We start from the raw sequence: 111,031 nt of genomic DNA, 5'->3' as shown, positions 1-111,031 counted from the left end.
GGAGTCCGTAACCTCCTCCCGCGACATTCGGAAATCATTCCGAAACTTTCGGAGTTCCTGCCCTTCCGAACGGCCTCCGCACACCGATTCAGGGAACGGGATGACATGCGCATGACTTTCCTACGTCTCTCCAGAGCGGCCACCGCCGGTCTCGTCGCCGCGGCGGCGCTGACGGCCGCGGCCCACCCCGCCGAAGCCGCCGACACGCTCGGTTCCGCCGCGGCCGGCCAGGGCCGCTACTTCGGCACCGCGGTCGCGGCGAGCCACCTGGACGAGGCCGACTACGTCTCCACGCTGAACCGCGAGTTCACCTCGGCCACGCCCGAGAACGAGATGAAGTGGGACGCCACCGAGCCCAGCCGCGGCAACTTCACCTTCGGCGCCGCCGACCAGGTCGTGAACCACGCCCGGAGCCAGGGCATGGACGTGCGCGGCCACACCCTGGTCTGGCACTCACAACTGCCCTCCTGGGTGGGCGGCCTCGGCGCGGCCGACCTGCGCACCGCCATGAACAACCACATCGACAGCGTGATGGGCCACTACAAGGGCCGGATCCATAGCTGGGACGTCGTCAACGAGGCCTTCCAGGACGGCGGCAGCGGAGCCCGGCGCAGCTCGCCCTTCCAGGACAAGCTGGGCGACGGCTTCATCGAGGAGGCGTTCCGCACCGCCCGCGCCGCCGACCCGGCCGCGAAACTCTGCTACAACGACTACAACACCGACGGCGTCAACGCGAAGAGCACCGCCGTCTACAACATGGTCAAGGACTTCAAGTCCCGCGGCGTGCCCATCGACTGCGTCGGCTTCCAGGGCCACTTCAACAGCGCCTCCCCGGTCCCCTCCGACTTCCAGGCCAACCTCCAGCGCTTCGCCGACCTCGGCGTCGACGTGCAGCTCACCGAACTCGACATCGAGGGCTCCGGCACGGCGCAGGCCGACAGCTACGCCCGCGTGGTCAGGGCCTGTCTCGCCGTGGACCGCTGCACCGGCATCACCGTCTGGGGCGTCACCGACAAGTACTCGTGGCGCAGCAGCGGCACCCCGTTGCTGTTCGACGGCGACTACGACGAGAAGCCCGCCTACGACGCCGTCCTGTCCGCCCTCGGCGGCTCCGGCGGCGGGGACGACGGCGGCGGCCCGGGTGACGGCACGGCGAGCTGCACCGCCACCTACACCAGGACCGCCGACTGGAGCAGCGGCTACAACGGCCGGGTCACCATCACCGCGGGCAGCGAGCCGATCGGCTCCTGGGCGACGACCGTCACCTTCACCTCGCCGCAGCAGGTCCAGGCCACCTGGAACGCCACCGCCACCTGGGGCGGCAACGTCATGACGGCGCGCCCGAGTTGGAACGGCTCCCTGGCGGCCGGCGCGTCGACCAGCTTCGGGTTCACCGTCGCGAAGAACGGCAGCGACGCCGCGCCCGCGGTCGGAGCCTGCACCGCCTCCTGACCCGCTGATCCGTCCGCAGCGCCGGGCCGCCCCGGAGCCCACGAGGGTCCGGGGCGGTCCCGCGCGCCTCAGCGCGAGTCACGGCTGTGCCTGTCGCCGACCGGGACGGCGCCCTTTCCGGCCTACTCGGCCCCGGGCCTGTTCGAAATCCGCGCGTCCGGCGGAAGTTGGGGCAAAGAGACGGTGCCGACCGCTCCGGTGCGTATCGTGAGGGACCGGGGGCATGCGCTTGCCCTACTCGGCCCCGGACCGGACGGTGAGGCTCTGTATGACTCCGGCGCACAGACCCGATGCCGCGGCCGCCTCGGCCGTGTCCACGGTGGTGGAGTTCAGGGGCGGATCGGCGATGATCCCGGCCTCCCGGGACGTCGTGCACGGCTTCGTCGCGCGACTGGGCGAGAGCGGCGTGGCCCTGGACGACGCCTTCCTGGACTCCGCGCGCCTGGTCGCGAGCGAGCTGGTGACGAACGCGCTCCGCCACGCGCCCGGTCCCTGCCGCCTGGAACTGACCCTGGTGGACGACGCGGTGGAGATCGCGGTGTCGGACACGGGGGACGCGTTCCCCACGTTCCTGCCCCGCGACCCCCTGCGGGTCGGCCGGCACGGTCTGGAGATCGTGACGCGCCTGTGCGACGAGATCATCACCAAGCCGCACGCGACGGGGAAGACGGTGTACGCGCGCCTGCCGCTGCGCTGACCGGCGTCAGGCCGCGAGGGCCTGCTCGACGGTCGGGTAGCAGGCGATGAGTGCGTCGACGCCCACGAGCCGCAGCACGCGCTCGACGGCCTGCCGCGGGGCGGCGAGCCGGAACCAGACGCCGCGGGACTCGGCGGCCTGGTGGGCGGAGATGAGCACGTTTATGCCGCTCGAGTCCAGGAAGTCGACCTCACCGAAGTCGACCACCGTGCCCGGCGCCGTCTGCACACAGGACAGCAGGACGTCGCGGAGCTGACTGCTGCCGTCGAGATCGACCTCTCCGGCGAGCAGGACGATGCTGACGCCGTCGCCCGTGGTGGTACGGGTGATCAGCAGCCGCTCCGGTACCGCCGCTCCCTCGGTGTCCGCCACGCTTCCCTCGCTTCTCGCATATGCCCGGCCGTCGTCGGTGGCTTGATGCTATGGCTCCCGGGGGTCCGTGTGGGCCACTTGGCGAGACCGGTGGTGCCCGGACCGCCGGTGAGCGGCTCGACGCGCGCGACGGCGCTCCTCTGACTACCGTCGAGATGTGGTGGTACACACATTCGAAGAGCTCGTGCACAAGCGTCGCGCGGCGGACCTGGCCCGGCACCGGGTCGAGGAGCTGCGGGCTTCGTACGGGCCTCCCACGCAGCATCAGTGGACCCCGCGGCAGTCGCACACCTACGAGACCGCCGTGCGGGCCTGGCGCGACCTGGACCGGGACGCGCAGACCGCGATGACGGAGTACGTCAAGGAGGGGGGTCAGTCCCGGCACAAGATGGAGGCGAAGGTACGCAAGGCCGTCCAGGACGGCGGACAGTTCACCTGACCGTTCCCCGGCGGAGCCGGAACCGGACCGCCCGGTCTCAGCCCCGCCGGGCCGCGTCCTCGCCGACGAGAGCGCGTACGGTCTCCAGCGCCGCCTCCCGGTCCTCGGGCACCAGCCCGATGCGGGTGCGGCGGTCGAGCAGGTCGGTCTCGTCCAGGGCACCCTCGTGACGCAGCGCCCAGAGCAGTTCGGCCCCGGTGACGGGGTGGTCCGGCAGGAGGCGTTCCCCGAGCCGGGGATCGCGGTCGGCGAGGGCCTGGACCGCCGGTGCCTCGGTGCCGTAGCTCCGCACCAGACGGCGCGGCGCCCGCAGCGCGGCCAGGGCGTGCGGCGGGGCGGCGCCCACCAGCGGCAGCGCGGCGGTCGGGGACGGGCCTGCGCCCAGGCGGCGTGCCGTGACGGCGGCGTCCACGGCGTCCTCGGCCATGCGCCGGTACGTGGTGAGCTTGCCGCCGACCACGGTGATCACGCCCTGGGACGAGGTGAGCACGGCGTGCCGGCGTGAGACGTCGGCCGTGCGGGGCCCGTTTGTCGGCCGGGCGGCGGACGTGCTGTCCAGCAGGGGGCGCAGACCCGCGAAGGCACCCACCACGTCCTCGCGGTGGACCGGCACCTCCAGCACGGAGCCGAGCACGTCGAGCAGGAAGCCGATGTCGGTCTCCGGCACCTCGGGCACGTCCGGGATGTCCCCGTCGACGGGTTCGTCGGTCAGACCGACGTACACCCGGCCGTCGCCCTGGGGCAGGACGAGGACGAAGCGGTTGGTCTCCCCGGGGATCGGCACGTGCAGGCCCGCGGGCAGGGGGCCGAGCCGGTCGGAGCGCAGGACGAGGTGGGTGCCGCGGGAGGGCCGGACCCGGATGCCGTCCACCAGGTCACCGGCCCACACGCCGGAGGCGTTGAGCACCGCGCGGGCGCGGACCACGCCCTCCTCACCGGTGAGCTCGTCGCGTACCCGGGCGCCGGACGAGGTCAGCTCCAGGGCCCTCACCCGGGTCAGGATCCGGGCCCCGCGTGCGGCGGCGGTCCGGGCCAGCGCGGTCACCAGCCGGGCGTCGTCCGTGAGTCGGCCGTCCCAGGACAGCAGACCGCCGCGCAGCCGGTCGGAGCGCAGCGCCGGCGCGAGGTGGCGGGTCTCCACGACGGACAGCCGGCGCGGCGCGGGCAGCGTGGCCCGGGCGGTGCGCGCCGCCAGCCGCAGGGTGTCGCCGGCCCGGAACCCGGCCCACGCCAGCGCGGCCTGACCACGGGAGACCAGGGGCGTCAGCGGCAGCACGAACGGCTGGGCGCGCACCAGGTGGGGTGCGGTGCGCGCCATCAGCACCCCGCGCTCCACCGCGCTCTCGTGGGCGACGTCGAGCTGGGCGGAGGCGAGGTAGCGCAGGCCGCCGTGGATGAGCTTGGAGCTCCAGCGGGAGGTGCCGAAGGCCAGGTCGTGGGCGTCCACGGCGACGACGCTCAGACCACGGGCCGCGGCGTCCAGGGCGGCGCCGGCGCCGGTCGCGCCGAGGCCGACGACCAGGACGTCCACGACGGGGCCGCCGACCGTGTCGGTCAGCTCGCGCGAACGGCGCGCGGCGGACAGGGAGGCCCCGGCGGCGGGGGTGCTGCTGGTGGGGCTCATGGCGTGAGGGTCCTCTCCAGGATGGTGCGCAGCTCCGCGAGGAAGGCGGCGGGGGCCAGCTCGGCGTCGTCCTCGTCGGTCATGGTCCGCAGCGACAGGGCGAAGGACTGGACGATCAGCAGCACGGACCGCGCCTGCCGGCCGGTGTGGGCCGGGCGCACCGACCCGTCGGCGTGGCCCTCGGCCAGCGCGTCGGCCAGCAGCCCGAGCAGGGCCTCCTGGCTCGCCCCGCGCCGGTCGAGGACGTACGGCAGGAGCAGCTCCGGGTCGACGTCGACGATCTTGCGGAAGAGCGGGTGGGCGCGGAACGCCGCCACCCCGGTCACCAGCCCTTCGACGATGCGCGGACGCGTCCCCACGCCCGGCCGGGGCCCGGGGATGGCCCCGGTGGCCACCGCGATCCATTCCCGGGTCATCAGATCGCCGACCAGGGACCGTACGTCCGGATAGCGCCGGTACAGCGTCATCCGGGAGAGGCCGGCGCGGCGGGCGACGTCGGTCATCGTCGTGCGGCGGACCCCGACGGCCAGTACGCAGTCGCGCACGGCGTCCAGTACCGCGTCGTTGTCCGGGGTGTTCTGTCGTGCCGAGTCGTTGTGACGATTAGGCGTCATGTGTAACAGTGTAACGCCAGTGAGGTCGTGCGAGACCGCGTCCGGATGGCATCCGACGGTGTCGACGGCTTCCCGACCGCACTCCCGAACCGACCGTGAGGACGACAGGCGATGGACATGCTGTGGAACGGCTGGGGCGACCCGGCCCGTGCGACGCCGCTGCCCGACACGGTGACCGGGCTGCTGCGGGAACTGCTCGGCGTCAAGCCCCGCGCCGCCGCCTCCGTCCCGCTGGAGGAGATCGACGTGCCCGGGCCGCCGCTGGAGGAAGCCGCCCGCCGCGCGCTGGAGGCCGCCGTCGGCGACCGCGCGGACGGGGTGCGCACGGACGCGGAGACCCGGATACGCCACACCCGCGGCAAGTCCACCCCCGACCTGCTGAGGATGCGGACCGGGGACACCGCCGACGCCCCGGCCGCCGTCGTCCTCCCGGACGGCCACGACGAGGTGCTCGCCGTACTGGAGGCCTGCGCCGAACACGGTCTCGCCCTTGTCCCCTTCGGCGGCGGCACCTCCGTCGTCGGCGGCCTCGCACCCGGCCGCCGCGGCACCTTCGTCGCCCTCGACCCGCGCCGCATGAACCGCCTGCTCGACCTCGACGAGATCTCCCGCACGGCCACCCTGCAACCCGGCCTGCGCGCTCCCGAGGCCGAGGCGCTCCTCGCCGAGCACGGCTACACCCTCGGCCACTTCCCCCAGTCCTACGAGTGGGCCACCATCGGCGGCTTCGCCGCGACCCGCTCCAGCGGACAGGCCTCCGCCGGCTACGGCCGCTTCGACGAGATGGTCCTCGGCCTCACCGTCGCCACCCCCGAGGGCACCCTCGACACCGGCCGCGCCCCGCGCTCGGCGGCCGGCCCCGACCTGCGCCAGCTCGTACTGGGCTCCGAGGGCGCCTTCGGCGTCATCACGTCCGTCACCGTGCGGGTGCGGCCCGTGCCGGAGGTCCGCCGCTACGAGGGCTGGCGCTTCGCCTCCTTCGAGGAGGGCGCGGCGGCCCTGCGCCGGCTCGCCCAGGACGGCCCGCGCCCCACGGTGCTGCGGCTGTCCGACGAGACCGAGACGCTGATCGGCCTCGCCCAGCCCGACGCCATCGGCACCTTTCCAAAGCGGCAGGACGCCGGATGCCTGGCGGTCCTCGGCTTCGAGGGCACCGAGCACGACACCGCGCACCGCCGTGCGGGCGCCGCCGCCGTACTGCGCGCGAGCGGCGGTGTCCTCGCCGGCGAGGAACCTGGGGAGCGCTGGGCCCACGGCCGCTACTCGGCTCCCTACCTGCGGGACTCCCTCCTCGACGCCGGGGCGCTCGCCGAAACCCTGGAGACGGCGACCTACTGGTCCCGCGTCCCCGCGCTGTACGCCGCCGTCCGCGGCGCGCTCACCGGCACCCTCACCGAGGCGGGCACCCCGCCGCTGGTCCTGTGCCACATCTCGCACGTCTACGAGAACGGCGCCTCCCTGTACTTCACCGTCGTGTGCGCCCAGGGCGAGGACCCCGTGGCGCACTGGACCCGGGCCAAGCACGCGGCCAACGAGGCGATCCTCGCGGCGGGCGGCACCATCACCCACCACCACGGGGTGGGCACCGACCACCGCGACTGGTACGTCCGGGAGGCGGGCCCCCTCGGCATCGGGGCACTGCGCGCGGTCAAGCGGAGCCTGGACCCGGCGGGACTGCTCAGCCCGGGCGTCCTGCTGCCCGAGGACTGACCCCGCGGCACGGCCCGCTGCGACCCCGTGAGACAACAGTCCGGCACCACCCGTCAGCCCGGAGGCACATCGATGCGACAGTTCACCGCCGTCGTCAACCCCACCGCGGGCGGCGCCACCTCGGCCGCCGCACTGCTCGGGGTGGCCCGGCTGCTGCGGGAGGCGGGGGCGGAGCTGGAGACCGAGTACAGCCGCAGCCTCGCGCACGCCCGGGAACTCGCCCGGCAGGCCGGGGCACGGGACCGGGTGGTGCTCGCCGTCGGCGGCGACGGCATGGCCGGCGGGATCGGCGGAGCCCTCAGCGGAACCGGCGCCCTGCTCGGCCTCGTCCCGGCCGGCCGCGGCAACGACTTCGCCCGCGCCCTCGAACTGCCCACCGAGCCCGCCGCCCTCGCCGAGGTGCTGCTGCGGGGCGCACCCCGCCCCGTCGACACCATCGAGGTCACCTCCGCCGTCCACGACCGCACCGTCGTGCTCGGCAGCGTCTACGCCGGTGTCGACGCGCTCGCCAATCACCACGCCAACCACGCGCGCCTGCTGCGCGGCACCGCCTCCTACTACGCCGGCGCGTTGCGCGCGATCACCACCTGGCGCCCGACGCGCTACCGCGTCACCGTCGACGGCGAGGAGCACGCCTTCACCGGCTACACCACCGTGGCCGCCAACTCCGGCTACTACGGCTCCAACCGCCTCATCGCCCCCGCCGCCCGGGTGGACGACGGCCTGCTGGAGGTCGTGATGATCCACGACGCGCCGCGGCGGCTGTTCTTCGCCCTCATGAACGAACTCGGCTCGGGCGCCCACGTCCGCCGGCCCCAGGTGCGCGTCCTGCGGGGCCGGGAGGTCCGCATCGAGGCCGACCGGGCCATACCCTACGGCGCGGACGGCGAGGTCGAGGCCGTCGTCCCCGTCACGGCGAGGGTGCTGCCCGGGGCGCTGCGCGTCCTGTGCTGAACACGCCGCCGGGCCGGCCGCCGACGACGGCGACCGGCCCGGCGGAGGCGCGGATCAGCCCCGGGGCGTGGTGAAGCGTTCCCACACCCGGTGGGCGCCCATCAGCTCCGTGACCTGCTCCAGGGCCGCGGTGCCGGACACCGCGACGACCACGCCGGGAGCGTCGGCGGGCACGCCCGACGCGTCGAGCGCGGCCTCGCCGCCCGCCCAGACACCGATCACCTTGCCGTGCCGGTACGCCTCCGACACCAGCAGGCTCACCCGCGGATCGATCGTCCCCGGCCGCGCCGGCGGGGGAGTGGCCTTGTAGTCCCGCGGGGTGTAGGCGTCGCCGCCCATGTCGGGCGTCCCCGCCACCAGGACCGCGTCGAACTCGACGGACCGTGCGGTGACGTAGCTGCGCTGTACGGTCAGCGCATCGTCGCCCGAGCCGATGGTGCCGCCGGTCGGTGCCACGACCAGCGGCACCATCCCGGCGTTCAGTACCGCCTCCCGTACGGCCGTCACGCCCTCCAGGTCCGCCCCGCCGGTGACGATGCCGACGACCCGGCCGTCGAGCGGCCAGACACCCCCGACCTGGGACAGCGCCGGGCTGGGCTGGACGTCGGCCAGCGGCACCGTCGGTTTCGGCGCGGGCAGGCCGAGTCCCTCGGCGACGCCCGCGCACAGCTCCGGGTCGATGTTGGCCAGGACCTGCAGGGTCCGCTCCCTGATGGCCTGTTCGTAGCATTTGCCCAGCTCGAAGGTGTACGCGCCGATGATGTGCTCGCGCTCCACCGGGCTCATGCTCAGCCAGAACCGCCGCGGCTGGCTGAAGTGGTCCGCGAACGACTCCGGGGCCTCGCGCACCTTGGTCGCCTCCGGTACCCGCACCGGCGCCTCGACGTACGCCCCTTCGGCGGCCCCGGCCATGAACGGGCAGCCGCCGTCCAGGGAGTTGGGCCGGTAGGGCGCCACGCCCCGGTGCACGGCCGTCTGGTGCATGCCGTCGCGCAGCATGTCGTTGACCGGCGCCTGGGGGCGGTTGATCGGCAACTGCGGGAAGTTGGGACCGCCCAGACGCGTGATCTGCGTGTCCAGGTACGAGAACAGCCGTCCCGCGAGCAGCGGGTCGTCGGTGATGTCGATACCCGGTACGAGGTGGCCGACGTGGAAGGCGATCTGCTCGGTCTCGGCGAAGAAGTTCGACGGGTTGCGGTTCAGGGTCAGCAGGCCCACCGGCTGCACCGGCGCGAGCTCCTCCGGGACCATGTTCGTCGGGTCCAGCAGGTCGATGCCCTCGAAGGTCTGCTCCGGGTTGTCGGGGAAGGTCTGGATGCCCAGCTCCCACTGCGGGTACGCCCCCGCCTCGATCGCGTCGGCGAGGTCCCGGCGGTGGAAGTCCGGGTCGATGCCGTTGATCATCTGCGCCTCGTCCCACACCAGGGAGTGCACGCCCAGCTTGGGCTTCCAGTGGAACTTCACCAGCGTCGTGGCGCCCTCGGCGTTCACCAGCCGGAAGGTGTGGACGCCGAAGCCCTCCATCATCCGGTAGGAGCGCGGGATGCCGCGGTCGCCCATGAAGAAGATGGTGTGGTGGGTCGCCTCGGTGTGCAGCGAGACGAAGTCCCAGAAGGTGTCGTGCGCGCTCTGCGCCTGCGGGATCTCCCGGTCCGGGTGCGGCTTCGCGGCGTGCACGACGTCCGGGAACTTGATGGCGTCCTGGATGAAGAAGACCGGGATGTTGTTGCCCACCAGGTCGAAGACGCCCTCACTGGTGTAGAACTTCGTCGCGAAACCGCGGGTGTCCCGCACCGTGTCCGACGATCCCCGCGAGCCGACCACCGTGGAGAACCGGGTGAACACCGGCGTCTCCACGTCCGCCGCGAGGAACCCGGCCTTCGTCACCGAGGCCGCCGTGCCGTAGCTCTGGAAGACCCCGTGCGCGCCCGCTCCCCGGGCGTGCACGACGCGCTCCGGGATGCGCTCGTGGTCGAAGTGCATGACCTTCTCGCGCAGATGATGGTCCTGCAGCAGCACGGGCCCGCGCGGCCCCGCCTTCAGCGAGTGGTCGGTGTCGTGCATCCGCGTGCCCTGAGCGTTCGTCAGGTAGCTGCCGGACTGCGCCACCCGGGCCTGGTCGGCTCCCGTGGGCTGACCGGTCGGCGACACGGTGTCCGGACCGCTCTGGTCCGGCTTAGGGGGCAGCGGCTCCCGGGGCTCGGTGGGCTCGGCGACGGGCGGCGACTCGGGACCGGGCTTGCCGGGGATCCCCTCCGCAGGTCCGCCACCGTCGCCCTGCAGGCTCTCGGTGACCTTGTGGGCTACCCGCTTGAGGGGGTTGGCCTCGCTCATCAGCCTTCTCTCCGTTCTGGGCGGGCCGCTGCACGCGGCCGGTCGTGTTCGAGTACCGACTGCCGTGGTGGGCCGTGACCGCGTACCCAGCGTTCGGGACTCAAGGCATGGGCGCGCAGAACGGAGCCGGCCGGCTCAGGTGGTCTCCCCGTCGCGGGCGCCGCCCTGGCAGCGCGCCGTGAAGGAGCCGGTCCCCTCCCCGTCCGCCGAGATGAGGATCACTCCGCCGCCCGGGACGCACTCGGTCGCCCTCACGTCGCCCGGCAGGCGCGCGGCACGGGTTCGGCGGCCTCGGCCGGAGCGGCGCACAGTACCGACACGGCCAGGGCCGCGACCACGGCCCACGACGACTCGCGCATGGGGAACTCCTTCTCACCGGTGCCGTACCAGCGTCGCCGGGCCGGGGGCGGCGCGCCACCGGAGACGGGCGCACGGGGGAGGGCCCCGACCGGAGGAGTACCGATGCCGTTGGCACCAACAGCATCGGAGAAGTACCGGTCGGGGCCCTCGGCGGCCCTGACTTGGGCCGGGAGACCCTAGCTCACCCCGTGCGTCACCCCCACCGGTTCGAACGAGACCCGGGTGCGCCCGCCGTCGCCCGCCCAGACCACCTCGACGCCGGTCTCACCGGCCACGACCTCCGTGACCGCTTCTTCGAGGGGACCGGGCCCCGGCTCACCGGTGAGCGCGGCCAGGCAGACGTGCAGGGAGGTGCCGCCCGCGTCGCCGGACAGCCGGGGCAGCTCGGCCCACGGCGTGTAGGCGGTGCCCTGCGGGGCACGGACGGTCTCCGGCTCGGGACGCCAGCCGTGCAGGCCGTGCAGCGCCGAGACCAGGGCGTCCTCCGGGCCGGTGGCCCACCCCGTGTGCGTCAGGCGGGCCTTGGCCGGTGCCCCGACCACCCGGTGCACCCGCAGCTCGTACGGCCCCCGTGCCACCGTCACGCTCTCCACCCGCAGCCCCGGCACCATCGGTGGCCCGCCCGCGAAGGCGGGCCGGTGCCAGGAGGCCGCCCAGCCCCAGCCGTCGCCGTGTCCCGCGCCGAGCGGGTGGACGCGACGCCGCACGCTGCGCCGGCCGTTCACCTCCACCGACAGGTGGTTGTCGGCGGTGTTCCCGGACGCCGTGGGGCCGGTCCGGGTGGAGTAGGCCTGCCGCCCGTAGTGCGGGTCGTCCTCGGCGGCCGACTCGCCCTCGTGCGGCCGGACGTGGTCGCTGCCGTGGTTGTGCAGGCGTACGATCCCGTCGCCGCGCGTCGCCTGGACCAGCAGCCCGGGCGCGGGCAGGGACAGCACCCGGTCGGCCTCCTCAACGGGCGCCGCTTCCTCCGTGGCCGTCCACAGCGGGTGGCCGGCGGGGGCGAGGAGCGACACGAAGGCCTTCGACGCCCAGTAGGGGGAGGACGGGCCGGAGTAGCACTGGAGGGTGGCCTCGTGCGGACCGTGCCAGCCGAGGCTCAGCAGTCCGTCGTCGGTCAGCGCGCCGCGCTCCAGGAAGTACCGCAGACTGCCGCTCGCCAGCCGCCGCGAGGCGCCCGGCGCCAGCGGCGTGTGCCCGGTGACCGCGCCCAGGCCCACCGCGGCCGAGGCGGCGAACCGGTACGACAGCGAGCGGCCGTAGTGCAGCGGCGCCCCGTCCGCGCCGAACATCAGCGCGAAGCCGTCGAGGTGCGCACGCAGCCGGTCGCCGTACCGGGCCGCGGCCGGTCCGGTGTCGCCACAGAGGCGGGCGTCGAGCACCGGGTAGAGGTGCAGCGCCCAGCCGTTGTAGTGGTCGAAGGCGCGTCCGTCGCCGTCGGCGTACCAGCCCCCGCCCCGGTACCAGCCCTCCATCAGCTCCAGCGCCCGCTCCCGGGCCGCCGCCGTCTCGGCGTCGCCACGGCCGACCGACTCCAGGAACCCGGCGACCGTGTACGGGAACAGGTACCAGTTGTTCGGTGCCGGCACGTGCCGCAGCGCCCCGCGCAGCCACTCCTCCACCCGGTCCTGCACCCCGGCGTCGAGGTGCTTCCAGAGCCAGGGTGCGGTCAGCCGCAGCCCGAGCGCGACCGACGCCGACTCGACCATGGGCTGGCCCTGCACGTCGTGGTCGAGGATCAGCGGCCAGGACTCGGTGTCGTCCCGGCCGGGGGCGAGGGTGCCCGAGGCCAGGCCGCGCGCGTACCGCTCCAGCCACCCGTGCGGGTCCTCGCCGTCCGCGCCCGCGACGCGGAAGGCCGCCGCGAGGAACGTCCGGGCGAAGCCCTCCAGCCCGTCGGAGCGCACGCCCGAACGCGAGGGGCGCCCCGGCAGGTCGAGCAGGGCGCAGCCCGGGGTGCTCCAGCGCCACGCGGCCCACAGGAGCCCGTCCGCGACGGCCTCCCAGTGGTCGCGGGTGTAACCGGTGTACGGGCTCAGCGCACGGTCCTCGGTGGGCAGTTCGAACGGGATGCTCATGCCAGGAACGCCAGCCTTTCGCGTCGTACGGGATGGAGGAAACCGGCACCGGACGCCCAGCGGGTCGTCTCGGCGAGCGCGAGGTCGGCCAGGCGGCGCCACTCGTTGCCCTCGGAGCCGGCGAGGTGCGGGGTGATCAGCGCGTTCTCGCACTCCCACAGCGGGTGGTCCGGCGGCAGCACCTCGGGGTCGGTGACGTCCAGCACCGCCCGGATCCGCCCCGCCAGCACCGCGTCGGTGAGCGCCTCCTGCTCGACGACCGCGCCGCGAGAGGTGTTGATCAGCACCGCGTCGGCCGGCATCGCGTCGATCAGCGAACGGCCGACCAGACCGCGGGTCGAGGGCAGCAGCGGGGTGTGCACGCTGACGGTGTCGCAGCGCCTGAACAGCTCCGGCAACTCGACGCGCTCGACGCCCAGTTCGGCGGCGTCCGCGTCGCTGACGTACGGGTCGTGCAGCAGGACGCCGACGTCGTGCGGCCGCAGCAGCTCGACGACCCGGCGGCCGATCAGCGAGGCCGACAGGATGCCCACCGTACGCCGGTAGTTGCCGACGCTGCGCGGGGTGCGCAGCCAGTTGCCGCGGGTCCGGGACACCCGGAAGTCGCGGGCCCGCTCCAGCACCCGCTTGCCGGTGAGCAGGATCATGCCGAGTGTGTACTCCGCCACCGGCAGCGCGTTGGCCGCGGCGGCCGAGGAGACCTCGATCCCCCGCTCCCAGCACGCGTCGGTGACATGCCCGCGCACGCTGCCCGCCGTGTGCACCACGGCCCGCAGCCGCGGCGCGGCCCGCAGCACCTCGGCGTCCAGCGGCGGACAGCCCCAGCCGGTGATCAGCAGGTCCACGTCGGCCAGTACGGATCTGGCCCGCGAAGTGGCGAGGTCGTCCAGGACCGGGAGCGGCGCCAGCTCGCAGACCCGGCGGAACGCGCCGAGGGACTGGGGGTCGAGTACGGCCGTGGCGGCGTCCGGGGACATGGCCACGGCGGCACGGGGCCGGGACTCGCGGTCGGGGACGTCGGGGGCGTGCAGGGTCACTTGACGGCTCCGGCGGTCAGCCCGCTCCGCCAGAAGCGCTGGAGCAGGACGAAGGCGAGGATGAGCGGTACCACGGCGAGCAACGAACCCATGATCACCACGGGGTAGTACTCCGGCGACACGGACGCGGAGCTGTTCCACTGGTACAGGCCGAGGCTGACGGGATACAGGTCCTGGTCGGACAGCATCACCATGGGCAGGAAGAAGTTGTTCCAGATCGCGGTGAGCTGGAACAGGAAGACGGTGATCAGGCCGGGGCCGAGCATCCTGAGCGCCACCCGGGCGTACGTGGTCAGCTCGCCCGCCCCGTCCACGCGCGCCGCCTCCAGTACCTCGTCGGGCACGTAGCCCCGCGCGAAGATGCGGCCCAGATAGACGCCGAACGGGTTGAACAGCACCGGGATGAACACGGCCCAGAAGGTGTTGACCAGGCCGGCCTCGGAGGCCATCAGGTACAGCGGCAGCGCGAGGACCGTCTGCGGCACCATGACCGCGGCCAGCACCAGGCCGAACAGCTTCTCCTTGTGCCGGAAGCGGTACTTGTCGAAGGCGTAGCCGCAGGCCACGCTCACCAGCGCGCCGACGGCGGCACCCAGCACGGCGTACAGCAGGCTGTTGACGTACCAGCGGCCGTACAGCCCGCCGTCCATGGCGAACAGGTCCGCGAGGTTCTGCGCGAAGGAGAAGTCGCTCAGGGACAGCAGGTCACTGCTGAACAGCGCGTCCCGGTCCTTCGAGGCGGCCAGCACCAGCCACATGACGGGCAGCAGCGTGTAGAGGACGGAGATCGCGACGACCACGTTGACCGTCGCCCGCCCCAGCAGCTTCGGGCGGAGCAGGGAACTGTCGGTGGCGCTCATCGGGCCTCCTCGGTGTCGGCGCGGCTGGTGAAGCGGGTGACGCCGTAGGACAGGGCGATGGTGCATACCAGCAGGACCACCGAGGCCGCGGCCGCGAGGCTGTAGTTGTTGCGGGTGAAGGCCGCGTCGTAGATGTACATGCTCGGCGAGAAGCGCGAGCTGATCATCGGGGAGGACTGGCTGAGGAGCATCGGCTCCGTGAAGAGCTGGAGCGCCCAGATCAGGGTGAAGATGGCGACCATGACGATCGAGGCCCGCACCAGCGGCGTCTTGACCTGGAGCGCGGTGCGCACCGGACCGGCGCCGTCGACGACGGACGCCTCGATCACCTCGCGGGGCACGGCCTGCAGGGCGGCGTAGAAGACCACCATGTTGTAGCCGAGGTTGCTCCACAGGGCGATGTTCACGATGGACGGGATCACCGTGTGGATGCCGAGGAAGTCGATCGTGATGTCGCCCTGGGCGAAGAGTTCGATGACCGGGCTGATGCCGGGCGTGTACAGGTACAGCCAGATCAGGGCCGCGATGATGCCGGGCACCGCGTGCGGCAGGAACAGCCCGAGCTGGGCGAGGGCGCGCAGCCTCACCACGCCGGAGTCCAGCAGCAGGGCCAGGGCGAGCGCGCCGACGACCATCAGCGGGATGTAGATCAGGCAGTACAGCGCGACCGTGCCGAGCCCGCCGAGGAAGGTGGGGTCGGTGAGCACGGCGGCGTAGGACCGCAGCCCGACGAAGATCCTGCGCTCGGGGCCGAAGCCGAGTCCGGGCTGGTCGTCGCTGAAGAAGCTCAGGTAGACGGCCGTGCCGACGGGGATCAGGAAGACGGTGACCAGCAGGGCGAAGAACGGCGTCATCAGAACGCCGGCGGCGGTCAGTTGCCGGCGTTTCGCCGCTTTGCGGGCGCGCAGCCCGGACGCGGAGGGCGCCGGGGCGGTGGCGCGGGACGCGCCGGTCGGCACCCGGGGCTGGGTGGTCGTGGTCATGGGGGTGTCACCTGCCTTTCGTCGGCTCAGGTGCTGTGCTGGGTGGTGGACAGGCCGAGGGCCTTGAGGTCGGGCATGGTGCCCTCCTGCGCGGTGCGCAGGGATTCGACGAGGGAGCCCTGGCCGGCGCCGACGCGGGCGAAGGAGTCCTGCATGACCTTCTGGGTGGCGCTCATCCGCGGGCCCCACAGCCACTGCCCGCCGATCTTCTCGGCCTCCTGCTCGAACAGGGTGTAGATGTCCTGCCCGCCGTAGTACGACCGGTCGAAGGCGTCGCGGCCCACCGGGACCAGGTCGGGGGCGGCCGGGTACTGGCTGCTGGTGCCGCTGGAGAGCCGGGCGCGCAGGGCGTCGGGGTGGGAGACCTGCCACTCGATGAACTCCATCGCGGCCTCGGGATGGCGGCTGTCCTCGGTGACGGCGAAGGTGGAGCCGCCGTGCGTGCCGGCGGACGGGCTGCCGGTGTCCCACTGCGGCAGCGGCGCGATCCGCCACTGGTTCTTCTGCCCGGGCCGGGCGTTCATCTGCGCACCGGCGTCCCAGGCGCCGCTGAGCCGGGTGAGGACCAGGCCGTTGCCGATCTGCGCGTCGGACTGCCTGCTCTCCACGGCGTTCATGAAGACGTCGTCCCGGTCGATGAGCCCCTGCCAGTAGTCCGCGACGCGCCGGGAGGGCGCGTCGGCGAGGGAGACGTTCCAGGCGCCGCGCGAGGTGTCGAACCACTGGGCTCCGGCCTGCCAGGCGTAGCAGGCGAACTGCGTCATCCCGTCGGTGGGGAACAGCACCAGCCGCCGGTCGGGCGCCTTGCGGTGCACGGTGGCGGCCTGCTCGGCGAACTCGTCCCAGGTGCGGGCGGCCCGCAGGCCGTAGTGGTCGAACAGGTCGGCGCGGTAGTGCATCACCATGGGCTCGACGTCCAGCGGCACGGCGAACACCCGGCCCTCGAACGTGGTCAGCCCGAGCGCCTGCGGCAGCAGCTTGCGGCGCAGGCCGTCGCTGACCAGGTCGGTGATGTCACGGGCCACACCGTCGATGGCGTACCCCGGCACCTGCGGATACTCGATGGTGGCGACGTCGGGCGCGTTGCCCGCCCGGGCGGCGTTGCTGAGCTTGGCGTAGCCGCCCTGCCCGCCGGAGGGGATCTGCTGGAACTCCACCTGGATGTTGCGGTGTGTGCGGTTGAAGGCGTCGACCACCTCCTGGCTGCCGCGCAGGGCGGACCAGAAGGTGACGCGCGTGGTGGTGCTCGTGCGGGCCGACGAGGCGCCGTTCCCCCCGCTGCAGGCGCTCACGGCTCCTGCCAGGGGTACGGCGGCCATCGCGGCGAGCACGGACCGACGGCTGGGTCGTCCGGGCATGGCGCCTCCCGCGGCTCCTGCGGGTCCGCGTGGATGCGGACACGACTGTTCGGGACACGGGAATCCTGAATCCTCCAGCGGAAACGGTCAATAGATCGATCAGAAGAAAATAAAGCGTTCAAACGCTCATTCGTTCGGATCGATCATGGAGTCTCCGGTCCCGGCTCCTCGACAGCCACGCGCTGTGTCGAGCCTCGCACCATCAGCCGGGGCAGCAGCTCGACGCGCCGCGCGGCATGGCCGCGGCCCTCCCGCAGGCGCTCCAGCAGCAGCTCGGCGGCCACCCGGCCGACCTCCGCCCGGGGCGGGGACACGGCGGTCAGCGGCGGGGTGGCGAGTCCGGCCACCACGTCGTCGTACGCCACCACCGAGCAGTCCCGCGGTACCCGCACCGCGTCGCCCGCCAGCCGCTGCACGATCATCAGCGCGTCCACGTCACCGTGCAGCACCACCGCGGTCGCCCCCGTCTTGCGCAGCAGCACCGGCAGTTCGGCCGTCTCGTCCGCGGAGTACGGCCCCTCGGGACCCGACTCCGGCGTACTCAGCGCCCACGCCCACTCCTCCACCAGTGGGTGCGCGCCGGCGATCTCGGCCAACGCGGACCGCAGCGTGCGCGCGGTCGGGCTGTCGTCCCGGGTGGCGAACACGATGCGCCGGTGCCCCAGCTCCACCAGGTGCTCCACCGCGAGGTGCGCCCCGTACCAGTGGTCCGAGCACACGGAGTCCAGCACGTGCGGCGTGCTGCCGCGGCGCGGGCGCCGTTCCATGAGCACCGTCGGCACCTCCAGTGCCGACAGCCACCCGTGGTCGGCCTCCTCGGCGGCCAGAGTGTTCCACCGGGGCGCGAGCAGCAGACCGCGCGCGCCGTCGGCGAGGGCCCGTTCGACCAGCGGGCGTTCCGCGCCGGCCGCCTGGGGCGCGATGTGCAGCGCGAGGCGCACTCCGGCCTCCTCCAGCACCGTACGGGCGCCGTGCAGCGTCTCGGTCAGGTACGAGTGCCGCTCCGGCACCACCACGGCCACCCGGTCCCCGTCGGCGGTGCTCTTCGCGGGCACCTCCTGGGCGGGCAGCGTCGAGCGGACGACGCCGTGCCCGCGGCGCAGCCTGCCCTCGCGCGTCAGCTCCTCCACGTCGCGGCGCACCGTCACCACGGAGACCTGCAGCTCGTCGGCGAGATCGCGCACCCGCGCGGTACCGCGCGCCTGGACCGCCGCCAGAATCCGCTGGCGCCTGAGATCTACCGGCTCCCGCATCAGGCCTCCCCACCCGTGAATGTTCGTTTGAGCGATTCGCCGTCATCATAGCGATCGTTCGTCCTGGGTGGGGTGTGCGCGGCCTCCCGGCCCCGGCGGCCCCTACGGTTCCGGGTCCGCGAGGAGCGGACCCAGCGGCCCGAGATCGAGGTTCAGGTCGCCGCGGCTCAGGCCGTGCTGCTCGCACAGGTCGTCCATGCGCTCGTCGAGCAGCATCAGCGCCGTGCCGAGCCGGTCCTCCTGCTCCGCGCTCAGCGTGCCCTCGTCGAAGCGGCGCACGGCCTGACGTTCCATGAGCTGCCGCAGCAGCTCCACCACGGTGAGGACGAGGGCGGCCAGGTCGTTCGTGACCCGCTCGGGGTCCAGGTCGAGCGCGTGGGCCCGGGGGGCGGTCACAGCGGTCCGCTGTCCGGCCAGGGGGCGGGCACCCGCTCGTTCACCGACGACAGCAGGGCGTGCAGGGAGATCCGCACCAGCGGCACGTCCGCGATCGCCAGGACCAGGTCCCCGCTGACGACGACACCCGTCGCCAGCACCCGGTCCAGCAGGTCCACCAGCGGCACCCCCACCGGCGCGTACGGCTCGGGACCGCCCCAGGGCACGGGGTCCGGCCCCGGCGTACGGGTGTCCAGGGCGGTCATGAGCGGGCCTCCCGCGTCGTGGCGTACCGTGCCGCGTGGTCCGGTGATGGGCGGTCCGGTGGTGGGCGGTCCGGTGGTGGGCGGTCCGGTGGTGTGTGGTCCGGTTCCGTAGGGTCCGGCTTCGCGGCGTCCTGGTGTTCGTCCCAGCGGGCGAAGGAGTACGGGATCCACGGGCCCGAGGCGCTGATCTCCATCGCCGGGTGCCGGCCTTCGGCGGCGAGCCGGGCCAGGGCCCGCCGGAAGGCGGCGCTCTCCGCGTCCTCCACCAGGTAGGCGACATTGAGCAGTTGCGGCGTGCACCGGCCCGTCAGCCGCTCGCTCTGCGGGCGGTGTCGCGTCGCGGCGACGGCGTGCCGCCGCAGTTCGGCGTCGACGGCCTCCGCCTCGGCCAGGGCTCTCCCGTGGGCGTCCTGCCGGTCGCGCCGCCGCGCGCTGGCCCGGCTGAGGTAGGCGCGCCCTCCGCCCGGGGCTCCGGAACCGGCCGGTGCGCCGGCACCGCCGACGGTGCCCTTCGCGCGCTCGGCGGCGTGCGCCTTCACCGCCCACTCCGTACGGCCCCGCAGCCGGTCGAGCAGCGCGCCCAGCACCGCCTCCCGAGAGGCGACGGCCTGCCGCGCGCTCCAGTCGCCGCGGTACAGGGTCGCCATCGGCAGCGGCACGACCGTCCCCCGCCCGGCCGCCGCCTCGACGCCCCGGTGGTGGGCACGGGCGCAGCGTTCCAGGTCCCCGGGCCGGTTGAGCCGCTCCGCCAGCGCCTCCTCGTCGAACAACGCGGCCGGGACGTCCTGGACGACCAGGCACAGGCCGCCCGCGCGCAGTACGCGCAGCGGACCGCCCTCCTCGTGACCGGTCGCCGCCGCAAGCGCGGCGGGGTCCGGCGCAGTGCGCGCCACGGCGAACGCGCAGACGAGGCCGGGCGCCGCCGGTCCGGCCGTGGGCGCGCTCACCGCGCGGCCCCCGCCGTCTCCTCGGCGGCCCCCTCAAGGGCGTCGAGCCGGGCGCGCAACCGCTCGTTCTCCTCCGCGAGCGCGTCCCGCGCCGCCCGGGACGACAGCGCCGGGTCGGTCTCCCACCAGTCGATGCCCGCCTTCTTGGCGGTGTCCACCGAGGCGATGAACAACCGCAGCCGGATGGTGAGCAGTTCGATGTCGAGCAGGTCGATCTTGATGTCGCCGGCGATGACGATGCCCTTGTCGAGGACCCGTTCGAGCAGGTCGGCGAGGTTGCCGGTCGCGGGCGCGTAGGGCTGCGGATCCGGGCCGGCGTACCGGAGGTCGACGTCGGTCACCGCGTGCTCCCGCCGGCGTCAGCGATACGGGCGGGCACGTTCGTCGTCCTCGTACTCGTCCTCTGCGTCCTCTGCGTCCTCGTCGTCGTACTCACCCTCCTCGCCCTGGTACTCGGTGTCCTGGTCCCCACCCTCCTCGTCGGCGTCTTCGTACTCGTCCTCCGTGTCCTCGGCATCCTCGGCGTTCTCCTCCTCCATCGCCTCCTCGTGACTCCTGACGACCTCGCCGTCGCGGATCTCGCCGCGCCAGCCCTCCACCTCCTCGTCGTCCATCAGGGTCACGTGCCGCGCGAAGTGCTTCAGGTCCAGCCGCAGCCGGCGACCCTGGGCACGCCAGAGGTTGCCGGTCTTCTCGAAGAAGCCCGCCGGGTAGTACTCGACGACCAGGACGACCCGGGTCAGCCGGGGCGCCAGCTCGTGGAAGGTGACCGCCCCACTGGTACTGCCCTTGGCGCCCTCGGAGGTCCAGACGATGCGTTCGTCGGGGACCTGTTCCCGGACGGTGGCCTTCCAGCCGCGGCTCGACGGGCCGACCTTGACGTTCCAGTCGGACGTCACCTCGTCGTCGGTGCCGACACTGCGGACGCCCTTGGTGAAGCCGCTGAAGTCCTGAAGCCGCGTCCACTGGTCGTAGACGGTGCGCAGGGGGACGCCGATGTCGACGGTCTCCATGATGTGCGTCGCCTTGACACTGCCGCCGCCTGCCCCGCCCCCCGCACCGCCGCCTCCGGAACCGCGGTCGTCGGCGGACTCGGTCAGGCGTTCGGTCAGCCCGCCGATTCGTTGCCCCGCGCCGCCCACGAGGCTGTGCCCCTTGGCGGCGAGGTACCCGCCGAGCGCGTCCTTGAGGTCGGCGAGGGGAGAGGGCGCGCCGTCCTCCTGCCGGGTGGGGGTCATCGGCGCACACCTCCGTGCCGGTGGGCCGGGCTCGCCGTCTTCTTCGCGGGCACGGCCTTCTTGGCGGTCTTCTCGGCGGCCTTCTTCGCGGCCTTCTTCGCGGGAGGTGCCGGCTTGCCGGGCGGAGCCTTCTCGCCCGTCTTCCTGGGCGGCGCCGGCCGCCGGTCCTCCTCCCGCTCCTCGGCGTCGAAGAAGGCGGCCTCGTCCGGTGCGTCGTCGTCCGCGTCGTCCGGGTCGTACTCGTCGTATGCGTCGTACCCGTCGTACGGGCCGCGCTCGTCGTCCCCGTCGCCTTGTCGGCCCGTGCCCGTGCCCGTGAGTGCGTCGGTACGGTCTCGGAGTGTGTCCGCGAGGCCGGTGAGCCGGCGGTCCGCCGCGGCCGTGACGGCCGTGCGTACGGCGGTCAGCAGCTCACCGCGCACCTGGTCCGTCAGCTCCCGGAGTTGCGGAGTCTGCTGGAGCCCTGTCAGGCCCTGGGAAAGCACCTGGCCGGGTGACAGACCCACGCGTCGGCCCACGAGGTAGGAGCCGACCACGAAGGCGAGTCTGGCCTTCTTCGTGCGACCCAGGAGATACCCGCCCGCCACGACAGCCGCCATGACCGCCTTGCTGTCGCTCATCCGTGCCTCCTCTGCGCTCGATCCATGGTTGGGGTGCGTCCGGTCGGCCGGTACGGGCGTTCGAGGAGGGCGAGCAGACGCTCCTCCTCCCGCTCGAAGGCGGCCTCGTCGATGGCGCCCTCGTCCAGGGCCCGGTTGAGTGCGGCCAGACGCGCCTGGACCGCGCGCGGATCGTGGACCTGGCGCCGGGCTTCCCGGAGCAGGTGGTCGGCGATCCACGCCGTGCCGCGCACCGGGGCGAGGGGCAGCAGCAGGAGACCGCTCACGATGCCCATCGCGTCACCGCCCGGCCGGCGCGGGAGCGGGGTCGACGAAGCTGTAGCACGGCAGGGGGCCGGTCACGCTGAGTGCCAGCCGGTCCCCGCAGTCCCGTGCCCGCGCCTCCACCGCCTGCCGGAAGCGGCGCTCGTCGGCGGAGCGCAGCAGGAACGACGCGCTCAGCACCTGCTCGTCGTCGGTCGTACCCCGCACCGTGCGTACGGCGAGCGGGGTCAGATGGTCGAGGACCTCCCGGGCCGCGCGCCGCGCCTCGCGGCGGACACCGCGGGCGATCGCCTCACCCAGCCGGACGTTGGCCTCGTAGTCCGGACGGCGTCGCGTCCGCAGGGCCAGGTTCCGCAGGGTCTCGTCCCGGCGGACCAGATCGGCGAAGTGGCCGGGCACGACCGCCCCCTTGACGTTGAGTTCGACGCACCCCCGGACCGCGTCGAGCTGCCGTGACAAGTGGGTCGCGTCGGTCCGCAGTTGGGAGAGCAGGACGTCCGGCCGGGGGCTGAGCACCGCGAACCTCATGGGCAGCAGCGGCCCCTGTGCCGCCAGTTCGTCCAGTACGGCCTGATGGGCCAGCAGGTCACGGCGACGCGGCCGGAGCCGGGCCGGCGCGGCCGACACCGCCGCGCACAAGCCGGTCCCGGTCAGCAGCCGTACGGTGGCACCGCCGACCCCCAGGGAGCGGGGAGTGCGGGCCCCGGCGGGGGTGATCCCGTAGACGTACAGCGCCTCCGGGCCGGTGGTGGTGCTGGCGTCGGTGGTGGTGCTGTCGGTGGTGGTGGGCGCGGTCATTCGTCCTCCGTCTCCGTGCGCCGGCGGGGGCGGCTGCGCGGCTGGTCGCCCTCGTCGCGGGGGCGGCCGGCCGGCCGGGTCCGGGGCCGTTGGGGGCCCCGGCCGCGTTCCGCGCGCTCACGGGTGTACTCGCGGGGCCGGGCCCCCTCCGCTTCCGCCGCCGCTTCCTCGGGCGTGAGGATGTCCCGCACCTTGTCGGTCAGGGAGCGCGCCGACCGCCTGGCGCCCGCCCTCCCTATGGTCTTGGCGACCGGACTGCCGAACATCTCGGGAACGGTCTTGGAGCGCACGTCGTGCTCCAGGTCCAGGCGGTTGCAGGCCTCGGCGAACCGCAGATACGTGTCGACGCTCGCGACCACGATGCGGGCGTCCACCTTGAGGATCTCGATGCCGACCAGGGAGACGCGCACGAAGACGTCGATCACCATGCCGCGGTCGAGGATGAGTTCGAGGACGTCGTAGAGGGTTCCGGCGCGGGGCGCGCAGACGACCTCGTCGTCGTAGGTGATCATGCGGTGGTCCTTCCGGATGCGGGCCTCACGGTCCGGTCACTGGTCCTGGGCACCGCGCCGGTATCGGCCGACCCTGCGGTACCGGAGCAGGTCGCCCGCCGAGTCCAGCTCGACCTCGTAGGTGGCGAGCAGGCTGGTGGTGTCGGGGATGCGTGCCACCTCCAGCACGTCCACGTTGACGATCCAGCCGTCGTCCTCGCTCCGGCACACCGCGGAGACGCCCTCCAGGCGGTGCCGGATCAGCTCGGACAGGGCGTCCGCGGCGCGCTCGGCTGCGTCCCGAGCGCCCCGAACGCGAACGGCACGCTCGCGCGTGGTCGTGGAAGTCGTGCCGCGCCGCCGCTCGCCAGGTTCTGTCATGCTGCCACTCTGGCCGTGGACCCCGGCCCGCGCGTGCGCAGTTACCCCATCCGGGGCTGGACGGGGGCCTACCGCCCTCCGGCGACGTGCGGCGTGTCAGACGCCCGGCGGGGTGGCGGCCCGGCGCCTGCAGTGCAGGAACAGGTGCGGCTCCGGCCGCGCGTCCGGGTGGGCCGGGGTGAACAGCGACGCCTCCTGCGCCAGCACCTCCAGGCCGGCCTCCTCGGCCACGGTGGTCAGGTCCTGCGCGGCGAAGCTGGTCACCCGCACCGGCTGCCCCATGAAGGTGGCGTCGACGCCCTCCACGTCCAGCGGCACGGTGGCCAGGACCATGTACCCCTCCGGCTTCAGCGCCCTCACCAGGAGCCGGACCAGGTCCGCCTGCTCCCGCCGGTCCAGTTGGAGCAGCGAGAAGTACACGCAGACCGCGTCGAACGAGCCGTCCGCGAGCGGTACGTCACGGACGTCGGCGCACTGGAAGGTGGCGGCCGGCACCCGCCGCCTCGCCAGCTCCACCATCACGGGGGAGACGTCGACGCCCAGCACCTCGTGCCCGGCACCCGCGAGGGTCTCGGCGGTGGGCCGGCCCGTGCCGCTGCCCACGTCCAGCACCCGGCTGCCCGGCTCCAGCCGCCCGAGCAGCCACTCGAGCGAGTGCCGGTGCGTCGTCGAGCCGGCGAACGCCTTCTCGTACTCGGCGCCCAGCGCGTCGAAGACGACGGCGGCGGCCGGCGGTCGTTGCTGCTCGTCGGTCACGACGGTCCCTCCGGTGGGCTGAGCGGTGCCGCGGGCATCGTTCCACCGGGAGCGAGCCGTGGACAAGGGGCGCTCCGGGCGGTGCCGCCGACCCCACCCGCCGTCCTACCGGCCGTCGCCGTCCGGTGCGGTTCCCGGCTCGGCCATCCGGCGGTGCACGGCGGCCTTGACGCGGTCCGGCAGGACCCTGTCGGCCACTCCCTGCGCCTTGGTCTTCGGTGAGCCGGTGACCAGTTTCCCGCGGCCCTTCATGACCGCGTCGAACGCCTGCCGGGCGACCTGCGCCGGGTCGTCCTTGTCCATGGTGCCGACCTTGGTGTCCGCCATGCCGGCCCGCCGGAAGAAGTCGGTCTCCGTAGGCCCCGGCATGAAGGAGGTGACCGTCACGCCGGTGTCGGCGACCTCCTCCTGCAGCGCCTGGGCGAAGGACTGCACGAAGGACTTCGAGGCGTTGTAGACCGACTGGAAGGAGCCGGGCATCGTCGCGGCCACCGACGACGTGAACATCAGCCGCCCCACCCCGCGCGCCACCATGTCCCGCAGCAACGGTTTGGCGAGCCGCACGGTGGATGTCACGTTGAGGTCGATGACGGACTGGTCGTCGGCCGGGTCGGTGTCGACGAAGGCGCCGCCCCGCCCCACACCCGCGTTGAGCGCCGCGACGTCCACGGCGTGTCCGGTCAGGGCGGCGACCAGCCGGTCCACGCCTTCGGCGGTACGGAGATCCGCGCGCACGGCCCGCACCTCGGCGCCGGTCTCCCGCAGCCGCTGGGCGGCGTGCTCCAGCCGGTCGTCCTCGGCGTTGACCACGAGGTCGTGGCCGTGCTCCCCGAACAGCCTGGCGAGTTCGTACCCGATTCCGCTGGAGGCCCCGGTGACCAGGGCGAGCGGCCTGCTGCCCGTCATGACGCCTCCGTTCGTCGCAGCGCCTGGTAGACCGACGCCGTGGTGAACCCGTACACCAGGTGCGGCACGATGTCCGACACCCACGACGTCCGGTCCCACGCGGCCGGGTCGGTCACCCCGAGCGCCGTGGCCGGCAGATCACTGGCCGCCATGGCGGCCGCGCCCAGCAACGGGCCGGCCACCCAGTCCGGCAGCGCACCACGCCGGCGCAGCAGCAGTCCGTACGCGGCCCCGACTCCGAGGCCGGTGACGTAGCCGAGGAGGGCCCCGGCGGCCTGCTCACGGTTGGACGTGGCCGCCTCGTCGCCCAGACGGATGCCTGCCCGGTCGACGAACCGGTCCGCGACCTGGACCGGCACGTCGCTGGACCCCCGGCCGTTCAGGAGCATGTCGCCGTACGTGGTGAGGTTCAGCGCGACGGTCCCGGCCGCTCCGGCGACGAGACCTCTGGTCAGTGACATCGGGACGCCTCCTCGTCGTGGGGCCGCCGCGCGGGTGCGTACGACGGGCGGGTCCCCGGGTTCCCCGAACCGGGGCGCCTAACAGGAGCCGTCCGAGCGCGCCTCGCCCGCGCCCCGCCCGCCCTTTGGCGGTTCCCGCGGTCCTTGCGCCCGCCCTTTGGCGGTTCCCGCGGTCCTTGCGCCCGCCCTTTGGCGGTTCCCGCGGTCCTTGCGCCGGCCCCCTTCGGCCCCTTCCGCCCCCGGGCGCGGCCGGTTCACCGTCGCCGACGACGCGTCGTTCGCCGTGGCGCCGGGCGGCTCCCTCGGAGGCTGGTCCAAGGCGGTCGGCTGGGCTTCTCCGGCTCCATCTGCGGGGTGCTGCCGCCGACGGAGGCCGTCGGGGCGGTCGCGCGGCCGGAGAAGGGGGAGGGCGACCCCGTCGTCCGGCTGATCCGCGCCCGTGAGATGAGGGATCGCTGAGAATCCTCGAGGCGTTTGAACGCTCCGGCCCCCGACTCCGTATGGAGCGGGGGCATTTCATGTCCGAGTCCGCCACGACACAGGAGCACGCCTTGGGACACAACAGGCGCAGACGCCCGACCGGGGCGCGCCGCGCGACCTTCGGAGCATTCGCGCTGATACTCGGAGGCGGCGGCCTGGTGGCCGTCAACGTGTTCGCCTCCGCCACCGAAGCCGGCGACACCGCTGTTCCCCTGGGCAGTTCCGGTGTGGCGGCCACCGTCGACTGCCCCGACCTGAGCGAACGGCTGACGACGGTCCCCGAGCAGGCGAGGCCGGACGTCGACACCGAACTCGCCCGGCTCGACGAGCAGATCGCCACCGCCTACCGCCAGCTCCAGGAGGCCGCCCGCACCGCGAACGACGGCAGGCTCGACGAAAAGGCCATCCTCGACCCGCTGAAGAAGGAGCGGGCCGGGACGATCGAGCGCATCGCGGCGGCCATCGACAAGGCCGCCGACCGCCCCGAGGGCCTGGACACCCTGGCGGAGTGCACGCTGCGCCGCACCGAGGTCGCCACGGCGGACACGCCCGGCGGTGCCCCGGACGACCAGGGGCGCAACGGCAAGGGCGAAGAGTCCGCGAACGGCGGAGACGGCGAGGAAGCGGGGGAGGGCGAACAGCCCGGTGACGGGCAGCAGCCCGGCAACGGCGGACAGGCGGGCAACGGCCCCGTGGCGGCGGACTACGTCGACATCGAGTCCGTCCGGCCCAACGTCGTGAAGGCGCCCCAGGGCAAGAAGGCCTCGCGCGGGTCCTTCGCCACCGACTGCGGCGTCAACGCCGAGGGCCTGTTCAACTCGGACAACCTCATCGCCGCCCCTGGTGTCAGCAACGGCGCCCACCACTTCCACGACTACGTCGGCAACCAGGCCAACGACGCCTTCGCCGCCGACGAGGACCTGGCCGCCGCCGCCACGAGCTGCGCCGACCAGGGCGACAAGTCCTCGTACTACTGGCCGGTGCTCCGCCTCCAGAACGGCACCGTCGAACAGGATGCCCAGTCACCCGGCGGCGGCATCGAGGGCAACGCCGGTGAGATCGTCACACCGGCCGAGGTCACGCTGACGTTCGAGGGCAACGAGCGCGGCAAGGTCACGGAGATGCCGCGACTGCTGCGCATCATCACCGGTGACGCGAAGGCGTTCGTCAACGGCAACACCAACGCCAACGCCTCCTGGAGCTGCACCGGCTTCGAGGACCGGCAACTGAAGGACAAGTACCCGCTCTGCCCGTCCGGCAGCGACGTGGTGCGCACCTTCACCTTCCAGAGCTGCTGGGACGGCCGCAACATCGACAGCGCCAACCACCGCACCCACGTGGCCTTCGCCGCCGCCGACGGCCGCTGCCCGGACGGGTTCCGGCCCATTCCGCGGCTGGTCCAGCGTGTCGTGTACGACGTGGACGCGCCCAGTCTGCAGGACGGGGGCAAGACCGTGCCGCTGTTCGCGGTGGACTCCTTCCCCGAGCAGTTGCACAAGCCGGTCACGGACCACAGCGACTTCATCAACGTCTTCGACGAGGACCTGATGCGGGACATGGTCGACTGCATCAACGACGGCCGCGAGTGCGGTCCCGGCACACCCCCGGGATCGGAGCCCGGCCAGGGCGAGGACCCGCAGGAGCAGCCGACCGAGAACCCCACCGAGGATCCTGCGGACAACCCCGCTGAGGACCCCGCGCAGCACCCCACCGAGAACCCCACCGAGAACCCCGCGGAGAACCCCACCGAGGACCCGCAGGAGCAGCGGCCGACCGAGAACCCCGCCCCCTCCGGGCCCCCGGCCGAGCAGACCGCCACGGCCTCCGCACCCGTGGGCTCCGGCCAGGACGGGCACGACGACGGAAAGGGCGACCGGGACCGGACAGGGAACGACGCCGGGCAGGACGTGGGGGACAAGTCCGCGCCCCCGGCCCCGGACCGGAACGACGACGCCTCCCCGGGCGCCGAGCCCAGGGCGGCCACGACACCCGCCGCCGACACCCCGGACGACACGAGCGGCGCACAGGCCGCACCCGGGACGACACAGGGCGCGGGCGGCGGTGGTGACGACGACGCCGGGTCGGCGACCGAGCCGCAGGCGGCGCAGGGCGGACTCGCGGAGACCGGCTCCGGCCTCGGCCTGTGGCCCGCGGCGGTCGGAGGCGTCCTCTTCGCCGGCGGCTGTGTGCTGCTGATCCGCTCCAGGCGACGTTCGCTGTGACGCCGGTATGACCTCGGTATGACGCCGGCAGGACGCCGCATGACCTCGGTGTGACGCCGGCATGACGCCGGCAGGACGTCGTTCTGACCGCGGGCGGGTAGGGCCAGGCCCTACCCGCCCGCGGTCACGACCGCATCGAACGCGCCATCGCCGGACGGCATCTGGCGCATTTCAACTATTGCCATTCCCTTTACCCGGGCGCAGCCTGTTCCCCGAGAGGCTTTTGGGAGCGCTCCCATCGGCGCTTCGAGCCCACCCATGATGGCTGTCCCCCCACGCGAAAGAAGGACGTCATGACTTGTCATGATCGCGACAAGGAGACCCGGCGGGCGTCGACCCTCACCCTGGGCGCCCTGACCGCGACCGCGACCCTGCTCACCCTCATCCCGTGGAGCGGCACTGCCGTCGCCCACGGCTCTGTCGTCGACCCGGCCTCCCGCAACTACGGCTGCTGGCAACGCTGGGGCGACGACTTCCAGAACCCCGCCATGGCCCAGGAAGACCCCATGTGCTGGCAGGCATGGCAGGACAACCCCAACGCCATGTGGAACTGGAACGGCCTGTACCGCAACGGCTCCGCCGGCAACTTCGAGGCCGTCGTCCCCGACGGCCAGCTCTGCAGCGGCGGCCGCACGGAGGGCGGCCGCTACAACTCCCTGGACACTGTGGGCGCCTGGCAGACCACGGACATCACCGACAACTTCACCGTCAAGCTGTACGACCAGGCCAGCCACGGCGCCGACTACTTCAAGGTCTACGTCACCCGGCAGGGCTTCGACCCCGCCACCCAGCCCCTGACCTGGGACTCACTCCAACTGGTCGCCAGCACGGGCCGCTACGGCCCGAGCCAGAACTACGAGATCCCGGTGAGTACCTCGGGCCTGAGCGGCCGGCACGTCGTCTACACGATCTGGCAGGCGTCGCACATGGACCAGACGTACTTCCTGTGCAGCGACGTCGACTTCGGCTGATCGCGCCCTTCCCGTCCCCCCACCCCCGCCGGGCGCCGAGCGTCCGGCGGGGACACCGGTTGGTATGACCGGCCCGCGAAGTACCTCTGGCCGCCCCGGCGTGCGGTATAGGTCCCCTCATGGACCCCATGAACCACCCCGTGAACCATCCCAGGGACTACTACGACCTCGGCACCCACGGTCGCCCGGTGACGACCTCGTCCCCCGAGGCCCAGCGGTGGTTCGACCGCGGACTGGTGTGGACGTACGCCTTCCACCACGAGGAGGCCGTCGCCTGCTTCGAGGCCGCCGCCGCGGCCGACCCGCACTGCGCCATGGCCCACTGGGGCATCGCCTACGCCCTCGGCCCGAACTACAACAAGCCGTGGGAGGCCTTCGACGCCGAGGAGCTGACGCGGACCGTCGACCGCACCCACGCCGCCGTCGAACTCGCCCACGAGAAGGCGGCCCGCTCTGCCACCCCGGTCGAGCGCGCCCTGATCGGCGCCCTGCGCGCCCGCTACCCGCAGGCGCGCGCCGTCGAGGACTGCTCGGTGTGGAACGCGCCGTACGCCGAGAACATGCGTGCCGTCCGGGAACTCGCCCCGGACGACCTGGACGTGGCCGCCCTCTACGCCGACGCGCTGATGAACCTGACGCCCTGGCAACTGTGGGACCTGCGCACGGGACGGCCCGCCGAGGGCGCCCGCACCCTGGAGGCGAAGGACGTCCTCGACCGGGCCCTGGGCACCGAGGGCGGACGTGCGCACCCCGGTGTCCTGCACCTGTACATCCACCTGATGGAGATGTCGGCCACTCCCGAGGCGGCCCTCACCGTCGCCGACCGGCTGCGCGGCCTGGTCCCCGACGCCGGGCACCTCAACCACATGCCGTCGCACCTCGAAGTGCTGTGCGGCGACTACCGGCGCGTGGTGTCGGACAACAGCGCCGCGATCGCCGCCGACGAGAAGTACCGAGCGCGGGCCGGGGCGATGAACTTCTACACCCTCTACCGCTCGCACAACTACCACTTCCGGATCTACGGCGCGATGTTCCTGGGCCAGTACCAGGTCGCCCTGGACACCGCCGCACAGCTCGAGGCGTCCGTCCCCGAGGAACTGCTGCGCGTCGAAAGCCCGCCGATGGCCGACTGGCTGGAGGGCTTCGTCGCCATGCGGGTGCACGTCCTGATCCGGTTCGGGCGCTGGGCGGACATCCTCGGACTGCCGCTGCCCGCCGACCCGCGCCTGTACAGCGTGACGACCGCGATGCTCCACTACGCCCGCGGGGTCGCCCTCTCGGCCACCGGCAGGATCGCCGAGGCGGAGGCCGAGCGCCTCCTGTTCCGCGAGGCGGTCGCCCGGGTGCCGCGGACGCGCACGCTGTTCAACAACACCTGCGCCGACATCCTCGCCGTCGCCTCCGCCATGCTCGACGGCGAACTGGAGTACCGCAAGGGCGACCACACCGCCGCCTTCGCCGCCCTGGAGCGGTCGATCGAACTGGACGACAACCTCCCGTACGACGAACCGTGGGGCTGGATGCAGCCCACCCGGCACGCCTACGGCGCCCTGCTCCTGGAACGGGGCCGGGTCGCGGAGGCCGAGGCGGTGTACCGGGCCGACCTGGGGCTCGACGACACCCTTCCCCGCCCCCTGCAGCACCCCGGCAACGTCTGGGCCCTGCACGGACTCCACGAGTGCCTGGTGCGGCTGGGTAGGCCGGGGGAGGCGCGGATCGTGGCACAGCAGTTGAAGTTCGCCACCGCCCTGGCCGACGTACCCGTCGAGGCTTCCTGCTTCTGCCGCCTCGACACCTCCCCGGCCGACGGCGGTGCGGGCGGCTGCTGCGCCACGGACCACTGACCGGCACAACACCGGACGCGGGACACCGGGCCCGGCTCGCCGTCGCCGCCGGCCACGCCCGCGGAAGCGCCGGTGACCGGTCCGGGTGGCACCGGCACGACCGGCGCCTCTATACGATGTCGCCTCGGACGGACATCGGACGGGCAAGGGACTGCGGCGGAAGGAGACGGGCCGTGACAGATCACCGGCGTCCGCGGCGGCGGGGGCAGGGCGAGCTGGAGGCGCTGGTGCTGTCGGCGCTGCGCGAGGCGGACGGCCCCGCGACGGCCGGCTGGGTGCAGAAGCGCCTGGGCGGCGACCTCGCCTACACCACGGTGATCACGATCCTGACCAGGCTGCTGGAGAAGGGCGCGGTCGGCCGCGAGCGCGCGGGCCGGTCCTTCGCCTGGACACCCGCCTCGGACCAGGCGGGCCTGGCCGCGCGCAAGATGCGCAAGGTGCTGGACGCCGAGAGCGACCGGGAAGCGGTGCTGGCCAGCTTCGTGATCGGCCTCGACCCGGACGACGAGCGGCTGCTGCGCGAACTGCTGGGGCACGCGCCCGAGGCGGGGGACGGCTGACGCCGCACGGCCGTTTTCGTCTTTCTGCCGCTGGTTCTGCCGTTGACGGCATGGCCGATCGGGGTGATGGTGGTCGGCACCGCGGAGGTGCCGGGCAACCCCCTGCGCGGTGCGGACGAGTCCTGCACCGTCAACGTCTCGGCCGAGGTCGTCCGCGGCAACGTGAAGACCGTCCGGGCGGCGCCGGGGGCGGTCGGGCAGTCGGCCGCCCCCGAAGGCGTGGTGACCCTGTGGTAGCTTGCGGGAGCCAGTCGAACCCACCTGGTGGGTCAGGGAATCCGGTGCGAATCCGGAGCTGACGCGCAGCGGTGAGGGGGACGGGCGGGACAAGAGCCACTGGACGGCGGGAGCCGTCCGGGAAGGCGTTCCGTCCGGTCGATCCCGAGTCCGAAGACCTGCTGGCACCCGCGCCGCGCACGGCGCGGGCCGCACCGTACGAACGGGCTTCGCGTATGAGCCCTCGACGCCAGAGGATCTTCCTTGCCCGCAGCGTGCCCCGCCGCCTCCCGACGCCTGCTCCGTTCCCGCCGCTCGTCCCGCGGCCCGGCCCTGCTCGTCTCCGTCGCCCTGCTGGCGGCCGGGTGCGGCTCCACAGCGACCACCACCGACTCCGCCGTACCGGCCGAGGCCGCCGGTTACCCCCGCACCGTCACCGACTGCGGGTACCGGGTGGAGGTCGGCGCGCCGCCCCGGCGGGCGGTCTCCCTCAACCAGGGCACCACCGAGATCCTGCTGTCGCTCGGCCTGGCCGACCGGATGGCGGGCACCGCCACCTGGACCGACCCGGTCATGAAGGGCCTGGAGAAGGCTAACGCCGGCGTGCCCAGACTCGCCGACGACATGCCCTCCTTCGAGAAGGTCCTGGACGCCGAACCCGACTTCGTCGCCGCCTCCTTCGCCTCCACGCTCGGCCCCGGCGGCGTGGCAACGCGCGAGCAGTTCGACGAACTCGGCGTACCGGCCTACCTGTCCCCGTCCGACTGCGCCGGCAAGGACAACGGCGGCGACGGCGACGGCGTCCGCAGCAAGGCCCTGACGATGGACACCGTCTACGGCGAAGTCCGCGACCTCGCCCGGATCTTCGACGTCGAGCAGCGTGGCGAGGAACTGGTCGCCGACCTGAAGGCCCGGGTCGAGAAGGCCACGTCGGGCGTCGACGCCTCCGGTGTCACCCTCATGTACTGGTTCGCCAACTCCACCTCGCCCTACCTGGCGGGCTGTTGCGGCGCCCCCGGCGTCATGACCCGCGCGGTCGGCGCGAGGAACGTCATGGACGACACCCGTGAGGAGTGGCCGCAGATCGGCTGGGAGACGGTCGCCGACCGTGACCCCGACGTCCTGGTCATCGGCGACCTCACCCGCAGGTCGCAATCGGCCGAGACCGCCGCGAAGAAGATCGAGTTCCTGGAGTCCGACCCCGTCACCAGGAACATGACCGCCGTCAGGAAGAAGCGCTACGTGCTCCTCAGCGGGCAGGCCATGAACCCCACCATCCGCACCGTCGAGGGCGTGGAGAAGGTGGCGGCGGCGTTGCGCGCGTACGGCCTCACCAAGTGACGTCCACCGGCCGGGCGGCCCCCGGCATACGCGCGACCGGCCGCACGTACCCGGCGTGGGCGGCGGCCGGACTCCTCGCCCTGTGCGCCTCCGTGGCCGTCGCCGTCACCATCGGCCCGGCGGACATCGGCGTCGGCGAGGTGTGGTCGGTGGTCGCCGCCCACCTCGGCGGGGGCAGCCCCGGCGTCGACGTCACGCCCCTGCGCGACGGCATCGTCTGGAACCTGCGGCTGCCCCGCACCCTCCTCGCCGCGGTGTGCGGCGCCGGACTCGCCGTGTGCGGCGCCGTACTCCAGTCCCTGCTGCGCAACCCGCTCGCCGACCCCTTCGTGCTGGGCGTCTCCTCCGGCGCCTCGACCGGTGCCGTCCTGGTCGTCGTACTCGGTGTGGGCGGCGGCGCCCTGTCCCTGCCGGGCGGGGCGTTCGTCGGGGCCGTGTGCTCGTTCGCGCTGGTGATGCTGCTCAGCCACAGCCTCGGCGGAACCCCCGACCGGGTGGTGCTCGCCGGCGTGGCGGCCATGCAGATGTTCTCCGCGCTCACCTCGTTCGTCGTGATGACCGCGGCCGACGCCGAGACCACCCGCGGCGTACTGTTCTGGCTGCTCGGCTCGCTCGGCGGGGCTGACTGGACGGACGTGTGGACGGGGGCGGCGGCCCTGGCCGTGGTGCTGGCCGTGTGCCTCGGATACGCCGGGACGCTGGACGCCTTCGCGTTCGGCCAGGAGGCGGCGGCCACGCTCGGCGTCCACCTGGCCCGTACCCGGCTGGTACTGCTGTGCGCGACCGCGCTGCTCACCGCCGCCCTGGTCGCCTCCGCCGGTGCCATCGGCTTCGTCGGACTGGTGCTGCCGCACGCCGTACGGGCGGTGACCGGCCCCGGACACGCCCGGCTGCTGCCGGTCTGCGCGCTCGCCGGGGCGGTGTTCCTGGTGTGGGCCGACACCCTGGCGCGTACCGTCCTGGAACCCCAGGAGATCCCGGTGGGGGTGGTGACCTCGATGATCGGTGTGCCCGCGTTCGTCCTCGTCCTGTACCGCACCCGGAGGATCCGGTGACACTGAGGGCCGAGCGGGTCTCCCGCGCCGCCGGCGGGCGGCTCATTCTGGACGGCGTCGGCCTGAGCCCCCGGCCCGGCGCCATGACGGGCCTGCTCGGTCCCAACGGCTCGGGGAAGTCCACGCTGCTGCGGCTGCTCGCCGGCGTCCTGGCCCCGGCCGGCGGCGTCGTCACCCTCGACGGCCGCCCGCTGGACCGGGTGGGCCGCCGGGACGTGGCCCGGCGCGTGGCGGTGGTCGAGCAGCAGGCCGACACACAGGTCGAACTCACCGTCCGGGACGTGGTCCGGCTCGGCCGGATCCCGCACCGCCGTGCCTGGACGCCGACGTCGACGGCGGACGAGGAGGCGGTCACGGACGCCCTGGAACGCACCGCTCTGGCCGGGCAGGCGGACCGGCTGTGGCACACCCTGTCCGGTGGTGAACGCCAGCGCGTCCAGATCGCCCGCGCCCTCGCCCAGCGGCCACGCGAACTCCTGCTGGACGAACCGACCAACCACCTCGACATCCAGCACCAGCTCGACGTGCTGTCCCTCGTCGCCGCACTGCCCGTCACCAGCGTCGTCGCCCTGCACGACCTGAACCTCGCGGCGATGTACTGCGACCACCTCGTGGTGCTGTCCGAGGGGCGGGTCGTCGCCTCCGGCGATCCCGCGGAGGTCCTGACCGCGGACCTCGTCGCCGATGTGTACCGGGTGCGCGCCGAGGTCGGCCACGGCCCGGGCGGCCGCCCGCACGTCCGCTTCCTCGGCACCCTGACGGCCAAGCCCCCGAGCCGGGCCCTGACCCGCCCCGGGCGGGCGACCGAGGACGACCGTACTGCCTGAGCAATGCGGGAGTGCCTGAGCAATGCGGGAGTACCTGAGCAAGGCGGGAGTGCCGGCATGGCGCGCACGCGCAAGCCGCCGTCCGCCCCAGCGGCCCCGGCCGGCCTGTCCGCACGCATGTCCCCCCGGCACGTATGTCTCCCGGTCGTCGGTTCCCCGGGTCGTGGGTCCCGCGGTCGTAAGGTCGTGAAGTCCGCGGTCGTGAGGTCCGCGGTCGTGGGTCCCGCGGTCGTGGGTCCCGCGGTCGTGAGGCCCGAGGTGCGGGACCGCCCGTCGTGCGGGCGTGCCGTACGTCCTGCTCACCGTCGGCGCCGACCGCCCGGCGGAGCTCCCGCGGAGCACGCCGCGGCCGGCGGGCCACCGGGTCGTGCCGGCGCGGGGCGGCGCCCGGATGCGTGGCCCGGCTGACCGAGCGGTGCTTCGATCCGGCCGTCCTCGACGTGACGCCGCCTGATCCCGCACCGGCTCGGCGGCAGGACCGGCAGGCTCGCCGGACCCGTCCGGCCTCCCGTACTCCTGCTCGACGGCGAGATCCTCGGCAGCACGCGGTCCGGCGCTGGCGGCGGGCCGGTGCAGACGGCGGAGGCCCCCACCGCCGAGCGCTTGGTCCGCGCGGCCGAGCCGCGGGCGGAAAGCCAGCGTCCCGTCGGCTCCGGACGCCCGCCTTCCCGCGCGCCGCGAGCCCTGGGGCACCCGCGCGCCCACGGCCCGGCCGCCCGGTCGTTCACCCACCGCCGGGGAAGCGCCGGGCGGGTCAGTCCATCAGTCCGGCGGCGAGCGTGGCCCCCAGCTCCCAGCAGGCCTCCAGATCGGCCTTTCCGGGCTCGCCGGCCACGCTCACCACCGGGGCCGCGCGCTGCCAGGCGAGGCCCGTCGTGACCGACTCGACGGCGCGCACCGCGCCGGTGGTGTCGCTGCCGCCGTGCACGTAGTAGCCGAAGGGCCGGCCCCGCGTGTCGTCCAGGCAGGGGTAGTAGACCTGGTCGAAGAAGTGCTTCAGTGCCCCGGACATGTAGCCGAGGTTCGCCGGGGTGCCCAGCAGGTACCCGTCGGCCTCCAGCACGTCGACGGCGGTCGCCGCCAGCGCCGCCCGCCGGACCACCCGCACCCCCTCGATCTCCGGCGCGGTCGCCCCGGACACGACGGCTTCCAGCATCGCCCGGCAGTTCGGCGACGGCGTGTGATGCACGATCAGCAAAGTGGCCACAACCGAAGCCTGCCGTCCGGCGCCCCCGTCCCGCAAGGAACGCCACCCGGTGCCCGCCCCGCCGGCGGCGCGGGCTACGGGACGCGGTCCGGCCGGGCCCGGGCGCCGGAGGTACAGTCGGCTCGCCGCTCAGCCCGTGCCGGACCGGGCGCCGCGGCCCGATGTTTCCTCGTCGTGATCCGGCCAGGGAATACCATGACAAGTACGCAGCAACCGTCCAAACCGGCCCCGGCGGCCCCGAAGACCCCGGCTACGCCCGCTGCCGCCGGCGCCGCTGCGTCCGGCGACGAGCGCGTCACGCGGATAAGACGGCGTCTGGAGCGGCTGATCGGGATCGCGGCGACCGAGGGCAACGCGCTGACGGTCCTGCGCAACGGGGACGAGATCTTCGCCGCCATGCTGGCCGCGATCGGCAGTGCCGAGCACACGGTGGACATGATGACGTTCGTGTACTGGAAGGGCGACATCGCCCGCCGCTTCGCCGAGGCCCTCGCGGAGCGGGCGCGTGCCGGGATACGGGTGCGGCTGCTGCTGGACGGGTTCGGCAGCCGGCTGATCGAGGCCGAGCAACTGCGGACGATGGAACGGGCCGGGGTGCAGGTGGCGTGGTTCCGCAAGCCGCTGTACCTCTCGCCGCTCAAGCAGAACCACCGCTGCCACCGCAAGGTCCTCGTCGTCGACGAGGAGACCGCCTTCACCGGCGGAGTGGGGATCGCCGAGGAGTGGTGCGGCGACGCGCGCAATCCGCACGAGTGGCGTGACACCCACGTCGAGGTCCGGGGCCCCGCGGTGGACGGCGTCGCCGCGGCCTTCGCACAGAACTGGGCGGAGTGCCACGACGAGCTCTTCGACGACCGGGACCGGTTCGTCACGCACCCGCACCAGGGCGACGCGGTCGTCCAGGTGGTGCGCGGTTCGGCGAGCTTCGGCTGGCAGGACATGCAGACCCTGCTCCGCGTGATGCTGGAGTCGGCCGAGGAACGTGTCCGTCTGGCCACCGCGTACTTCTCACCCGACGCGTACTTCGTCGAGCTGCTGTGCGCCGCCGCGCGGCGCGGGGTCGAGGTGGAGATCGTGCTGCCCGGGCCGCACACCGACAAGCGGGTCTGCCAACTGGCCGGACAGCACTACTACGAGGACCTCACCGCGTGCGGGGTGCGGATCCACCAGTACCAGCCGACGATGATGCACGCCAAGATCGTCACCGTCGACCGCGTCGCCGCCCTGATCGGCTCGACCAACTTCAACCGCCGTTCGCTCGACCACGACGAGGAGGTCATGCTCGCCGTGCTGGACCCGGAGTTCACCGCGACACTGGACGAGCACTTCGAGGCGGACGTCGCGGCCAGCACACTGATCCGGGCGGGCAGGTGGAAGAGACGCTCCGCCCTCCAGCGGGCCCGTGAGGTCGCCGTCCGGCCCCTGCGCCGGTTCCTGTGAGGGTCGCCCCGCCGCTCTCCTCCGCCCGCGTCCTCGCCGAAGCCGTCCGGGAGCGGGCCCGGTGAAGGCCCGTCCCGGACGGCCGCTCCGTCCCCGGACTACGGCCGGGCGTCCAGCCAGCTCATCTTGTGTCCGTAGAGCACACGCTGGCAGTAGTCCGTGCCGACCGGGTCGGCGGGATCACGGTTCGCCGTGCAGTCGGACGCCACCCCCGGGCGGTGTTCGGAGACGGACCACAGCCGTCCCGTGCCGCGCTCGACGTAGAGGTCCTCGGCGCCCCGGGCGGTCTTGACGGCCTGGCCGTCCTGGACCAGTCGGCCGTCGCTCCAGTGGTGGCGCCACAGGTTGCCCGGCTCGTCCGTGCCCTTGGACTGGTTCACGTACAGCGTGCCGTTGTACGCCGCCGCGCCCTGCGCGCCCCCGTTGGTCATCGTCAGGTAGTTGGCCCAGCCTTCCGCGGTCACGTCGGCGGAGCGTCCCGCCAGGGCGGCCACCGGGTACGAGGCGATGCGGCCGGTGGAGGGGTAGCCGCTTTCCGGACGGCAGTACTCACCCATGATCAGGCGGTCGGGGACGGTGCTGCGGTCCAGTGAGATGTACGAGGCCTTCGGGGCGCCGGTGGCGACACAGGCGTAGGAACCCTTGGGGTTGTTCTGCGTCGCCTTGAACCTCCACGCGGCCACCTGCGGCATCACGTAGCGGTACCCGAAGCTGTACCAGACGTGATTGTGCCGGCCGACCTTGGTCTTGTCCTGGACGTTGGCGGTGGTCTGCACACCGTCGGTGTCGGAGCCCATCGCGTCGTGCGTGCCGGGGTCGCCGTCCGGGTCCAGGTCCATGATGTAGCGCATGTCGAAGACGCGCAGGCCGTTGCGGGTGTCCGCGACGTACAGGTAGTTGCCGTACCAGACGATCCCGCCGGCGTGGACGCCCTTCTGGATCGGGTACTCGGCGGCGTGCAGCCCGTCGAAGGAGATGTGGTCGGCGGAGTTCACATAGGTCCAGCCCAGCAGGACGTGCCGGTACTTGATCTCGGGGCTGCCTGTGGCCGGGTTGGTCCGGCTCTGCACGAAGGTGATCCGGACGCCTTTCTGGTTGCAGGCGTCGTTGGCTTCCGCCTCGCTCGCGGTGCAGTCACCGGTAGACGGGTCCGGGTCGTCCTCCCGGCCCGGGTCCCAGCCGTCGTAGGAGGCGTAGAGCCGGATGTTCCCGGCTTCGCCCCACAACTCGTTGTCCTTGGCGTCGGAGACGCCGCTGAAGCCCTGCGGGACCCACTCCCGGGAAATGGAGTCGTCGTTCTGCAGGCAGTACTTGATGTCGGGGTCCGGGGCGGTGCCGAACGAGTCGCGTGAGCACCACGGCTGGGCGGTGCGGTTCGCCCCGGCCAGCAGGTTCTGCACGCCCGACTTGGGCAGGACCACGTCCAGGCGGGTGACCCGCCTGGTGGTCTCGGCGTTCATCGCGCCGGGCGAGAGCGTGAAGTCACCGGGCGAGGCCGCGCCGCCCGGAGCCGTCCAGTCGCGGGCGCCGTACGGCGAAGGGGTGCCCTCCGTCGCGCGGGGTTCCTGGATCCAGGACTCCGGTACATCCGGCGGAAGGTCCTCCGCCTGGGCCGGAGCCGCGAGGCCGGTGAACGCGAGCGCGGCCGCGGCGGCTGTGGTGATCCAGGCACGGCGTATTCGACTTCCGGGCATGTGGGGATTCCCTCCGTCACTCGTACGACCAGCGAGTCGAGCGGAGGTTCGCAGAACGTTTATGCGAGGCGCAAGCGTGCCTGTCGCGCCAACTGCCCGGAATCAGGGGACGGTTGGGCGGGCAGTCCGTACATCCCGTCCGCTCGGACACGCCGGCGGGCCGACCTGCTGGTCCCGGCGGGGCGCCCCGTACACGTCACTCGGCCGGGGCACCGTCCCCGGGCCGGCCGCCGCCGGTGCTGAAGGAGATCCAGACGTCCGGTGGCACGTCCGGACGCCGCGGCACCGGCCTGCGCTCCTCGGTCCACGCCTCGCCCGCGGTCTCGGCGGCGACACGGCGCCAGAAACGCACCGCCGCCGGGTTGGCGTCCTGGAAGGCCACTTCCCACCGTCCCGGATGCCTGGCCACGATCTCCTGGACGGCGCGCAGTCCGATCCCCCGGCCGCGCGCCCCGCGGACGACGAAGAAGCTGTTGAGTACCCGGACCGGGCCGGTCAGGTCGCGCACGAACGCGAACCCGGCGGGCCGGTCTCCGCTCGTCAACAGGTAGGGCGCCCAGTCGGCGTCGGTGAAGGCGGACCGGAGCCGGTCACTGCGGAAGGTCCCGTCCGGACCGGGCAGCAGGCCCTCCATCTCCGACAGGTCATGGCGGAACATCAGCCACAACCGCTCCACTGTGGGACGGTCGGCAGCGGTCGCGGGGCGCACGAGGACTGACACGGGACTCCTTCACGGTGGCTGATCGATGGGCGGGCGGCCGTACCCGCGTCAACGGTGGCCGACGGGGGACAGGGTTTCCGGCGCATGAAGAAAGCCTCCCCGCCGGATACGTGTCCGAGCGCGGGAAGGCGTCACTTCTCCCGACGCTCTCACAGGGCTGGTCACTCGCGAGGAGCGATCACCGAAGTCCCCGGCGCAGGACCGGTGGTTCGGCGGCCACGGTCGTCAGGGTGGACGCGCCGGAGTCCCACCTTCCCATGCCGGCCGTCGGGCGGACCGCCCGCGGACGACCCGACGGCCCGGTACCTCCCGGCCGGCAGCGCCTGGCCTGCCGTGTCACCCCGTCGTTTGCGGTCCGGTCCCGGGGCAACCCGGACGCGGATACCGGACCGCTGTACTGGAGGTGCCATGGTGCTCGCCCGTGGGAGAACCGCCCGTTCCGCCGCCGCCGTGCTGGCCGTGGCGGCCCTGGCATTGACCGGCTGCGGCGGGGACGACAGTTTCGAGCTCCAGGACTGGCACGCGCCCGGCCAGAACGCGAGCGTCGGCCCCGTCCTGATCCGCTACGCCCACGTCGCGGAGCCCAAGGGGGAGCCGTGGCAACCCGGTGACGACGTGCCGGCCTACGTCTGGCTGATGAACGAGGGGGACGAGACCGACCGGCTGGTGAGCGCGAGCAGTCCCAACGCGGAGTCGGTGAGCGTCGTGAACGCGGACGGCAAGCCCTTGCCGCACGGGGTGGAACTGCCGCCGGACAAGCTGCGGCAACTGGAACCGACCAACGACCACCTGCTGCTGCGGGACGTGCGCGAGGTCGTCCGAGGCGGTGACTTCATGAAGATCACCCTCAACTTCGAGAAGGCGGGCTCCGTCACGTTCAACATCCAGTCGCAGGTCCCCGTCTACGACTCCAGCCCTTCCCCCAGCGGGTGACCATGGCGGTTACCGCCGGTCCTCGACGGGTACGCTGAGGCCGTTCGCGTTCGATTCCGCGTCGGGAAGACCAGCACGCCAGGGAGGTGAGGTTGATGACCGCGCCCGAAGCCGCCCTGCGCGGCGCCCGGGTCTCCCTCGCGGCCCGGGCCACGGCCTGACCCCGACGAACGCGACTCCGAAACGGACCTCATCCCCTCATGCCCCACACCTGGAACACGCGCGCCGAGACCGACGCCGACATCCCCGCCATCCGTGACATCGTCCGCACCGCCTTCCCCACACCGGCGGAGGCCGCCCTCGTCGACGCGCTTCGCGCCGACCCCGAGGCGTGGATCGACGGCCTGTCCCTCGTCGCGGTGGACGACGACGACCGCCCCGTGGGCCACGCCCTGCTGACCCGCTGCCATATCGGGGACAGCCCGGCGCTCTGCCTGGCACCCGTCGCCGTCCGGCCCGAGGCGCAGAACGGCGGCGCCGGTTCCGCGGCCGTCCGGGCGGCACTCACCGCGGCCGCAGGCCTGGGCGAACACCACGTCGTGGTCCTCGGGCACCCGGAGTACTACCCGCGGTTCGGCTTCGGCCGGGCCTCCGCGCACGGCATCGGCCTGACCATCGACGTTCCGGACGAGGCCCTGATGGCCCTCACCCTGGACGCGGCCCGCCCGCTGCCCGCCGGCACGGTGCGCTACGCGGCACCGTTCGGCATCTGACGGCGGCCGGGCCCACCCCTCCGCACGCCGGCCCACCCCTCCGCACGGTGGTCGGTCCACCGCGCCCCACGGCCGGCACCACCGCAGGCCCGCCGGCCGCCTCGTGACCCATCGCACGACGACCACGAGCAAGCGCACGACGCCCCGAACCAACCGCGCAACGCCCCGGACCGACCGCACGACACAAGGAGCAGAGTGATTCCGGAACCCGACATCCTCGGCGGCCTCGGCGGCGTCGCCGCGGCCCTCGCCGCCTGCGAGCCCCCGGCCTTCTCCCGTTCACCTCGTCGCCGGTCGGCGGAGGACCGGTCGTAGGCGACGGTGGAGGCGCGCGGGGTCCGTCGGGGTCGGTCCAGGTGAAGCGGAACCCGGCATCGTGATCGCCATGCCTGCATCTTGCCCGGTGGCACTTACAGCAGGGCCCGCCCACTTGGGGCGGGCCCTCGTTGTTCTTCAGCCGCCGTTCTGATCGCGGAGCGCGTGGGCGGCGCCGTCGGTGAGGGTGCCGTCTTGCTGCTCGTAGTGGGAGAGGGCGAGGCCGAGGCCGAAGAAGGTGGGCGCCCATTCGCCGACGAAGATGCCCCACCGGTCGGCGCGGGCGACGCTGGTGCCGGGTTCGGCGTTGAGGCTGGTGGCCCAGGCGACGACGGTGAGGCCGATGGAGGCGAACGCAGCCATGTAGGCGTGCTCGCTCTTGACGCCCATGTCGTGCATCTTCTTGATGATCATTGGGCGGCTCCGTTCTATGGGGGGATCTACAGGGAACGGAGTGCCCCCAGCATGTGCCGCTATTCACCCATTTGATCCCGATATTTACCCAACGGTGCCGGTGTGCCGCTCCAAGGCTGATTGTGGAGCTCCGTCGCCGCTGGTGGCACCGGAAGGCCCCTTGACCTGCGACTAGGGCAGCATCGCAGCGAGCACGTTCGGGTCGACCGGGGTGGTGGCGTTGTAGTCGAGGTGGACGGGACCGTCTTGCAGATGCTTGGCAGGCCTCGCGGTCTTCCCGAGATTTCAGGCGGTCTTCGCGAGGTGCTGCTTGATCCGGAGGACGCCGGGGTTGGTCATGGCGGTGCCGTCGGAGAAGATCACGGTGGGGACGACCTGGTTGCCGCCGTTGGCCTTCATGACGGTCTGTGCCGCTTCGGGGTCGGTTTCGATGTCAACTTCGGTGTAGGCGATGTTCTCGCGATCGAGTTGCTTCTTCAGGCGGTCGCAGTAGCCGCACCAGGTGGTGGAGTAGACGGTGACCATGGTGCTTGCCTCCGAGGGGATGGTGAGCGTGCGGGCGGGCCAGGCGCAGGCCTCGTCCAGAACGCGGTGAACGAGGTGAGCGATCGTGGTGTAGGGGGCGTACTCAGCGGCTTGCGCGAGGTCGCGCAAGTAGCTGAAGGCCCAGGGCTTGATGTGGGTGTGCAGCAGTTCGTGACTCGCGGTCCAGGCTTGCTCGATCGTCAGGTCACTCTCATTGGCGCCCGCAGCGACGGAGTACAGGTGGGCGAGGAGGGCGAGCTCGACCGACAGGTGGTCAGCCTCGAGGACGGCGTCCTGCTGGGCGATGACCGGGTGCAGGCTGTGGCGGGCCATGAAGGTCTCGACGTCGTGGGCGGCGCGGCCACCGAGTTTGACCTCCCCTTGGTGCGCCGAGGCGTACGGCGGGCAGGCGGGCTGGGGGCCGATGAACAGCCGGCAGTACTCGGTGGCGAGCTCGACCAGAGCGTGGTGTTCGCCGGCGTCGGCGAGATCGGAGTCGATCAGCGGGGCGTGGTCCTTGCTGCTGTGGCCGTCGGCGTTCGACATCTGCCGGTACAGCGCGGTGTCGACTTCGCGGGCCAGGAGCCTGACGGCCAGGCGCAGCAGGCCGCTGTACGCCTTGAGGTGGTCGGCGCCGACGGGGGGGTTCACAGGACTCATCAGACCTTCCGTATCTGCACGACGGTGTCGTGGTAGGACTGGCCGCCGACGACCGGGTCGGGGTAGATGGGCAGCAGGTCGTTCTGGGGGACGCTGATTGCGCCCTTCCACCACAGGCGGTCCAGATCGCGGTCGGTGGCTTCGCCGTAGCCCGGGTTGTCCGCGGTGTCCTTGCCGTTGGTGGCGTAGGCGCCGCCGACGCTGCGGCCGGCGTTGTGCGCGATGGCTAACACCATGGGGTGGACGCCCTCGGTGAGCCGGACGCGGGTGCGCAGGGTGCCGACCTTGGAGCCGTCACCCCCGGGGACGGCGGGATCGTCGGGCCTGAAGCTGGTGACGTCGATCCAGTCGCCGTCGGCGATGCCCAGCTTGTCGGCGGTGGCCCTGTTGAGCAGGGCGGGATTGGTGTGGGAGATCTCCTGCAGCCACTTGGACTGCATGGTGCGGTGGGCGTTGTGCACGTTGATCTTGTAGCTGGTCATGATGAGGTGGTCGTCGGGGAGGTCCCGCTGGTGACTGGGTATCGGTTCGTACACCGGCAGCGGCTGTATCTCGCGCCCGACGTCCTTGCCCGCACCGACGACGAAGTCGCTGTGGATCTCGACCTTGCGTGAGGGGGTGAGGAAGCCGCGGCGCGGAACCCCCGCGATCCGGACACCGATCGCGAGCGGCCCGCCGGTCTTCTCGTCCTTGCCCTTGTAGAAGATGCCGGTCCGGGTGTCTTCCTCCGCGCCGTCGAGCTCGTCCGGTGTGAGGCGTTTCAGGTGGGGCTCGTAGAGCGGCTTCTTGGCCGGGTCGATCCAGATGCCGGTGGCTTTCATGCGGGGGAAGCCGCCCGGGACGGGTTTGAAGTACTCCTCCAGGTAGTCCTCGGTGGTCTTCCAGGGGAAGTAGGTCTGCATTCCGCCGCCGATGCGGCGGGCGAGTTCGGGGAAGATCTCACGGATGTCCTTGGACTCGCCGCGCGGTTCCACTACGGGCTGACGTAGTCCCACGTAGTCGACCAGGCTCTGCGGAGGGCGGGAGTCGATGTCCCACCGCTCGAGATAGGTGGCCCACGGCAGGATCAGGTCGGCGAGATGCGCGGTCTCTGAGTACATCACGTCGATGCACACGTGGAACGGGATGAGCCTCTCGTCCTTCAGCACGCTTCTGACGAGTTGGGCTTCGGGAAAGGACCAGGCAGTGTCGGCGTTGTAGGTCATCAAGGCCGACACTTTCTGCCGGCCTTCCTTGATCCACAGGTAGATGACCTCGGCGACCTTCATCTTCTTGCCTTCGAAGGCGTTGGCCAGGGGCCAGTCCTTGGCCTCTGCGATGACGCTCTTCGCCTTGGGCTTGTCCGGTACCGGCCCGGGTTCGGGGAGGGCCTTCTTGTCCCAGGCGGAGTTGGGGTGCCAGCACCAGCCGCCGACCTTGCCCATGTTGCCGACCAGGGCATTGAGCATGGTGATGGCCCGGTCGTTGTAGTAGCCGTTGCGATGGGAGGCGGACCCGCGGTTGCAGATGGTGGTGCACTGCGGTGCGGCGGCGGCGAACTCGCGGGCGATCCGTTCGATCACCGCGGCCGGGACGCCGCTTTCCTGTTCGGCGTAGGCCGGGGTGTACTGGGCGACGTGTTCGGCGACCTTCGCGGCCGGGTAGTTCGACCAGGCGTCGAGCCACTGCTTGTCCCACAGCTGTTCGCGGCAGATCACGTTCGCCATGGCCAGGGCGATCAGGCCGTCGGTGCCCGGCTTGACGCAGAACCACTCGTCCGAGAGCGCCGCGGTGTTGGACATGCGGGTCTCGAAAGTGACGAGTTTGGCGCCCTTGCGGCGGGCGCGCATCATGCGGATCGCGACGGGGATGTGGCCCTGGTGCGCCTCGGCCCAGTTGGAGCCGAAGTTGAGTACGTACTGGCTGTTCTCGAAGTCGCCGAGGTCCCAGTCGGACTCACCGATCGTGGTGGCGATCGCGGCTCGCCGGTTGGACGAGCACAGGGCCCGGTGATTGAAGTGCGAAGGGGTGCCGTAGGCGTTGAGGAACCGGGCGACGATGTCGGCGGAGCGGTTGCGGCCCTGCTGGAATGCGAACTCCTCCGGCTTGCCGCGTTCCCGGATCTCCTTCAGACGGGTGGCCATCTCGTCGTACGCCTCGTCCCAGCTGACGCGCCGCCAGCGTCCCGAGCCCCGCTCGCCCACGCGCTTGAGCGGGTACAGCATGCGGAACGGGTCGTAGAGCACCGAGGGGCCGGCGACGCCCTTGGCGCAGACCGAACCCTGGCTGTTGGGGTCCTCCGGGTTGCCGGTGATTCTCAGCAGGCGTCCGTCGGCGACGTGACCGACGATGCCGCAGGCGGTGGTGCACATCTGGCACAGGGAAGGAACCGTCACAGGCCTCGCACCGGCTCCTTCGGGGGTGACGCCGGTCTGCGGGTCGCGGGCGATCTCGATGGCGCCGAGGCCGGCCACGGCGGCGCCGGCGGCGGCGCCGATGCGCAGCAGATCCCGGCGGGACAGCTCCCAGGTCGGTGAAGACCCGGCTGCCTCGTTGCCGCTGGTGGTGTGGGTGTCGGTGGTCATGTGACGTCTCCCCCCGAGGTCAGGCCGTGAAGATGAGGTAGCGGATGGCCGCGGTTCCGGCGAGCAGTCCGCCGGCCGCCGGCAGACGGGCCCAGCGACGCTTCCCGGCGAGGGCGAGTGCGGCCGCGGGGAGGAGAACGCCGGCGCCGATGACGCAGGTGTAGAACAGCGGCGCGTGCTCACCTGTGAGGACCGTGTCCAGGGACTTCTTCGCCGGTCCGCCGCTGACGGAGGCGGCGCCGAATACGAGGGTGACGGTGTAGGCCATGAGCAGGGCGAGAGTGATCCTGTTCAGGCCGCGTTGCTGTTCGGCCTCGTTCGGGCTCACGGCGTCGAGGATCAGGACGGTGGCGCAGCCCATCAGCAGCGAGGTGATCAGGAACAGCAGCGCGGAGCTGTTGGTGGCCGCCAGCGGTGAGACCCAGGTTCGGGCGAGGACAGCGACCGGGTATACGGCGAGCGCGACGCTGGACGCTCCCAGCAGCCATGCCACCGAGGTATCGAAACGGGCCGTCATGCCACGGGCTTGAGCAGGGGTGTCGCGGGACGCGGTCCGGCGGCGCCACAGGAGGTAGAGCGCGACGGCGATGAGGAACGTCTTGACCGCGATGATCTTCGCGCCGAGGGAGATGGGCGAGTCCCAGTTGCCGAACTCGGTGAGCATCAGGTGGAAGCGTTCGGGCCGGCCGAGGTCGATGGTGAGCAGCAGCCCGGCCGCCGCGAGCAGGCCGAGGGTGGCCCAGCCGGCCCGCCAGTCCAGACTGAGGGCCGCGGTCGGGTAGCGGTTGCGGTGCCACCACACCATGAGGGTCAGGCCGCTGGGAATCCCGATGAGAGTGAAGTACACCGCGAGCAGCGTGCCCCAGGGCTGAGCGTGCTCGATCGGTGCTGTCTGCGCGAGTGTGGTCGCCACCGGTCACCGTCCCTTGAGGTCGGTGCTCTGGTCGACCTGGACGCCGTCGACGGCGATGAGGGGCAGGGCCCGCTTGGGGTCGACGTAGAAGACCTTGGGCTGGGTGTTCGCCTCGGGCTTCCAGACGTCGATCTCGTTGTCGCTGGCCATCCGCGAGATCTTGCTGTCGGGGTCGTCGAGGTCGCCGAAGACGCGGCAGCCGGTGGGGCACGCCTCCACGCATGCGGGCTCGCCGCCCTTGGAGGTGCGGTGTTCGCAGAAGGTGCACTTCGATGCGGTCTGGGTCTGCGGGTCTTCGTAGATGGCGTCGTAGGGGCAGGCGGCCATGCAGAACCGGTTGAGGTTGCAGTCGCCTTCCTCGATGACGACCTCGCCGTTGGGCAGGCGGGTGATCGCGTCGGTGGGGCAGGCGTTCAGGCAGGGAGCGTCTTCGCACTGGTTGCACAGCACGGGTATGAAGTGCTTGCCGGCGTTGGGGTACTCGCCGTCCTCGACGACCTTGACCGTGTCGCGGAAGACTCCGAGTGGCACGTCGAACTCGTTCTTGCAGGCCACCGAGCAGGCGTGACAGCCGATACAGGTGTTCAAGTCGATGAGCATGCCGAATCGGGGCATGGACAGTCCTCCGGACCGGTTCGTTCGAACAAGCGGGGCGCGTGGGACCGGGCGGCGCAGGACGGGGGTGGCCCGCGCCGCCCGGAGTCGTGGTCAGTGCTTGAAGGAGAAGGCCGGCAGCACCCTGTCGAGCCAGCGCGGCATCCACCAGTTGCTGTTGCCGAAGACGGCGAGGGAGGCGGGCACGACCAGCATCCGCACCAGGGTGGCGTCCAGGATGACGGCGATGGCCAGGGTGATGCCGAGTTCGGTCGGCGGGATGGGTCCGGTGACGCCGAAGGCCACGAAGACGATGACCATGATGACCGCGGCGTTGGTGATGGGCCGTCCGGTCGCGGCGATGCCCTCGCGCACGGCGGTGCGGGTGTCACCGCTGAGTTCGTACTTCTCGCGGACGGAGGCGAGCAGGAACAGCTGGTAGTCCATCGACAGGCCGAAGAGGATCGCGAAGAAGAACACCGGTGCCCAGGCGTTGATGAAGCCCTGGGATTCGATGCCGATCAGCGAGGCGCCCACACCGTGCTGGAAGATGATCGATGCGATACCGAACGCGGCGCCGACGGTGAGCAGGTTCATCGCGATCGACACCAGGGCGATGACGACGCTGCGGAAGACGATGAGCATCATCATCAGCGACATGACGAGTACCAGGGCGATGATCCACGGCGCTGAGGCGGCCAGCGCCTCGGTCATGTCGTGGTTCTGCGCGGCGGGGCCGCCCACCTTGGCCGCGGGTACGTTCTCGTCGAGGTCGGAGCGCAGGTCGCTGACGAGGTCGGAGGTCTTGTTGTCGTCGATGGCGGTGGTCGGGGTGATCCGGACGACGGTGCGGCCCGTGTCGGCCGGTTCTGCGGCGAGCGCCGCTTCCTTGACGCCGGACCGGTCCTCGGCCGCGCTGATGACCTTGTCCGCGTCACCGGTGGGGGTGGTGACATAGATGGTGGCTGCGGCACCGGGTCCGAAGGCGTCGGTCATGGTCTCGTAGCCGTCGCGGCTGGAGTATCCGGAGTCGACGACGCGGGCGCCCGGCATGCCCAGTTGTACTCCGATGACCGGTGCGGTCAGGGCGCCGAGGAGGACCAGGCCGGCGACCAGGCCGAGGGCGGGACGCCGTACGACACCGTCCGCCCAGCGGCCCCAGCGTGCTTCGCTGCGGTGGCTGCGCTCGGCGCGTCCGCGCAGCACCCTGTCGCCGAGGGCTGCCAGAACGGCCGGCAGCAGGGTGAGGGCGGCGGCGACGACCGCGACGACCGCGATGATCATGCCGAGGGCCATGGACCGGAAGACCATGACCGGCAGCAGGAACACCGCGCCGAGCGCCATGATCAGTGCGAGGCCGGAGAGGAAGATCGCTTTGCCGGAGGTCGCGAGGGTGGTGGCCAGCGCTGCCTGGGCGCCGTGGCCCTTGGCGCGCTCGGCTCGGTAGCGGGTGACGATGAACAGGCTGTAGTCGATGCCGAGCGCCATGCCGATCATCATGGAGAAGTTCATCGACCACACCGACACGGGTGTGGCCATGGTGATCAGGTGCAGGGTGCCGTAGGCGACGGCGATGCCGACCACGGTCAGCATCATGGGCATGCCCGCGGCGATCAGGCTGCCGAAGACGATGACGAGCAGGATCATCATCGGCAGGCCGGACATGAGTTCGGCCTTGAGCATGGCCTTCTCGTTGGACTCGTTGAAGTCCGCCCACATCGGCCACTCACCGGTGACGTCCGCGGTGGCGCCCTTGGGCAGGTCGCTGTCCTTGACCGTGTCGCCCACCGCGGCGGCGGCTTCGGGGAGCCCGGCTTCGTCGTCGGCCTGCAGGTGGACCGGGACGAGTGCGGTCGTGCCGTCCTCGCTGATGAGACCGGCCTGCGCCGGCTGGGTGCGGGGATCGGTGACCTTGCGGACGTCCTCCTGGCCGTCGAGGGAGTCGATGAGGCCGCTCACGGCCGTGTCCAGGTCGTCCTTGGCCGGCACCTGGACGACGATGACGGCGGCTTCGGCGCCGAGGTCTGCGAAGTCCTCGCGGAGCTCTTCGCGGACCTCCTGGCTCTCGGATCCGGAGGCCGTCCAACCGGCGCCGGAAAGGGCGCCGTTGAGAGTGACGGCGAACGGGGCCGCGAGCAGCACCAGGACCAGCCAGGCGACCATGACGATCTTGCGGCGGCCGACCATGACCGCTGCGGTGCGGTCGGCGAGGGTGCGCCGGCCCGGCGGTTCCTGGGTGTGGACGGGCTCGGACGTGCCGACAGACATAGGGGTGAACCTCCGATAGCGGGGATGCGCCCTGACGGGGGGGCAGGCGCCCCGGATGGTCAAGGTTCGGACGGGGACGGGACGTCCGGGGCGAGAAGGGGAATCGGTGGGCCCGGCCGCGCGAGGGCGGCCGGGATCCACTACAGGCAGGTGCCTGGCGTCAGTTGCGGCCGGGAGCGGCGTTCCACAGGGCGAGCCACTCCTGCTCCTCACGTTCCTTGGCGCGGTGCAGCTCCTCGGACGGCTGCGACATCTCGATCTTCGGTCCGTCGGGGTGGTAGAAGTCGCCCGCGCCCTTGGCGGCGAGGTGCCCGCCGAGCTCCAGGTAGCAGTGGCCCTCACCGGCGAAGTGCGGCTCCGGGGCGTCGTAGCCGAGGTGGCGGGCCACACCCTGGGCCACCGCTTCGGCCTGTCCCTTGGCGAAGACCGCGGCCTTGGGCAGCGGCTTGCCGTTCGTCAGCGTGATCGAGGCGACGTCACCGAGCGCCCACACGCCGTCGATGATCGTCTTCTGGGTGTGGGCGTCCACCGGGACGAATCCGGTGGGTGACAGATCGGCCGCCTTGACGGGGGCCGGGGCCTGGTGCGGCGGGATGAACACCAGCAGGTCGAAGGAGACCCGCTCGCCGTCGTCGAAGACGAGCTCCCGCGCGGCGGGGTCCACCTGCGTGACCGTGCGTCCGGGATGGAAGCCGATCTTCTGCGATTCGAGCATCTGCACCACCCCGGCGCCGACCACCGGGCCGGCCACCGGCATCGGCTGCGGCTCGGGCGTGTAGACGTCGACGGAGACGTTGTCGCGCACCCCGGTCTCGGTGAGCAGGTCCGAGGCGAGCATCGCCCCCTCGTACGGTGCGGCCGGGCACTTGTAGGGCATGCGGGTCACCAGGAAGACGACCTTGCCCGAGGTGGTGGCCGTCAGCTTCGCGTGTGCGTCGACCGCGGCCTCGGCCGTGTAGTAGTGCGCTGCCACTCCCGCCGCGAGGGCATCGTCCAGGCCGGGGACGGCTGCGGTGTTCAGTTCCGCTCCGAGCGCCAGGACCAGCGCGTCGTAGTCCAGCACGCCCTTCGAGGTGCGGACCTGCCTGCCCGGCAGGTCGAGCTGCTCGACATCGGCGACGTGGTGCGTCGCCTTGCCGAGGGCGTCCTTGGTCGGATGGACGGTGACGTCCTCCAGAGTCCGCCAGCCGCGCAGCAGCCACAGCAGGGACAGGCCCTGCACCTGGCTCTCGCTGCGGTCGACGAGGGTGATCTTGTCGTTCGGGTCCACGTACTTCTCGAGTTCCCGCACGGTGCTCAGGCCGCCGAAGCCTGACCCGAGTACGAGGATATTGCGTCGCATGGGTGCTCCCACCTCAGACGTTGATGACCTTGTCGGCCCACAGAGTCCAGTCGGTCAGTTCGTTCATGGAGGAGCGGTGGGCGCCCTTGACCAGGCCCTCGTCGCTCATCCCCCGCGCGTCCATGCAGGTGCCGCAGCAGCCGATCTCCCCGCCCTGGCGGGCGAAGTTCACCGACATCTTGCCGGTGTTGTAGTAGCCGTCCGGCGTCTTCTGGCCGTCCGCGACGGAGACCACCGCGTCCCCGAACAGGAAGACCTTGACCTCGTTGCCCTCGCGCTTGGCCACTTCGGTCGCCCACCGCAGCCCGTTGTAGACGCGTTCCGTGCCGTAGGGCGGGTCGTGGAAGACGAAAAGGAAGTTCACCGATGTTCTCCTATTCTAGAGATCTCTTGAAGAGTAGGGATCGAGGGCGGGGGTGTCCAGAGGAATCGGGGTGGAAGGCCGGTACTAGCGGGTCGCTGCACCCATACGGCGGCGCAGAAAGCGGCTGATCTGGTCGACGGCGACGACGAGCAGGAGCAGCGCGATCATGAGAGTGGCCAGTTCCTGGTAGCGGAACAGGCGCATGGAGATGCCGAGGGCCTGTCCGATGCCGCCGGCACCGACGAAGCCGATGATGGCGGAGCTGCGGATGTTGCACTCCCACTGGTAGAGCACGAGGGAGGCGATGTTGTTGCGGGCCTGCGGGATGACCGCGAGGAGGCCGGTGGCGAGTTTGGATGCGCCGGTCATGCGCATGGCTTCCACCGGCGCGGGGTCGACGGCTTCGAGCTGTTCGGAGACGAGTTTGGCGAGCAGGCCGGCGGCGTGCAGGGAGATGGCGTAGACGCCTGCTGCCGGGCCGAGGCCGACGACGGCGACGAAGACCAGGGCCCACAGCAGTTCGGGCACGGAGCGGCAGACGGTGGCGATCAGGCGGGCGCCGCCGGACAGCCAGCGTGGTGCCCCGATGTTGCCGGCCATCAGCACGGCGAGGACGAGGCCGCCGATGGTGCCGAAGAACAGGGCGGCGATGGAGATCTGAAGTGTCTCCAGTGCGGCCCGACCGACCGCCTGCAGCAGCTCCCCGTCCAGCTCCGGCGGGAAGAGGCCGGAGAAGATGTCACGGGCGCCCTCCCAGCCGGCCGCAAGATTGGCGACGCTCACGCCCGTGCCGTCGAGGGACCAGACGACCGCCGCGAAGGCCACGGCCAGCACGATCCAGGTGGTCCTGGACCGCTTGGGACCACGCATCTGCGCCGAGACGTCGGGCGGCGGCGGCTTGGACCCGTCGCGCTGGACCGGGACCTTCGGCCCGCAGGCCGATCCCCGCTCACCCGCGCTCGTGTTGGTGTCGGCGCTCATGCCGGTACCGCCGTTCCCTGGTAGATCTCCTCGGCGTCGTGTTCGGAGAGCTGCGGCCCGTCGAAGCAGACCCGGCCGGCCCGCAGGGCGATCACGCGCGAGAACTGCCGGGCGATGCCGAGGTCGTGGGTCGACACCACGACGGTCACGCCCTTCGCCTCACGCAGTGTGTCGACGGCAGCCTGGGAGGTGACCGGGTCCAGGCCGGAGGTCGGTTCGTCCGCCAGTAACAGCTGTGGCTCGGACAGGACCGCGCGGACCAGCGCGACCCGCTGCCGCTGTCCACCGGAGAGGTTCTCCACCCGGTTCCTCAGATACGGGAGGATTCCCTGGGCCTCGGCAAGCGCGTGCACCCGCTCCTGGTATCGGCCGGGTACCTTGCCGCGCAGAACGGAGGCCCATTCGCGCAGCCCCCAGGCGGGCGCGGTGCCCAGCACCGCATTGGTCTGTGCCCGCAGACCGAGCACCAGGTCGTTGCCTTGCCTGATGACGCCGGTCTTGCGGCGCAGTGCGCGCAGATCGGAGTCGTCGGTGGGGTCGAGGTCGCCCACCCGGATCATTCCGGAGGTCGGAGCGACGGCGCCCAGGATGCAGCGCAGCAGCGTGGTCTTGCCGGAGCCGGAGGGGCCCAGCAGGACGACGTGTTCGGCTTGGTCGATGGTGAGCGAGATGTCGTTGAGGGCGGGTGCGTCGCTGTCGGCGAACGACGCGGAGACGTCTTTCAGCTCGATCTTCATGGGATCGGTTCCCCCTGAGTCAACGGTTCAGACGGCCGGCCGTGCCCGTCACCGGCCGGCGGTGAGCAGGCCGAGGTCCTCGGCGTGCTTCTTGAGCGGCTCGTACTCGGCCTCGGTCACCGACTGGTAGCCGGTGGTGCCCATCAGGTCGAGCAGCTTGGGGTCCTTCATCGCCTCGAACACGTCCGTCAACGTGGACGCCGCCGTGTCGCCGAGCGCGGTCCGCATGACCCAGGGGTAGCCCATGACCTTGTGCGACTGGACGACCTTCAGCTCGCCCTTGGGGACCTTGCCGTCGCGTTCCAGTCGGTGCAGGATCCGCACTTCCAGGCCGCCGGCGTCCACCGAGCCGTTCAGGACCGCCTGGGCGGTGGCGTCGTGACCGCCGGTGAAGGAAACCTTCGACAGCGGCGGGCACTTGTCGATCGTCTTGGGTGAGCACTCGGCACCGGCCGCGTTCAGCATGACGCGCGGGTACAGGCTTCCGGAAGTGGAACTGACGTCCCCGAAAGCGAACTTGGCCTCGGCGTCCAGCACGTCCTTCAGGCTTTCGTACGGGGCGTCGTCACGGACGACGATGCCGGACAGGTACTCCTTGGTGCCGGTCTCCTCGTCGACCTCGGTGACCAGCGGCTGCACGTCGACCTGCTCTTCGGCCTGTACATAGGTCAGGCCGCCGACGTAGGCGAGATCGACCTTCTCGGCCGCGAGGGCGGCCACGACGCCCGCGTAGTCGGTGGCGACGAACAGTTCGACGTCGGTGTCGAGCTTGTCCGCCAGGTACTTCCGCAGCGGATCGTATTTGGCCCCCTGCTTGTCCGGGGCCACATTGGGGATGATCCCCACGCGTAACTTCGCCGGAATGCCCTGGGCGTTGGTCTCGCCCGATGCGTCGCCGCCGCACGCGGCGGTGGCAGCAAGCACGGACAGGGCAAGGAACAGTTGGATCTTCTTCACGTACGCCCCTACAGTTCACGAGCATGACAAGTACACGTCAAAGTGCGTGTCGCGTGTGCGGCTTCGCCGGTGACGCGTGTTGGAACTGCGGCCGGCGCGTGGGAATGCGGGCACGCCGAAACGGCGCCCCGGGGCGGTGCACCCGGCCGTGACAGATGACGCTGAAGTCCGTCGCCGCGGTTGCCGCGGCCACTCGGTTAACTGCTGACAGTGCTCACAGGAAGTCCCCCCTGACGCCATTCCGGCATGCCGTCCTCGAGCACCATCGCCCGAAGTCCGTGCTGCCTGAGTATCTGCGCCGCCTTCGGAGCGAAGACGCAGTGCGGGCCACGGCAGTACGCGACGATATCCAGGTCTGCAGGCAACCGGGACAGGTGGTCACTCAACTCGTCGAACGGTACCGACGTGGCTCCGGGGATGTGCCCGGCCGCATACTCCTCGGCCGGCCGCACATCGATGATGAACACATCGCCGCTCAGCGAGCGGGCGACGAGCTCTTCCTTGGTGACCCGCTCGAGCGTCTCCTCGCCCTGCAGGTACTCACGGATCAACTGCTCCACCTCAGCGAGGCGAGCGTCTGCCAGCGTCCACAGTTCACGCACGAAACACGCCACCCGCTCGTCCGCGAGCGAGTAGATGACCTTCGTGCCCACCTTGCGGGTCTCGACCATGCGAGCCCCCCGCAGGACCTGCAGATGGCTGGAGGTGTTGCCCACCGTCATATTCGTGACGGTGGCGAGAGACTCCACCGAGCGCTCTCCCTGCCCCAGGATGTCGAGCAGTTCGATGCGCTTGGGGTTGCTGATGGCCTTGCCGATGCGAGCGAGCTGGCCGAACAGGCCCTCACGCACTTCTCGCTCCGACATGCCATACCCCCGGTCCCTTCGGATGTTCTAAAGATATCTAGAACAGATGCTCGCGGGCAAGGACTTCCAGCCAACCCGTACAGCCTTCTACCGCCGTCTCACGGCATCGACCCAGGTGGCTGCCGGGGCAGACGCAGACAAGGATCTTGCCCGTCACTCGGGTGTCGTTCCTCCCGGGCGGGGTGCGCGCGGGTTCCGCGGTGGAGACGGTCGACCTCACTGTCCGCCAGGACACGCTCACGGGCGGACTCGCCGCTGTGCCGGTGACATGGTGACCCGGTCCGGTGACCGGTCGTCGTCGCGGGTCGCGCACTTGGGCCGCCAGTGAGCAGGCCGGGGCGAAACCGCGCCGCAGGGAAGGTGGCCGGAGCGCTCGCCATAAGCTACATTCCTCCATGGAATCATGGAGGAGTGGTGGCGGAGAACACCAGGGCGCGGCTTTACGACGCGTTCGCGGTCAGCGGCAAAGCACTGGCCAGTGGAAAGAGGCTGGAACTGCTCGATCTCCTAGCCCAGGGCGAGCGCACTGTGGACGCGCTCGCGAAAGCAGCCGGCCTGAATCTGACCACGGCATCGGCCCACCTGCAGACCCTCAAGCGGGCCGGGTTCGTCGCCACTCGCCGTGAAGGCGTGCGAATCCACTACCGGCTCGCCGGCGACGACGTCGCCCAACTGTTCGCGCTGCTGCGCAAGGTGGCCGAGACGCACCAGTCGTCCGTTCCCGCAGCCCGCGACGCCTACCTCGGGGAAGACGGCGCACAGGAGATCAACCGCGAAGAGCTGGCGGCCCGTGTCCGGTCCGGTGCGGCAGTAGTGCTGGATGTGCGGCCGATGGAGGAATATCTCGCCGGGCACATCCCCGGTGCTCTCTCCATCCCGGTAGCGGAGCTGGCCCATCGGATCGACGAACTGCCCGAGCACGTGGAGATCGTCGTCTACTGCCGCGGCGAGTACTGCGCACTCGCCTACGACGCCGTTCGGCTGCTGACAGACCGTGGACGACGCGCGCTGCGCATGAACGACGGCATGCTCGAGTGGCGCTTGTCCGACATGCCCGTCGACGCCGGGGAGCTCGTGTGATCGCCGGGACGCCAGACGTTCATCCGGGGCTGGCCGACGGCCCGGTGTACCTGGACTACAACGCCACCACCCCGGTCGACCCGCGCGTCGCCGAGGCGATGCTCCCGTACCTGGCCGACTTCTTCGGCAACCCCTCCAGCAGCCACCCGTTCTCCCAGGAGCCTCGACGGGCTCTCGCCGAAGCCCGCGCCCAGGTCGCAGACCTGATCGGTGCCCGGCCCGGCGAAGTCGCGTTCACCGGCTCCGGGTCCGAAGCCGACCTGCTCGCCCTGCGGGGCGCGGTCCTTGGCTCTGGCCGCCGTCACCCGCATGTGATCACCCAGGCCACCGAGCACCCTGCCGTCCTGGAGACGTGCCGGGCCCTTGAGCGGCTGCACGGCGCGCGGGTGACCGTGCTGCCGGTCGACGGCGAGGGGCTCCTTTCCCCGGCGGCGCTGGTCGGCGCGTTCACCGAGGACACGGTGCTGGTGTCGGTGATGGCGGCGAACAACGAGACCGGCGCTCTCCAGCCGATCGCGGAGCTCGCTGCGCTCGCTCACGAGCGCGGGTCGCTGTTCCACTGCGACGCTGCCCAGGCGGTGGGCAAGGTTTCGATCAATGTCCGTGAGCTGGGCGTGGACCTGCTCACAACGGTGGGGCACAAGATGTACGCGCCCAAGGGCGCCGCCGCCCTCTTCGTACGCGACGGGGTACGGCTGGAGCCGGTCGTCTACGGGGGCGGGCAGGAGCGCGGCCTGCGGGCGGGCACGGAGAACGTCGCCCTGGCCGTCGCGCTCGGCACCGCCGCCCAGATCGCGGCTGCCGAACTGGCCTCCGGCGCCCCGGCCCGCATCGCGGCCCTGCGCGACGACCTCCACCAACGGCTGACGGCTGCCCTGCCTGGCCGCATGCACCTCAATGGTCCCGACGCGCACCGTCTGCCGAACACCCTGAACGTCAGCGTCGATGGCGTCCTCGGTCACGAACTCCTCGCCGCCTGCCACCAGATCGCCGCCTCGACCGGATCGGCCTGCCACAGCGGCACCCACACCCCCTCGCCGGTGCTGACCGCCATGGGCCTCGCGCCGGCCCGCGCGCTCGGCGCACTGCGGCTCTCCCTGGGCCGCTGGACCAGACACGAGGACATCGAGACAGCGGCATCAGCTCTCGTTGCGGCTGCCCACGAAGTGACCGAGCTGACCGGTTAGGACCGCAGAAACCGTCGATCAGCAGGAGAGGCATGACCGAGACGACCGCGTACGGACTGTCCACCCGCAGTGTCCACGCCGGCGAGCGCCGCGACGCCGAAGGCGCCGTCCACACCCCGCTCTACAACCACTCCACGTTCGCGTTCGACTCCACCGCCGACCTCCTCGACGTCGTCGAAGGGCGCAAGACCGGCAACCTCTACACCCGCTACGGCCTCAACCCCACCATCCGTGCGACCGAGGCCAAACTCGCCGACCTCGAAGGCGGCGAGCAGGCCCTGGCATTCTCGTCCGGGATGGCCGCCGAAGCCGCCACTTTCCTCGCCCACTGCCGGACCGGCGGCCACATCGTGTGTATCGGCGAGGTCTACGGCGGAACGTTCGAACTCCTCGGCGACAACCTGCCACAGGTCGGCATCACGACCACGTTCCTGCGCGCCGACGAGGTCGGCCGGCTGCCGCAGGTGCTGACCGGCCGGACGCGGGTCGTGTTCTTCGAAACCCCGGCCAACCCCACCCTGACCGTCTTCGACATCGCCGCCATCTCCGCCCAGGCCCGCGCGGCCGGCGCGCTGACGGTGGTGGACAACACCTTCGCCACCCCGGTCAACCAGAACCCTCTCCAGCATGGTGCGGACCTGGTCGTGCACTCCGCGACCAAGTACCTCGGCGGGCACTCCGACCTGACCGCCGGCGCCCTCATCGGCCCCGCGGAACTGCTGGCCCCGGTCGCGATGTGGCGCAAGAACCTCGGCCAGGTCATCGCCCCCGAAACCGCCTTCCTCCTCGCCCGTTCCCTGCGCTCCCTTCCCGTCCGGGTCCGCGCACAGAACGACGCCGCCGCGGCCGTCGCCGCCTTCCTCCACACGCACCCCCGTGTCGCCCGGTCCCACTACCCGGGCCTGGCCACCGGCGAACAGAAACGCATCGTGGACGCGCAGATGCGAGGCGGAGGCGGCATGCTCAGCGCCGTCCTCAACGCGGACGCCGACCAGACCGCCGCGGTGGTGGACCGGTTGCTCCTGTTCGCCATCGCGCCCAGCCTCGGCGGAGTCGAGTCCCTGGTCACCCAGCCCATCACCACCACCCACCACGGCATGGACCCGGCCGAGCGCGCCAAGCGGGGCATCGCCGACAGCATGATCCGACTGTCCGTCGGCCTCGAAGACGCCGACGACCTGATCGCCGACCTCGCCCAGGCCCTGGACGCCGACTGACGCACCAGCCCCGCGTGCACCGGCCCGCCGCCCTGCCGGACCGGGCCGGTGCAGCACGCCTGCACCACTGTTGAAAGAGACCATGACCAGCTCCCCATCCGCCGGCACGGCGGCCCACATATCCGACCCCGTCCAGGCCCAGCACCGCATCCTGCGCGTCCTGGTCGCCTCCCAGGTCCTCAGCGGAGCGGGCCTCGCCGCAGGCGTCACCGTCGGCGCCCTCCTCGCTCAGGACATGCTCGGCTCCACCAGCCTCGCCGGACTGCCCAGCGCCCTGTTCACCGCCGGATCCGCCCTCGCCGCCGTGGTCGTCGGCCGCATCTCCCAGGCCCGTGGCCGCCGTCCCGGCCTCGCTACCGGCTACCTCACCGGCGCCATCGGCTCGGCCGGTGTCATCACCGCCGCGATCCTGGACAACCCCGTCCTGCTGTTCACCGCCCTGTTCGTCTACGGTGCCGGCACCGCAACCAACCTCCAGGCCCGCTACGCCGGAGCCGACCTCGCCGCACCCGGACACCGCGCCCGCGCCGTTTCCACCGTCCTGGTCGCCACCACTGTGGGCGGTGTAGCCGGCCCCAACCTCGCCGCCCCCACCGGCACCTTCGCCGAAGCCCTCGGCATCCCCCACCTCGCCGGGCTCTTCATCCTTTCCGGCGCCGCCTATGCGCTAGCCGCCCTCGTCCTCGCCCTCTGGCTACGCCCCGACCCGCTGCTCCTGGCCCGCACCGTTGCCGAGACCAAGGACACCGAAGCCACCACCGGCACGACCACCGCGGCCGTCGCCGACCCGAGCGAGGGCCGCGGAGGCGTAGTTCTGGGCGCCCTGGTCATGGTCCTCACCCAGCTCGTCATGGTCGCGATCATGACGATGACGCCGGTGCACATGCACGACCACGGCCACGGCACCGCCGCATCCGGCCTCGTCATCGCCATCCACATCGGCGCCATGTACCTGCCCTCACCTCTGACAGGCTGGCTCGTCGACCGCTACGGCCGCATCGAAGTCGCGGCCGCCTCCGGCATGACCCTGCTGGCCGCCGGCGTCCTCGCCGCGCTCGCGCCGGGCGACTCCGTCGCCCTCCTCGCACTCGCCCTGGCCCTGCTGGGGCTCGGCTGGAACTTCGGCCTGGTTTCCGGCACCGCGATCATCACGGACACCGTGCCGCTGGCCACCCGAGCCAAGACCCAGGGCCTGATCGACGTCTCCATCGCCATCGCCGGCGCCACCGGCGGCATGGCCTCCGGCATCATGGTCGCCGCCACCGGCTACCCCGCCCTTGCCCTCACCGGCGGCATCCTCTCCCTCGCTCTCCTGCCCGCCGTTGTCGCCACCGCCTACCGCCGATGAGCACCATGAACCCCGACACCCCCACGCCGGACATCACCGTCGACGGCACCGGCCTGCTCTGCGTCACCCTCCTGCTGCGCCTGCGCAAGGAGATCGACGACGCCGTGCCGGGCACCGTCGTCCACGTCATCGCCACCGACCCGGCGGCCCCGCTCGATCTGCCCGCCTGGTGCCACATGACCGGACACCACTACCTCGGCCCGGTCCCCGGCAACCGACCAGTCTTCGCACTCCGGCTGGCCTCCGACGCCCTGCCCACTCGAGCCGACGCGCCCTGGCACCCCGTCACTACCCAGTGAGCCGGTATCGAGTTCTTCCGTCGCCACTTGAGTTGTGTTCTGTTCCGGATCGCGGCTTGGCTCTGAAGGACGTTCGCCGGTGAATCACTGAGGAATGCCGCGAGCACCTACTTGACCGGCAGGATCCGGGGCTGCCGGCGGCGCGACCATCGCCTGAACCAAGGACGTGAGCACCTCCGTCCGCTGGGCCTGGTCCAGTCCGCAGTCCATGATGATCCGCTCAGCGGCCAGGTACCTGGCGAACTCGAGCGGCTGATCGAAGTATGCGCGTAAGTGGGCTGCCGAAGCGGTTTGTGACACGACGAACGTGCGGCTCACATATCCGGCCAGTGCTGCTGAGACGGCACCGAGTCCGCCTGCGACGACCGCACCGGCCGTGGTGCTGGCATTCAGTGCGACGAACACGAAGGCGAGCAGTAATGCGAATCCGAGGCCCATCGCCACTTGAGCGTTGCGGAATGATCGCCGCGCTTGGGCGAGGGCGATCTCGTGGTAGGCGTCCAGGCGAGTGTGAGTCAGCGTCCATAGCTCTGGTAGCGCCAGGCCGCCGGCGCGAGGGCTCGGGTCCACCGTCGCCGGCGGGGACGCATCTGCTCCGGCTTCCCGTCGGTCGAGAGGGCCGAAAGGCCCAGCAGGCGTTTCCGGGTCCACTGTTGCCTGCCCGGCACGCAATGCCTCTTCGAAATTCCGCTCGGCATCGCGGACTCGTCGGCGGCTCACCTGCTCCGCACTCTCGCGAGGAGCGGTGAACTTCCAGAACAGCGTGCCTATTGTCGCCACGGTGAGCATGGAGGCGACGGCGGCCGCTTCGTAGGGCCCTGTATCGGGTTCGAGGTCCGCAAGGTTGACGAGACCACCGCTTGCCCCAAGGGTGGTCACGACAGCGAGCGTCGTGACCAGAACGCGGTCGACCTTGTCGTTGCTGTCGATCTTGAGGAGCTTGGCCAGCCAACGCGGACGGGCACCGTCCGCAGCATCTTCCGACATAACGGATCAGCGTGGCCGAGCAGACGTGGGTCGTCTACCGCTTTGCCTGAACCCGTCGGGGCCGCACACACGGTGGGCGGCCCCGACCGGGTCGTGACGCGCGCGAGCCGAGGGCTCAGCCGACCGGGGACGCCGGTCCGCTGTCCACCTTCGACGGTGCGTCACCGGAGCGCTGCGCCGGGACGGCGGCCGTGGCGCGGGCGGCCTCGCCGGCTTCCTCGGCCAGGCGCTCCATGCCGCTGGTGGTCTTCAGCGGCTTCTCCTTGATGAAGACCACGGCGACCAGTGCGAGCAGCGCGAACGGGGTGGCGACGAGGAACAGGTCGGCGGTGGCGACACCGTAGGCGTGCTCCACGATCTCCCGCATCGGGGCGGGCAGCGTGCTCATGTCCGGGACGCTGCCCTCACCGCCGCCCGAGCCGCCCTCCGCGCCGCCGGCGACGCCCGCCTTCTCCAGTCCCTCGGTCATCTCGCTCGCGACCCGGTTGGCGAGGACGGCGCCGAGGACGCTGGTGCCGATCGTGCCGCCCATGCTGCGGAAGAAGGACAGCACCGAGGTCGCGGCGCCCAGCTCGGCGGCGGGGACGTCGTTCTGCGCGGCGAGCACCAGGTTCTGCATCAGCATGCCGACGCCGACGCCGAGGACGGCCATGTAGAGGCTGAGCAGTCCGAAGGGCGTGTCCGCGTCGATCAGGGAGAGCAGCGCGAGGCCGGCGGTCATGGTGACCGCGCCGGCCACCAGGTAGCCCTTCCACTTGCCGGTCCGGCTGATGAGCTGTCCGGCGACGGTGGACGACACCAGCAGACCCAGGATCATCGGCAGGCTCATCAGACCGGCGACGGTCGGCGACTTGCCCAGGGACACCTGGAAGTACTGCGAGAGGAAGACGGTTCCGCCGAACATGGCGACACCGACCAGGAGGCTGGCCACCGTGGTGAGGGTGACCGTGCGGTTCCTGAAGATGTCGAGCGGGATCACCGGCTCGGCGGTACGCGCCTCGACGAAGACCGCCAGGCCCAGCAGCAGCACACCGCCGATCACGAGCGCGCCGGTCTGCCAGGACGCCCAGTCGAACTGGTTGCCGGCCAGCGAGACCCAGATGAGCAGCGCGCAGACACCGGCGACGATCAGGAAGGCGCCGAGCCAGTCGATCTTCACCTGACGCTTGACGGTGGGCAGCTTCAGCGTGCGCTGCAACAGGAAGATGGCCAGCAGGGCGAACGGCACGCCGATGAAGAAGCACCAGCGCCAGCCCAGCCAGTCGGTGTCCACCAGCACACCGCCGATCAGCGGTCCGGCCACGGTGCCGACGGCGAACACGGCACCGAAGATGCCGGAGTACTTGCCCAGTTCCCGGGGCGGGATCACGGCGGCCATGACGACCTGCGCGAGCGCGGTGAGCCCGCCCGCGCCGATGCCCTGCACGACCCGGCTGAAGATCAGCAGGGTCGTGTCGTGGGAGAAGCCCGCCAGCAGCGAACCGACCACGAACATCAGCAGGGAGAGCTGGAGCAGCAGCTTCTTGTTGAACAGGTCGGACAGCTTGCCCCACAGGGGCACCGTCGCGGTCATGGCCAGCAGCTCGGCGGTGACGACCCAGGTGTACGAGGACTGGCTGGCCCCCAGGTCGGCGATGATCGTCGGCAGCGCGTTGGACACGACGGTGCCCGCCAGGATGGCGACGAACATGCCGGCCATCAGGCCGGACATGGCCTGGAGTATCTGCCGTCGGTCCATGGCGGTGGGAGGCGCGTCGGCGGGCGCCTGAGCTGCGGTCACGGCATCTCTTTCGGTGGTGGTGGAGTGAGGTCGCGCCGGCGCGCGGCGCCCGGCGCGCGGTGGTTACGCGGAAGGTGCCGGAAGACCGGCGGCGAGGAGCGCGAACACCTCGTCGAACACGTCGAGGAAGGCCGCCTCGTCCTGGTGTGCCGACCAGTGGTCCATGCTGGTCCGCACCGCGGCGTGCGCCACGGAGGCCAGCAGCCGCGGATAGAGGCCCGGGGGCGTGGGCCTTTCCTCGCCGGGCCCGGACGCGGATGGCGGCCCGGCCCGGTCGTCGTCGCCGTAACCGTCGCCGTCGCCGCGGAGGCGTTCGGCGATGGCTTCGGCCAGGTCCGCCTCGGCCGCCATGTGCGCCCCGACACCGCGCGCCAGGAGGTGCGGTGAGGCGTGCAGCACCTCGGCGTGCAGGTGCCACAGCTCGTGGTGCTGCTCCGCCTCGGCGAGTTCCGCCGCCAGGGCGCGGCGCAGGGCCTCCAGCGGGGAGAGATCGGCGGGCGCGTCCAGAACGGCGCGCCGTATGCGGCCACCCGCGTCCGCGTCGATGACGACGAAGGCGTCCTCGCGGGTGTCGAAGTAGTTGAAGAAGGTACGCACCGACACCCCGGCGGCGGCGCTGATCGCCTCGACGGTGACCTTCTCCGCTCCGTGTTCGGCGGCCAGACGCACCGCGGCCTCGGCGAGAGCGGCACGTGTGGCCCGCTTCTTCCGCTCGCGCAGGCCGCCTCTCGCGGCACTCTTCTCCGACATAAGTTGCATGGTATGCAAAGATGCACGGCATGCAAAATTGTGGCGGGCGCCGATCCCCGAAGGGTTCGGCGCCCGCCGCCACGGTGGCTCGGCTCAGGCCGCCAGTCGCGCCAGCGTCTCCTTGAACGGCACGGCGTTCCCGTCGGGCCGGTTGTGCGGAAGCCTGGCCAGCACGGCGGCCATGCCGCAGGTGTTGGTCACCCCGGAGAAGACCAGGCCCGCGCCGATCGCGCCGGACAGCCAGTGCGCGGGGCGCCAGACTCGGCCGGCCAGGAAGCCGGCGGCGACGAGCGACCCGGCGGCGAGACGCACCTGCCGGTCCATGGGCCACGGCCTACGGACCCCGGCCGGACGCTCGACCGGCTGGCCGGCCGCCGCCCACGCGCCCGTGCCGCCCTCGAGGGTGGCCGCCTCCACGCCCCGTGCCGCCAGTCGCGCGCAGCCCTTGGCGGACCGGTTGCCGAAGGCGCACACGAGCAGCAGCGGGCCACGGGCGGCGGCCGCCGTCAGGGCGTCCACCGCCTCGTCGAGCCGTTCCAGCGGGACGTTGTGCGCGCCGGGGAGGTGGCCGCCCGCGTACTCGCCGGGGGAGCGGACGTCGACGACGGTGAACTCGCCGAGGCGGTCCACGGCCTGGCCGGTGCTCAGGGTGGTGGCCGATGCGGTGGGGGTGATCACGGAGGGGAACCTTTCACGTTGCTGCGCCTGCGCGCGGTACGATACCCGCAGGGGTATATGGGGTGATGGGGTCAGGTGAAGGAGTGGGCGTGGAACTCGACATGTCGGCCGACGAACTGAAGTCGGCGCTCAACCGGCTGCGGCGGGCTCAGGGACAGCTCGCGGGAGTCATCCGGATGATCGAGGAGGGGCGCGACTGCGAGGACGTGGTCACCCAGCTCGCCGCCGTCTCCCGGGCCCTGGACCGGGCCGGTTTCTCGATCATCGCCACGGGTCTCCAGCAGTGCATGACCAGCGACGACCCCGAGGTGCGGGACTCGGCGCAGATGCGGGCCCGGCTGGAGAAGCTCTTCCTCTCCCTGGCCTGACCCGCCGGGCGGCTCACAGTACCGCCGTGGCGCCCATCGCCACGGCGACGGTGAGCAGTACGGCGCCGAAGACGCGCCGCAGCGTCCCGGCGGAGACCTTCGCGGCCAGCCGCCTGCCGTCCCACGCGCCCAGGACGGCGGTGGCCAGGAACGGCGGGAGCAGCGCGAGATCCAGGTGTACGGCGGTGTGCGCGCGGGCCGCGAGAGCCACCAGCGCGTTGGCCGTGACGACCAGCAGACTCGTGCCCACCGCCGCGCTCATCGGCACGGCCAGTACCGTCACCAGCGCGGGCACCGCCAGGAAGCCGCCGCCGACGCCCAGGAACCCGGTCACCGCGCCCAGCCCGGCCCCGGCGCCCGCGGCCCGGACACCCGACACGGTGCCGTTCTCGCGTGGTGTCCGGCGGCGCAGCATGTGCAGGCCGGCCGGGGCGGCCAGGGCCGCGAACACCAGCGTCAGCATCGCCTCGGGGACCCGCGCGGACAGGGTGCCGGCCACGGCGGCGGGCAGCAGACCCGCCGCCGCGAACACCAGCCCGGCCCGCCAGCGCACCGCGCCGGCCCGGGCATGGGCGACCAGCGCGGTGACCGAGGTGACGATCACGACGACCAGACTCGCGGTGGTGGCCGCGGCCGGGCTGTAACCGAGCAGGTAGATGAGCGCGGGCACGGTGAGGATGCTGCCGCCCGCCCCCAGCGCGCCCAGTGACAGGCCGGCCACGGCGCCGGCGAGCAGGGCGAGGACCAGCGGGGTCATGCGGCGCTGCCACCCGAGGGCGCGACGAGCCGTAGACCGGCCTCGGCCGCCGCCGCGAAGCCGTCGTCGACCGCGACCACCTCGCGTCCCGCGGCGTCCAGCACCGAGGCGGCGACGGCCGCGCGCATTCCGCCCGCGCAGTGCACCCACACGGTGCCCGGCGGCACCTCGTCCAGCCGCCGGTGGATCTCGTGCACGGGAAGGTGCACGCTGCCCTCGACCCAGCCGTCCGCGCGCTCGTTGTCCCGGCGCACGTCGACCACCACCACGTCCTCACCGCCGCGCCGCGCGGCGGCCAGCCCGGCGAACGTGGCGCGCCGGAACGAGGCCGGCCGGGACCCGTCCAGGAGCCAGTCGGCTGGGGAACCGACCGCCGCCGCGGCCGGCCGGTCGATGCCCACCCGGGCCAGTTCCCGCTGGGCACGGGCGAGCTCCTGCGCACTGCGGGCGAGCAGTGTCACGGGCTTCCCCCACGGAATCATCCACGCGAGATAGGTCGCGAGCTGTCCGTCGACCTCGAAGTTGAACGACCCGGCGACGTGGCCGGCGGCGAAGGCCACCCGGCCGCGCAGGTCCACGACCCACTCGCCGGCGGCCAGGCGCCGGGCGATCTCCTCCGCGTCGGCGCGCCGGGGCTCGGTCAGGTCCACGGGCGCGGGGCCGTCCGCGTTCGCCGGTCCCATGTGCGCGTAGTAGGCGGGAACGTCGTCGAGCCCGGCCAGCAGCTCCTCGACGAAGGTGTCCACGTCCTGGACGAGCGCCGGGTTGGCCGCCTTCTCGGCGCCCATGGTGCTGTGCTGCTCGCCGCCGGCCGGGGAGGAGGAGCAGAAACTCCCGAAGCCGTGCGTCGGCAGCACGGCCACCTGGTCCTCCAACTGGTCCGCGAGGCGGTGCGCGGAGGCGTACTGGGCGCGGGCCAGCTCCTCGGTCAGCCGCGGCTCCACGAGGTCGGGCCGGCCCACGCCGCCGATCAGCAGGGAGCCGCCGGTGAAGGCGGCCACCGCCCGCCCCGACTCCCGCAGGACGTACGAGGTGTGGTGCGGGGTGTGGCCGGGCGTGGCCACCGCGCGCAGCTCCAGGTCCGCGTCGACCGGTTCCACGTGCCCGTCGGCCACCGCCACGCGCGCGTACGCCACGTCGGCCCCGGCCGGTACCAGGTAGCGCGCGCCGGTGAGGCGGGCGAGCTCCAGGCCGCCGGTGATGTAGTCGTTGTGCACGTGGGTCTCGGCGACGGCGGCGATCCGCACCCCGCGCCGAGCCGCCTCGGCGATGACCCGGTCGATGTCCCGCGGTGGGTCCACGACGACGGCCGAGCGGGCCCCGCCTGCCAGATAGCTGCGGTTGCCCAGCCCTTCGGTCCCCAGGACGTCGACAAAGAACACGGCGCACTCTCCTTCCGAAATTACCCCCCGGGGTATCTCCCCGTCCACCGTAGCAAAGATACCCACGGGGGTATCGAAGGACTGGGTGTGCCCCGGGGCGCGGAGCGGCCGAGGGCTCGGCCCGCGGCCCCGGCCTGCCGTCCAGTGCCCGGCGCCTGCGGTATGCACAATCCCTGCGTGCGGCGACGAAGTTGGGGTACACGGTGCACCAGCACGGTCGGCACCGGGGTCGGCGCCGGGGTCGGCCGTGCTGCTCGCGTGCTGGAATCCTCCGGGTCCGCGAGGTCCGCCAGGTCCACGGCGATCCAGGCGACTCGGGTGATCCGGGGAAACCACGGGAGCGGCGAGATCCGCGAGGCTCGCGAGGCGGTCGAGGGTGACGCGCCGGAGTCGGAGGCAGGCTGCCGTGCCGCCGAAGAGCGGCGGCACGCGGCAGGGGCGGCCCCCGTGCGAGAGGCGGCACGCGGCAGGGGCTGCCCCCGTGCAAGAGCCGACGTGACCCGAACGGCCCTGTCGGGTACCCGAGCGGTCCGCACAGGGTTGGGATGGGCAGGGCACGGGCGACCCGTGCCCACACGGCCCGACCGCTGTCCCGACACGGAAAGGACCACCGATGTCCGCCGACACGCAGCAGGTGCCCTCCGGGCTCACGGACGATGAGCTCGCCGGCCTGGACGCCCACTGGCGTGCCGCGAACCACCTCTCCGTCGGTCAGATCCACCTCATGGCCAACCCCCTGCTGACCGAGCCACTGCGCCCCGAGCACGTCAAGCCCCGGCCGCTCGGCCCCTGGGGCACCTCACCCGGCCTCAACCTGGTCCACACCCACCTCAACCGGGTGAGCAATGCGCGCGACCTCGACGCCCTGTGCGGCTGGGGCCCGGCCACGGCGGGCCCGCCGTACTGGCCGACTCATGGCTGGAGGGCTCGTACACCGCGACCTACCCGGACATCACCCGGGACGCGACCGCAGTGGCCCGGCTGTTCAAGCAGTTCTCGGGCCCGACGGTCCTCGCCCGCCTCCCCGAGGCCGAGCTCGACGAACTCCTGCGCGGGTACGGCCACGACCCGATCCGGGACCACGACCACACCCTTCGACATGGTGGCCGGCAACGACATGGACCGCTACCGCCTCGTCGTGGACGTCATCGACCGCGTACCCGGCCCGGCCGTGCGCGCGGCTGCCGTACGCCAGCGGACGGAGGACGCCCGGCTGCGCCACCACGACTGGAACCGCGAACACGGAGTGGACCTGCCCGAGGTCGCCGACTGGTCCTGGGACGGCTGAGAACCACCGTGCGAAGGGAACCACCGCAGTGACCGCAACCCCCTCGACCTGGGACTACGACCACTACGACCCCGCGGACGAGCGGCTGCGCGAGTCGCTGTGCACGCTCGGCAACGGCTACTTCGCCACCCGGGGCGCGCTGCCCGAGTGCGTCGCGGACGACGTGCACTACCCGGGCACCTACGTGGCCGGCTGCTACAACCGCCTCACCTCCACCGTCGCCGGACGCGAGGTGGAGAACGAGGACATGGTCAACCTCCCGAACTGGCTGCCGCTGCGTTTCCGGGTCGCCGGCGGGGACTGGCTCACGCCGGACACCGCCGAGGTGCTCGACCACCGCCAGACCGTGCACCTGGACTCGGGCGTACTGGAGCGCCGCACCCACTTCGGGATCGGCCAGGGACGCGTGCTGTCCGTACGCCAGTTGCGCCTGGTGCACATGGCCGACCCGCACCTCGCCGCGATGCGCACGGAGTTCACGGTCGACGCGGGCGCGGCGGACCTCGACGTGGAGGCGGCCCTGGACGGCGGCGTCACCAACTCCGGCGTGCCGCGCTACCGGGACCTGGAGGGCCGCCACCTGACCCACGTGCACACCGGCACCGCCGACGACGGCACGGTATGGCTGCGCTGCCGCACCCGCACCTCGGACATCCGGGTCGGCCTGGCGGCCCGCACGACGGCCGACGCGCCCGTCACCCCGGCCCGGGAACACCTGCGGGTCACCCAGCGCACGACCCTGCGCGCGAAACCGGGCCGCACCGTCACCGTCGACAAGATCGTGGCCCTGCACACCTCGCGCGACCCGGCGATCAGCGATCCGCTGCAGGCCGCCGCCGACCGGGTGACCGACGCACCCGGCTTCGACGCACTGCTGGTGACGCACCGGACGGCCTGGGGCCAGCTCTGGCGCCGCGCCGAACTCGACGTCCCCGGCGAGGCGGGCAGCATCCTGCGCCTGCACCTCTTCCACGTGCTGCAGACACTGTCCCCGCACACCGCCGACCTCGACGTGGGCGTACCGGCCCGCGGGCTGCACGGCGAGGCGTACCGGGGGCACGTCTTCTGGGACGAGCTGTTCGTGCTGCCCTACCTCAACCTGCACTTCCCCGAGGTCTCCCGGGCCCTGCTCCACTACCGGCACCGCCGCCTGGAACGGGCCCGCGCCGCGGCCCGCGCGATCGGCAGGCGCGGCGCCCTGTACCCGTGGCAGAGCGGCAGCGACGGACGCGAGGAGACCCAGCAGCTCCATCTCAATCCGCACTCGGGCCGCTGGCTGCCGGACCACTCGCACCTCCAGCACCATGTGGGGTCGGCGATCGCGTACAACGTGTGGCAGTACTGCGAGGCGAGCGGCGACGAGGAGTTCCTGCACACCAAGGGCGCCGAGATGCTGCTGCAGATCGCGCGCTTCTGGGCGGACTCCGCCACTTGGGACGAGCACCTGGGCAGGCACCGCATCCGCGGCGTCGTCGGCCCGGACGAGTACCACGAGGCCTACCCCGGCGCCTTGGAACCGGGCCTCGACGACAACGCGTACACCAACGTCACCGCCGCCTGGGTCCTGACCCGCACGCTGGAGGTGCTGGCGGACCTGCCCGCGCCCCGCCGCCGCGAGCTCGTCGAGCGCACCGCCCTGGACGACGGCGAACTGGAACAGTGGGAGGACGTGTCCCGTACCCTCCACGTCCCCTTCCACGAGGGCGTCGTCAGCCAGTTCGACGGCTACGGCGACCTTCCCGAACTCGACTGGGAGGGCCTGCGCGAGCGGTACGGCGACATCAGGCGTCTCGACCGCGTCCTGGAGGCCGAGGACGACAGCGTCAACAACTACCAGGCGTCCAAACAGGCCGACGTGCTGATGCTGGGCTACCTCTTCTCCCCGGCCGAACTCCGCTCACTCTTCGAACGGCTGGGGTACCGCCTGGACGAGGAGACCTGGCAGCGCACCGTCGACTACTACCTGGACCGCACCAGCCACGGCTCCACCCTCAGCGGACTCGTCCACGGCTGGATCCTGGCCCGGGCCCGCCGCGCCGAGGCCTGGGCGTTCTGCCAGGAGGCGCTCAAGGGCGACGTCGCCGACCTCCAGGGCGGCACCACCGGCGAGGGCATCCACCTCGGCGCCATGGCGGGCACCCTCGACCTCGTCCAGCGCGGCCTGACCGGGCTGGAGACCCGCGCGGGCGCCCTGTGGCTGGACCCGGTGCCGCTGCCGGAGCTGTCGTCGTACGGCTTCTCCATCCGCTACCAGGGCCACTGGGGCGTACGGCTCCGGCCGGAGCACGGCAGCCTGGAGATCGCCGTGCCCGCGTCCGGCAGCCTGCCGTTCGACGTCCGGCTGCCGGACCGTGCGGTGCGCCTCCAGCCGGGCGACACCTGCCGGCTGGCGCTCCCGGACTGACCGACCGGGCCGTCAGGCCCACAGGGGGTAGGTCACCACGCGGGGAAATCCGTCCGGCCTGCCGTCGGTGTAGGTCAGGGTCATGCGGGTGTAGTGCCGCTCGCCCGGGTCCTTCTCCCAGGCCCGCGGCTGGTCGAGCCGGACGGTCACGGGATACGAGTGGAACGTGCCGGCGGCGCAGTAGGGGTCGCAGTCGTTGATGGCGTTGGTTCCCCGGCCCACCGCGGCGTTGGCGTCCCAGCGCAGCCAGTCCAGCGAGACCAGGCGGCTGTTGCCGTCGCCGCAGGCGAGCAGGAACGCCTCGGGCCGTACCTCCGGCTGCCAGGCGCAGTCGACCAGCACGGGGTCCCGCGTCTGCTGTGTCCGTGTCGTGTCTTCCGCCGACGGTGCGGCGGAGGCCGTGCCCAGGGGCACTGCGAGCGCGGCGGCGGCACAGAGCGTGACCGCTGCCCTCATCGGGTTTCTGCCCATGTCTGCTCCCGGCCGTCTCGGGGTCGCTCGTCTCCGCATTCCCCGTACCGACGGTACGGCCGTGTCCCGAAACGCACCACTCGTACGGAGTGGCGCACGGGTTCGGGAGCCCGGCCCGCTGTCGGGGGCGTCGAGCAGCCCGGCCACCAGGTGGCGGACGTGGGCGGCGTCGAGCCGGCCGGGGCGGAGCAGGACGCGGTGCATGACGGGAGCGACCACGCGGTCGAGGACCGCCTCGGTGCCGGGCGCCGGCTCCCCGCGGCCGGCCGGCCGGGCGGGCGAGGACGACGTCGACCTGCTCGGCGGCGTAGCCGGAGCACCGGCCCGCCTTCTGCTCGGCGGCGTAGGCGGAGCACCGGCCCGCCTGGGTGCCGTCCGGATCGCCCGGCAGAGCGTCGCGGTTGTACGCGCGGCCCGGGGGAGGGGCCGTCTCGTCGAGGAACTGCTCGGCCCAGGCCGTCGGGCCGGCGAGCAGATCGCCGTGGCCTCCGGGGCGGTGTCCGGCCGCGGGTGCTCGACGGCCACGTCCGACAGCCGTTCCGCGACTCCGTCGACCCGGTGGAGGAGGCCGGCTGCCGGACGCCGTCGACGTTACCGCCGGCGGCGTCGACGTCGCGCCCGGCCTGCGCCTCCTGCCGCCTCCCGGACACACCCCGGGCCACGTCGCCGTGCGGGTGTACGGCCCCGGCGCGGACGCCCTGATCACCGGCGACTGCGTCCATCATCCCGTGCAGCTCGCCCACCCCGCGATGGGCAGGTGCGTGGACATCGACCCGGCGCTCGCCGAGTCGACCCGGCGTTCCCCGCTCGCCCCGCCGGCCGGCACCGGCACGCTGGTGCTGGGCACCCACTTCCCGCCGCCCACCGCGGGCCGCGCGGTCGGGCACGGGTCGCCTACCGGCCGGCCCCCGTGCCGGGCCGGTTCGTGCGATAAGGCGCCGATTGCATCCACCGTGTGGTCGTGGGGCCGGACCGCAACCACCGTCGTCGCCGCGGTGTCTCATGCCCTCAAGAACGGTGACCCATCAAGTGGAGGACCCCGGTATGTACACGATGACTGCCCCGACTGCCCCGACTGCCCCGACTGCCGCCGACCCGGCGCGCTCGCACTCCCGTGACACCCAGGGCGACTTCCTGCTCCGGCCGCCCAACCCCGCCGAACGCGTCCCCAGCCGCATCGACCCCGTCGACCTGCGCCGCCTGGACCTGCTCGCCCTTCTCACCGCGGCGGGGATCGCGCCCTCCGCCGGGGACCGGGCGGCCATCGCACAGCTCAGCGAACTCCCCGGCAGCGTGCACACGGCACTGCGCCGGTGGCTGGAGCAGGCCTACGGGTTCTGCCGGTGACGTGCGGCGGGTGCCCGCCGCCCGGGGGACGCCCGCGGGACGCTCAGAAGTCGACGGGATCCCGCACCAGCGGGCACGTCATGCAGTGGCCCCCGCCGCGCCCCCGGCCCAGTTCCGCGCCCACGATGGTGACGACCTCGACGCGGGCCTCGCGCAGCAGGGCGTTGGTGAGGGTGTTGCGGTCGTAGGTGAACACCACTCCCGGCTCCACCGCGACGGCGTTGTTGCCGCTGTCCCACTGCTGGCGTTCGGAGGCGTAGGCGTCGCCGCCCGTCTCCACCACCCGCAGGGAGGGCAGCCCCAGCGCCTTGGCGACGACGTCGACGAAGGGAGTGCCGCCCTCGTCGACGATGTCGAAGCCGGGTGCCCGGTCGCCGGGGCGCAGGGAGAAGGTGTGCACCCCGTCCATGATCCGGGGGTAGAGCGTGACCACGTCGCGGTCGGCGAACGTGAAGACCGTGTCCAGGTGCATGGCGGACCGCAGCTTCGGCATCCCGGCGACGACGACGTGCCGCGCGGCGCCGGCGCGGAACAGCGCGGCGGCCACCTGGGTGACGGCCTGCCGTGAGGTGCGCTCGCTCATGCCCATGAGGACGACACCGTTGCCGACCGGCATGATGTCCCCGCCCTCGAGGGTGGCCTCGCCCCAGTCGAGTTCGGGATCGCCCCACCACACCGTCGAACCCCTGAAGTCCGGGTGGAAGGTGTAGATCGCCTTCATCAGCAGCGTCTCGTCGTGCCGCGCGGGCCAGTACAGAGGGTTGAGGGTGAGACCGCCGTACAGCCAGCAGGTGGTGTCACGGGTGTACAGCGTGTTGGGCAGGGGCGGCATCAGGTACTCGCGCCCGCCGGTGGATTCGCGGGCCAGCGCGAGATGCGGGGAGCGGAAGTCGTCGGGCAGGTCGCCGGTGGCGAGTCCGCCGACGAGGTACTCGGCCAGTTCCCTGGGCGACAGGGACTCCAGATAGGCACGGGTCGCGTCGACGAGTCCGATACCGACCTGGTTGGCGGTGATCTTCCGGTCCAGGAGCCACGCCTTCGCCTCCGGGATCGCCATGATCTGCGCCAGCAGGTCGTGCAGCTCCACCACCTCCACCCCGCGGCGGCGCAGTTCGCCGACGAACGCGGCATGGTCGCGCTGGGCGTTCTCCACCCACATCACATCGTCGAAGAGCAGGTCGTCGGAGTTGGTGGGGGTGAGCCGCCGGTGCGCGAGGCCGGGCGAACACACCAGGACCTTGCGCAGCCGGCCGACCTCGGAGTGGACGCCGAGCGCGGGCATCGCGGCGCCTTCGTTGCTGTTCACACGGCCTCCTTGAAGGATGCGGGACGAGGTGCGGAAGCGACGGGGAGGCGGCTCACAGGCTGATCCACCCGGCCGCGAGGGCCACGACGCCGAGTACCGCGCCGACCACGGAGACGGCCAGCACGACGAGTTCGCCGGGCGAGAACAACCGCCGGCCCTGCTCACGGCGGGCCATCACGAACAGGGCGGTCGCCGGGGCGTACAGGATGAAGGAGACCAGTACGAACTTCAGGCCGGCCGCGTACAGCAGGAACGCGGTGTACAGCGTGGCGACGACGCCGACGACCAACTCCCGCCGGGAGCCGCGGCCACCCGCCGTGAGCGGGTCGGCACGGGCACCGACCCGGACCGCGAAGCCGGCCGCGAGCAGATACGGGATCAGCGAGAGGGCGCTGGTCAGGTTGAGCGCGAAGTTGAAGGCGTCGTCCGAGAAGCTGGTGGCGATCAGCACCACCTGGGTGAGCAGCGACGTCATCAGCAGCGCCGGCACGGGCACGTCGACGGCGTTGGCACGGCGCAGGAAGCGCGGCATGTCGTCGTCCTTGGCCGCCACGAACAGCACCTCCGCCGCCATCAGCGTCCACGCCAGATAGGCACCCAGCACCGACACGATCAGGCCGACGCTGATGAACACCCTGCCCCACGTGCCGACGGCCTCCTCCAGGACGCCCGCCATGGACGGCTGGCGCAGGCCGGCGATCTCGGCCATCGGCATGATGCCGTACGACACGATGGTCACCGACGCGAAGACCGCGAACACGCTGAGGAAACCGAGCACCGTCGCCCTGCCCACGTCGGACCGGCGCTTCGCGTGCCGGGAGTAGACGCTGGCACCCTCGACACCGAGGAAGACGAACACCGTGGCCAGCATGGTGCCGCGCACCTGTGAGAACAGGGAACCGGAGTAGTCCGCGCCGCCGAAGTTGCCGGCGAACACGCTCGGCCGGAAGTACACCAGGGCCAGGACGACGAAGAACACGATGGGCACGAGCTTGGCCACCGTGACGACCTTGTTGATGGCGGTCGCTTCCCTCACACCGCGTCGGATCATCCAGAAGAACGCCCACAGCCCGATCGAGGACAGGACGACCGCGAGGGCGGTGTCCCCGTCACCGAGGCCCGGCCAGACCGAGCCGATGGTCGACATGATGAGGACCCAGTAGGTCACGTTGCCCACGCAGGTGCTGGCCCAGTAGCCGAAGGCGGCGAAGAAGCCCGGATACTCACCGAAGCCGGCCTTGGCGTACGCGTACACACCGGCGTCGAGGTCGGGTCTGCGTACGGCGAGGGACTGGAACACGAAGGCCAGCATCAGCATGCCCGTGCCGGCGATCGCCCAGGCGATCAGCGCCCCCGCGACACCGGTCTCCTCGGCGAACCGCCCGGGCAGCGAGAACACACCGGCGCCCACCATCGACCCCACGACCATGGCCGTCAGGGTGAACAGCGGCAGCTTGGCGGCCGGCGGGGATTTCCCGTCGGTGTCGGAAACAGCGGCCTGTGACATGCCGTCCCTCTGGGTCGCCGAGCGATTGCGACCACTGTGCATCACATGGTGGCTCCGGGCATCTTGTTCGCCTCCGTCACCCGCGGGCGCACCCGCCCGCTGCTCCGGATGTGTCCGCCGTCCCCGCGGCCGGTGCTCACCGGCCCGTGCGCAGGTCGATGCCGCGGCGGGCCAGCGTGAGCACGCCCACGACGATCAGGGCGACGCCGAGCAACTGCGGCACGACCCACCAACCGGCCCGCACGTCCTCGCGGTAGAGGACGACACCGAGCAGGAGGCTCACCGCGGCGTCCCCCAGGGTGAGCGCGGGCTGGGAGGCGACGAGGGGGCCGCCCTGCATGGCGTGCTCCAGCAGCAGCACGGCACCCACACCGGCCGCGGCGAAGCCGTACGTCTGCCAGGTGGTGAGGAAGCCGGCCACGCCGCCGGTGTCCAGGACGCGCATGGAGTCCTTCATGAGCGCGGCGGTCAGGGCGTAACACACCGCGGTGGCCGCGCCGAGACAACCGGCGCGGGCCTTGCCGACGGGGCGCCGCAGGCCGGCCGCGGCCAGCAGTACGGCCGCTCCCGCGCAGGCCACCAGCGCGGGCACCCAGCGATCCAGGGGCACGTCGGCCTCGCCGCCGTCCGGAGCGGCCGCCGCCAGCGCGACACCGAGCCCGACGACCACCCCGCCCACGGCGAGCCACATGACGTGAGTCATGTGGCGGCCGGTCATCAACGAGGCCAGCAGCAGCGCCAGCGGAAGCTCCAGCACGAACAACGGCTGTACGAGTGACAGCGGCCCCGTCGCCAGAGCCACCGCCTGCCCCACACCGGCGACGACGACGGCCAGCATGCCGCCGATCCAGACCGGCCGCCGCAGCAGGTCGACTACGAGCCCCGGGCGGAAGCCCTGGGTCTGCGGCACGCTCAGCGCGGCGCGCCGCTGGAGCACGGTGGCCAGCGCGTTGCTGAACGCGGCGAGGAGTGCGAAGAGCACCGGCAGTACAACACCCATCCACCGATCCTGACCCCGTTTCCCCCCGACCGCGCGCCGCGCCGTGAGGAGGGAAGACGACGTGGTCGCGGGTCGGCGCCGGGGGCGCCCGCCGTCAGTTGTCGCTCTGCGCGGACGGCTTCTCCGTTCCCGCGTCCTGCTTCTGCTTCGCCTCCGGTGCTTCGGTGGCGGTGTAGTAGACCGAGGTGCCCTGCTTGGAGCGCTGGGCCTGGTTCTTGGCGACGAGTCCCTCGAGGGTGGTGCGGACGACCGTGGTCTTGATGGTGCGTCCGGTGTTGGCCTGACCGAGTGCCGTGGTGACCTCGGCGGCGGAGCGCGGCTCTCGCTGTTCGACGAGGTGGTCGCGCACCAGCTCCACCAGCGTGGGCCGGTCGGCGACCTGCGCCGAGGCCTTCTTCGCCGCCGGCTTCTTGGCGGCCTTGGCGGCCTTGGCGGCCGGCTTGGCGGCCGGCTCGGCGCCGGCCTTCGAGGCGCCGGCCTTCGAGACCGGCTTGGCACCCGGCTTCGGGGCGGCGGCGCGCTTGGGCGTGGCCGCGGCCTTCCTGTTCCGCGTCCGCTTCGCGGCGGCCGGCTCCGTGGCGGCACTGTCCCGGGGCGCGGGCACGACCGGCTCGTCGGTCGCGGCGGCGGCCTCCGCGACGGTCGCGGGCTTGACCGGCGGGGAGGTGATGCCGAGCGCCTGCTGCATGTTCACCAGCAGGGCGTGGTCGTGCTGCAGCGCGGCCAACTGCTGCTGCAGAGCCGTGATCTCCGCGCTGATGCGTTCCTGCTCCTTGACGTTGCGCTCCAGGTCGTCGGTCACCTGGACGCTGTACTGCGATGCCAGTTGGGTGGCGGCCTGCATCGTGCTCTCGGACATGGTGTTGACTCTCCTCGATTCGCGGCCGTGAAGGCTCGTGAGGAACTGCGGGACGTCAGGCGCGGGACATGGGGACCATGTCCGATCGGCGCCCGGCAGCGGAGAACTGGAGACTGCCACCGGCTGTGCTGACACACAGATGGTACGGATGGACGGCGCCTGTTGTTCCCCTGTTTGCTGCCGGGCCGGTATACCACGTATGGCCGCCAACGTGGTATGTGTCGCCGATTCCTCGTGCGCCTGTTCGGTGTGTGCATGGCCGGCACTTACTCGCCGTCGGGCGCCTCGACGATGTTTCCGTCCTTGTCGACGGTGTGCGTCTGCCAGTAGGTGTCCCACTTGTCGCCGACGTGCTCGGGGACCTTGCCCTCGGGGTAACGGGTGTAACCCTCGGGCGGCTCCTCGCCCTTGGGGACGCACGCGCTGCCGGTCCCGCCGATGGTCATGACCGGATACTCGCCGCCGCCGCAGCTCGCCTCCCGAACGGAGCAGCCGGTCAGGACCGCGGCGGCGGTCACGCAGGCCAGGGCGAGGCCCAGGGCGGACCGTGTGGTGCGGTTGGGGCTCACGGGTGACGGGCGGTGAACTCGGCCGGTACTACGCACGGTTGGCTCCCTCTGGATGGCTGGTACGGCAAGCCTCCCCCGGCGGGGGGACGTACCTCATGAGTAGGAGTACTCAGTCGGGTGGGCCGGACCGCCCGACCCGGCCGGCCAGCCGGTCCACCTCGCGTGCGCTCTCACGTGCCTCCCGCTCGGCCCGGGCCAGCGCGTCCGCGGCCGTACGCCCCCGCTCCTCGGCTTCCCGCTGCTCCCGCCCGGCCCGGTCGAGCTCCTGATGCGCCCGGCGCAGCCGTTGCTCCGCGGCAGTCACCTCATCGCGCGCACGGTCGTGTTCCTCGTCGGCCCGCCGCAGTGACGCGTCGGCGTCGGCCGCTTCCGCGCGTCTGTCGCTCAGACGCCGCGTGGCCTTCTCCGCGGCCCGTCCCGCCCGGGCCAGTTCCTCCCGCCGTTCGCGGCGCCGCTCGGCGAGTTCGTCCTTCGCCCGGACCGCGGGTGCGCGACGACGGGTGCCGGGCCGGGGCCGCTCGCGCGGAGCGGGTTCGGCCGGGGCGGCGGCCGAGGGGAACCGCGACGGCGGGGTGAGGGAGCCCTCCAGGCGTCCGCCGGCCCACCGGTCGGCCGCTTCCGGGTCGGCGAGGACCGCGCGCAGGGTCGACTCGACCTCCCGCTGCGCCGCCGGTGAGAGTGGGTGTCCGGCCTCGCGGGCGAGCTGGGCGGCCTGGCGCGACAGGGCGGAGACGATGTGCCGGCGCTGCGCGGAGAGCTCCTTGAGGCCATTCGCGTCCAGGGTGCGGTGTGCCTCGCGCAGGGCCTGCCCCAGCTCCAGGAACCGCCTGCTCTCCTCCGGCCGGGAGCGTCTCAGCAGGTTCGACGCCCAGGCCGCCAGCGTGGGCCGGTGGGCGGCGTGGATCCGTCGGGCGTCCTCGTCACGGCCGGCGGTTCTGGCGGCCGCGGCGTGTTCCTCACGACGGGCGACGAAGCCGGACGGCGGCGTCGCGTAGAGCTCGTCGAGAACCGACTCGACCGATTCCTCGTCGTGGCCGCCGCCTCTGGGACGACGACCGCCCTCGCGCTGCATGTTCCTCCGCCTCCCGTTGCGGCCTCTACGACCGTCCCGGTCTCGACGCGGCCGCCCTCGCCGCCGCCTCCTCGTCGTCGTAGACGAGGAGACCGTCCGCCCGCAGTCGCGCGCCCGGCGTGGGGGAGTGGGCCGTCAGGCGGCCGTCGTGCATGAGGTGGTCCACGGGGGTGTCCCGGGCCAGGACGGCGAAGTCGGCGATGATACGTCGGTGGCACCGCCACCACACCGCTTCGCCGCACATCACCGCGGTGCGCTCTCGCGCCGTCCCGTCCAGCAGCTCGTCCATGGCGGCGACGAACTCCGGGGAACGGGTGTGGCCGGCGTAGCCGCGGAACGAGGTGTTGCGCCAGACGCCGTCGGGAGAGTCCGGCGCCGGCTTGCGGAAGCCGCCCAGGCGCTGTTCCCACCGGTAGGCGAGCCCCTCCTCGGGCATCCACCCGGCGAGCCGCTCCCGGAGCAGGTCGGGGTCGCGGCGGCTGCCGGGCGCCGTCCGGACATCGACCACGGCGGCGACATCGGCACCGTGGAGCAGTCCGGCCAGCGCCGTGCGGCCCGCGGTGCCGTGCCCGAACGTGACCAGGTGAGGCTGGGACATGTCGTCGGGGTCCCCTCGCTGCCCGCGCTCATGCCTCCCGTCCACGGTCACGCCGCCCGGCCCGCGGTCCGGACGGGACGCGTCCGGGCGTCCCCCTCCGGCCGGTGCCCGCCCGGGGGCGGTGTCAGCCGAACGTGCGCCGGTAGGTGTGCGGGCTGACTCCGGTGGTGCGTTTGAAGCGGTCACGGAAGGCGGTGGGCGAGCCGAAGCCGACCTGGGAGGCGATGCGTTCCACGGAGTGCTGGGTGGTCTCCAGCAGATGCTGTGCCTGACGGACGCGGGCCCGGTGGAGCCACTGCAGTGGGGTGGTGCCGGTCTGTTCCCGGAAGCGGCGTATCAGCGTCCGGGTGCTCATCCCGGCGTGGCCGGCGATGTCGGAGAGGGTGAGGTCGCGGGCGAGATTCTCCCGCAGCCAGGTGAGCAGGGGCTCCATCGCGGAGCCCTTGGGCGTGGGGGTGTGGTCGTGGACGATGAACTGGGCCTGGCCACCTTCGCGTTCCAGGGGCATGACCGACAGCCGGGCGGCGTGGGCGGCGACCGCCGAGCCGTAGTCGCGGCGGATCATGTGCAGGCACAGGTCCAGCCCCGCGGCGGCGCCGGCCGAGGTGAGGATCTGCCCGTTGTCGACGTACAGGACACCGGGGTCGACCTCGACCTTTGGATGGGCGCCGGCCAGCAGGTCGGCGGCGATCCAGTGGGTGGTGGCCCGCAGACCGTCGAGCAGGCCGGTGGCGGCCAGCGGGAAGGTGCCCGAACAGATGGACGCGATACGTGTGCCGTTCGCGGCGGCCGCGCGCAGCGCGTCGCGGACGGCGGGGGCAAGCGGCGCCGCGGCCGCGGCCGTACCGGGCACGATGATCGTGTCCGCGTCCCGGAGCCCGTCCAGCCCCCAGGGCGCGCGCAGCGTGAACGCGCCCGCGTCGACCTCGGGCTGTTCGGCGCACACGCGGATCTGGTAACCGGGGCGTCCGTCGGGGAGCCGGGTGCGTTCGAAGACATCGATCGGGGTGGACAGGTCGAAGGGGATCACCCGGTCCAGCGCGAGAACGGCGACGGTGTGCATGGCCAGAAGGTACCTCCCCGCAAGACGGCGGACGTGCCCCCGGCCACCGGCGGAACCACGGCGGACCGGCGCGGAGCGTCCCCGTGCGACCCGTGGCACTATCCCGTTGAGAGGTGGCACTCACGCCACGGGGAGAAGTGCGGGCGCCTTGGCCCGCCCGTCAGGCGAGCACCTTGTCGACGAACGCCGCGAGGTTCGCCACGGTCCGCCGGATCTTCTCCTCGAGTGTGATCGTTTCGTGCAGCCGCGCGCCGGCGCCCGCCTCCCGCATGCCCCGCACATACAGCGAACAGGCCAGGTCACCGCAGATGTAGGCGCCCACCGAGTTGCCCTGCTGCCCGGCCTTGCCCGCCTTGGGAGCGACCATCAGGCAGACGCCGCCGGAATGGGTGGTCAGGCACATCGAGCACATGCTGCGGCGTGCCTGCCAGGAGGCGGCGCCGGAGGAGCGCAGCGCGAGTGCCGTCGGCCGGCCGTTCCGTTCGGTCACGAGGTAGGCGCGGTCCGGTGCCCGGGGATCCCGCCAGCCGAAGTAGTCCAGGTCGTCCCACGGCCGGTCGGCCAGGTCGTGGGGCACGGACAGGCGCTTGGCCGCTCCCTTGGTGCAGTTCACGAAGGCGGCGCGAATCTCATTGTCGGTCAGTGGTCTCATGCAACGCAGGCTAAGTTGCCTAAATGCTTTAGGCAAATGCATAATCGACTCAGGTGAACGAGAGGATGATGATGGTACGGGTGGGGCTGACCACGGACCGACTGGTCCGGGCGGGCGCGGAACTGGCCGACGAGGTCGGCTTCGACCAGGTGACGGTCTCCGCGCTGGCCAGACACTTCGACGTCAAGGTCGCGAGCCTGTACTCGCACGTGCGCAACTCCCACGACCTCAAGACCCGGATCGCCCTGCTCGCCCTCGCCGAACTCGCCGACCGGGGCGCCACGGCGCTGGCCGGGCGGGCCGGCAAGGACGCCCTCGCCGCCTTCGCGGACGTCTACCGCGACTACGCCCGGGAACACCCGGGCCGCTACGCCGCGGCCCAGTTGCGACTCGACCCGAAGACGGCGGCGGCCAGCGCGGGCGTCCGCCACGCGGAGCTGGCCCGGGCCGTCCTGCGCGGCTACGACCTGGCGGAACCGGACCAGACCCACGCCGTCCGACTCCTGGGCAGCGTCTTCCACGGTTACGTCAGCCTCGAGATGGGCGGCGGCTTCAGCCACAGCGCCCCCGACACCCAGGAGACGTGGACACGGGTCGTGGACGCCCTGGACGCCCTGCTGCGCAACTGGCCCGCACCGTGAACCACCCCTGCCCCGGGAACGCGGACACCACCACAGCCGGAGACCACATGCCCACCACGGACGACTTGATCACCACGCCCATCACGCCGGCCCTCCTGCGCGGCGCCCTCGACCTCGAGCGCACCGAGCAGGGCCTGCTGCCGCACCGGCTGCCTGCCCGGGCCCGCGCCCAGAACACCGACGGACAGCTCGCCATGGCCGAGTCCCAGCCCTCCGGCGTACGCCTGGCGCTGCGCACCCGGGCCACCGTCCTCGAGCTGGACACCCTGCCCACCAAGCGGGTCTACGTCGGCGCCCCGCCGCGCCCGGACGGCGTCTACGAGCTGCTGGTCGACGGCCGCCCGGCGGGCCGGGGCAGTGTCGCGGGCGGCAACACGCTGACCATCGACATGACGACCGGCACGGCGGGTGTCGAACCCGGCCCCGTCGGCACCCTCCGTTTCGCGGACCTGCCCGAGGGCGGCAAGGACATCGAGATCTGGCTGCCGCACAACGAGACCACCGAACTCGTCGCCCTGCGCACCGACGCCCCCGTCGAGCCGTCCCCGGACCCGGGCCGCAGGATCTGGCTGCACCACGGCAGCTCGATCAGCCACGGCTCCGACGCCGCGAGCCCCACCACCACCTGGCCCGCTCTCGCCGCCTCCCTCGGCGGTGTCGAACTCGTCAACCTGGGCCTGGCCGGCAGCGCGCTGCTCGACCCGTTCACCGCGCGGGCCATGCGGGAGACCCCCGCCGACCTGATCAGCGTCAAGATCGGCATCAACGTGGTAAACGCCGACGCGATGCGTCTGCGGGCGTTCGGACCGGCCGTGCACGGCTTCCTCGACACGATCCGCGAGGGCCACCCCACCGCCCCGCTGCTGGTCGTCTCGCCCATCCTGTGCCCCGTCCACGAGGACACCCCCGGCCCCCTCGCCCCCGACTTCACCGGGCTCGCCGAGGGACGAGTGCGCTTCGTGGCCACCGGCGACCCGGCGGAACGCGCGAGCGGGAAACTGACCCTGAACGTCATCCGCGACGAGCTGGCCCGGATCGTCGAGCAGCGGGCGGCCGACGACCCGAACCTGCACCACCTCGACGGCCGCGAGCTCTACGGCGAGGCCGACGCGGCCGAGCTCCCCCTGCCCGACAACGTCCACCCGGACGCCGCCACCCACCGCCGCATGGGCGAGCGCTTCGCCAAGTTGGCGTTCACCGACCGCGGCGCCTTCACCGGCTGACCGCCCGGCTCCGTACGACCGCGGCGAAGCGCCGGGCGACCTCGCGCCAGACCGCCGCGGCGGCGGGCTCGTCGCGCTCCGCCCGGCGGCGCAGCTCAGCCGGGTCCAGCCCTCGGGACCGTAGCCGCTCCGGTTCCCACGACCGCACCCGGTCCGCGCCCGCCTCCGGGTGGAACTGCACGCCCCACGCCCGGTCGCCGACCCGGAAGGCCTGGTAGGGGCAGTGCTCGCTCTCCATCAGCCAGGCGACACCGGACGGCAGGGCGGTGACGGCGTCCACATGGTGTTCGATGGCCGTCACCCGCTCCGGCAGCCCCCGAAAGAGCGGATCGTCCGCGGCCCCGGACCGCAGGGTGAGCGGGGTGCTGCCGAACTCCGGTTCGCCGTGCTCGCCCCGGACCGTGCCTCCCGCGACCTGGGCGAGGAGCTGCCCGCCGAGGCAGATCCCGAACACGGGGGCACCGCGCTCCAGCGCCTCGGAGACCAGCGCGCGAGTGGGCGCCAGCCAGGGTGCGCGGGCGTCGTCGTCGGGCAGGTAGCCGCCCCCGAGCACCATGACGCCGTCGTGCGCCAGGTGCCGGGGGAGCGGCGCACCGGCGTACGCGTGCACCACCTCGAGTGACAGGCCGTCCTCGGCCAGCCAGTCACCGAACCTGCCCGGCCCGCCACCCGGACCGTTCTGCACCACCAGCAGCCGCGACATCGCCCACCTCCCGCCTCACACCCCTCGGACCACATCACCCCACTGCCCACGACGGGGTGGGCCGCAACCCTCGGGCCGGATCACAGACTCGCGGCGCGATGCGTGGGGTCGCCGTCGAGGACCGTCAACAGCAGCGGCACCTCGGCCGGTTCGGTGGCCGGTACGGTGAAGTCGCAGCAGTGGGTGGGCTGCACGGACGCCACCACACCGAGTTCCGCGAACCGGCACAGGGTGTCGTCCGGGACGGTCTCGATGTGCCGGTCGCACACGCCCTGGGCGGCGTGGAACTCGCCTGCCGGCGGGCCTCGTCGTCGCCTCGCTGCTGTACGGGCTGCTGTACACGCTGTCGGCACGCGGTGGAAAAACGCGGGCGCCGAAGGCCTGACGAGCGGTACGGTCCCCGCATGTCTGACGAGGACGGCTACTTCGGAGAAAACGTCGCCGCGCGATACGACGCGTCGTCGGCGGACAGGTTCACGCCCGACGCGGTGGATCCGGCGGTCGGCCTGCTGGCCGAACTCGCGGGCGGGGGACGAGCGCTCGAGTTCGGCATCGGCACCGGCCGGATCGCGCTGCCCCTGGCGGGCCGCGGAGTCCCGGTGCACGGCATCGACCTGTCCCGGGCCATGACCTCCCGGCTCGGCGCCAAACCGGGCGGCGACGCCGTCGGGGTGACCATCGGCGACTTCGCGACGACCCGGGTGCCGGGTGCCTTCACGGTCGTCTATCTCGTCTACAACACCATCAACAACCTGACCACGCAGGACGCCCAGGTCGACTGCTTCCGCAACGCGGCCGGACACCTGGAGCCCGGGGGCTGCTTCGTCATCGAGGTGGGCGTGCCGGAGCTGCGCCTGCTGCCGCCGGGACAGACCGCCGTGCCGTTCGGCGTCGGCCCGACCGAGTGGGCGTTCGACACCTACGACACCGCCACCCAGGCGATGAGTTCGAACTACGTGAGCATCGTGGACGGACGGGCCGAGCACTCGTCCATCCCCTTCCGCTACGTGTGGCCCGCCGAGCTCGACCTGATGGCCCGGCTCGCCGGACTGCGACTGCGCGACCGGTGGGAGGGATGGAGCCGGGCACCCTTCACCCACGAGAGCCGCCACCACGTCTCGGTCTGGGAGAAGCCCGCCGACTGACCGGCCCCCGCGGCTCAGCGCCGGGCCATGTACAGGTTCAGGGCCTTGTGCAGCAGCTTGTTGAGCGGATAGTCCCACTCGCCGAGGTACTCCACGGCCTCACCGCCGGCTCCGGTCTTGAACCGGAGCAGGCCCAGCAGGTGGTTGTCCTCGTCCAGGGTGTCGGTGATGCCGCGGAAGTCGTAGACGGCCGCGCCCCGTTCATGGGCGTCGCACATCATCCGCCACTGGAGCGCGTTGTTGGGCCGCACCTCGCGCCGGCGGCTCGTGGATGCGCCGTAGGAGTACCAGACGTGCTCGCCGACGGTCAGCATCGTGGCCGCGGCGAGCACCTCCCCGTCGTGATGGGCGAGGTAGAGGCGCATGCGATCGGGATCCTCGGCCGTCAGCGCGGTCCACATGCGCTGGAAGTAGGCGAGGGGACGCGGGACGAACCGGTCCCGTTCGGCGGTCTCGACGTAGAGCTCGTAGAAGGCCGGGAGGTCCTCGTGGTCGCCCCGGACGACTTTGACGCCGGCCTTCTCGGACTTCTTGATGTTGCGGCGCCACTGCTGGTTGAAGCCGCTCCGGATCTGCTCCAGCGTCCGCCCGGCGAGCGGCACCTGGCACACGTAGCGCGGCTGGCCCGCGGCGAAGCCGTCCTCGCCGCCCGGCGCGGTCCGCCGCCAGCCCATCCGGCGCAGCCGCTCGGCGACGCCCTCGGCGCCGGGTTCGCGCACGGTGGGCTCCACGTCCCCCAGCCGCCGGGCCCCGGGGTCGGCGATCGCCGCCTTGACCGCCTCGGCGCTCCAGCGCCGGGCCACCACCAAAGGCCCCATCCTCACGGAGAAGGCGCCGCGCTTCCTCAGGTGGGCGAGCATCGGCTCCAGCCACCGCTGGAGATCCGCCGCGCCCCAGTCGATGACCGGGCCCTCGGGCAGGTAGGCCAGATAGCGCTTCAGCTTCGGCAACGGCCGCAGCAGCACCAGCCCCGCGCCCACGAGGCCGCCGCTCTCGTCGAACCAGCCGAGGCTCTCCGCCCGCCAGTCCGGTTTCACGTCGCCCCACGAGGGCGTCTGCAGGTGACTCACGGAAGGCCGGGCCGCGACGAAGTCCAGATGTTCCTCGCGGGTGATCGCCTTCAGGTGACAGCTCATGGGTCAAGGTCCCTTTGATCGACGTGGTCCGGCTTCTCGTGACGGGAAACGCCGAGGGCGCGGAGCCCGGTCGCCGTCCCGCACTTCACAGGGAATACCGACCGGGGCCGATGCGCGCGCTGTCGCCCGGCTGTTGACCCGGGTGCGCCGTCCGGCGCGCACGATCGTGGTCGGGGTGTGAGCGTGGACGGGTTGGGCGGTGCGGGCAGGACGGACGGAGCGGACGGCCATGGCGCGGGCGATCTGGACAGGTGTCATCACGTTCGGGCTGGTCTCGGTGCCCGTCGGTCTGTTCACGGCGACCGAGGACCACTCGGTCCACTTCCACCAACTGCAGCGCGGCACCTCGGACCGGATCCGCAACCGGCGGGTCAACGAGCGCACCGGCGAGGAGGTGGACTCCGGTGACATCGTCAAGGGGTACGAGGTGGGCGAGGGCGAGTACGTCGTCGTCGAGCCGGAGGAACTGGACGAGATCGCACCGGGCCGCTCCCAGGCCCTCGAGATCACCGACTTCGTCGACCTCGACCGCATCGAACCGGTCTACTTCGGCCGCACCTACTACGTCGCCCCGCGCGGCAAGGAGTTCCTCAAGGTCTACGAGCTGCTCCGCACCGCCCTCGCCGAGGCGGGCAAGGTCGGCGTCGCCACCTTCGTCATGCGCAACCGGCAGTACCTGACCGCGCTCCGCGCCGAGGACAGGGTCCTGGTCCTCCAGACGCTGCACTGGGCCGACGAGGTCCGCGACCCGGTCGAGGAGCTACCCGAGCTGCCCTCGGGCCGGGCGGGCCGGGGCAAGGAACTGGACATGGCGATGCGGCTGGTCGACGCCCTCAGCGGGCCCTGGGAGCCCGACCGCTACCGCGACACGTACCAGGAGAAGGTCCGTGCGCTGGTCCGGGCCAAGGCCGAGGGCAAGGAGGTCGCCGTCGCGGAGGAAGCCCCTCGGGCCACCAACGTCGTCGACCTGATGGAGGTCCTGCGCGGCAGCCTGGAGCAGGCGAAGGGAGCCGGCGGCGAGCAGGAACCGGCGAAGACGAAGCGCACCGGCGGCCGGCGGACCTCGGCCCCGCGGAAGAAGGACACCGAGCCCCGGAACAAGCACTCCGAGCCCCGGAACAAGCACCTCGAGCCCCGGAAGAAGGGCTCCGTGCCCCGGAAGAAGGCCACCACCCCCTCCCGCGAGGCGCCGCCCGGACGGGGCGAGCTCCGGGAGCTGAGCAAGGCGGAGCTCTACCAGCGGGCCACCGAGCAGGACATCGCCGGACGGTCGAAGATGAGCCGCGACGAGCTGATCGACGCCCTCACCGGCGCCCGAGGCCGCCGGAAGAAGAAGACCGCCGCCTGAAGCGCCACTCAGTGGTCGCTGAGCATGCCCTCCCGCAGGCGGGCCAGCAGCCGCGAGATCAGCCGGGACACATGCATCTGCGAGACCCCGAGGCGTTCACCGATGTCCTTCTGGGTGAGCTCCTCGACGAAGCGCCAGTGGATGATCTGCCGGTCGCGTTCGTCCAGCTCGGCGATCATCGGGGCCAGGGCGTGGAAGTCGTCCACGAGCCCCAGCGCGGCGTCGTCCGCACCGATGAAGTCCGCCAGGGCCGACTCGCCGTCCTCGCTGCCGTTGATGGCCGCGTCCAGCGAGGCGGAGTTGTAGCCGTTGGCCGCCAGCCGGGCCTCGACGACCTCGTCCTCCGGGAGGCACATCAGCTCGGACAGTTCACTGGTGGTGGGGTTGCGGCCAAGGCGGCTGCGCAGCTCCTCGGTGGCCCGGGCCAACTGGACACGGGCCTCCTGGAGGCGCCGGGGCACGTGCACGGCCCACGAGGTGTCACGGAAGAACCGCTTGATCTCGCCGACGATGTACGGCACGGCGAAGGAGGTGAACTCGACCTCGCGGGTCAACTCGAACCGGTCGATGGCCTTGATCAGCCCGATCATGCCGACCTGGACGATGTCCTCCATCTCCTCCGGCCCGCGGCTGCGGAACCGGCCGGCCGCGAAGCGGACCAGGGACATGTTCATCTCGATCAGCGTGTTGCGCGCGTACTGGTATTCGGGCGTGCCCTCTTCGAGAACCGTGAGCTGCTGGAAGAACAGCTTCGACAACTCCCGCGCGTCCTTGGGCGCCACCTTGGACGGGTCCGCTACCTCCGGCATGCCCGTGCTGGTGTGCTCGGTGACCCGTGCGGTCGTCGTCGTCATGATGTGCCCTCCCAGTCGATCGGCCCCCGTCGCCGCCGGCTCGTCGGCCGACGAAAGAGCGCCTACCCCCGGTCAAGGCACCCACACATGCTGCCGCGGTAGGCGTTGCGGGCGCACGGTCCGGCACCGGTTCAAAAACCGAGGTAGAAGCGGACGGTGGTGCCGTCGTCCGTCGTGTGCACCCGCACCAGATCCGCGACGTAGTGGACGAGCAGCAGGCCGCGGCCGCCGATCTGCCCGTGCTCGGGCGGCCGGCGGCCGGCCAGCGGATCCGTGAGGCGTCCCTTGTCGCGGACCTCGCACACCAACTGCCCCGGCTCGGCCCAGATCGCCAGCGTCCCGTGCCCTCCGCCGTGGACCACGCTGTTGGTGGTGAGCTCCGCCACCGCCAACTCCGCGTCCTGCAGGCGTCGCTCGGCCAGCCCGAGCGACACGGCCCGGTCGACGGTGAAGCGGCGCGCCTCGGGCAGTTCCCCGGCACCGAACGCGAAGACGTCGGCGTCCGGCGGGGGATCCAGCGGCTGGTTGTAGCGGTCGACGACCGCGTGCCAGTCGTAGGCCTCGCTGGTCTGCTCCAGGCCGTCTGCGATGACCGTCGGATGGGTGAGGAAGGCGTCGGCCAGCGCGTCCGCGTTCAGCTTGGCCTCGTCGTACGGGCACAGGATCGTCGCGGGACGGCCCGCGAAGGCCGCGTTGATCAGCGCTTCGTGCTGGGCGCACGCCGGGTACTCCGCCGCAGTGCGCCCGGCCCAGACCGGCTCACCGATGATGCGCACCCGTTCGTGCCGGTGCGCGTCGGCGAACGCCCTGAGCACGCCGGGGATGATCCGCCCCGGATTGCGCCCGGCCTCCGACATGTCCAGGAAGGAGACGTCCCGCGCGTCCGTACCCAGCCCCGCCCTGATCAGCTCCAGGTTGGGGGCGGGCACGGCCACCGCCACGGGTTCACCCGCGGCCAGCCCCTCCCGTACGAACGTCACCGTCCGGTCGGCGTACTCGCGCTCCGAGCGGTAGAACAGCGCCGGATGCGCGAAGGCGTCGTCGGTGGTCACCGTGCTCATCGCGGAGCCACCTCGATCCGCCGCAGGGACGGCCAGAACATCTCCAGCACCCGCGGCAGTTGCGGCGGGGGCTGCTCCACCACGACCCGTCCGCCGGGCAGGTTGATGGCGGTGACGGCGAGCGCCGCGACCCCGGCGACGTCGACGAACCGCACGCCGGACAGTTCCACGTAGGACACGTCCGTGTGCCGCCTGGACAACTCGGTGAGGGCCTTCTCCCAGGACGGGCGGGTGGTCACGCTGATCTCTCCGCTGGCCCGGAGACCGGGGCGGCCGGACAGTGGGCCCACCTCCAGTACGGCCCCGCTCCGCACCCGGGGCGGTCCGCCCCCGGGGCCTGTGGCATCCACACTCGGTCTCCTTCGGAAATCCGCCGGGTGTCCGTCCACACCCGGGCGCCTTGTCCGGCCGAGCAGCCTATCGCGATCAGGCGTCGTACGCCGATGCGGGGACAAGACATGCGAGAGGGGTACGAAGCGGGGAACAGGACAGTGAGCGTCCTCGGAAGGAAGGTCCGACATGTTTGAAGCAGACAACATCCGTGAGTGGCGTGGACATGACGTCGTGGACGGTGACAACCACAAGATCGGGACTCTTGAATCCGTCTACTTCGACACCGGCACCGACCGGCCCGCGTTCGCCGCGGTCATGATCGGTCTGCCGACCCGCAGGCGCCTGGTGTTCGTCCCGGTGGACAGGGCCACCGTCGGTCCGGGCTACCTGAAGGTGAACTACGACAAGTCGCTGGTCAAGGACGCGCCCGGGATCGACCCGGACGGCGAACTCGCGGCCGAGGACGAGGGCGCCCTCTTCGCCCACTACCACCTGCCCTACGCGCAGGGCAGCCGCGGCGAGCGCCGGCTCGGCCGGCGCTGAACCCTCCACGCCGGGCGGCCCCCCGGGCGGGGACGCACCCGGGGGCCGACCGCGCCGTCGCCGGCACGACCGGCCCGCTCCTCGCGCCACCGCGGCCGGGCCCTAGGCGAGTTCCGCGCCGCGCTCCGCGGCCTCCGTCTCGGACGTCGCGCTGCCCGTCGCCAGGGTGCCTCCGGAGCTCTCCAGGTGAGCCCGCACGAACCACTGGAACTGCTCCAGGTCCCTGAGCTGACCGATCAGGAGGTCCTCCGTGGCGGGGTCGATGTCACCCGCCTCCTTCACCGCCGCGCGCACGCCCTCGATCACACCGGTGTACACGACGTCGAGTGCGCCGAGATGGGCGATGGCGTCGGCCCGGCCGATGGAGTAGTCGTCCCAGGGCCGCTCGGCCACCAGGGCCCCGGGCGTGCCCTGCGCCACTCCGCCGAGCGCCGCGATGCGCTCCGCGACGTCGTCGGCCATCTCGCGCACCTGGTCGACCTGCGGGTCGATCATCTCGTGCACGGCGATGAAGTGCGGGCCCACGACGTTCCAGTGCACGTGCTTGAGGGTCAGATGGAGGTCGTTGAGGGCGTGCAGCCGAAGCCGCAGCACGCCGATCAGCCGGCCGGCGGCCTCCCGCTCGATGCCGGGGACCGTGTACTTCGGGGTCAGGTCGTGCGTCATGGCGGACACCAGCTCCTCATGCGTTTCGTACGTCGTTGCACGTGTACGACTGCCCCGCATCGGCGACGGCAGACATGCACGGGTGCTGTCCCTGAGGAGGACGGGTCTCCCCCGGGCGGGTGAGTCAACCGTCGAAATGTCCTGCCGGCGCCCCGTTCCGGACCGTCCCCGGGAGCGACGCCGGGCCGGCGGCCCGCCGACAGGATGATGTACATGACCACGACACCACAGCACCCCGCCCCCGCCCGCTGGGCGGTCCGCGCCGCCCACACCACCGCGCTGCTCACCCTGCCGACCGGGATCTGGCGCCTCCTGCTGGCGGCCGGGCAGCCGGCCGGTTACACCGATGCGGGGTACGAGGCGATGGGCATCGCCGGATGGGGCGTGGTGTACGTGGTCGGGCTGAGCGTCGTGAGCGAGGCGCTGGCCCTGCTCACGCTCGGCCTGGTCCGGCCGTGGGGCGAGGTGGTCCCGCGCTGGATCCCGCTGGTCGGCGGGCGGCCGGTCCCGGTGCTGGCGGCGGTCCTCCCGGCGGGCCTGGGCGCCGTCGTGCTGACCGCCCTGTGGACCCCGTTCGCGTGGTGGTGGGCCACTCCCCACCCCGACATGACCCCGCTCGGCGACACACTGCTCGGCTTCGCCTACCTGCCGCTGATCGCCTGGGGCCCGCTGCTCGGCGCCGTCACCGTCTCCTACTACCGCCGACGCCGTCCCGCGCCGGCCGGGGCGGCGCGTACGCCGATCACCGGGCGCTAGCGACGGATGCACCGTGCCGACGGGTACCCGGACGGGCGCCCTCCCGCGGTGCGCGCGGACGAGGTCAGGACGGCGGAGCGGGCAGGGGCATCGCGCCGAGCGCTCGCGCCGCGTGGACGAGGTTGGACGCCATGGCCCGGCCGGTCGAGGTCGACCAGTCGTGGCCGCGGTCGTCGTCGAGGTAGTCGGGGCCTGGCCCGGGGCCCAGGTGCCAGTAGGTCCAGGCCTGCCCGGGAATGGTGTACCCGATGTCCGCGAGCCCGCCGCTGATCTCGCTGATGACGTGGTGGGCGCCGTCCTCGTTGCCGGTGACCAGGACCCCGGCGACGCGGTTGTAGGCGACGGGGCGTTCCTCGTGGTCGGTCTCGCCGAGCATGGCGTCCATGCGTTCGAGGACCCGCTGGGCGACCGAGGACGGGCGGCCGAGCCAGGTGGGCGAGGCGATGATCAGGATCTGCGACGCCAGGAGCTTCTCGTGCACGCCCGGCCAGTCGTCGCCGTCGCCCATGTCGGTCTCGACCCCGGGTTTCAGGTTCAGGTCGACGGCCCGTACGACGTCCACCTCCACCCCGTGGCCTTTGAGCGCCGCGATGACCGTGGCGGCGAGGGCCTCGGTGTTCGACGGCCGGGGGGAGGGCTTGAGGGTGCAGTTGATGACGAGTGCGCGCATGCTTACCCCTCTTCCCCCGACAGCGGCTTGCGAGCGTCCCGGCGTGGGGCCGTTCACCCGCCCGGACCCGCGCGGCGGGGAACGGGGGAGCGGGGAGGCGGGAGGAGCGGCAGGAAGGGGGCGGGCGGCCCGGCCGTGGCCGGCTCAGGGCGGGGGCGATGCCGTCCAGTCGGCCTCGCCGCTGCTCCGGTCCGGCGGGGACGGCCGGGAACCGGACCGGTACTTCGGCCGACCGTACGTGTGTGAAGTGTGGCGTGGATCATGGCCGTCGTGTTGAGTCGGGGGCCGGACCGGAATCCGTACCCACCGGTGAGCACGGAAGCCCGGATGCGAGGATGAGGCCGCCAATGACCGCAGGGTGGTGTTCCCGCACGCTTCGGGCCGCGGTGTTCGCGGCCGTCTGCGTGCTGCTCGCCGCCCTGGGCCACATCCTGATGTCCGGCACCGCGGTCCCCTGGTGGGCCATGGCCGCGGGCGCGTCGGCGACGGGCACCACCGCCTGGTGGCTCGCCGGCCGGGAACGCGGACCGCTCGCCGTCACCGGTGTCGCCGTGGCCGCCCAGACCGCACTGCACGCCTCCTTCTCGCTCGCCCAGGCGACGGGAGGGCCGCGGTCCTCGGGCGAGGAGTCCCTGTCGCGCCGGTGGCTGGACATCCTGCTGTGCCGGATGCCGTCCGGCCCGGGCGCGGAGCGGGGCACCATGCCGATGTCCACGGGGGGCGCTGACCACGGCCTCCACCTCGGGCACTCCATGCCCGGCCTGGACGCCGCGGGCCCCGCGGGACATGCCGTGGGCGGCACGTCCTCGGCCGGCATGCTCACCGCCCACCTGGTGGCCGCGCTGCTGTGCGGGCTCTGGCTCGCCCACGGCGAACGCGCCGTCTTCCGCGTCGTGCGCTGCCTCGCCGCCCGGCTCGTCGCGCCACTGCGTCTGCCGCTCCGGCTGCCGGCGCCGCCGCACCGGCCGCGCGTCCGGGTCCGCCGGGCGTCCTCGGGCCGGACACAGCGCCGCCTCCTCCTCGCCCACGCGATCACTTCTCGGGGTCCGCCCGCCGGGGTCGCTGTCGTGTGACGACAGCAGGTTCCCCGAGGCAGCCGGCGAGCACACCGAGCCGTCGGCGGGAGGCCTCGGGCACCGGCCGCGCGCTCCGGCGCCCGGCCGCCCGCCCCGTGTCCGGTCTCACCGTGCCGCCGGCCCGTCCCGCTCGGACCGGCCCTGCGACAAGACCGGATCCCTGATTCCGAGAAGGACGACACAGGTGATCAATTCCGCCCCGCCCTCACCACCCCGGCCGTCGGTCAAAGACGCGAAGGAGGCGTCGATCACGGCCTGGGCACTGGCCGCGCGCACCGGCGACCCCGACGCCGTCGACCGCTTCGTCCGCGCCCTGCACCGGGACGTCCGCCACTACGTGACGTTCCTCGGCGCCGATCCGCAGAGCGCCGACGACCTGACCCAGGACACCTTCCTGCGGGCCCTGGGCAGCCTGCACCGCTTCGAGGGCCGCTCCTCGGCCCGCACCTGGTTGCTCGCCATCGCCCGTCGCGCGGTGGTCGACAGCATCCGTCACGACTCCTGCCGGCCCCGCCTGGCGGCGACGGACGACTGGGAGTCGGCTGCCGAGCGCGCCCAGCCACGGGACCTGCCCGGCTTCGACGACGGCATCGCCCTCGCCGACCTGCTGGCGACGCTGCCCGACGACCGCCGTGCGGCGTTCGTCCTCACCCAGATGCTGGGGCTGCCGTACGCGGAGGCGGCCGACGTCAGCGAGTGCCCGGTAGGGACGGTGCGTTCACGGGTCGCCCGCGCCCGTACCTCCCTGATCGAGTGGCTGAACGACGCCGAGTGCCCCGGGCCGGTGGCCGCCGCCGCGTGACGGCCGGCCGGGAGGGGAGCGGGTCCGGGTCGCCAGGTGACCCGGACCCACCGCGCCCGGGCCTCGGCTACCGTCGGCCGCATGGCTGACGAATGCTTCCGGCATCCGCGGCTCGCCGCGGTGTACGACGCCCTCGACCCCGATCGCGGCGACCTGGACGCGTACGTGCGCATGGCCGGGGAGTTCGGTGCGAGCCGGGTGCTGGACATCGGCTGCGGAACAGGCGTGTTCGCCCTCCTGCCGGCCCGCCGCGGCCTGGAGGTCGTCGGCGTGGACCCCGCCGGGGCCTGTGTCGAGGTGGCCCGGCGCAAGGCGGGCGGCGACCTCGTGCGTTGGATCGAGGGTGACGCCACCTCGACGCCCGGGCTGCGGGTGGACCTGGCGGCCATGACGGCCAACGTCTCCCAGGCGATCACCGGCACGCGGCTGTGGCACGGGACCCTGAGGGGCGCGTACGAAGCCCTGCGCCCCGGCGGACGCCTGGTGTTCGAGACCCGGGACCCGGCCCGGCGCGCCTGGGAGGAGTGGAACCGGGACCGGACCCACCGGGTCACGGAGATCCCCGGCGCGGGCAGGGTCGAGAGCTGGTGCCGGCTGGTGGAGGTGAGGTGGCCGCTGGTGAGCTTCCGCTGGACCTATGTCCTCGCCCCGGACGGCGAAGTGCTCACCTCCGACTCGACGTTGCGCTTCCGCGAACGGCGGGAGGTCGTGGCGGACCTGGAGGCAGCGGGCTACGTGGTGGAGGAGGTGCGCGACGCACCCGACCGCGCGGGCAGGGAGTTCGTCTTCGTCGCACGACGCCCCGAGGCAGGCCGGCCGCAGCGCGGTGGCCCCGCCCCGCGGCGGACCGGGTGACCGGGAGCCAGGGCGCCCCCGGGACCCGGCAACCGACTTCGTCGACTGGCTGCCGGGTCCCACCCATGACCGGGCGCACCCGGGCGTCCATCCTTGTCCCCATGGCCCGCTTTCAGCACACCGTGACGCTGGCGCCCGTACCCCGCCAATGGTTCGAGTCATGCGTCACCACCCTCCACGACGTCGCGGAGGACCTCGACTCCGACGGAGGGTGCCTGCGCCTGCCCGACGGGCGACCACTGCCCGGTCTGGTCCTGTCCGAAGGGAGTCACCTGCGGCCGGGTGCCCGCTACCGGCCCGTGAACGGCAAGGACGGGCAGCCGGACGCCGACCGGGCAGCCACCGTCCTCGCCTGGGACCGCCGTCGGGAGACGGCGCTCGAGGTCGTCACCGTCGACGAAGACCCGGCCCACCCCGCCCGGTTGACCTGTGTACTCCGGCTGCTGAGCGCCGCGCGGCCGCGGGAGGCGTGGCTCACGGCGACGCTGGGGACGACCGGGGGCAAGCGGGCTGAGTACCTCGGCGGCACCGTGCGTCTGCACCTCGACCTCGGCCGCTGGTGGCCGTCGGCGGCGGGCCGAAACCGCCGCCCACTCGCCGCGCCCCTGGGCGGCACCCTGACGCACGCACTCGCCCGCGCCACCGTGACGGTCGTACCGCGCCCGGCCCCCGACGGACGCTGGCGGGTGACGGTGAAGGCGCGGGTCAGGGGCCGCTCCCTCGTCCGGCCCCTGCTCCCGGTCGTGATGGCGTTCATGGGGCGCCGCGCACACAGGTCGATCGCCGAGGCGCTGGACGGCGCGGCGCGGGAGTGGAACGCGCGGCTGCCCGCGCTGGTCCACAAGGAAGGGGAGGAACTGCGTGCAGAGTTGACCGGGGGGCTGCTCCCCCCTCGAGACGTCCACCCGCCGCGTGCCCTGCCGGGTGACACCCCGTTAGGGTGCCCGGAATGAACTCCACAACCGTGCGCGGCGCCACGATCCACTACGACGACTTCGGCCCCTCGACGGGCCTTCCGGTCCTCCTGATCCACGGGCACCCCTTCAACCGGACCCTGTGGGCACCGCAGGTGACGGCACTGACGGAGGCCGGCCACCGGGTCGTCGCCCCCGACCTGCGTGGTTACGGCCGCAGCAGCGTGAGCACCGGCAAGGTCCTGCTCGCCGACTTCGCCGACGACCTGGCCGCCCTCCTGGACCACTTGGAGATCGAGCGCGCGGTGGTCGGCGGCGTCTCCATGGGCGGTCAGATCACTATGGAGTTCCAGTCGCGTCACCCGGGGCGGGTACGGGCGCTCGTCCTCTCCGACACCTCGGCGCCCGCCGAGACCGCCGAGGGCAAGCGGTTCCGCAACCGGCTGGCCGACAGGCTCCTGGCCGAGGGCATGGAGGGTTACGCGCACGAGGTCATCGACAAGATGCTCGCCGCCTACAACGTCACCGCGATGCCGGAGGTGGCCACCCGGGTCCTGGAGATGATGTGCGCCACCGACCCGCGCGGCGCCGCGGCGGCACTGCGCGGGCGCGCCGAACGCCCGGACTACCGGGACGTCCTGGCCGCCGTCGAGGCGCCGGTCCTGATCGTCGTGGGCGCGGACGACGTCTACACCCCGGTGGCGGAGGCGGAGTCCATCCAGCACCTCGTCCCGCACTCCGTCCTGGCCGTCGTCGACAAGGCCGGTCACCTGCCCGGTGCCGAGCAGCCCGAGCGCTTCAACGCCGTACTGCTGGACTTCCTGGCCGCACGGATGTGACCTCGCGGGCCCGCGCCCGACGGCCCGGAGCCGCTGCGCACCGGCGAGGCGAAGGGAGCGCGGCGGTGAGCGGGACCGAACTGCTCACCGAGGAGGAGACCCGGCGTATCCGGGAGGGCATCGCAGCCGCCGTTCTCGATGCCCCGGGAGGACTGGTGAAGTCGCTGGAGCAGGATGCCGGGGGCTGTGTCCGCCTGGTGGAGACCAGTCGCGTCGGTGCCGGGGAGGCGAGCAGGCTCCCGCGCGAAGCGGTCCGGGGCGCGCGAGCCGCGGGGCAGTGCTGGGACCCCGTGAGCGGTGTCCCCGGTGTGAGCCGGCAGGCGTGCAGCAGAGGTTCGCCGAGAAGGGGCGGCCCGGCCCGGACGCGGCCGGCGCGGCGGAACGGCGGGTGCAACAAGGGTGGACGCAGGTCGGCGCCGGAGCGTTCCCCCGGCGCTACTACAAGCGCCCTGTCCGGCGCGCGAAGGGCGCACCCGGTTAATGAGTGAGCCCTGTACGCGCCCCCGAGGCGCTGCGGACAATGCGCAGTGGCCGTGATCACGCGGCGGGAGGCGCGGGGTCGTCCACCGCCGCCTTCCGGGGAAAGCAGGTCGATCGCCATGCTGTTGCGTCTGCCCACATCCGTGTCCGAAGCGCAGGAGTGCATGGCCGAGGGAGCGGTGCCCGTCGGTGGCGCCACCCTGGTGTGGGCCGCCTGGCAGCGGGACGGCTTCCCGGACCTGGCCATGTCGCTGCGGAACCTGCCCGAGGCGACCGCGGTCGGACCCGAGACGCTGGGCGCGGCCGTGCTGCTGCACCGCGTCGACGACCGCGTACCCGAGGTGCTGCGAAGGGCGGCCGGCACGGTGGGCACCGGAGCGGTGCGCCGGACCGCCACGGTCGGCGGCAACCTCGTCGGCAGCAGTCTGCGCTGCCTGCTGCCCGCAGCCCTCGTCCTGGACGCCCGGGCCACGGTGCTGGGGCCGGACCGGCCCTACGAGACCGACCTCGCCGAGGTCATGGCGAAGCGTCACCTGCTGCTGGGCCTGAACTGGCGCGTCCCGACGGTCAGCGGCTACCGCAAGCAGCCCGCCGAAGCCGGCGGGCCGCCGCCGCTGGTCGTCGCCACCGCCGTGCACGCCGACGGTGAGGGGCGGCACCGCCTGCGGATCGCCGTCCGGGACGGCTACGAGGTGGTCAGCGAGTCCGCACCGTGCGACACGGGCGCCGACGACGTACTGGGCGCTCTGGAGCGCACGGACGTCGGCGCCCTGCCGCCCACGGCTTGGGACGTGGTGCGTGAGCAGGTCGCCGGCATCCTCGGCTGACGCACCGGTCACCGGGCGGCCGGCCGGCGGCCCGGTGGTCCGCGTCAGCCGTTGGCCAGCGCCTTGACCCGATCGAGCGCCCCGTTGAACCTGTCGTGGTCCCCGACGGTCGGTCCGGAGGAGGTGTACTGCCACATGGTGTGGAAGTCCCAGCCGGCCGGGAGGGGGCCCACGGTCGAGGCGTACCGGGCGATCCACAACGGGTTGGTGGAGCCGAAGCCGCTGTAGTCCCCGGTGCACTGCTTCCACCAGTTCGTGGAGGTGTAGATCACGGCCTGGCGGCCGGTGCGCTCCTTGTACCGGTCGAGGAAGTCCCGGATCCAATCGACCATCTGGCTCGACGTCCTGCCGTAGCAGGTGTCCCCGTACGGGTTGTACTCGATGTCGAGGACGCCCGGCAGCGTCCTGCCGTCCTTCGACCAGCCCCCGCCGTGGTCGACGAAGTAGTCGGCCTGGGCGGCACCGCCGGCGCCGTCCGGGATGGCGAAGTGGTAGGCGCCGCGGATCATGCCGACGTCGTACGAACCGTCGTACTGCTGGGAGTAGTAGGGATTGCGGTAGGACGTTCCCTCGGTGGCCTTCGTGTAGGCCCATTTCACCCCGCTGTTCCAGAGGGTCGGCCAGGCGACGTTGCCCTGATGGCTGGAGACGTCCACGCCTTCCGTCTGGGTGGTGCGGGTGTCGGAGGGCCGCCCCTGGACCCCCTCGTGGGCGAGGACACCGCTGCCCATGTAGGCGGTGCCGCGGACCGGCGCCCGCACGTCGTCGGCCGACGCGGGGGCCGCGGACAGGGCGAGGAGGAGTGACTGGGAGGCGAGGAGGACGCCTGTCGTGAGCAGGCGGCGTGAGTGGCTGGGCGCCACGGCTATGGGTTTACGCATGGCACCCATCCGATCCGCTGTCGTGCCCCACCGCATCCCACAGGCGCCCAGACGGTGTTGGGCGGTGTGCCCCCGAGGGTGGGGCCACGCCGCCCCTCGCGTTTGAACGCGTTCAAATCTGAGGTAGGGTCGGTGATCTGGCTGCAGATGAGCACCGCCACCGTCTACGCCCACCGCTTCGACGCGTCGAACGACGAGGCCACCGGCGTACTCGGCGGAGCCGAACCCGAAGTCCCGGACTACTGGTCCTGCAGCGTCGACATCGCCAAGGCCTGGGAGCGGGAACAGGAGCGGGCCGGCGCCCCGCACACGCGCAGGGTGGCTCTGCCGGAGCCGCGGCCCCGCCGCGGGCCGACGGCCCCGGCGGCAGGCTCGGCCCGCTCATGCTCGGGGACGCGTACGGAGGCGAGTGTACGGAGCAACGCACGCCGAGGCGGCGATGCAGAAGCCACCTTACAGACCCGGCCGACGTGCCTAAGGGATCGGCACCGCCTGTCCCGTGACCCGGATGCGCGGGTCCCGCGGGCTCACGTCGACGAGCAGGTCGCTGGGGCGGCCCATGTCCTCTCCCTGGCGGATCGCGATCGTGCCGGGCCGGGTGATGAGGCCCAGCTCGCGGAGGTACCCGCCGAACGCGGCGGCCGCCGCTCCCGTCGCCGGGTCCTCCACGACGCCACCGACGGGGAACGGGTTGCGGGCGTGGAAGCGCTCCGGCGACTCGCGCCACACCAGGTCCACCGTCGTCCAGCCGTGACGTCGCATGACGTCGGCGAGCCCGTCGAAGTCGTAGTCGAGTCCGGCCAGTCGGGCCCGCGACGCCGCGGCGAGCACCAGATGGTCGTTGCCGCCGAACGCCACGTGCGGGGGCAGCGCGGGGTCCAGGTCCTCCGGTGCCCAGCCGAGCGCACGGAGCGCCGCGTCCAGCTCCGTGGCGAGAGCCGGACGGGAACGCGTCGGCACACTGGTGAGCGTGGCCCGCACCGCGCCGGAGTCGTCGGCCGAGGTGGAGACCGGGATCTCGCCGGCGGGCGTGTCGAGGACGATCTCGCCGGGCCCCAGCCGCTCGGCGAGGGCGACGGCCAGCGCGATCGTCGCGTGCCCGCAGAACGCCACCTCGGCGAGGGGACTGAAGTAGCGGACCCGGAACCGGCGCGCCGACGCGTCGCCGCCGGTGACGAACGCGGTTTCGGAGTACCCCACCTCGGCGGCGATCGCCCGCATCGCCGCGTCGTCGAGGCCCCGGGCGTCGAGGACCACCCCGGCCGGATTCCCGCCCACCGGGTCGTGGGTGAAGGCGGAGTAGCGCAGGATCTCGGTCTCGTTCAGCGGCTCGGAACGGTCTGCCCCGTCGCTCATTCCCGTCACGTCGGTGTTCATGACGTCCACGCTGCCACCCGGCACCGATCGTGTCCAACGATGGATCACGATGCTTCCCATCGAGAAAGCGCATAGGCTGGCCGGGTGGACACCCGACTGCTGACGACCTTCATCACGCTCGCCCGCACGGGCGGCTTCACCGCTGCCGCCGCCGAACTGCACGTGGCCCAGTCCACGGTCACCGTGCACATCCGCACCCTGGAACGGGATCTCGGCGTCCGGCTCTTCGACCGCCTGCCCACCGGAGCGCTGCTCACCGACACCGGCCACCGGATCCTGGAGCGGGCCGAGGAGGTACTCGACGCCCAGGCCCGGCTGCGGGCCGCCTGCGACGCCACCGGAGTCGTATCGGGGCGGGTGGTGGTCGGCAGTCCGGAGTCCCTGTGCGCGAGCCGTCTGCCCGGCGTCGTCGCCGCCCTGCGGACGACCCACCCGGAGGTGGACGTCCACTTGTACGCGGCCGGGACCGCCCAGTGCCTGGAAGGGCTGAGGTCCGGACGGCTCGACCTGGCGCTGCTGCTGGAGGAGACGGAGTACCCCGACGTGACGGGCGACCCCGTCGCCCACGAGCCGCTCGCCCTCGTCTCCGCTCCCGGGCACCCCCTCGCCGCACGGGCGCACGCGGCGAGCTGGCCGGAACTGGCGGCGGAGAGCTTCTTCCTGCTGGAGGAGGGCTGTTCCTACAGTGACGCGCTGGCACGGAGGCTGCTCGACGAGCCGGGTGGGCGGCCGCGGCTGACCCGGTTCGGGAGCGTGGACGCGGCACGCAACTGCGTGGCGGCCGGACTGGGGCTGACCCTGTTGCCACTGACCACCGTCGAGGAGGAGCTGCGGCGGGGGCGGCTGGTACGGGTCGACGGACCGCGCTTTCCCGACGTGCCGGTACGGCTGGCCCGGCACCGCCGGCGGTGGGCGGCACCGGCCGCACAGGAGGTCGCGCGGGCACTCGTGCGGCACCTGCGCGACTGAGCGGCCCGGGGCGGCCGGCGGGGCGGCGCCGGAGTCCGAGCCGCCCGCTTCGGGGCAGCCCGTACCGCATCGCGTGTACAGGCGCCCCTCACCCTTCGAGCTCGTGAGATCGGAGGAACCGGCCGGTGACCGGAGAACCAGGAACCGCCGTCCCCTCACCCATCGCGCAGACCACCGGCAACAGCCTCACCTGGCTCCTGCAGAACCCCGGTGCCCATACCCGGCTCCGCTGCTCGCCGACGTCATCGCCCGCACCGCGGTCGAGACCCTGCCGGAACGCCTCCCCGACCCGGTACTGGAGGTCGAGCCCGAGGAGCTGACCTGGCGCCGTCCATCTGGACGCGTGGACTGACGGCCCTGCCGGTCCTCTTCACTCCCGTCGCCGGCTGAAGCGTCGCGGGCCGCCGTCGCGGACCGAACCGTCGCGGACCGAACCGTCGCGGCCTCAACTCCGGTCGTGGGCCCGGTGCCGTACCGCGACCCGGACGGCACCGACGCGAAGGCCGTGGCAGGGCTGCCGGCACCGGGGCGGCGGTCAGTCGGCGACGTCCACGCCGTAGCTCCGGGCGAGAGCTCCGAGGCCGTGGTCGTAGCCCTGGCCGACGGCCCGCAGCCGCCAGCTCTGCCCGCGCCGGTAGATCTCCGCGAGCAGCATGGTGCGCTCGGTCGTGGCCGCGTCCAGTGTGGCCTGCGCGAGTGCCGCGGCGCTGCTGCCGGGGCCGGAGACGATGTGCAGGGCGCCGACGTCACCGAAGGCGGGGGAGCCGTCGATGGCGGCGGCGATCACGACCTTGCGGGCCGAGGGCGGCAGGGTGGCGAGGTCCACGCTGACGGTCTGCTCGGTCGGACCGTCGCACAGCAGCCGCACCGTCCCGCCCGGGTTCTCCGGGGCGCCGTAGAAGACGAAGTCCTCGTCGAAGGAGACCTGCTCGTCCTCGTCCAGCACGAACGCGACCACGTCGATCTCGCACGCCGTCTGCTGCGCCCAGGACGCGGTGACCGTCCAGCGGTGCGCCGGCCCCCGCCCGTCCGGCAGCGGCAGGTCGACGACGCCGCCGCGCGGCAGCACATGCCCGGCCGTACGCCGGTCGTCGGCGCTCGGCGCGGCCGTGACGACCGGTGCGACCAGCCACGCGGCGTCGTGGGTGGGCAGCAGGAGTGCGGTGATGCGGGGCAGCCTGCGGTCGGTGTGCCCGCCGTCGAGGACGACCACGTCGGTGACTCCGGCGGACAGATTGATGGCCGCGGCCCCGCCGAGCTCGACGACGCGGGTACGGGCGGCCACCGCGTCGGGGTGGGTGCCGCCGAGCACGAGGACCCGCCGTCCGGTCAGCGGGCCGCGCGGTTTCCCGGGGCGCCTGCCGGGCTTCGGGCCGGCGGCCTGCGGGGCCTGCTCCGTCGGCGCGGCCGGGACGGGCGGGCCGGCCTGCGGGGCGTCGGCCTCGGCGGCACCGGGCGCGCGCGGCGTGGGGACGGCGGGCAGCGCGGGTGAGCCGGAGGAGGGCGCGGCGTCGGTCTCCGGTCGCGCGCCCTCGTGCGAGACGCCGGGCCGGACGTCGTCCAGCAGCCGCAGAAAGGCCGCCTCGTCGACGACGGGAACGCCCTCGGCGAGCGCGCGCCGGGCCTTGGCGGAGCCGGCCGTCAGGTCGTTGGCGACCAGGGCGCTGGTGTGCCGGCTGACGGAGGTCATCATGTTCAGTCCCGCCGCGGCGCCCCGCAGCAGCAGATCCGCCCGCGCCGTCCGGGTCTCCCCGGTGACGGCGATCTTCATGCCCTGCACCAGCGGACCGCCCGCGGTGAGACGTCCCGGGTTGCGGAAGGCGCACGGTGCCTTCGGCGGCTGCGGCGCGAACCGCGCGTCCTGCCGGGGCGGGCAGGTCACCAGCGGCAGGGCCAGGTCCAGTTGCGCCGCCTCCCGCAGCGAGGCACGCAGCACGCCGGCCAGCACTCGGGTGTCGTCCAGCGCGTCGTGCGCCTTGAGCTGAGGGACGCCGTAGTGCGCGGCCAGCGTGCCGAGTCGCAGGTCGCCGGTCGGCGGGTCCACGCGGCGGTTCAGGGCCAACGTGCACAACCGCCTGGCCACGGGCAGCCGCAGTCGCGCCCGCGCGAACTCGTGGGCGAGGAAGTCGTAGTCGAACTGGGCGTTGTGGGCGACCAGCACCCGCCCCTCCAGCAGCGCGCCGATCCGTTCGGCCACCTGCTCGAACGCCGGGGCCCCGCGCAGCCGCTCGGCCGTGAGACCGTGCACGTGCACCGGTCCCGGGTCGCAACCGGGGTCCACCAGCGTCGAGAACTCGCCGGTCTGCTCACCGTCCGGGCCCAGCGTCACCACGGCCACGGACAGCACCCGGTCACGGCGCGGAACGAGACCTGAGGTCTCCACGTCGACCAACGCCCATTCGAAGGCGTAGTCGCGCAGGGCGGACGGATCGGCGGCGGCAGACGTGAGAGACATGGAGGAAGGATGGAGGCGTATCCACGGTTCCTTCAACTCGAATGCCGATTGATCCCGTTATGCGCCATACTCGGCACTCCCTGCTCGGCGGCCGGACGCTCCCTGGCACACTGCTTGCCTGCCAGCCGCCCGGCCCCCAGGAGGACTTCGCCATGACCGAGCAGTTGCCGGACCGTGTCGCCCGGTACGAGCGACGGTTCAACGCGCTCTTCGCGGAGTACTTCGACACGCTGGGCACGACGTTGGACGCGCCGTCGTTCAGCCGCTTCACCCCCGACTGCCTGGAGCTGCTGCGCGACCTGTCCCTGCGCGGCGGCAAGCGGATGCGGGTCGTGCTGCTCCACGAGGCCGCGCGCCTGGTGACCGACGAGCCGGTCGAAGGGCTGGACGCCGCCGCGCTGAGCGTCGAACTGCTGCAGACCCACGGCCTGGTGCACGACGACCTCATCGACGACAGCGCCACCCGCCGGGGCGGGCCCACCACCTACCACGCCTACCGGGAGCGGTTCCCCCGGCACCCGCGGGCGGCACTCGGGCTCACCGTACTCGCGGGTGACCTGGCGCTGGCCCTCTCGCTGCGCGTGCTCCTGGACGCCAGGCTTCCGGTCGGGGTGCGTCAGGCCATGGTCGAAGTGCAGACACGGGCCGCGGCCGACACGTTCGTGGGCCAGATCATCGACCTGGAGCGCGACTTCGCTGCCGAGGCCCCGGACGACGAAGTCCTGCACGACGTGGCCGACCGCAAGTCGGCCCGCTACTCGGTCCTCGCCCCCCTGGAGCTCGGGCTCCTGGCCGCGGGCGAACAACCGGCCGCCCACGAGGAGGAGTTGCGGCGCTACGCGCGACTGGTCGGCATCTGCGGGCAGATGCGCGACGACTACCTGGACCTGTTCGGCGACGAGGCCGCGATGGGCAAGCCGACGGGCACGGACATCCGCGAGGGCAGGCACAGTTACACCGTCGCCCGACTGCTGGCCGCCGTGCACGGCACCGAGCGCGCCGTCGTCGAGGAGGCCCTGGGCAACCCGTCCCGCACGCCGCGGGCCGTCGCCGCGATCCGCGAGATCGGGGAGCGCCGGGGTGTGGCCGACCGGATGCGGACGGACATGCGGCGGTACGCCGAGCAGGCCCGCCTGGTGGCCGAGGGCTGGCGGCCCCGGTGGCGGGAGGAGGCGGTCGCCTTCTTCGAGCGGGTGCCGCAGTGGAGCGTCGAGCGGGCCGGGTGAACAGGTCGCGCACCGGTCGGTCGGCTGACCCTGGTCTCCCGCGCACGGTGAGCGGACGGACGAGGGTCTCCGGCACGCCGGAGAGTGGACGGGCCGTGGCCCGGTCGGACGCCGCGGGGTGGCGGTGCCGGGAGCGAGGGCACTGAGCAGCCCGCCTCCGCCGGCGGCTCCGGCAGGCCGTGCCGGGGCCGCGGAGCGCGGTTGGGCGCTGCCTCGCCGGCCGGCGGGCCGGGCCCGCGACCGGCGGCGTCCCGGCCGTACGACGGCCGGCGGTGGCGGCGGGACCGTGCCGTCACCACGCCGCCGGGCCCGCGCCGGAGTACCGGGCGATACCGCCCGCACGGGGGAGCCGCCGTGCGCCTTCCGGTCCTCCGGGGCGCGGCCGGACGCCGCCTGCCCGCCCCGCGTCCGGCAGAGGGCAAGTGATGCCGCGCCGGTCGAGGCGCCTGCCCGCTGCCCGCCAACTGGCAGGATGGGGCGGATCGCGGCAGTGGGAAGCAGGAAAAAGAGGGGGAGGAACGTGGCCGTGCCGGCCCTGTCCGGTGTCCTCGTGCTCGTAGTCGGAGGGTGTGTCTGCGTCGCCTGGGCGGCGCGGGGCGGTCCGCGCTGGGCGCGTGCGGTGGCCGCCGTGACACTGGCGGCGGGCGAACTGCTGCGCAGCTCCAAGGGCTCCGGCCGACGCGCGGGCGGGCAGGGCGACACGGGCGACTGAACCGGACCCTCTGACACCTGTTCCCCGTGTCGCTCAAAGGGGGATTCGGGATCTTCCGCCCCGTGTGCCCGGTCATGCTCTGACCGGATGCGTCGTTGACCAGGCGCATTCGTGACGACGCGACCCCCTGGGGGACAGGCATGACGCACTCGACGCGACGGGGCCCGGGCCCGGGCCCGGACGATCAGACCCTGCTGCTGGTCGCCGGACTCGCCGACCTGGCGGTGAGCACGATCGGCTCGGCGGTGGACGGGCTGCGCGGGCTCCTCGGCCGCTCGGACACCGCCGACCTGGTAAGGGAGGCGGAACAGGATCTCCGGGCCCGGGGCAGGCTGGCCGTGGACCGGTGCACGAACGTGCCCCCCGCCCACCTTGAGGTACTCGCCCGGCACGTGCGGGAGCGGCGGGCTGCCGACGGCGGCGATGTCTGACCGCTGGGACCCGGCCGCCTTCAAGACCCGCGTCGACGGCGTCCTGCGGAGCTTCCTGGACGAGGAGGCCGGCCACCTCGTGGCCCTCGACGACGCTCTCGAACCCGTGGCCGACCGGTTGCGGAGCGCGGCCGGGCACGGCAAACGGCTGCGAGCGGCCTTCTGCTACTGGGGCTGGCGGGCGGCCGGACAGCCGGACAGCGACGCCCTGGTGCGGGCGGCGACCGCCATGGAACTGGTGCACGCCGCGGCGATCGTCCACGACGACCTCATCGACGACAGCGGCCTGCGCCACGGCCTGCCCACCGCCCACGTCGCCCTGGAAGCCGTACTGGCGGCGGCCCCGGTGCCCGACCGGGACGGCCGCCGCCGGGTCCGCGCGGCCGCCCGGTCCCTGGCCATGCTGGTGGGTGATCACCTGATGGCCCTCGCCGGACACTTGTTCACCACCAGCGGTCTCCCCGCCGCCTACCTCACCCGCGCCCGGGGCCTGTGGGCGGCGCTCGCCCGCGAACTCATCGCCGGCGAGTGCCTGGAGATCCTCCACACCGGCGGACGACCGGACACCGCGACCTCCCTGAAGGTGGTGCGGTACAAGACCGCCAAGTACACCGTCGAGCACCCCCTGCTCATCGGCGGTCTGCTGGCCGGCGCCCCGGCCGCACTGCGGGACACCTACTCCGCCTACGGCCTGCCGCTCGGCGAGGCCTTCCAACTGCGCGACGACCTGCTCGGCCTGTTCGGCGACCCGGAGCGCACCGGCAAGGCGGGCCTGGACGACCTGCGCACCCACCGGCCCACCGCACTGCTGGCCGAGACCTGGCAGGCCGCCGACGCGGCCCAGCGGGAGCGGTTGCGCGGGGTGCTGGGCCGGAGCGACCTGGACGGAACCCATCTGCGCGAGGTGCGCGACCTCATGCTGGAGCTGAAGGCACCGCAACGGGTCGAGCGGATGATCCTCGACCGCGTGGAGCGGGCCACCCGCGCCCTGGACGCCGCCGGGACGCCACCGCGGGCGCGCCGGGCACTGCGCGAGCTCGCCCAGCAGGCCACCGACCGCATCCACTGACGAGGAGACCGCGATGACCTACACCGAGACGTCGATGGACGCCCTGCGCCACGGCGGCGACGAACTGGCCGACGCCGTCGTCGCCACCCTCTTCGAGCGCGGCGAGGTCGGCAAGTTCAACTCCCTGATGCGCTACGTCTCCACCAGCGGCCAGGAACTGCCGGACGGCCTTCCCGGGGTGGCCCGGGAGTACCTGCGGGCGACCGGCACCCCGCCGGCCTGGGTGGACTGGGCCGAGATGGAGAAGGCACGCCTGTTCTTCATCGACAACAACGTGCACATCTCCACCGCGTTGTCGTTCGCGTCGATGCCCGCCTGCTACGTCGTCCCGCACGTCGCCAGGCTGCTGTCGGCCACCCACGGGCTGAGCTACCCCTCCAAACGGATGGCGGAGACCGGCCAGTTCACCGTCTACCTCATGCAGCCGGACGCCTTCGAGGCCGGCGGGCGCTTCATCCCGGCCGCCCAGAAGGTACGCCTGCTGCACGCCGCCATCCGCCACCACCTCAAGCGGGAGAACCGCTGGGACACCGGCACCCTCGGCGTGCCGATCTGCCAGGAGGACATGATCGGCGGGCAGATGTTCTTCTCCCTGCTCGTCCTGGACAGCCTGCACCGGCTCGGCATCCACATGTCCGCGGAAGGAGCGGACGCCTACTTCTACGCCTGGCGCGTGGTCGGCGCCGTGCTCGGCGTCGACCAGTCGGCCGTCCCCACCAGCCTCGACGAAGGGCGGCGGTTCCTCGACCTGTACATGCTGCGCCACATGGGCCCCTCCGAGGAAGGCGCCCACCTGACGAGGCAGTTGATCGACCTGTACGAGGAAGTGGTCCCCGGCACCCTCCTCGACCCGGTCGTCCCGGCCCTGATCCGCTACCTCGTCGGCGACACCTGCGCCGACTGGCTAGCCGTTCCCCGCAGCAACTGGGACACCGCCGTGAAGGCCGCCCCCCGCCTCCTCGGCGTACTCGAGACGATCGAGGACCGCTCGTCCCTGGGCGCGTGGGCGCTGGACCGGCTGGGCCACCTCACCACGATCCTCGAACTGTCCTCCCTCACCCGTGGACGCGTCATGCACTACGCCATCCCCGAACAACTGAAGAAGGACTACGGCGTCTCCGGCGCCGCCACCCGCCGCCGCCGCTGGACCCCGCCGCCCGCGACCGTCTCCTGAAGTCACGGCGGGCGCGGGCGGGAAAAGGAGGGGCGTCAGGCGATGGAGGCCGAGATGACCGCGGAGACGGCCAGGTTGCAGGAGGCCGTCACCCACACCGCGGGGTGGGGCTCCGGCTCGACCAGCGTCGCGCCCAGCCGCCCCGGGGTGATCAGGTCGACCACCAGGAAGGCCACGGCCATCATCACGAGCCCGAGAAGGCCGAACGCCGCGGTGGACACCAGGCCCTTGCCGAAGTCCTCGTACGTCGTCCAGATGGAGGTGAACACGATGCCGCCGATACCGAGCAGCGCGGAGCTGAGCACCATGGCCGCGTTGCGGTTGCGCTGCTCCCAGATCTGCCGGCCGAGCTTTCCGGGCGTCAGCACGTCGACCAGGACGATGCCGAGGACCAGGAGGACCAGCCCCAGGCCGCCGTAGGCGGTGGCTCGGCCGAGTCCGTTGACGATGTCGCTCATGGGGTTGCCGGCTCCGTAGCGTGAGAGATCGTGAGTGATCGTGGTCAAGGCGCTGCAAAATGTAGCGCACCCGTTCGGCCCCAGGACTCGCGCGGTCCGGCAACGCGGTGATCCGGCCGGACGCGGAGTCAGGAATCCGCCGCCGGCGCACGGTTGCGCCGCACCGAGGACCAGAAGGAGGCGCCGATCAGGACCACGCCGATGAGGCCGGTGATGATCTCGTTGATCTCGTACCGGATGGTCACCAGGAGGACGGTGGCGAGGGCGCCGATGGCGTAGTGCGCGCCGTGCTCCAGGTAGACGTAGTCGTCGAGGGTGCCCTGGCGGACCAGGTAGACGGTCAGCGACCGGACGTACATGGCGCCGATGCCCAGGCCGATCGCCATCAGGACGATGTCGTTGGTGATGGCGAAGGCGCCGATGACGCCGTCGAAGGAGAACGACGCGTCCAGCACCTCGAGGTAGAGGAACATGAAGAACGCGGCCTTGCCGGTGAGGGCGACGGCCGAGCGGGACCCGCCCGCGCGTTCGGCCTCTTCCTCGGCCGCGTGCTCGCGCTCCTCCTCCCGTTCGAGCTTGCCCTCGAAGAAGCCGGAGAGACCGCCGACGACCATGTACGTGATCAGACCGGCGACACCGGCGAGGAGGACCGTCTCCGTCTTGTCGACATGGGTGCCGCCGTGCTGGTGGGCGTGGGCGCCGAAGGTGAGCGCGGAGGCCAGCAGCGCGATCAGGGCGACGCAGACCGACAGCATGTCGACCCTGCCGAGCTTGGCCAGCGGGCGCTCCAGCCGGCCGAGCCACTTGATCTCCCGGTCCTCGAAGACGAAGTCGAGAAAGATCATCAGGAGGAACATGCCACCGAAGGCGGCGATCGACGGATGGGCGTCCGTCACCAGCTCCTGGTAACGCTCCTTGTCCGTGAGCGCCAGGTGCACCGCGGACCAGGGGCTCAACCGGGCGCTGACCGCGACGATGACGACCGGGAAGACCAGGCGCATGCCGAAGACGGCGATCAGGATGCCGACGGTGAGGAAGATCTTCTGCCAGAAGGCGCTCATCTTCTTCAGGATCCCGGCGTTGATCACCGCGTTGTCGAAGGACAGGGAGATCTCCAGCACGGCGAGGATGGCAACCAGGCCGAAGGCGGTCCACCCGTCGTACAGCACTCCCGCGGCCAGGCCCAGGGCAGTGACGGCGAAGGCCCAACGGAACGTCTTCAATAGCACGGGCTGCTCACTCACTCCTGTTGTCGCGCTGTGCCGGGATGTGGCATTCCTTGCCAGTGCCCCCCGCCAAGGGTGTCTACCACGATCGTTTCGCCGTCCCCGGGGCAGGCCGGGCGCGGCACCCGGCGGTCATCAGAATGGATCGGTTCGTTTCCTTGAGTCGTTCGTGTTTACGGGAGTAGGTTCGCCGCCATGACCGCATCCCGGGATCCGGCCGTCGCTCCGGAACTGCGCGGAGCCGGTCTGCGCGTGACCGCGGCCCGTGTCGCGCTGCTCGAGACCGTCCGGCGGGGCGATCACCTCGGCGTCGAGGCGATCGCCGCCGGAGTGCGCCGGCGCGTGGGCCACGTCTCCCTCCAGGCCGTGTACGAGGCCCTGCACGCGCTCACCGCGGCCGGGCTCGTGCGCCGCATCCAGCCGCCCGGCGGTCCGGCGCGGTTCGAGGGACGGGTGGGGGACAACCACCACCACGTCCTGTGCCGGTCCTGCGGTGCGCTCGCCGACGTCGACTGCGCCGTCGGCGAGGCGCCCTGTCTGACCGCCTCCGACGACCACGGCTTCTCGATAGACGAGGCCGAGGTCATCTACCGGGGCCTGTGCCCCGACTGCTCCACCACCGGCAGTTCCCCAGCACCTTGATCCGCCCCGTTCGGAAGGATTCCCATGTCCGAGAACCACGATGCCATCGTGACCGACGCGAAAACCGAGGAGGCGGGTGGCTGCCCGGTCGCCCACGGACGCGCCCCGCACCCCACACAGGGAGACGGAAACCGCCAGTGGTGGCCGGAACGGCTCAACCTGAAGATCCTCGCCAAGAACCCCGCCGTGTCCAACCCGCTGGGCGAGGAGTTCGACTACGC

At 72.3% G+C, this 111,031-nt stretch carries 112 protein-coding genes, 6 pseudogenes and 1 riboswitch (1 of these 119 running past the window's edge); of the genes and pseudogenes, 49 read left to right on the top strand and 69 right to left on the bottom strand.

The genetic code is table 11. The features are described 5' to 3' along the window. The first annotated feature begins 105 nt into the window (after positions 1-105). Entirely contained in the window at positions 106-1,452 is a 1,347-nt protein-coding gene (locus B1H29_RS02765) for an endo-1,4-beta-xylanase (RefSeq protein WP_055421291.1), read from the top strand. 268 nt (positions 1,453-1,720) lie between these two features. Further along, entirely contained in the window at positions 1,721-2,149 is a 429-nt protein-coding gene (locus B1H29_RS02760; RefSeq protein ID WP_055421292.1) for an ATP-binding protein, read from the top strand. A 6-nt stretch (positions 2,150-2,155) separates the two neighbouring features. Here B1H29_RS02760 and B1H29_RS02755 read toward each other — a convergent pair whose 3' ends face one another. Further along, entirely contained in the window at positions 2,156-2,521 is a 366-nt protein-coding gene (locus B1H29_RS02755; RefSeq protein ID WP_055421293.1) for an STAS domain-containing protein, read from the bottom strand. A 160-nt stretch (positions 2,522-2,681) separates the two neighbouring features. Between B1H29_RS02755 and B1H29_RS02750 the strand changes: the two genes are divergently transcribed. Further along, positions 2,682-2,960 carry a hypothetical protein gene (locus B1H29_RS02750; protein ID WP_055421294.1) on the top strand — a complete coding sequence of 93 codons (279 nt, stop codon included), beginning with the start codon at positions 2,682-2,684 and terminating at the stop codon, positions 2,958-2,960. Between the two features lie 37 nt (positions 2,961-2,997). Here the strand turns inward: B1H29_RS02750 and B1H29_RS02745 are convergent, their stop codons facing one another. Together B1H29_RS02745 and B1H29_RS02740 are read right to left on the bottom strand one after the other, a co-directional pair. Next, the gene (locus B1H29_RS02745) at positions 2,998-4,584 is read right to left on the bottom strand and encodes a glycerol-3-phosphate dehydrogenase/oxidase (protein ID WP_055421295.1); all 1,587 of its coding nucleotides are present in this window, start codon (positions 4,582-4,584) and stop codon (positions 2,998-3,000) included. Then, positions 4,581-5,198 carry a TetR/AcrR family transcriptional regulator gene (locus B1H29_RS02740; RefSeq protein WP_055421296.1) on the bottom strand — a complete coding sequence of 206 codons (618 nt, stop codon included), beginning with the start codon at positions 5,196-5,198 and terminating at the stop codon, positions 4,581-4,583. Before B1H29_RS02740 ends, B1H29_RS02745 begins: the two co-directional genes overlap by 4 nt. A gap of 111 nt (positions 5,199-5,309) precedes the next feature. Here B1H29_RS02740 and B1H29_RS02735 point away from each other — a divergent pair, with 111 nt between their 5' ends. Then, positions 5,310-6,908, top strand: coding sequence for an FAD-binding oxidoreductase (locus tag B1H29_RS02735; RefSeq protein ID WP_055421297.1), 1,599 nt, complete (start codon positions 5,310-5,312; stop codon positions 6,906-6,908). A 72-nt stretch (positions 6,909-6,980) separates the two neighbouring features. Beyond that, positions 6,981-7,862 (top strand): YegS/Rv2252/BmrU family lipid kinase, encoded by an 882-nt coding sequence (locus B1H29_RS02730; RefSeq protein WP_055421298.1) that lies wholly within the window; start codon positions 6,981-6,983, stop codon positions 7,860-7,862. A 54-nt stretch (positions 7,863-7,916) separates the two neighbouring features. Here B1H29_RS02730 and B1H29_RS02725 read toward each other — a convergent pair whose 3' ends face one another. The 20 genes from B1H29_RS02725 to B1H29_RS02625 form a co-directional block, all read right to left on the bottom strand. Then, positions 7,917-10,196, bottom strand: coding sequence for a catalase (locus B1H29_RS02725; RefSeq protein WP_055421299.1), 2,280 nt, complete (start codon positions 10,194-10,196; stop codon positions 7,917-7,919). A 536-nt stretch (positions 10,197-10,732) separates the two neighbouring features. Next, complete coding sequence (locus B1H29_RS02715) at positions 10,733-12,631, bottom strand: DUF2264 domain-containing protein (RefSeq protein ID WP_055421300.1); 1,899 nt, start codon at positions 12,629-12,631, stop codon at positions 10,733-10,735. Continuing rightward, complete coding sequence (locus tag B1H29_RS02710; protein ID WP_055421622.1) at positions 12,628-13,608, bottom strand: hydroxyacid dehydrogenase; 981 nt, start codon at positions 13,606-13,608, stop codon at positions 12,628-12,630. Before B1H29_RS02710 ends, B1H29_RS02715 begins: the two co-directional genes overlap by 4 nt. Before the next feature lie 56 nt (positions 13,609-13,664). Then, complete coding sequence (locus B1H29_RS02705) at positions 13,665-14,528, bottom strand: carbohydrate ABC transporter permease (RefSeq protein ID WP_055421301.1); 864 nt, start codon at positions 14,526-14,528, stop codon at positions 13,665-13,667. Beyond that, a complete protein-coding gene (locus B1H29_RS02700; RefSeq protein ID WP_055421302.1) occupies positions 14,525-15,511 on the bottom strand; it encodes a carbohydrate ABC transporter permease in 987 nt (328 codons plus the stop codon). Before B1H29_RS02700 ends, B1H29_RS02705 begins: the two co-directional genes overlap by 4 nt. A gap of 26 nt (positions 15,512-15,537) precedes the next feature. Beyond that, positions 15,538-16,869 carry an ABC transporter substrate-binding protein gene (locus B1H29_RS02695; RefSeq protein WP_055421303.1) on the bottom strand — a complete coding sequence of 444 codons (1,332 nt, stop codon included), beginning with the start codon at positions 16,867-16,869 and terminating at the stop codon, positions 15,538-15,540. Positions 16,870-17,012: 143 nt separating this feature from the next. After that, entirely contained in the window at positions 17,013-18,122 is a 1,110-nt protein-coding gene (locus B1H29_RS02690) for a substrate-binding domain-containing protein (protein ID WP_055421304.1), read from the bottom strand. Between the two features lie 102 nt (positions 18,123-18,224). Then, on the bottom strand, positions 18,225-18,518 hold the full coding sequence (locus B1H29_RS02685) for a gas vesicle protein K (protein WP_055421305.1): 294 nt from the start codon (positions 18,516-18,518) through the stop codon (positions 18,225-18,227). Beyond that, the gene (locus tag B1H29_RS02680; RefSeq protein ID WP_234393168.1) at positions 18,515-18,763 is read right to left on the bottom strand and encodes a gas vesicle protein; all 249 of its coding nucleotides are present in this window, start codon (positions 18,761-18,763) and stop codon (positions 18,515-18,517) included. The genes B1H29_RS02685 and B1H29_RS02680 overlap by 4 nt, the downstream gene beginning before the upstream one ends. After that, complete coding sequence (locus B1H29_RS02675) at positions 18,760-19,710, bottom strand: GvpL/GvpF family gas vesicle protein (RefSeq protein ID WP_079159982.1); 951 nt, start codon at positions 19,708-19,710, stop codon at positions 18,760-18,762. Before B1H29_RS02675 ends, B1H29_RS02680 begins: the two co-directional genes overlap by 4 nt. Beyond that, positions 19,707-20,051 carry a gas vesicle protein gene (locus B1H29_RS02670; protein WP_055421306.1) on the bottom strand — a complete coding sequence of 115 codons (345 nt, stop codon included), beginning with the start codon at positions 20,049-20,051 and terminating at the stop codon, positions 19,707-19,709. The genes B1H29_RS02675 and B1H29_RS02670 overlap by 4 nt, the downstream gene beginning before the upstream one ends. 18 nt (positions 20,052-20,069) lie before the next feature. Next, positions 20,070-20,948: an SRPBCC family protein gene (locus tag B1H29_RS02665; RefSeq protein WP_055421307.1), complete on the bottom strand. Its 879-nt coding sequence runs from the start codon at positions 20,946-20,948 to the stop codon at positions 20,070-20,072. Beyond that, positions 20,945-21,568 carry a hypothetical protein gene (locus B1H29_RS02660; RefSeq protein WP_055421308.1) on the bottom strand — a complete coding sequence of 208 codons (624 nt, stop codon included), beginning with the start codon at positions 21,566-21,568 and terminating at the stop codon, positions 20,945-20,947. The genes B1H29_RS02665 and B1H29_RS02660 overlap by 4 nt, the downstream gene beginning before the upstream one ends. Beyond that, positions 21,565-21,843, bottom strand: a complete 279-nt coding sequence (locus tag B1H29_RS02655; RefSeq protein ID WP_055421309.1) for a gas vesicle protein GvpG — start codon at positions 21,841-21,843, stop codon at positions 21,565-21,567. The genes B1H29_RS02660 and B1H29_RS02655 overlap by 4 nt, the downstream gene beginning before the upstream one ends. Before the next feature lie 4 nt (positions 21,844-21,847). Then, positions 21,848-22,630: a GvpL/GvpF family gas vesicle protein gene (locus B1H29_RS02650; RefSeq protein WP_055421310.1), complete on the bottom strand. Its 783-nt coding sequence runs from the start codon at positions 22,628-22,630 to the stop codon at positions 21,848-21,850. Beyond that, entirely contained in the window at positions 22,627-23,142 is a 516-nt protein-coding gene (locus B1H29_RS02645) for a gas vesicle structural protein GvpA (RefSeq protein ID WP_055421311.1), read from the bottom strand. The genes B1H29_RS02650 and B1H29_RS02645 overlap by 4 nt, the downstream gene beginning before the upstream one ends. Before the next feature lie 36 nt (positions 23,143-23,178). Beyond that, positions 23,179-23,502: a gas vesicle protein GvpO gene (gene gvpO / locus B1H29_RS02640; RefSeq protein ID WP_055421312.1), complete on the bottom strand. Its 324-nt coding sequence runs from the start codon at positions 23,500-23,502 to the stop codon at positions 23,179-23,181. Between the two features lie 96 nt (positions 23,503-23,598). Continuing rightward, the gene (locus B1H29_RS02635; protein ID WP_055421313.1) at positions 23,599-24,258 is read right to left on the bottom strand and encodes a class I SAM-dependent methyltransferase; all 660 of its coding nucleotides are present in this window, start codon (positions 24,256-24,258) and stop codon (positions 23,599-23,601) included. Positions 24,259-24,363: 105 nt separating this feature from the next. After that, a complete protein-coding gene (locus tag B1H29_RS02630) occupies positions 24,364-25,164 on the bottom strand; it encodes an SDR family NAD(P)-dependent oxidoreductase (RefSeq protein WP_055421314.1) in 801 nt (266 codons plus the stop codon). After that, positions 25,161-25,625 (bottom strand): hypothetical protein, encoded by a 465-nt coding sequence (locus B1H29_RS02625; RefSeq protein WP_055421315.1) that lies wholly within the window; start codon positions 25,623-25,625, stop codon positions 25,161-25,163. The genes B1H29_RS02630 and B1H29_RS02625 overlap by 4 nt, the downstream gene beginning before the upstream one ends. A 518-nt stretch (positions 25,626-26,143) precedes the next feature. Between B1H29_RS02625 and B1H29_RS02620 the strand changes: the two genes are divergently transcribed. From B1H29_RS02620 to B1H29_RS02585, 8 genes are all read left to right on the top strand, one after another. After that, positions 26,144-28,327, top strand: coding sequence for a DUF1996 domain-containing protein (locus B1H29_RS02620; RefSeq protein ID WP_167392507.1), 2,184 nt, complete (start codon positions 26,144-26,146; stop codon positions 28,325-28,327). 293 nt (positions 28,328-28,620) lie between these two features. Further along, complete coding sequence (locus B1H29_RS02615; protein WP_055421316.1) at positions 28,621-29,298, top strand: lytic polysaccharide monooxygenase auxiliary activity family 9 protein; 678 nt, start codon at positions 28,621-28,623, stop codon at positions 29,296-29,298. Between the two features lie 128 nt (positions 29,299-29,426). Beyond that, positions 29,427-31,142: a tetratricopeptide repeat protein gene (locus tag B1H29_RS02610; RefSeq protein WP_167392506.1), complete on the top strand. Its 1,716-nt coding sequence runs from the start codon at positions 29,427-29,429 to the stop codon at positions 31,140-31,142. A 173-nt stretch (positions 31,143-31,315) separates the two neighbouring features. Then, the gene (locus B1H29_RS02605) at positions 31,316-31,702 is read left to right on the top strand and encodes a BlaI/MecI/CopY family transcriptional regulator (RefSeq protein WP_055421318.1); all 387 of its coding nucleotides are present in this window, start codon (positions 31,316-31,318) and stop codon (positions 31,700-31,702) included. Between the two features lie 42 nt (positions 31,703-31,744). Next, positions 31,745-31,939: a hypothetical protein gene (locus B1H29_RS02600; RefSeq protein WP_079159979.1), complete on the top strand. Its 195-nt coding sequence runs from the start codon at positions 31,745-31,747 to the stop codon at positions 31,937-31,939. After that, positions 31,934-32,119: riboswitch (cobalamin riboswitch) on the top strand. (Overlaps the previous gene by 6 nt.) A 63-nt stretch (positions 32,120-32,182) precedes the next feature. Next, positions 32,183-33,259 carry an ABC transporter substrate-binding protein gene (locus B1H29_RS02595; RefSeq protein WP_079159978.1) on the top strand — a complete coding sequence of 359 codons (1,077 nt, stop codon included), beginning with the start codon at positions 32,183-32,185 and terminating at the stop codon, positions 33,257-33,259. A 26-nt stretch (positions 33,260-33,285) separates the two neighbouring features. Continuing rightward, positions 33,286-34,314 carry a FecCD family ABC transporter permease gene (locus B1H29_RS02590; RefSeq protein WP_055421626.1) on the top strand — a complete coding sequence of 343 codons (1,029 nt, stop codon included), beginning with the start codon at positions 33,286-33,288 and terminating at the stop codon, positions 34,312-34,314. Further along, on the top strand, positions 34,311-35,141 hold the full coding sequence (locus B1H29_RS02585; RefSeq protein ID WP_055421319.1) for an ABC transporter ATP-binding protein: 831 nt from the start codon (positions 34,311-34,313) through the stop codon (positions 35,139-35,141). Before B1H29_RS02590 ends, B1H29_RS02585 begins: the two co-directional genes overlap by 4 nt. A gap of 754 nt (positions 35,142-35,895) precedes the next feature. Here the strand turns inward: B1H29_RS02585 and B1H29_RS02580 are convergent. Next, a complete protein-coding gene (locus B1H29_RS02580; RefSeq protein ID WP_055421320.1) occupies positions 35,896-36,348 on the bottom strand; it encodes a flavodoxin family protein in 453 nt (150 codons plus the stop codon). Between the two features lie 195 nt (positions 36,349-36,543). On the opposite strand from B1H29_RS02580, the gene B1H29_RS02575 reads away from it, so the two are divergent. Then, a complete protein-coding gene (locus B1H29_RS02575; RefSeq protein WP_055421321.1) occupies positions 36,544-37,788 on the top strand; it encodes a phospholipase D-like domain-containing protein in 1,245 nt (414 codons plus the stop codon). 98 nt (positions 37,789-37,886) lie between these two features. Here B1H29_RS02575 and B1H29_RS02570 read toward each other — a convergent pair whose 3' ends face one another. Both B1H29_RS02570 and B1H29_RS02565 read right to left on the bottom strand, forming a co-directional pair. Next, positions 37,887-39,482, bottom strand: a complete 1,596-nt coding sequence (locus B1H29_RS02570) for a hypothetical protein (protein ID WP_055421322.1) — start codon at positions 39,480-39,482, stop codon at positions 37,887-37,889. A gap of 196 nt (positions 39,483-39,678) precedes the next feature. Continuing rightward, positions 39,679-40,140, bottom strand: a complete 462-nt coding sequence (locus B1H29_RS02565) for a GNAT family N-acetyltransferase (RefSeq protein WP_079159976.1) — start codon at positions 40,138-40,140, stop codon at positions 39,679-39,681. Between the two features lie 471 nt (positions 40,141-40,611). Here B1H29_RS02565 and B1H29_RS02560 point away from each other — a divergent pair, with 471 nt between their 5' ends. After that, complete coding sequence (locus B1H29_RS02560; protein WP_055421324.1) at positions 40,612-41,136, top strand: copper chaperone PCu(A)C; 525 nt, start codon at positions 40,612-40,614, stop codon at positions 41,134-41,136. Between the two features lie 200 nt (positions 41,137-41,336). Beyond that, on the top strand, positions 41,337-41,849 hold the full coding sequence (locus B1H29_RS02555) for a GNAT family N-acetyltransferase (RefSeq protein ID WP_055421325.1): 513 nt from the start codon (positions 41,337-41,339) through the stop codon (positions 41,847-41,849). 453 nt (positions 41,850-42,302) lie between these two features. On the opposite strand, the gene B1H29_RS02550 is transcribed toward B1H29_RS02555, so the two are convergent. From B1H29_RS02550 to B1H29_RS02495, 13 genes and pseudogenes are all read right to left on the bottom strand, one after another. Then, complete coding sequence (locus B1H29_RS02550) at positions 42,303-42,578, bottom strand: hypothetical protein (RefSeq protein ID WP_055421326.1); 276 nt, start codon at positions 42,576-42,578, stop codon at positions 42,303-42,305. Positions 42,579-42,863: 285 nt separating this feature from the next. Beyond that, complete coding sequence (locus tag B1H29_RS39060) at positions 42,864-43,103, bottom strand: mycoredoxin (RefSeq protein WP_055421627.1); 240 nt, start codon at positions 43,101-43,103, stop codon at positions 42,864-42,866. Between the two features lie 150 nt (positions 43,104-43,253). Continuing rightward, a pseudogene (locus B1H29_RS39055) lies at positions 43,254-43,649 on the bottom strand (molecular chaperone TorD family protein); the annotation flags it as partial. 113 nt (positions 43,650-43,762) lie between these two features. Then, on the bottom strand, positions 43,763-46,327 hold the full coding sequence (locus tag B1H29_RS02540) for a molybdopterin-containing oxidoreductase family protein (protein WP_055421327.1): 2,565 nt from the start codon (positions 46,325-46,327) through the stop codon (positions 43,763-43,765). A gap of 19 nt (positions 46,328-46,346) precedes the next feature. Continuing rightward, a complete protein-coding gene (gene nrfD / locus B1H29_RS02535) occupies positions 46,347-47,240 on the bottom strand; it encodes an NrfD/PsrC family molybdoenzyme membrane anchor subunit (protein WP_055421328.1) in 894 nt (297 codons plus the stop codon). Positions 47,241-47,243: 3 nt separating this feature from the next. Next, on the bottom strand, positions 47,244-47,855 hold the full coding sequence (locus B1H29_RS02530; RefSeq protein WP_055421329.1) for a 4Fe-4S dicluster domain-containing protein: 612 nt from the start codon (positions 47,853-47,855) through the stop codon (positions 47,244-47,246). A 93-nt stretch (positions 47,856-47,948) separates the two neighbouring features. Beyond that, on the bottom strand, positions 47,949-50,102 hold the full coding sequence (locus tag B1H29_RS02525; protein ID WP_055421330.1) for an MMPL family transporter: 2,154 nt from the start codon (positions 50,100-50,102) through the stop codon (positions 47,949-47,951). Between the two features lie 160 nt (positions 50,103-50,262). Continuing rightward, complete coding sequence (locus tag B1H29_RS02520) at positions 50,263-51,444, bottom strand: NAD(P)/FAD-dependent oxidoreductase (protein ID WP_055421331.1); 1,182 nt, start codon at positions 51,442-51,444, stop codon at positions 50,263-50,265. A gap of 13 nt (positions 51,445-51,457) precedes the next feature. Further along, on the bottom strand, positions 51,458-51,808 hold the full coding sequence (locus B1H29_RS02515) for a DsrE/DsrF/TusD sulfur relay family protein (protein WP_055421332.1): 351 nt from the start codon (positions 51,806-51,808) through the stop codon (positions 51,458-51,460). An 84-nt stretch (positions 51,809-51,892) separates the two neighbouring features. Continuing rightward, positions 51,893-52,789 carry a phosphonate ABC transporter, permease protein PhnE gene (gene phnE / locus B1H29_RS02510; protein ID WP_055421333.1) on the bottom strand — a complete coding sequence of 299 codons (897 nt, stop codon included), beginning with the start codon at positions 52,787-52,789 and terminating at the stop codon, positions 51,893-51,895. Next, positions 52,786-53,526, bottom strand: coding sequence for a phosphonate ABC transporter ATP-binding protein (locus tag B1H29_RS02505; protein WP_055421334.1), 741 nt, complete (start codon positions 53,524-53,526; stop codon positions 52,786-52,788). Before B1H29_RS02505 ends, phnE begins: the two co-directional genes overlap by 4 nt. Positions 53,527-53,574: 48 nt before the next feature. Then, a complete protein-coding gene (gene phnD, locus B1H29_RS02500) occupies positions 53,575-54,483 on the bottom strand; it encodes a phosphate/phosphite/phosphonate ABC transporter substrate-binding protein (RefSeq protein WP_055421335.1) in 909 nt (302 codons plus the stop codon). 197 nt (positions 54,484-54,680) lie between these two features. Then, entirely contained in the window at positions 54,681-55,349 is a 669-nt protein-coding gene (locus B1H29_RS02495) for an ArsR/SmtB family transcription factor (protein ID WP_055421336.1), read from the bottom strand. Positions 55,350-55,763: 414 nt separating this feature from the next. On the opposite strand from B1H29_RS02495, the gene B1H29_RS02490 reads away from it, so the two are divergent. The 5 genes from B1H29_RS02490 (at position 55,764) to B1H29_RS02470 (ending at position 60,480) form a co-directional block, all read left to right on the top strand. After that, entirely contained in the window at positions 55,764-56,429 is a 666-nt protein-coding gene (locus B1H29_RS02490; RefSeq protein ID WP_055421628.1) for an ArsR/SmtB family transcription factor, read from the top strand. Beyond that, complete coding sequence (locus tag B1H29_RS02485) at positions 56,426-57,616, top strand: cysteine desulfurase family protein (RefSeq protein WP_234393169.1); 1,191 nt, start codon at positions 56,426-56,428, stop codon at positions 57,614-57,616. The genes B1H29_RS02490 and B1H29_RS02485 overlap by 4 nt, the downstream gene beginning before the upstream one ends. 32 nt (positions 57,617-57,648) lie before the next feature. Beyond that, on the top strand, positions 57,649-58,833 hold the full coding sequence (locus B1H29_RS02480) for a trans-sulfuration enzyme family protein (protein WP_055421337.1): 1,185 nt from the start codon (positions 57,649-57,651) through the stop codon (positions 58,831-58,833). An 82-nt stretch (positions 58,834-58,915) separates the two neighbouring features. After that, positions 58,916-60,181 carry an MFS transporter gene (locus B1H29_RS02475; RefSeq protein WP_055421338.1) on the top strand — a complete coding sequence of 422 codons (1,266 nt, stop codon included), beginning with the start codon at positions 58,916-58,918 and terminating at the stop codon, positions 60,179-60,181. Then, positions 60,178-60,480 (top strand): sulfurtransferase TusA family protein, encoded by a 303-nt coding sequence (locus tag B1H29_RS02470; RefSeq protein WP_055421339.1) that lies wholly within the window; start codon positions 60,178-60,180, stop codon positions 60,478-60,480. Before B1H29_RS02475 ends, B1H29_RS02470 begins: the two co-directional genes overlap by 4 nt. Positions 60,481-60,564: 84 nt before the next feature. On the opposite strand, the gene B1H29_RS02465 is transcribed toward B1H29_RS02470, so the two are convergent. The 4 genes from B1H29_RS02465 to B1H29_RS02450 form a co-directional block, all read right to left on the bottom strand. Continuing rightward, on the bottom strand, positions 60,565-61,467 hold the full coding sequence (locus tag B1H29_RS02465; RefSeq protein WP_055421340.1) for a TRADD-N-associated membrane domain-containing protein: 903 nt from the start codon (positions 61,465-61,467) through the stop codon (positions 60,565-60,567). 115 nt (positions 61,468-61,582) lie between these two features. Continuing rightward, positions 61,583-63,205 carry an MDR family MFS transporter gene (locus tag B1H29_RS02460; protein WP_167392581.1) on the bottom strand — a complete coding sequence of 541 codons (1,623 nt, stop codon included), beginning with the start codon at positions 63,203-63,205 and terminating at the stop codon, positions 61,583-61,585. Positions 63,206-63,310: 105 nt separating this feature from the next. Next, entirely contained in the window at positions 63,311-64,006 is a 696-nt protein-coding gene (locus tag B1H29_RS02455; protein WP_055421342.1) for a TetR family transcriptional regulator, read from the bottom strand. An 84-nt stretch (positions 64,007-64,090) separates the two neighbouring features. After that, complete coding sequence (locus tag B1H29_RS02450) at positions 64,091-64,675, bottom strand: rhodanese-like domain-containing protein (RefSeq protein ID WP_079159974.1); 585 nt, start codon at positions 64,673-64,675, stop codon at positions 64,091-64,093. 89 nt (positions 64,676-64,764) lie between these two features. Between B1H29_RS02450 and B1H29_RS02445 the strand changes: the two genes are divergently transcribed. Continuing rightward, positions 64,765-65,043, top strand: a complete 279-nt coding sequence (locus B1H29_RS02445) for a metal-sensitive transcriptional regulator (protein ID WP_003978241.1) — start codon at positions 64,765-64,767, stop codon at positions 65,041-65,043. 13 nt (positions 65,044-65,056) lie between these two features. On the opposite strand, the gene B1H29_RS02440 is transcribed toward B1H29_RS02445, so the two are convergent. Then, on the bottom strand, positions 65,057-65,800 hold the full coding sequence (locus B1H29_RS02440) for a sulfite exporter TauE/SafE family protein (protein WP_055421343.1): 744 nt from the start codon (positions 65,798-65,800) through the stop codon (positions 65,057-65,059). Continuing rightward, positions 65,797-67,182: an MBL fold metallo-hydrolase gene (locus tag B1H29_RS02435; RefSeq protein WP_055421344.1), complete on the bottom strand. Its 1,386-nt coding sequence runs from the start codon at positions 67,180-67,182 to the stop codon at positions 65,797-65,799. Before B1H29_RS02435 ends, B1H29_RS02440 begins: the two co-directional genes overlap by 4 nt. A gap of 613 nt (positions 67,183-67,795) precedes the next feature. Here B1H29_RS02435 and B1H29_RS02430 point away from each other — a divergent pair. The 3 genes and pseudogenes from B1H29_RS02430 to B1H29_RS02420 form a co-directional block, all read left to right on the top strand. Then, a pseudogene (locus tag B1H29_RS02430) lies at positions 67,796-68,127 on the top strand (phosphoketolase); the annotation flags it as partial. Between the two features lie 154 nt (positions 68,128-68,281). Then, complete coding sequence (locus tag B1H29_RS02425) at positions 68,282-68,470, top strand: hypothetical protein (RefSeq protein ID WP_079159973.1); 189 nt, start codon at positions 68,282-68,284, stop codon at positions 68,468-68,470. Between the two features lie 28 nt (positions 68,471-68,498). After that, positions 68,499-70,874, top strand: a complete 2,376-nt coding sequence (locus B1H29_RS02420) for a glycoside hydrolase family 65 protein (RefSeq protein ID WP_055421346.1) — start codon at positions 68,499-68,501, stop codon at positions 70,872-70,874. A 12-nt stretch (positions 70,875-70,886) separates the two neighbouring features. Here B1H29_RS02420 and B1H29_RS02415 read toward each other — a convergent pair whose 3' ends face one another. After that, entirely contained in the window at positions 70,887-71,345 is a 459-nt protein-coding gene (locus B1H29_RS02415; RefSeq protein WP_055421347.1) for a hypothetical protein, read from the bottom strand. A gap of 123 nt (positions 71,346-71,468) precedes the next feature. After that, positions 71,469-71,885: pseudogene (locus B1H29_RS39050) on the bottom strand (TetR-like C-terminal domain-containing protein); the annotation flags it as partial. Between B1H29_RS39050 and B1H29_RS38745 the strand changes: the two are divergent. Both B1H29_RS38745 and B1H29_RS02405 read left to right on the top strand, forming a co-directional pair. Beyond that, positions 71,874-72,279: pseudogene (locus tag B1H29_RS38745) on the top strand (MBL fold metallo-hydrolase); the annotation flags it as partial. The pseudogenes B1H29_RS39050 and B1H29_RS38745 overlap by 12 nt on opposite strands. 110 nt (positions 72,280-72,389) lie before the next feature. Further along, a complete protein-coding gene (locus B1H29_RS02405; protein ID WP_055421348.1) occupies positions 72,390-72,692 on the top strand; it encodes a hypothetical protein in 303 nt (100 codons plus the stop codon). A gap of 43 nt (positions 72,693-72,735) precedes the next feature. On the opposite strand, the gene B1H29_RS02400 is transcribed toward B1H29_RS02405, so the two are convergent. The 9 genes from B1H29_RS02400 to B1H29_RS02360 form a co-directional block, all read right to left on the bottom strand. Continuing rightward, positions 72,736-73,974, bottom strand: a complete 1,239-nt coding sequence (locus B1H29_RS02400) for an arginine deiminase (RefSeq protein WP_409350940.1) — start codon at positions 73,972-73,974, stop codon at positions 72,736-72,738. A gap of 76 nt (positions 73,975-74,050) precedes the next feature. Further along, a complete protein-coding gene (locus tag B1H29_RS02395) occupies positions 74,051-75,505 on the bottom strand; it encodes a basic amino acid/polyamine antiporter (RefSeq protein WP_055421350.1) in 1,455 nt (484 codons plus the stop codon). A 136-nt stretch (positions 75,506-75,641) separates the two neighbouring features. Further along, entirely contained in the window at positions 75,642-76,505 is an 864-nt protein-coding gene (locus B1H29_RS02390) for a DMT family transporter (RefSeq protein WP_055421351.1), read from the bottom strand. Between the two features lie 94 nt (positions 76,506-76,599). Further along, positions 76,600-77,364, bottom strand: a complete 765-nt coding sequence (locus tag B1H29_RS02385; RefSeq protein ID WP_055421352.1) for a hypothetical protein — start codon at positions 77,362-77,364, stop codon at positions 76,600-76,602. 266 nt (positions 77,365-77,630) lie between these two features. After that, positions 77,631-77,933: an SCO0607 family lipoprotein gene (locus B1H29_RS02380; protein WP_079159970.1), complete on the bottom strand. Its 303-nt coding sequence runs from the start codon at positions 77,931-77,933 to the stop codon at positions 77,631-77,633. 109 nt (positions 77,934-78,042) lie between these two features. Further along, entirely contained in the window at positions 78,043-79,005 is a 963-nt protein-coding gene (locus B1H29_RS02375; RefSeq protein ID WP_055421353.1) for a hypothetical protein, read from the bottom strand. Positions 79,006-79,030: 25 nt separating this feature from the next. Then, positions 79,031-79,603: a DUF488 domain-containing protein gene (locus tag B1H29_RS02370; RefSeq protein WP_055421354.1), complete on the bottom strand. Its 573-nt coding sequence runs from the start codon at positions 79,601-79,603 to the stop codon at positions 79,031-79,033. Between the two features lie 124 nt (positions 79,604-79,727). Continuing rightward, complete coding sequence (locus B1H29_RS02365) at positions 79,728-80,666, bottom strand: GlxA family transcriptional regulator (protein ID WP_055421355.1); 939 nt, start codon at positions 80,664-80,666, stop codon at positions 79,728-79,730. A 160-nt stretch (positions 80,667-80,826) separates the two neighbouring features. Beyond that, complete coding sequence (locus B1H29_RS02360; RefSeq protein ID WP_055421356.1) at positions 80,827-81,318, bottom strand: FBP domain-containing protein; 492 nt, start codon at positions 81,316-81,318, stop codon at positions 80,827-80,829. Between the two features lie 71 nt (positions 81,319-81,389). Here B1H29_RS02360 and B1H29_RS02355 point away from each other — a divergent pair, with 71 nt between their 5' ends. Continuing rightward, positions 81,390-81,959: a TetR/AcrR family transcriptional regulator gene (locus tag B1H29_RS02355; protein ID WP_055421632.1), complete on the top strand. Its 570-nt coding sequence runs from the start codon at positions 81,390-81,392 to the stop codon at positions 81,957-81,959. 47 nt (positions 81,960-82,006) lie between these two features. Beyond that, positions 82,007-83,182: a GDSL-type esterase/lipase family protein gene (locus B1H29_RS02350; protein WP_055421357.1), complete on the top strand. Its 1,176-nt coding sequence runs from the start codon at positions 82,007-82,009 to the stop codon at positions 83,180-83,182. Here B1H29_RS02350 and B1H29_RS02345 read toward each other — a convergent pair. Further along, on the bottom strand, positions 83,172-83,885 hold the full coding sequence (locus B1H29_RS02345; RefSeq protein ID WP_055421358.1) for a type 1 glutamine amidotransferase: 714 nt from the start codon (positions 83,883-83,885) through the stop codon (positions 83,172-83,174). The genes B1H29_RS02350 and B1H29_RS02345 overlap by 11 nt on opposite strands. Positions 83,886-83,965: 80 nt before the next feature. Next, on the bottom strand, positions 83,966-84,154 hold the full coding sequence (locus B1H29_RS02340; protein ID WP_055421359.1) for a hypothetical protein: 189 nt from the start codon (positions 84,152-84,154) through the stop codon (positions 83,966-83,968). A gap of 135 nt (positions 84,155-84,289) precedes the next feature. Between B1H29_RS02340 and B1H29_RS02335 the strand changes: the two genes are divergently transcribed. Further along, complete coding sequence (locus B1H29_RS02335; protein WP_055421360.1) at positions 84,290-85,030, top strand: class I SAM-dependent DNA methyltransferase; 741 nt, start codon at positions 84,290-84,292, stop codon at positions 85,028-85,030. 14 nt (positions 85,031-85,044) lie between these two features. Here B1H29_RS02335 and B1H29_RS02330 read toward each other — a convergent pair whose 3' ends face one another. Next, the gene (locus tag B1H29_RS02330) at positions 85,045-86,166 is read right to left on the bottom strand and encodes a lipid II:glycine glycyltransferase FemX (RefSeq protein ID WP_055421361.1); all 1,122 of its coding nucleotides are present in this window, start codon (positions 86,164-86,166) and stop codon (positions 85,045-85,047) included. 229 nt (positions 86,167-86,395) lie between these two features. On the opposite strand from B1H29_RS02330, the gene B1H29_RS02325 reads away from it, so the two are divergent. Continuing rightward, entirely contained in the window at positions 86,396-87,514 is a 1,119-nt protein-coding gene (locus tag B1H29_RS02325) for a Ku protein (RefSeq protein ID WP_055421362.1), read from the top strand. A gap of 8 nt (positions 87,515-87,522) precedes the next feature. Here the strand turns inward: B1H29_RS02325 and B1H29_RS02320 are convergent, their stop codons facing one another. The 3 genes from B1H29_RS02320 to B1H29_RS02310 form a co-directional block, all read right to left on the bottom strand. After that, positions 87,523-88,368, bottom strand: coding sequence for an RNA polymerase sigma factor SigF (locus B1H29_RS02320; protein WP_055421363.1), 846 nt, complete (start codon positions 88,366-88,368; stop codon positions 87,523-87,525). A 131-nt stretch (positions 88,369-88,499) separates the two neighbouring features. After that, a complete protein-coding gene (locus B1H29_RS02315; protein WP_055421364.1) occupies positions 88,500-89,429 on the bottom strand; it encodes an anti-sigma factor RsbA family regulatory protein in 930 nt (309 codons plus the stop codon). Beyond that, on the bottom strand, positions 89,426-89,779 hold the full coding sequence (locus B1H29_RS02310) for an STAS domain-containing protein (RefSeq protein WP_055421365.1): 354 nt from the start codon (positions 89,777-89,779) through the stop codon (positions 89,426-89,428). The genes B1H29_RS02315 and B1H29_RS02310 overlap by 4 nt, the downstream gene beginning before the upstream one ends. Positions 89,780-89,948: 169 nt before the next feature. Here B1H29_RS02310 and B1H29_RS02305 point away from each other — a divergent pair, with 169 nt between their 5' ends. Then, entirely contained in the window at positions 89,949-90,305 is a 357-nt protein-coding gene (locus B1H29_RS02305) for a PRC-barrel domain-containing protein (RefSeq protein WP_055421366.1), read from the top strand. A gap of 102 nt (positions 90,306-90,407) precedes the next feature. Here the strand turns inward: B1H29_RS02305 and B1H29_RS02300 are convergent, their stop codons facing one another. Continuing rightward, positions 90,408-90,971, bottom strand: a complete 564-nt coding sequence (locus tag B1H29_RS02300) for a Dps family protein (protein ID WP_055421367.1) — start codon at positions 90,969-90,971, stop codon at positions 90,408-90,410. A gap of 204 nt (positions 90,972-91,175) precedes the next feature. Here B1H29_RS02300 and B1H29_RS02295 point away from each other — a divergent pair, with 204 nt between their 5' ends. Beyond that, positions 91,176-91,727: a hypothetical protein gene (locus tag B1H29_RS02295; RefSeq protein WP_055421368.1), complete on the top strand. Its 552-nt coding sequence runs from the start codon at positions 91,176-91,178 to the stop codon at positions 91,725-91,727. Between the two features lie 64 nt (positions 91,728-91,791). Here B1H29_RS02295 and B1H29_RS02290 read toward each other — a convergent pair whose 3' ends face one another. Continuing rightward, complete coding sequence (locus tag B1H29_RS02290) at positions 91,792-92,397, bottom strand: flavodoxin family protein (protein ID WP_055421369.1); 606 nt, start codon at positions 92,395-92,397, stop codon at positions 91,792-91,794. A 347-nt stretch (positions 92,398-92,744) separates the two neighbouring features. Between B1H29_RS02290 and B1H29_RS02285 the strand changes: the two genes are divergently transcribed. The 6 genes from B1H29_RS02285 to B1H29_RS02260 all read left to right on the top strand — a co-directional run bounded on the left by B1H29_RS02285 (position 92,745) and on the right by B1H29_RS02260 (position 98,190). Beyond that, a complete protein-coding gene (locus B1H29_RS02285; protein ID WP_079159969.1) occupies positions 92,745-93,470 on the top strand; it encodes a hypothetical protein in 726 nt (241 codons plus the stop codon). A gap of 187 nt (positions 93,471-93,657) precedes the next feature. Beyond that, positions 93,658-94,275: a sigma-70 family RNA polymerase sigma factor gene (locus B1H29_RS02280; RefSeq protein WP_079159968.1), complete on the top strand. Its 618-nt coding sequence runs from the start codon at positions 93,658-93,660 to the stop codon at positions 94,273-94,275. Between the two features lie 81 nt (positions 94,276-94,356). Then, the gene (locus B1H29_RS02275) at positions 94,357-95,130 is read left to right on the top strand and encodes a class I SAM-dependent methyltransferase (RefSeq protein ID WP_055421634.1); all 774 of its coding nucleotides are present in this window, start codon (positions 94,357-94,359) and stop codon (positions 95,128-95,130) included. A 101-nt stretch (positions 95,131-95,231) separates the two neighbouring features. Beyond that, positions 95,232-96,083: a hypothetical protein gene (locus B1H29_RS02270; RefSeq protein ID WP_079159967.1), complete on the top strand. Its 852-nt coding sequence runs from the start codon at positions 95,232-95,234 to the stop codon at positions 96,081-96,083. Beyond that, the gene (locus B1H29_RS02265; RefSeq protein ID WP_055421372.1) at positions 96,080-96,883 is read left to right on the top strand and encodes an alpha/beta fold hydrolase; all 804 of its coding nucleotides are present in this window, start codon (positions 96,080-96,082) and stop codon (positions 96,881-96,883) included. The genes B1H29_RS02270 and B1H29_RS02265 overlap by 4 nt, the downstream gene beginning before the upstream one ends. Before the next feature lie 599 nt (positions 96,884-97,482). Continuing rightward, positions 97,483-98,190, top strand: coding sequence for an FAD binding domain-containing protein (locus tag B1H29_RS02260; RefSeq protein WP_055421373.1), 708 nt, complete (start codon positions 97,483-97,485; stop codon positions 98,188-98,190). A gap of 44 nt (positions 98,191-98,234) precedes the next feature. Here B1H29_RS02260 and B1H29_RS02255 read toward each other — a convergent pair whose 3' ends face one another. Next, complete coding sequence (locus B1H29_RS02255; protein WP_055421635.1) at positions 98,235-99,071, bottom strand: lysozyme; 837 nt, start codon at positions 99,069-99,071, stop codon at positions 98,235-98,237. A gap of 135 nt (positions 99,072-99,206) precedes the next feature. Between B1H29_RS02255 and B1H29_RS39045 the strand changes: the two are divergent. Next, positions 99,207-99,398 (top strand): annotated as a pseudogene (locus B1H29_RS39045) (epimerase); the annotation flags it as partial. Between the two features lie 147 nt (positions 99,399-99,545). Here B1H29_RS39045 and B1H29_RS02245 read toward each other — a convergent pair. After that, positions 99,546-100,427 (bottom strand): PhzF family phenazine biosynthesis isomerase, encoded by an 882-nt coding sequence (locus tag B1H29_RS02245; protein ID WP_055421636.1) that lies wholly within the window; start codon positions 100,425-100,427, stop codon positions 99,546-99,548. A 105-nt stretch (positions 100,428-100,532) separates the two neighbouring features. Here B1H29_RS02245 and B1H29_RS02240 point away from each other — a divergent pair, with 105 nt between their 5' ends. Next, positions 100,533-101,417: a LysR family transcriptional regulator gene (locus tag B1H29_RS02240; protein ID WP_055421374.1), complete on the top strand. Its 885-nt coding sequence runs from the start codon at positions 100,533-100,535 to the stop codon at positions 101,415-101,417. Positions 101,418-101,619: 202 nt separating this feature from the next. Beyond that, positions 101,620-101,807, top strand: a pseudogene (locus tag B1H29_RS39040) (cytochrome P450); the annotation flags it as partial. 145 nt (positions 101,808-101,952) lie between these two features. Here B1H29_RS39040 and B1H29_RS02230 read toward each other — a convergent pair. After that, positions 101,953-103,872, bottom strand: coding sequence for a TerD family protein (locus tag B1H29_RS02230; protein ID WP_055421375.1), 1,920 nt, complete (start codon positions 103,870-103,872; stop codon positions 101,953-101,955). 152 nt (positions 103,873-104,024) lie between these two features. Between B1H29_RS02230 and B1H29_RS02225 the strand changes: the two genes are divergently transcribed. The 5 genes from B1H29_RS02225 (at position 104,025) to B1H29_RS02205 (ending at position 108,484) form a co-directional block, all read left to right on the top strand. After that, a complete protein-coding gene (locus B1H29_RS02225; protein ID WP_055421376.1) occupies positions 104,025-105,098 on the top strand; it encodes a polyprenyl synthetase family protein in 1,074 nt (357 codons plus the stop codon). Positions 105,099-105,618: 520 nt separating this feature from the next. Beyond that, a complete protein-coding gene (locus B1H29_RS02220; RefSeq protein ID WP_055421377.1) occupies positions 105,619-105,810 on the top strand; it encodes a hypothetical protein in 192 nt (63 codons plus the stop codon). Positions 105,811-105,950: 140 nt separating this feature from the next. Then, the gene (locus tag B1H29_RS02215; RefSeq protein ID WP_055421378.1) at positions 105,951-106,241 is read left to right on the top strand and encodes a hypothetical protein; all 291 of its coding nucleotides are present in this window, start codon (positions 105,951-105,953) and stop codon (positions 106,239-106,241) included. Next, positions 106,234-107,310 carry a polyprenyl synthetase family protein gene (locus tag B1H29_RS02210; protein WP_055421379.1) on the top strand — a complete coding sequence of 359 codons (1,077 nt, stop codon included), beginning with the start codon at positions 106,234-106,236 and terminating at the stop codon, positions 107,308-107,310. The genes B1H29_RS02215 and B1H29_RS02210 overlap by 8 nt, the downstream gene beginning before the upstream one ends. A gap of 13 nt (positions 107,311-107,323) precedes the next feature. Further along, on the top strand, positions 107,324-108,484 hold the full coding sequence (locus tag B1H29_RS02205) for an oxygenase MpaB family protein (RefSeq protein WP_055421380.1): 1,161 nt from the start codon (positions 107,324-107,326) through the stop codon (positions 108,482-108,484). A gap of 35 nt (positions 108,485-108,519) precedes the next feature. Here B1H29_RS02205 and B1H29_RS02200 read toward each other — a convergent pair whose 3' ends face one another. After that, positions 108,520-108,942, bottom strand: coding sequence for a DUF350 domain-containing protein (locus B1H29_RS02200; protein ID WP_055421381.1), 423 nt, complete (start codon positions 108,940-108,942; stop codon positions 108,520-108,522). A gap of 128 nt (positions 108,943-109,070) precedes the next feature. Continuing rightward, positions 109,071-110,171: a DUF475 domain-containing protein gene (locus B1H29_RS02195; RefSeq protein ID WP_055421637.1), complete on the bottom strand. Its 1,101-nt coding sequence runs from the start codon at positions 110,169-110,171 to the stop codon at positions 109,071-109,073. A 192-nt stretch (positions 110,172-110,363) separates the two neighbouring features. Between B1H29_RS02195 and B1H29_RS02190 the strand changes: the two genes are divergently transcribed. Continuing rightward, entirely contained in the window at positions 110,364-110,810 is a 447-nt protein-coding gene (locus B1H29_RS02190) for a Fur family transcriptional regulator (RefSeq protein WP_055421382.1), read from the top strand. A 24-nt stretch (positions 110,811-110,834) separates the two neighbouring features. Continuing rightward, on the top strand, positions 110,835-111,031 hold the beginning of the coding sequence (gene katG / locus B1H29_RS02185) for a catalase/peroxidase HPI (RefSeq protein WP_055421383.1). It continues 2,035 nt past the right edge of the window; 197 of the gene's 2,232 nt are visible here — the first part of the coding sequence; the start codon lies at positions 110,835-110,837; the stop codon falls past the right edge of the window.

Source organism: Streptomyces pactum, assembly GCF_002005225.1.
Taxonomy (GTDB): domain Bacteria; phylum Actinomycetota; class Actinomycetes; order Streptomycetales; family Streptomycetaceae; genus Streptomyces; species Streptomyces pactum_A.
Note: the sequence above shows the minus strand (reverse complement) of the source record. Positions and strands in the feature narration are given on the sequence as shown.

Excerpts from the sequence above, each read along its gene's own strand:
- B1H29_RS02765 (WP_055421291.1), top strand. The coding sequence starts at position 106 with ATGCGCATGACTTTCCTACGTCTCTCCAGAGCGGCCACCGCCGGTCTC.
- B1H29_RS02760 (WP_055421292.1), top strand. The coding sequence starts at position 1,721 with ATGACTCCGGCGCACAGACCCGATGCCGCGGCCGCCTCGGCCGTGTCC.
- B1H29_RS02745 (WP_055421295.1), bottom strand. The coding sequence starts at position 4,584 with ATGAGCCCCACCAGCAGCACCCCCGCCGCCGGGGCCTCCCTGTCCGCC.
- B1H29_RS02740 (WP_055421296.1), bottom strand. The coding sequence starts at position 5,198 with ATGACGCCTAATCGTCACAACGACTCGGCACGACAGAACACCCCGGAC.
- B1H29_RS02735 (WP_055421297.1), top strand. The coding sequence starts at position 5,310 with ATGGACATGCTGTGGAACGGCTGGGGCGACCCGGCCCGTGCGACGCCG.
- B1H29_RS02730 (WP_055421298.1), top strand. The coding sequence starts at position 6,981 with ATGCGACAGTTCACCGCCGTCGTCAACCCCACCGCGGGCGGCGCCACC.
- B1H29_RS02725 (WP_055421299.1), bottom strand. The coding sequence starts at position 10,196 with ATGAGCGAGGCCAACCCCCTCAAGCGGGTAGCCCACAAGGTCACCGAG.
- B1H29_RS02715 (WP_055421300.1), bottom strand. The coding sequence starts at position 12,631 with ATGAGCATCCCGTTCGAACTGCCCACCGAGGACCGTGCGCTGAGCCCG.
- B1H29_RS02710 (WP_055421622.1), bottom strand. The coding sequence starts at position 13,608 with ATGTCCCCGGACGCCGCCACGGCCGTACTCGACCCCCAGTCCCTCGGC.
- B1H29_RS02705 (WP_055421301.1), bottom strand. The coding sequence starts at position 14,528 with ATGAGCGCCACCGACAGTTCCCTGCTCCGCCCGAAGCTGCTGGGGCGG.
- B1H29_RS02700 (WP_055421302.1), bottom strand. The coding sequence starts at position 15,511 with ATGACCACGACCACCCAGCCCCGGGTGCCGACCGGCGCGTCCCGCGCC.
- B1H29_RS02695 (WP_055421303.1), bottom strand. The coding sequence starts at position 16,869 with ATGCCCGGACGACCCAGCCGTCGGTCCGTGCTCGCCGCGATGGCCGCC.
- B1H29_RS02690 (WP_055421304.1), bottom strand. The coding sequence starts at position 18,122 with ATGCGGGAGCCGGTAGATCTCAGGCGCCAGCGGATTCTGGCGGCGGTC.
- B1H29_RS02680 (WP_234393168.1), bottom strand. The coding sequence starts at position 18,763 with ATGACCGCCCTGGACACCCGTACGCCGGGGCCGGACCCCGTGCCCTGG.
- B1H29_RS02665 (WP_055421307.1), bottom strand. The coding sequence starts at position 20,948 with ATGACCCCCACCCGGCAGGAGGACGGCGCGCCCTCTCCCCTCGCCGAC.
- B1H29_RS02660 (WP_055421308.1), bottom strand. The coding sequence starts at position 21,568 with ATGAGCGACAGCAAGGCGGTCATGGCGGCTGTCGTGGCGGGCGGGTAT.
- B1H29_RS02655 (WP_055421309.1), bottom strand. The coding sequence starts at position 21,843 with ATGGGCATCGTGAGCGGTCTCCTGCTGCTGCCCCTCGCCCCGGTGCGC.
- B1H29_RS02650 (WP_055421310.1), bottom strand. The coding sequence starts at position 22,630 with ATGACCGCGCCCACCACCACCGACAGCACCACCACCGACGCCAGCACC.
- B1H29_RS02645 (WP_055421311.1), bottom strand. The coding sequence starts at position 23,142 with ATGATCACCTACGACGACGAGGTCGTCTGCGCGCCCCGCGCCGGAACC.
- gvpO (WP_055421312.1), bottom strand. The coding sequence starts at position 23,502 with ATGACAGAACCTGGCGAGCGGCGGCGCGGCACGACTTCCACGACCACG.
- B1H29_RS02630 (WP_055421314.1), bottom strand. The coding sequence starts at position 25,164 with ATGACGGGCAGCAGGCCGCTCGCCCTGGTCACCGGGGCCTCCAGCGGA.
- B1H29_RS02625 (WP_055421315.1), bottom strand. The coding sequence starts at position 25,625 with ATGTCACTGACCAGAGGTCTCGTCGCCGGAGCGGCCGGGACCGTCGCG.
- B1H29_RS02620 (WP_167392507.1), top strand. The coding sequence starts at position 26,144 with ATGTCCGAGTCCGCCACGACACAGGAGCACGCCTTGGGACACAACAGG.
- B1H29_RS02615 (WP_055421316.1), top strand. The coding sequence starts at position 28,621 with ATGACTTGTCATGATCGCGACAAGGAGACCCGGCGGGCGTCGACCCTC.
- B1H29_RS02610 (WP_167392506.1), top strand. The coding sequence starts at position 29,427 with ATGAACCACCCCGTGAACCATCCCAGGGACTACTACGACCTCGGCACC.
- B1H29_RS02575 (WP_055421321.1), top strand. The coding sequence starts at position 36,544 with ATGACAAGTACGCAGCAACCGTCCAAACCGGCCCCGGCGGCCCCGAAG.
- B1H29_RS02570 (WP_055421322.1), bottom strand. The coding sequence starts at position 39,482 with ATGCCCGGAAGTCGAATACGCCGTGCCTGGATCACCACAGCCGCCGCG.
- B1H29_RS02565 (WP_079159976.1), bottom strand. The coding sequence starts at position 40,140 with ATGTTCCGCCATGACCTGTCGGAGATGGAGGGCCTGCTGCCCGGTCCG.
- B1H29_RS02560 (WP_055421324.1), top strand. The coding sequence starts at position 40,612 with ATGGTGCTCGCCCGTGGGAGAACCGCCCGTTCCGCCGCCGCCGTGCTG.
- B1H29_RS02555 (WP_055421325.1), top strand. The coding sequence starts at position 41,337 with ATGCCCCACACCTGGAACACGCGCGCCGAGACCGACGCCGACATCCCC.
- B1H29_RS02550 (WP_055421326.1), bottom strand. The coding sequence starts at position 42,578 with ATGATCATCAAGAAGATGCACGACATGGGCGTCAAGAGCGAGCACGCC.
- B1H29_RS39060 (WP_055421627.1), bottom strand. The coding sequence starts at position 43,103 with ATGGTCACCGTCTACTCCACCACCTGGTGCGGCTACTGCGACCGCCTG.
- B1H29_RS02540 (WP_055421327.1), bottom strand. The coding sequence starts at position 46,327 with ATGACCACCGACACCCACACCACCAGCGGCAACGAGGCAGCCGGGTCT.
- B1H29_RS02530 (WP_055421329.1), bottom strand. The coding sequence starts at position 47,855 with ATGCCCCGATTCGGCATGCTCATCGACTTGAACACCTGTATCGGCTGT.
- B1H29_RS02525 (WP_055421330.1), bottom strand. The coding sequence starts at position 50,102 with ATGTCTGTCGGCACGTCCGAGCCCGTCCACACCCAGGAACCGCCGGGC.
- B1H29_RS02520 (WP_055421331.1), bottom strand. The coding sequence starts at position 51,444 with ATGCGACGCAATATCCTCGTACTCGGGTCAGGCTTCGGCGGCCTGAGC.
- phnE (WP_055421333.1), bottom strand. The coding sequence starts at position 52,789 with ATGAGCGCCGACACCAACACGAGCGCGGGTGAGCGGGGATCGGCCTGC.
- B1H29_RS02505 (WP_055421334.1), bottom strand. The coding sequence starts at position 53,526 with ATGAAGATCGAGCTGAAAGACGTCTCCGCGTCGTTCGCCGACAGCGAC.
- B1H29_RS02495 (WP_055421336.1), bottom strand. The coding sequence starts at position 55,349 with ATGTCGGAGCGAGAAGTGCGTGAGGGCCTGTTCGGCCAGCTCGCTCGC.
- B1H29_RS02480 (WP_055421337.1), top strand. The coding sequence starts at position 57,649 with ATGACCGAGACGACCGCGTACGGACTGTCCACCCGCAGTGTCCACGCC.
- B1H29_RS02475 (WP_055421338.1), top strand. The coding sequence starts at position 58,916 with ATGACCAGCTCCCCATCCGCCGGCACGGCGGCCCACATATCCGACCCC.
- B1H29_RS02470 (WP_055421339.1), top strand. The coding sequence starts at position 60,178 with ATGAGCACCATGAACCCCGACACCCCCACGCCGGACATCACCGTCGAC.
- B1H29_RS02465 (WP_055421340.1), bottom strand. The coding sequence starts at position 61,467 with ATGTCGGAAGATGCTGCGGACGGTGCCCGTCCGCGTTGGCTGGCCAAG.
- B1H29_RS02460 (WP_167392581.1), bottom strand. The coding sequence starts at position 63,205 with ATGGACCGACGGCAGATACTCCAGGCCATGTCCGGCCTGATGGCCGGC.
- B1H29_RS02455 (WP_055421342.1), bottom strand. The coding sequence starts at position 64,006 with ATGCAACTTATGTCGGAGAAGAGTGCCGCGAGAGGCGGCCTGCGCGAG.
- B1H29_RS02440 (WP_055421343.1), bottom strand. The coding sequence starts at position 65,800 with ATGACCCCGCTGGTCCTCGCCCTGCTCGCCGGCGCCGTGGCCGGCCTG.
- B1H29_RS02425 (WP_079159973.1), top strand. The coding sequence starts at position 68,282 with ATGGTGGCCGGCAACGACATGGACCGCTACCGCCTCGTCGTGGACGTC.
- B1H29_RS02415 (WP_055421347.1), bottom strand. The coding sequence starts at position 71,345 with ATGGGCAGAAACCCGATGAGGGCAGCGGTCACGCTCTGTGCCGCCGCC.
- B1H29_RS02405 (WP_055421348.1), top strand. The coding sequence starts at position 72,390 with ATGTACACGATGACTGCCCCGACTGCCCCGACTGCCCCGACTGCCGCC.
- B1H29_RS02400 (WP_409350940.1), bottom strand. The coding sequence starts at position 73,974 with ATGCCCGCGCTCGGCGTCCACTCCGAGGTCGGCCGGCTGCGCAAGGTC.
- B1H29_RS02395 (WP_055421350.1), bottom strand. The coding sequence starts at position 75,505 with ATGTCACAGGCCGCTGTTTCCGACACCGACGGGAAATCCCCGCCGGCC.
- B1H29_RS02390 (WP_055421351.1), bottom strand. The coding sequence starts at position 76,505 with ATGGGTGTTGTACTGCCGGTGCTCTTCGCACTCCTCGCCGCGTTCAGC.
- B1H29_RS02385 (WP_055421352.1), bottom strand. The coding sequence starts at position 77,364 with ATGTCCGAGAGCACGATGCAGGCCGCCACCCAACTGGCATCGCAGTAC.
- B1H29_RS02375 (WP_055421353.1), bottom strand. The coding sequence starts at position 79,005 with ATGCAGCGCGAGGGCGGTCGTCGTCCCAGAGGCGGCGGCCACGACGAG.
- B1H29_RS02370 (WP_055421354.1), bottom strand. The coding sequence starts at position 79,603 with ATGTCCCAGCCTCACCTGGTCACGTTCGGGCACGGCACCGCGGGCCGC.
- B1H29_RS02365 (WP_055421355.1), bottom strand. The coding sequence starts at position 80,666 with ATGCACACCGTCGCCGTTCTCGCGCTGGACCGGGTGATCCCCTTCGAC.
- B1H29_RS02360 (WP_055421356.1), bottom strand. The coding sequence starts at position 81,318 with ATGAGACCACTGACCGACAATGAGATTCGCGCCGCCTTCGTGAACTGC.
- B1H29_RS02355 (WP_055421632.1), top strand. The coding sequence starts at position 81,390 with ATGGTACGGGTGGGGCTGACCACGGACCGACTGGTCCGGGCGGGCGCG.
- B1H29_RS02350 (WP_055421357.1), top strand. The coding sequence starts at position 82,007 with ATGCCCACCACGGACGACTTGATCACCACGCCCATCACGCCGGCCCTC.
- B1H29_RS02345 (WP_055421358.1), bottom strand. The coding sequence starts at position 83,885 with ATGTCGCGGCTGCTGGTGGTGCAGAACGGTCCGGGTGGCGGGCCGGGC.
- B1H29_RS02335 (WP_055421360.1), top strand. The coding sequence starts at position 84,290 with ATGTCTGACGAGGACGGCTACTTCGGAGAAAACGTCGCCGCGCGATAC.
- B1H29_RS02330 (WP_055421361.1), bottom strand. The coding sequence starts at position 86,166 with ATGAGCTGTCACCTGAAGGCGATCACCCGCGAGGAACATCTGGACTTC.
- B1H29_RS02325 (WP_055421362.1), top strand. The coding sequence starts at position 86,396 with ATGGCGCGGGCGATCTGGACAGGTGTCATCACGTTCGGGCTGGTCTCG.
- B1H29_RS02320 (WP_055421363.1), bottom strand. The coding sequence starts at position 88,368 with ATGACGACGACGACCGCACGGGTCACCGAGCACACCAGCACGGGCATG.
- B1H29_RS02315 (WP_055421364.1), bottom strand. The coding sequence starts at position 89,429 with ATGAGCACGGTGACCACCGACGACGCCTTCGCGCATCCGGCGCTGTTC.
- B1H29_RS02305 (WP_055421366.1), top strand. The coding sequence starts at position 89,949 with ATGTTTGAAGCAGACAACATCCGTGAGTGGCGTGGACATGACGTCGTG.
- B1H29_RS02300 (WP_055421367.1), bottom strand. The coding sequence starts at position 90,971 with ATGACGCACGACCTGACCCCGAAGTACACGGTCCCCGGCATCGAGCGG.
- B1H29_RS02295 (WP_055421368.1), top strand. The coding sequence starts at position 91,176 with ATGATGTACATGACCACGACACCACAGCACCCCGCCCCCGCCCGCTGG.
- B1H29_RS02290 (WP_055421369.1), bottom strand. The coding sequence starts at position 92,397 with ATGCGCGCACTCGTCATCAACTGCACCCTCAAGCCCTCCCCCCGGCCG.
- B1H29_RS02285 (WP_079159969.1), top strand. The coding sequence starts at position 92,745 with ATGACCGCAGGGTGGTGTTCCCGCACGCTTCGGGCCGCGGTGTTCGCG.
- B1H29_RS02275 (WP_055421634.1), top strand. The coding sequence starts at position 94,357 with ATGGCTGACGAATGCTTCCGGCATCCGCGGCTCGCCGCGGTGTACGAC.
- B1H29_RS02270 (WP_079159967.1), top strand. The coding sequence starts at position 95,232 with ATGGCCCGCTTTCAGCACACCGTGACGCTGGCGCCCGTACCCCGCCAA.
- B1H29_RS02265 (WP_055421372.1), top strand. The coding sequence starts at position 96,080 with ATGAACTCCACAACCGTGCGCGGCGCCACGATCCACTACGACGACTTC.
- B1H29_RS02260 (WP_055421373.1), top strand. The coding sequence starts at position 97,483 with ATGCTGTTGCGTCTGCCCACATCCGTGTCCGAAGCGCAGGAGTGCATG.
- B1H29_RS02255 (WP_055421635.1), bottom strand. The coding sequence starts at position 99,071 with ATGCGTAAACCCATAGCCGTGGCGCCCAGCCACTCACGCCGCCTGCTC.
- B1H29_RS02245 (WP_055421636.1), bottom strand. The coding sequence starts at position 100,427 with ATGAGCGACGGGGCAGACCGTTCCGAGCCGCTGAACGAGACCGAGATC.
- B1H29_RS02230 (WP_055421375.1), bottom strand. The coding sequence starts at position 103,872 with ATGTCTCTCACGTCTGCCGCCGCCGATCCGTCCGCCCTGCGCGACTAC.
- B1H29_RS02225 (WP_055421376.1), top strand. The coding sequence starts at position 104,025 with ATGACCGAGCAGTTGCCGGACCGTGTCGCCCGGTACGAGCGACGGTTC.
- B1H29_RS02215 (WP_055421378.1), top strand. The coding sequence starts at position 105,951 with ATGACGCACTCGACGCGACGGGGCCCGGGCCCGGGCCCGGACGATCAG.
- B1H29_RS02210 (WP_055421379.1), top strand. The coding sequence starts at position 106,234 with ATGTCTGACCGCTGGGACCCGGCCGCCTTCAAGACCCGCGTCGACGGC.
- B1H29_RS02205 (WP_055421380.1), top strand. The coding sequence starts at position 107,324 with ATGACCTACACCGAGACGTCGATGGACGCCCTGCGCCACGGCGGCGAC.
- B1H29_RS02200 (WP_055421381.1), bottom strand. The coding sequence starts at position 108,942 with ATGAGCGACATCGTCAACGGACTCGGCCGAGCCACCGCCTACGGCGGC.
- B1H29_RS02190 (WP_055421382.1), top strand. The coding sequence starts at position 110,364 with ATGACCGCATCCCGGGATCCGGCCGTCGCTCCGGAACTGCGCGGAGCC.